General features: G+C 48.6%; 105 protein-coding genes and 1 tRNA gene (2 of these 106 cut by a window edge). 18 read left to right on the top strand and 88 right to left on the bottom strand.

What is annotated here, in order from left to right; translation table 11 throughout:
• A protein-coding gene (locus BUB37_RS03870; protein WP_072988751.1) for a M20/M25/M40 family metallo-hydrolase crosses the window boundary here: on the bottom strand, window positions 1-1,499 show its 5' portion. Its footprint begins 784 nt before the window's first position; 1,499 of the gene's 2,283 nt are visible here — the first part of the coding sequence; its start codon is at window positions 1,497-1,499; its stop codon lies off the left edge, out of view.
• A 210-nt stretch (window positions 1,500-1,709) separates the two neighbouring features.
• Between BUB37_RS03870 and BUB37_RS03875 the strand changes: the two genes are divergently transcribed.
• A complete protein-coding gene (locus BUB37_RS03875; protein ID WP_072988753.1) occupies window positions 1,710-2,180 on the top strand; it encodes a CBS domain-containing protein in 471 nt (156 codons plus the stop codon).
• 65 nt (window positions 2,181-2,245) lie between these two features.
• Here BUB37_RS03875 and BUB37_RS03880 read toward each other — a convergent pair whose 3' ends face one another.
• From BUB37_RS03880 to BUB37_RS03895, 4 genes are all read right to left on the bottom strand, one after another.
• Window positions 2,246-2,593: a hypothetical protein gene (locus BUB37_RS03880; RefSeq protein WP_072988756.1), complete on the bottom strand. Its 348-nt coding sequence runs from the start codon at window positions 2,591-2,593 to the stop codon at window positions 2,246-2,248.
• A gap of 4 nt (window positions 2,594-2,597) precedes the next feature.
• Window positions 2,598-3,089, bottom strand: coding sequence for a DUF6265 family protein (locus BUB37_RS03885; protein WP_072988759.1), 492 nt, complete (start codon window positions 3,087-3,089; stop codon window positions 2,598-2,600).
• A 74-nt stretch (window positions 3,090-3,163) separates the two neighbouring features.
• Window positions 3,164-3,736 carry a pentapeptide repeat-containing protein gene (locus tag BUB37_RS03890; RefSeq protein WP_072988763.1) on the bottom strand — a complete coding sequence of 191 codons (573 nt, stop codon included), beginning with the start codon at window positions 3,734-3,736 and terminating at the stop codon, window positions 3,164-3,166.
• Window positions 3,737-3,853: 117 nt separating this feature from the next.
• Window positions 3,854-4,081: a Txe/YoeB family addiction module toxin gene (locus BUB37_RS03895; protein ID WP_317616542.1), complete on the bottom strand. Its 228-nt coding sequence runs from the start codon at window positions 4,079-4,081 to the stop codon at window positions 3,854-3,856.
• Window positions 4,082-4,519: 438 nt separating this feature from the next.
• Here BUB37_RS03895 and BUB37_RS03900 point away from each other — a divergent pair, with 438 nt between their 5' ends.
• Entirely contained in the window at window positions 4,520-4,852 is a 333-nt protein-coding gene (locus BUB37_RS03900) for a single-stranded DNA-binding protein (RefSeq protein ID WP_072988767.1), read from the top strand.
• A gap of 76 nt (window positions 4,853-4,928) precedes the next feature.
• On the opposite strand, the gene BUB37_RS03905 is transcribed toward BUB37_RS03900, so the two are convergent.
• From BUB37_RS03905 to BUB37_RS04060, 32 genes are all read right to left on the bottom strand, one after another.
• Window positions 4,929-6,677 carry a C45 family autoproteolytic acyltransferase/hydrolase gene (locus tag BUB37_RS03905; protein ID WP_094766518.1) on the bottom strand — a complete coding sequence of 583 codons (1,749 nt, stop codon included), beginning with the start codon at window positions 6,675-6,677 and terminating at the stop codon, window positions 4,929-4,931.
• 29 nt (window positions 6,678-6,706) lie between these two features.
• The gene (locus tag BUB37_RS03910; RefSeq protein WP_072988770.1) at window positions 6,707-7,588 is read right to left on the bottom strand and encodes a cupin-like domain-containing protein; all 882 of its coding nucleotides are present in this window, start codon (window positions 7,586-7,588) and stop codon (window positions 6,707-6,709) included.
• Window positions 7,588-9,135: a phytoene desaturase family protein gene (locus BUB37_RS03915; RefSeq protein WP_072988773.1), complete on the bottom strand. Its 1,548-nt coding sequence runs from the start codon at window positions 9,133-9,135 to the stop codon at window positions 7,588-7,590. The genes BUB37_RS03910 and BUB37_RS03915 overlap by 1 nt, the downstream gene beginning before the upstream one ends.
• On the bottom strand, window positions 9,136-12,810 hold the full coding sequence (locus BUB37_RS03920; RefSeq protein WP_072988777.1) for a 1-acyl-sn-glycerol-3-phosphate acyltransferase: 3,675 nt from the start codon (window positions 12,808-12,810) through the stop codon (window positions 9,136-9,138).
• A complete protein-coding gene (locus BUB37_RS03925; protein WP_072989791.1) occupies window positions 12,803-13,975 on the bottom strand; it encodes a DUF2062 domain-containing protein in 1,173 nt (390 codons plus the stop codon). The genes BUB37_RS03920 and BUB37_RS03925 overlap by 8 nt, the downstream gene beginning before the upstream one ends.
• 185 nt (window positions 13,976-14,160) lie before the next feature.
• Window positions 14,161-14,655, bottom strand: a complete 495-nt coding sequence (locus tag BUB37_RS03930) for a hypothetical protein (RefSeq protein ID WP_072988779.1) — start codon at window positions 14,653-14,655, stop codon at window positions 14,161-14,163.
• A gap of 2 nt (window positions 14,656-14,657) precedes the next feature.
• Entirely contained in the window at window positions 14,658-15,038 is a 381-nt protein-coding gene (locus BUB37_RS03935) for an ApeI family dehydratase (RefSeq protein WP_094766519.1), read from the bottom strand.
• Window positions 15,039-15,107: 69 nt separating this feature from the next.
• Window positions 15,108-15,701, bottom strand: coding sequence for a porin family protein (locus BUB37_RS03940; RefSeq protein WP_072988781.1), 594 nt, complete (start codon window positions 15,699-15,701; stop codon window positions 15,108-15,110).
• A gap of 1 nt (window position 15,702) precedes the next feature.
• The gene (locus BUB37_RS03945) at window positions 15,703-16,317 is read right to left on the bottom strand and encodes a flexirubin biosynthesis protein LolB2 (RefSeq protein ID WP_072988784.1); all 615 of its coding nucleotides are present in this window, start codon (window positions 16,315-16,317) and stop codon (window positions 15,703-15,705) included.
• Window positions 16,298-16,990 (bottom strand): flexirubin biosynthesis/transport protein LolA2, encoded by a 693-nt coding sequence (locus BUB37_RS03950; RefSeq protein ID WP_244526722.1) that lies wholly within the window; start codon window positions 16,988-16,990, stop codon window positions 16,298-16,300. The genes BUB37_RS03945 and BUB37_RS03950 overlap by 20 nt, the downstream gene beginning before the upstream one ends.
• Window positions 16,983-17,771: a polysaccharide deacetylase family protein gene (locus tag BUB37_RS03955; protein ID WP_094766520.1), complete on the bottom strand. Its 789-nt coding sequence runs from the start codon at window positions 17,769-17,771 to the stop codon at window positions 16,983-16,985. The genes BUB37_RS03950 and BUB37_RS03955 overlap by 8 nt, the downstream gene beginning before the upstream one ends.
• Window positions 17,765-18,835 carry a beta-ketoacyl synthase N-terminal-like domain-containing protein gene (locus BUB37_RS03960; protein ID WP_072988787.1) on the bottom strand — a complete coding sequence of 357 codons (1,071 nt, stop codon included), beginning with the start codon at window positions 18,833-18,835 and terminating at the stop codon, window positions 17,765-17,767. Before BUB37_RS03960 ends, BUB37_RS03955 begins: the two co-directional genes overlap by 7 nt.
• The gene (locus tag BUB37_RS03965; RefSeq protein ID WP_072988790.1) at window positions 18,832-20,031 is read right to left on the bottom strand and encodes a beta-ketoacyl-[acyl-carrier-protein] synthase family protein; all 1,200 of its coding nucleotides are present in this window, start codon (window positions 20,029-20,031) and stop codon (window positions 18,832-18,834) included. The genes BUB37_RS03960 and BUB37_RS03965 overlap by 4 nt, the downstream gene beginning before the upstream one ends.
• 36 nt (window positions 20,032-20,067) lie before the next feature.
• Window positions 20,068-20,325: a phosphopantetheine-binding protein gene (locus tag BUB37_RS03970; RefSeq protein ID WP_072988793.1), complete on the bottom strand. Its 258-nt coding sequence runs from the start codon at window positions 20,323-20,325 to the stop codon at window positions 20,068-20,070.
• The gene (locus BUB37_RS03975; protein WP_072989804.1) at window positions 20,322-20,942 is read right to left on the bottom strand and encodes a 3-oxoacyl-ACP synthase; all 621 of its coding nucleotides are present in this window, start codon (window positions 20,940-20,942) and stop codon (window positions 20,322-20,324) included. The genes BUB37_RS03970 and BUB37_RS03975 overlap by 4 nt, the downstream gene beginning before the upstream one ends.
• Before the next feature lie 7 nt (window positions 20,943-20,949).
• The gene (locus tag BUB37_RS03980; RefSeq protein WP_072988796.1) at window positions 20,950-22,014 is read right to left on the bottom strand and encodes a methyltransferase; all 1,065 of its coding nucleotides are present in this window, start codon (window positions 22,012-22,014) and stop codon (window positions 20,950-20,952) included.
• A gap of 84 nt (window positions 22,015-22,098) precedes the next feature.
• Window positions 22,099-23,247: a beta-ketoacyl synthase N-terminal-like domain-containing protein gene (locus BUB37_RS03985; protein ID WP_072988800.1), complete on the bottom strand. Its 1,149-nt coding sequence runs from the start codon at window positions 23,245-23,247 to the stop codon at window positions 22,099-22,101.
• Window positions 23,240-23,677: an acyl-CoA thioesterase gene (locus BUB37_RS03990; protein WP_072988803.1), complete on the bottom strand. Its 438-nt coding sequence runs from the start codon at window positions 23,675-23,677 to the stop codon at window positions 23,240-23,242. The genes BUB37_RS03985 and BUB37_RS03990 overlap by 8 nt, the downstream gene beginning before the upstream one ends.
• Window positions 23,667-24,938 (bottom strand): ABC transporter permease, encoded by a 1,272-nt coding sequence (locus BUB37_RS03995; RefSeq protein ID WP_072988806.1) that lies wholly within the window; start codon window positions 24,936-24,938, stop codon window positions 23,667-23,669. Before BUB37_RS03995 ends, BUB37_RS03990 begins: the two co-directional genes overlap by 11 nt.
• Complete coding sequence (locus BUB37_RS04000; protein ID WP_072988809.1) at window positions 24,931-25,674, bottom strand: ABC transporter ATP-binding protein; 744 nt, start codon at window positions 25,672-25,674, stop codon at window positions 24,931-24,933. The genes BUB37_RS03995 and BUB37_RS04000 overlap by 8 nt, the downstream gene beginning before the upstream one ends.
• Complete coding sequence (locus BUB37_RS04005) at window positions 25,671-26,666, bottom strand: BtrH-related acyltransferase DarH (RefSeq protein ID WP_072988812.1); 996 nt, start codon at window positions 26,664-26,666, stop codon at window positions 25,671-25,673. The genes BUB37_RS04000 and BUB37_RS04005 overlap by 4 nt, the downstream gene beginning before the upstream one ends.
• On the bottom strand, window positions 26,666-27,070 hold the full coding sequence (locus BUB37_RS04010) for a flexirubin biosynthesis protein DarG (RefSeq protein WP_072988815.1): 405 nt from the start codon (window positions 27,068-27,070) through the stop codon (window positions 26,666-26,668). The genes BUB37_RS04005 and BUB37_RS04010 overlap by 1 nt, the downstream gene beginning before the upstream one ends.
• Window positions 27,071-27,159: 89 nt before the next feature.
• Complete coding sequence (locus tag BUB37_RS04015; RefSeq protein WP_072988818.1) at window positions 27,160-27,618, bottom strand: hotdog family protein; 459 nt, start codon at window positions 27,616-27,618, stop codon at window positions 27,160-27,162.
• Window positions 27,615-28,058 carry a hotdog family protein gene (locus tag BUB37_RS04020; RefSeq protein ID WP_072988821.1) on the bottom strand — a complete coding sequence of 148 codons (444 nt, stop codon included), beginning with the start codon at window positions 28,056-28,058 and terminating at the stop codon, window positions 27,615-27,617. The genes BUB37_RS04015 and BUB37_RS04020 overlap by 4 nt, the downstream gene beginning before the upstream one ends.
• Window positions 28,058-29,191 carry a dialkylresorcinol biosynthesis protein DarB gene (locus tag BUB37_RS04025; RefSeq protein ID WP_072988824.1) on the bottom strand — a complete coding sequence of 378 codons (1,134 nt, stop codon included), beginning with the start codon at window positions 29,189-29,191 and terminating at the stop codon, window positions 28,058-28,060. Before BUB37_RS04025 ends, BUB37_RS04020 begins: the two co-directional genes overlap by 1 nt.
• On the bottom strand, window positions 29,191-30,117 hold the full coding sequence (locus tag BUB37_RS04030) for an NADPH-dependent FMN reductase family protein (RefSeq protein ID WP_072988827.1): 927 nt from the start codon (window positions 30,115-30,117) through the stop codon (window positions 29,191-29,193). Before BUB37_RS04030 ends, BUB37_RS04025 begins: the two co-directional genes overlap by 1 nt.
• The gene (locus tag BUB37_RS04035; protein WP_072988832.1) at window positions 30,114-30,995 is read right to left on the bottom strand and encodes an LpxL/LpxP family acyltransferase; all 882 of its coding nucleotides are present in this window, start codon (window positions 30,993-30,995) and stop codon (window positions 30,114-30,116) included. The genes BUB37_RS04030 and BUB37_RS04035 overlap by 4 nt, the downstream gene beginning before the upstream one ends.
• A 151-nt stretch (window positions 30,996-31,146) precedes the next feature.
• Complete coding sequence (locus tag BUB37_RS04040; RefSeq protein ID WP_072989806.1) at window positions 31,147-31,389, bottom strand: acyl carrier protein; 243 nt, start codon at window positions 31,387-31,389, stop codon at window positions 31,147-31,149.
• A gap of 2 nt (window positions 31,390-31,391) precedes the next feature.
• Window positions 31,392-32,618: a beta-ketoacyl-[acyl-carrier-protein] synthase family protein gene (locus BUB37_RS04045; protein WP_072988835.1), complete on the bottom strand. Its 1,227-nt coding sequence runs from the start codon at window positions 32,616-32,618 to the stop codon at window positions 31,392-31,394.
• 153 nt (window positions 32,619-32,771) lie between these two features.
• Complete coding sequence (fabG, locus tag BUB37_RS04050) at window positions 32,772-33,518, bottom strand: flexirubin biosynthesis SDR family reductase FlxB (RefSeq protein WP_072988839.1); 747 nt, start codon at window positions 33,516-33,518, stop codon at window positions 32,772-32,774.
• 37 nt (window positions 33,519-33,555) lie between these two features.
• Complete coding sequence (locus tag BUB37_RS04055) at window positions 33,556-34,686, bottom strand: WG repeat-containing protein (protein ID WP_072989809.1); 1,131 nt, start codon at window positions 34,684-34,686, stop codon at window positions 33,556-33,558.
• 103 nt (window positions 34,687-34,789) lie between these two features.
• On the bottom strand, window positions 34,790-36,322 hold the full coding sequence (locus BUB37_RS04060; protein ID WP_072988844.1) for a flexirubin biosynthesis tyrosine ammonia-lyase FlxA: 1,533 nt from the start codon (window positions 36,320-36,322) through the stop codon (window positions 34,790-34,792).
• A 183-nt stretch (window positions 36,323-36,505) separates the two neighbouring features.
• Here BUB37_RS04060 and BUB37_RS04065 point away from each other — a divergent pair, with 183 nt between their 5' ends.
• The gene (locus BUB37_RS04065) at window positions 36,506-37,756 is read left to right on the top strand and encodes an NAD(P)/FAD-dependent oxidoreductase (RefSeq protein WP_072988846.1); all 1,251 of its coding nucleotides are present in this window, start codon (window positions 36,506-36,508) and stop codon (window positions 37,754-37,756) included.
• A gap of 28 nt (window positions 37,757-37,784) precedes the next feature.
• Here the strand turns inward: BUB37_RS04065 and BUB37_RS04070 are convergent, their stop codons facing one another.
• The 8 genes from BUB37_RS04070 to BUB37_RS04105 all read right to left on the bottom strand — a co-directional run bounded on the left by BUB37_RS04070 (window position 37,785) and on the right by BUB37_RS04105 (window position 49,398).
• Entirely contained in the window at window positions 37,785-38,390 is a 606-nt protein-coding gene (locus BUB37_RS04070; RefSeq protein ID WP_072988849.1) for a hypothetical protein, read from the bottom strand.
• An 82-nt stretch (window positions 38,391-38,472) separates the two neighbouring features.
• Complete coding sequence (locus BUB37_RS04075) at window positions 38,473-39,762, bottom strand: serine hydrolase domain-containing protein (protein WP_072988853.1); 1,290 nt, start codon at window positions 39,760-39,762, stop codon at window positions 38,473-38,475.
• Between the two features lie 81 nt (window positions 39,763-39,843).
• The gene (locus tag BUB37_RS04080; protein WP_244526724.1) at window positions 39,844-40,677 is read right to left on the bottom strand and encodes a phosphatase PAP2 family protein; all 834 of its coding nucleotides are present in this window, start codon (window positions 40,675-40,677) and stop codon (window positions 39,844-39,846) included.
• Between the two features lie 145 nt (window positions 40,678-40,822).
• Complete coding sequence (locus tag BUB37_RS04085) at window positions 40,823-41,725, bottom strand: histone deacetylase family protein (RefSeq protein WP_072988860.1); 903 nt, start codon at window positions 41,723-41,725, stop codon at window positions 40,823-40,825.
• Between the two features lie 58 nt (window positions 41,726-41,783).
• Complete coding sequence (locus tag BUB37_RS04090; RefSeq protein WP_072988862.1) at window positions 41,784-43,907, bottom strand: Tex family protein; 2,124 nt, start codon at window positions 43,905-43,907, stop codon at window positions 41,784-41,786.
• A 72-nt stretch (window positions 43,908-43,979) separates the two neighbouring features.
• The gene (metG, locus tag BUB37_RS04095; RefSeq protein WP_072988865.1) at window positions 43,980-46,061 is read right to left on the bottom strand and encodes a methionine--tRNA ligase; all 2,082 of its coding nucleotides are present in this window, start codon (window positions 46,059-46,061) and stop codon (window positions 43,980-43,982) included.
• A 124-nt stretch (window positions 46,062-46,185) separates the two neighbouring features.
• Window positions 46,186-47,895, bottom strand: a complete 1,710-nt coding sequence (locus BUB37_RS04100) for a DUF1501 domain-containing protein (protein WP_072988869.1) — start codon at window positions 47,893-47,895, stop codon at window positions 46,186-46,188.
• Between the two features lie 9 nt (window positions 47,896-47,904).
• Complete coding sequence (locus BUB37_RS04105) at window positions 47,905-49,398, bottom strand: DUF1800 domain-containing protein (RefSeq protein WP_072988872.1); 1,494 nt, start codon at window positions 49,396-49,398, stop codon at window positions 47,905-47,907.
• Window positions 49,399-49,595: 197 nt separating this feature from the next.
• On the opposite strand from BUB37_RS04105, the gene BUB37_RS04110 reads away from it, so the two are divergent.
• Together BUB37_RS04110 and BUB37_RS04115 are read left to right on the top strand one after the other, a co-directional pair.
• A complete protein-coding gene (locus BUB37_RS04110) occupies window positions 49,596-49,955 on the top strand; it encodes a YraN family protein (RefSeq protein WP_072988876.1) in 360 nt (119 codons plus the stop codon).
• Window positions 49,956-50,060: 105 nt separating this feature from the next.
• Complete coding sequence (locus BUB37_RS04115) at window positions 50,061-50,720, top strand: aspartate kinase (RefSeq protein ID WP_072988879.1); 660 nt, start codon at window positions 50,061-50,063, stop codon at window positions 50,718-50,720.
• A 4-nt stretch (window positions 50,721-50,724) separates the two neighbouring features.
• Here BUB37_RS04115 and BUB37_RS04120 read toward each other — a convergent pair whose 3' ends face one another.
• The 16 genes from BUB37_RS04120 to BUB37_RS04195 form a co-directional block, all read right to left on the bottom strand.
• Window positions 50,725-52,050 (bottom strand): TlpA family protein disulfide reductase, encoded by a 1,326-nt coding sequence (locus BUB37_RS04120; protein WP_072988883.1) that lies wholly within the window; start codon window positions 52,048-52,050, stop codon window positions 50,725-50,727.
• Between the two features lie 54 nt (window positions 52,051-52,104).
• Window positions 52,105-54,030 (bottom strand): CocE/NonD family hydrolase, encoded by a 1,926-nt coding sequence (locus BUB37_RS04125; protein ID WP_072988887.1) that lies wholly within the window; start codon window positions 54,028-54,030, stop codon window positions 52,105-52,107.
• A gap of 34 nt (window positions 54,031-54,064) precedes the next feature.
• Window positions 54,065-55,345, bottom strand: coding sequence for a serine hydrolase domain-containing protein (locus tag BUB37_RS04130; RefSeq protein ID WP_072988891.1), 1,281 nt, complete (start codon window positions 55,343-55,345; stop codon window positions 54,065-54,067).
• A 45-nt stretch (window positions 55,346-55,390) separates the two neighbouring features.
• Window positions 55,391-56,410 carry a 3-dehydro-L-gulonate 2-dehydrogenase gene (yiaK, locus tag BUB37_RS04135; RefSeq protein WP_072988894.1) on the bottom strand — a complete coding sequence of 340 codons (1,020 nt, stop codon included), beginning with the start codon at window positions 56,408-56,410 and terminating at the stop codon, window positions 55,391-55,393.
• A 105-nt stretch (window positions 56,411-56,515) separates the two neighbouring features.
• Entirely contained in the window at window positions 56,516-57,364 is an 849-nt protein-coding gene (locus BUB37_RS04140) for a DMT family transporter (RefSeq protein WP_072988897.1), read from the bottom strand.
• A gap of 104 nt (window positions 57,365-57,468) precedes the next feature.
• Window positions 57,469-58,758 (bottom strand): acetylxylan esterase, encoded by a 1,290-nt coding sequence (locus BUB37_RS04145; protein WP_072989812.1) that lies wholly within the window; start codon window positions 58,756-58,758, stop codon window positions 57,469-57,471.
• Window positions 58,759-58,823: 65 nt separating this feature from the next.
• Complete coding sequence (locus tag BUB37_RS04150) at window positions 58,824-59,276, bottom strand: SgcJ/EcaC family oxidoreductase (protein ID WP_212635252.1); 453 nt, start codon at window positions 59,274-59,276, stop codon at window positions 58,824-58,826.
• A 31-nt stretch (window positions 59,277-59,307) separates the two neighbouring features.
• Window positions 59,308-59,637 carry a tellurite resistance TerB family protein gene (locus tag BUB37_RS04155; RefSeq protein ID WP_072988901.1) on the bottom strand — a complete coding sequence of 110 codons (330 nt, stop codon included), beginning with the start codon at window positions 59,635-59,637 and terminating at the stop codon, window positions 59,308-59,310.
• A gap of 24 nt (window positions 59,638-59,661) precedes the next feature.
• Window positions 59,662-59,994, bottom strand: a complete 333-nt coding sequence (locus BUB37_RS04160) for a hypothetical protein (RefSeq protein ID WP_072988905.1) — start codon at window positions 59,992-59,994, stop codon at window positions 59,662-59,664.
• 118 nt (window positions 59,995-60,112) lie between these two features.
• Complete coding sequence (mfd, locus tag BUB37_RS04165; RefSeq protein WP_072988908.1) at window positions 60,113-63,520, bottom strand: transcription-repair coupling factor; 3,408 nt, start codon at window positions 63,518-63,520, stop codon at window positions 60,113-60,115.
• Window positions 63,521-63,817: 297 nt separating this feature from the next.
• Window positions 63,818-64,615: a hypothetical protein gene (locus BUB37_RS04170; protein ID WP_072988910.1), complete on the bottom strand. Its 798-nt coding sequence runs from the start codon at window positions 64,613-64,615 to the stop codon at window positions 63,818-63,820.
• Window positions 64,616-64,714: 99 nt separating this feature from the next.
• Window positions 64,715-65,347: a ligase-associated DNA damage response endonuclease PdeM gene (gene pdeM / locus BUB37_RS04175; RefSeq protein ID WP_072988913.1), complete on the bottom strand. Its 633-nt coding sequence runs from the start codon at window positions 65,345-65,347 to the stop codon at window positions 64,715-64,717.
• 97 nt (window positions 65,348-65,444) lie between these two features.
• Complete coding sequence (locus BUB37_RS21295) at window positions 65,445-69,785, bottom strand: endonuclease/exonuclease/phosphatase family protein (RefSeq protein ID WP_072988916.1); 4,341 nt, start codon at window positions 69,783-69,785, stop codon at window positions 65,445-65,447.
• Window positions 69,786-69,894: 109 nt separating this feature from the next.
• The gene (locus tag BUB37_RS04185) at window positions 69,895-72,354 is read right to left on the bottom strand and encodes a ligase-associated DNA damage response DEXH box helicase (RefSeq protein ID WP_072988919.1); all 2,460 of its coding nucleotides are present in this window, start codon (window positions 72,352-72,354) and stop codon (window positions 69,895-69,897) included.
• A 7-nt stretch (window positions 72,355-72,361) separates the two neighbouring features.
• Entirely contained in the window at window positions 72,362-73,963 is a 1,602-nt protein-coding gene (locus BUB37_RS04190; protein ID WP_072989817.1) for an ATP-dependent DNA ligase, read from the bottom strand.
• Window positions 73,964-74,025: 62 nt separating this feature from the next.
• On the bottom strand, window positions 74,026-75,060 hold the full coding sequence (locus BUB37_RS04195) for a ligase-associated DNA damage response exonuclease (RefSeq protein ID WP_072988922.1): 1,035 nt from the start codon (window positions 75,058-75,060) through the stop codon (window positions 74,026-74,028).
• Window positions 75,061-75,203: 143 nt separating this feature from the next.
• Between BUB37_RS04195 and BUB37_RS04200 the strand changes: the two genes are divergently transcribed.
• Window positions 75,204-75,626, top strand: a complete 423-nt coding sequence (locus tag BUB37_RS04200; protein WP_072988925.1) for a tellurite resistance TerB family protein — start codon at window positions 75,204-75,206, stop codon at window positions 75,624-75,626.
• A gap of 28 nt (window positions 75,627-75,654) precedes the next feature.
• Here BUB37_RS04200 and fbp read toward each other — a convergent pair whose 3' ends face one another.
• A complete protein-coding gene (gene fbp, locus BUB37_RS04205; RefSeq protein WP_072988928.1) occupies window positions 75,655-76,662 on the bottom strand; it encodes a class 1 fructose-bisphosphatase in 1,008 nt (335 codons plus the stop codon).
• 113 nt (window positions 76,663-76,775) lie between these two features.
• On the opposite strand from fbp, the gene BUB37_RS04210 reads away from it, so the two are divergent.
• The 3 genes from BUB37_RS04210 (at window position 76,776) to BUB37_RS04220 (ending at window position 80,461) form a co-directional block, all read left to right on the top strand.
• Complete coding sequence (locus BUB37_RS04210) at window positions 76,776-77,261, top strand: GNAT family N-acetyltransferase (RefSeq protein ID WP_072988930.1); 486 nt, start codon at window positions 76,776-76,778, stop codon at window positions 77,259-77,261.
• A gap of 48 nt (window positions 77,262-77,309) precedes the next feature.
• The gene (locus BUB37_RS04215) at window positions 77,310-78,557 is read left to right on the top strand and encodes an aspartate kinase (protein WP_072988933.1); all 1,248 of its coding nucleotides are present in this window, start codon (window positions 77,310-77,312) and stop codon (window positions 78,555-78,557) included.
• Between the two features lie 86 nt (window positions 78,558-78,643).
• Window positions 78,644-80,461 (top strand): GNAT family N-acyltransferase, encoded by a 1,818-nt coding sequence (locus BUB37_RS04220; RefSeq protein WP_072988937.1) that lies wholly within the window; start codon window positions 78,644-78,646, stop codon window positions 80,459-80,461.
• 6 nt (window positions 80,462-80,467) lie between these two features.
• On the opposite strand, the gene BUB37_RS04225 is transcribed toward BUB37_RS04220, so the two are convergent.
• The 12 genes from BUB37_RS04225 to serS form a co-directional block, all read right to left on the bottom strand.
• A complete protein-coding gene (locus BUB37_RS04225) occupies window positions 80,468-80,959 on the bottom strand; it encodes a GNAT family N-acetyltransferase (protein ID WP_072988941.1) in 492 nt (163 codons plus the stop codon).
• Between the two features lie 102 nt (window positions 80,960-81,061).
• On the bottom strand, window positions 81,062-81,562 hold the full coding sequence (locus BUB37_RS04230; RefSeq protein ID WP_072989820.1) for an NINE protein: 501 nt from the start codon (window positions 81,560-81,562) through the stop codon (window positions 81,062-81,064).
• 107 nt (window positions 81,563-81,669) lie between these two features.
• Window positions 81,670-82,044: a VOC family protein gene (locus BUB37_RS04235; RefSeq protein ID WP_072988944.1), complete on the bottom strand. Its 375-nt coding sequence runs from the start codon at window positions 82,042-82,044 to the stop codon at window positions 81,670-81,672.
• 33 nt (window positions 82,045-82,077) lie between these two features.
• On the bottom strand, window positions 82,078-82,542 hold the full coding sequence (locus tag BUB37_RS04240) for a DUF1801 domain-containing protein (RefSeq protein WP_072988948.1): 465 nt from the start codon (window positions 82,540-82,542) through the stop codon (window positions 82,078-82,080).
• A gap of 2 nt (window positions 82,543-82,544) precedes the next feature.
• Window positions 82,545-82,916, bottom strand: coding sequence for a VOC family protein (locus BUB37_RS04245; protein ID WP_072988951.1), 372 nt, complete (start codon window positions 82,914-82,916; stop codon window positions 82,545-82,547).
• 81 nt (window positions 82,917-82,997) lie between these two features.
• Window positions 82,998-83,963, bottom strand: a complete 966-nt coding sequence (locus tag BUB37_RS04250; RefSeq protein WP_072988955.1) for a 2-hydroxyacid dehydrogenase — start codon at window positions 83,961-83,963, stop codon at window positions 82,998-83,000.
• 87 nt (window positions 83,964-84,050) lie between these two features.
• A complete protein-coding gene (mgtE, locus tag BUB37_RS04255) occupies window positions 84,051-85,403 on the bottom strand; it encodes a magnesium transporter (RefSeq protein ID WP_072988956.1) in 1,353 nt (450 codons plus the stop codon).
• Window positions 85,404-85,513: 110 nt separating this feature from the next.
• Window positions 85,514-86,377: a 16S rRNA (adenine(1518)-N(6)/adenine(1519)-N(6))-dimethyltransferase RsmA gene (gene rsmA, locus BUB37_RS04260; RefSeq protein WP_072988957.1), complete on the bottom strand. Its 864-nt coding sequence runs from the start codon at window positions 86,375-86,377 to the stop codon at window positions 85,514-85,516.
• 15 nt (window positions 86,378-86,392) lie between these two features.
• A complete protein-coding gene (locus BUB37_RS04265; protein WP_072988958.1) occupies window positions 86,393-86,695 on the bottom strand; it encodes a gamma-glutamylcyclotransferase family protein in 303 nt (100 codons plus the stop codon).
• The gene (locus BUB37_RS04270; protein WP_072988959.1) at window positions 86,695-87,006 is read right to left on the bottom strand and encodes a DUF4286 family protein; all 312 of its coding nucleotides are present in this window, start codon (window positions 87,004-87,006) and stop codon (window positions 86,695-86,697) included. Before BUB37_RS04270 ends, BUB37_RS04265 begins: the two co-directional genes overlap by 1 nt.
• A gap of 43 nt (window positions 87,007-87,049) precedes the next feature.
• Window positions 87,050-88,831 (bottom strand): tetratricopeptide repeat protein, encoded by a 1,782-nt coding sequence (locus BUB37_RS04275; RefSeq protein WP_072989823.1) that lies wholly within the window; start codon window positions 88,829-88,831, stop codon window positions 87,050-87,052.
• A gap of 61 nt (window positions 88,832-88,892) precedes the next feature.
• Entirely contained in the window at window positions 88,893-90,164 is a 1,272-nt protein-coding gene (gene serS, locus BUB37_RS04280) for a serine--tRNA ligase (RefSeq protein WP_072988960.1), read from the bottom strand.
• Between the two features lie 84 nt (window positions 90,165-90,248).
• Between serS and BUB37_RS04285 the strand changes: the two genes are divergently transcribed.
• On the top strand, window positions 90,249-90,629 hold the full coding sequence (locus BUB37_RS04285; RefSeq protein ID WP_072988961.1) for a VOC family protein: 381 nt from the start codon (window positions 90,249-90,251) through the stop codon (window positions 90,627-90,629).
• On the opposite strand, the gene BUB37_RS04290 is transcribed toward BUB37_RS04285, so the two are convergent.
• A complete protein-coding gene (locus BUB37_RS04290; protein WP_072988962.1) occupies window positions 90,630-91,973 on the bottom strand; it encodes an HTTM domain-containing protein in 1,344 nt (447 codons plus the stop codon). It lies immediately after the preceding gene.
• 89 nt (window positions 91,974-92,062) lie between these two features.
• Entirely contained in the window at window positions 92,063-92,998 is a 936-nt protein-coding gene (locus BUB37_RS04295; RefSeq protein WP_072988964.1) for a bifunctional riboflavin kinase/FAD synthetase, read from the bottom strand.
• A gap of 51 nt (window positions 92,999-93,049) precedes the next feature.
• On the opposite strand from BUB37_RS04295, the gene BUB37_RS04300 reads away from it, so the two are divergent.
• Complete coding sequence (locus BUB37_RS04300) at window positions 93,050-96,829, top strand: reprolysin-like metallopeptidase (protein WP_072988967.1); 3,780 nt, start codon at window positions 93,050-93,052, stop codon at window positions 96,827-96,829.
• On the top strand, window positions 96,826-97,506 hold the full coding sequence (locus BUB37_RS04305) for a hypothetical protein (protein WP_072988970.1): 681 nt from the start codon (window positions 96,826-96,828) through the stop codon (window positions 97,504-97,506). The genes BUB37_RS04300 and BUB37_RS04305 overlap by 4 nt, the downstream gene beginning before the upstream one ends.
• Here the strand turns inward: BUB37_RS04305 and pth are convergent.
• The 3 genes from pth to BUB37_RS04320 form a co-directional block, all read right to left on the bottom strand.
• A complete protein-coding gene (pth, locus tag BUB37_RS04310; RefSeq protein ID WP_072988973.1) occupies window positions 97,493-98,122 on the bottom strand; it encodes an aminoacyl-tRNA hydrolase in 630 nt (209 codons plus the stop codon). The genes BUB37_RS04305 and pth overlap by 14 nt on opposite strands.
• 77 nt (window positions 98,123-98,199) lie before the next feature.
• Window positions 98,200-98,838, bottom strand: coding sequence for a 50S ribosomal protein L25/general stress protein Ctc (locus BUB37_RS04315; RefSeq protein ID WP_072988977.1), 639 nt, complete (start codon window positions 98,836-98,838; stop codon window positions 98,200-98,202).
• 55 nt (window positions 98,839-98,893) lie between these two features.
• Window positions 98,894-99,835 (bottom strand): ribose-phosphate pyrophosphokinase, encoded by a 942-nt coding sequence (locus BUB37_RS04320; protein WP_072988980.1) that lies wholly within the window; start codon window positions 99,833-99,835, stop codon window positions 98,894-98,896.
• A 151-nt stretch (window positions 99,836-99,986) separates the two neighbouring features.
• Between BUB37_RS04320 and BUB37_RS04325 the strand changes: the two genes are divergently transcribed.
• Window positions 99,987-100,067 (top strand) — tRNA-Leu (locus BUB37_RS04325).
• A gap of 146 nt (window positions 100,068-100,213) precedes the next feature.
• Here the strand turns inward: BUB37_RS04325 and BUB37_RS04330 are convergent.
• From BUB37_RS04330 to BUB37_RS04370, 8 genes are all read right to left on the bottom strand, one after another.
• Window positions 100,214-101,290 carry an ABC transporter permease gene (locus tag BUB37_RS04330; RefSeq protein WP_094766522.1) on the bottom strand — a complete coding sequence of 359 codons (1,077 nt, stop codon included), beginning with the start codon at window positions 101,288-101,290 and terminating at the stop codon, window positions 100,214-100,216.
• The gene (locus BUB37_RS04335) at window positions 101,287-102,249 is read right to left on the bottom strand and encodes an ABC transporter ATP-binding protein (protein ID WP_072988983.1); all 963 of its coding nucleotides are present in this window, start codon (window positions 102,247-102,249) and stop codon (window positions 101,287-101,289) included. The genes BUB37_RS04330 and BUB37_RS04335 overlap by 4 nt, the downstream gene beginning before the upstream one ends.
• The gene (locus BUB37_RS04340) at window positions 102,249-103,397 is read right to left on the bottom strand and encodes a COG1470 family protein (RefSeq protein WP_072989829.1); all 1,149 of its coding nucleotides are present in this window, start codon (window positions 103,395-103,397) and stop codon (window positions 102,249-102,251) included. The genes BUB37_RS04335 and BUB37_RS04340 overlap by 1 nt, the downstream gene beginning before the upstream one ends.
• A gap of 79 nt (window positions 103,398-103,476) precedes the next feature.
• Window positions 103,477-104,436: a DUF4340 domain-containing protein gene (locus BUB37_RS04345; protein ID WP_072988986.1), complete on the bottom strand. Its 960-nt coding sequence runs from the start codon at window positions 104,434-104,436 to the stop codon at window positions 103,477-103,479.
• Between the two features lie 23 nt (window positions 104,437-104,459).
• The gene (locus BUB37_RS04350) at window positions 104,460-105,962 is read right to left on the bottom strand and encodes a GldG family protein (RefSeq protein ID WP_072988990.1); all 1,503 of its coding nucleotides are present in this window, start codon (window positions 105,960-105,962) and stop codon (window positions 104,460-104,462) included.
• 15 nt (window positions 105,963-105,977) lie between these two features.
• Complete coding sequence (locus BUB37_RS04355) at window positions 105,978-106,700, bottom strand: ABC transporter permease subunit (protein WP_072988993.1); 723 nt, start codon at window positions 106,698-106,700, stop codon at window positions 105,978-105,980.
• 2 nt (window positions 106,701-106,702) lie between these two features.
• Window positions 106,703-107,632: an ATP-binding cassette domain-containing protein gene (locus BUB37_RS04360; RefSeq protein ID WP_072988996.1), complete on the bottom strand. Its 930-nt coding sequence runs from the start codon at window positions 107,630-107,632 to the stop codon at window positions 106,703-106,705.
• 617 nt (window positions 107,633-108,249) lie between these two features.
• Entirely contained in the window at window positions 108,250-108,768 is a 519-nt protein-coding gene (locus tag BUB37_RS04370) for a hypothetical protein (RefSeq protein WP_139278066.1), read from the bottom strand.
• Here BUB37_RS04370 and BUB37_RS04375 point away from each other — a divergent pair.
• From BUB37_RS04375 to araA, 5 genes are all read left to right on the top strand, one after another.
• A complete protein-coding gene (locus tag BUB37_RS04375; RefSeq protein WP_244526727.1) occupies window positions 108,756-109,451 on the top strand; it encodes an NUDIX hydrolase in 696 nt (231 codons plus the stop codon). The genes BUB37_RS04370 and BUB37_RS04375 overlap by 13 nt on opposite strands.
• 87 nt (window positions 109,452-109,538) lie before the next feature.
• The gene (locus BUB37_RS04380) at window positions 109,539-111,224 is read left to right on the top strand and encodes a ribulokinase (RefSeq protein WP_072989007.1); all 1,686 of its coding nucleotides are present in this window, start codon (window positions 109,539-109,541) and stop codon (window positions 111,222-111,224) included.
• Entirely contained in the window at window positions 111,217-111,921 is a 705-nt protein-coding gene (gene araD, locus BUB37_RS04385) for an L-ribulose-5-phosphate 4-epimerase AraD (protein WP_072989012.1), read from the top strand. Before BUB37_RS04380 ends, araD begins: the two co-directional genes overlap by 8 nt.
• Window positions 111,922-111,950: 29 nt before the next feature.
• The gene (locus tag BUB37_RS04390) at window positions 111,951-113,576 is read left to right on the top strand and encodes a sodium:solute symporter (protein ID WP_072989015.1); all 1,626 of its coding nucleotides are present in this window, start codon (window positions 111,951-111,953) and stop codon (window positions 113,574-113,576) included.
• 21 nt (window positions 113,577-113,597) lie between these two features.
• Window positions 113,598-115,106, top strand: a complete 1,509-nt coding sequence (gene araA, locus BUB37_RS04395) for an L-arabinose isomerase (protein ID WP_072989018.1) — start codon at window positions 113,598-113,600, stop codon at window positions 115,104-115,106.
• 10 nt (window positions 115,107-115,116) lie between these two features.
• Here araA and BUB37_RS04400 read toward each other — a convergent pair whose 3' ends face one another.
• Window positions 115,117-115,343, bottom strand: partial view of a hypothetical protein gene (locus BUB37_RS04400; protein WP_072989021.1) — the end only. The gene runs 631 nt beyond the window's last position; the window shows 227 of its 858 coding nt (coding positions 632-858); the start codon falls outside the window, past its right edge; it ends in the stop codon at window positions 115,117-115,119.

Genomic DNA, 115,343 nt, shown 5'->3' on the forward strand with positions numbered 1-115,343 from the left:
GCGAAACCTTTTATAAAAGGAGCGAAGAGCCATAGGGCGGGAAGCGAAAAAAGTACCAATAGCAAGGGGTCGGGCCGTTTTTGGTTGATGCTTACGAACCACATGGCAAGCAGGGCGAAGACTGGTACGATAAAAAAACTTGCCCCGGGCAGGTAGGCGGCCACCGCCCCACAGATGGCCAGCCATAAAAGTAGGGGGGCGAACAGCAGGTTGGCGGTACCGCGACTTTTGAATCTACGGTAGATGTAAAAGCAGACGGCCAGCGAAAACAGGACCATGGCGGCGATATAAGTGTGGCCGTTGTAGGTAAAGCCGTGGAGGATGTCGTTATATGCGGGGTACAGCCACTTTAGAAGGGGCCAGGTAAAGTAGCCCGCAAGGCCGTTTGCCACAAGGGCCAAAAGCATGGGCACAAACCCCGCCAGCATATCCCTAAAGACCAGCGATCGGGTTCGGAGACCACGTACCAAGAGCACAAAGAACACGAGAACGGCCAAGGCGAACATGGGCCAAATCCAATCAAAGGGGTAGGCGACCATGCCGAAAAAGGGAATATTGAAGTAGACGTAATCGTTCAGGCTTTTGAGCTGGCCCAGGTCGGCGGTGCTAAAATGCCTGAGCAAGGGCATTAGGTAGCTGCCTTGATGGGCCAAGGAGTTCCGGTCGAGCCTTTCGAACGAATCTTGGGCGGTGTGGTAATCGAAATGGTCGTCGATAAAGGCAAAGTTAAAGCCCTCTACATCCAACCCCTGCTTAAAGACGGTGAGGTCGGTATCGTTGGGCAATAGTTTGTAAATGCTATAATAAAGCGAATTCGCCATGGGATATTCGGGGTGGGCCTCGATGAACTCGCGGACGAGGTTTTGGTTGCCCCTGTTGGTTTCGATAAAGGTATAGCTGGGGCCACCGCTTCCCCGGGCCTCAAAGTTGAGCACCAGACCGACGTCCTTGGCCCATGGATGTTGGTCTACAAAAAGTTCGGCCCCGTTGAGGCCCAGTTCCTCGGCATCGGAAATCAAGACGATAATATCGTTTTTCGGTTTTTTTCCTTCGGATAGAAAGGCTCTGACGCCCTCCAAAATAGTGGCAACCCCGCTTGCGGCATCGCTGGCGCCCAATGATGAGTGTGGATTGCTGTCGTAGTGCGATAATAGCAAGAGGGCCTTTCCGTCATGGGTGCCATCGATCCTGGCCAGAATGTTGCTGGCTTTGCTCATATTGCCCTTGTCACCCATGGTATGGCCTTCCTGCACTTGTACCTTGAGTCCCATCTTTTCAAGTTCGGAAACAATATACGCCCTTACCGAGTCGTGGGCGGGAAAACCCAAGGCATGGGGTTCGATCGACATTTCCTTTACATGTTTGAGGGCCCTATCGACGGAAAATCGGTCGGCGGACAGATCGAGATCCTTGGTGTAGGGGGGCATTGAGTTGTAAAAAACCCAATAGACGGCTGCCGCCATTACACAGAATACAAGTACTGAGGGAAATTTTTTCATTGGCCGTGGTCTTGTACTAAAAGTATAAAATTACAATCGATATATAAATGGATAGAACATTTTAGAACCTAAAATTTTGCGAAAATCTTGGCTTATGTTTGCGAAATTGTCATTTAAAGTATTGAATAATAGAAAAATATGTTATTTTTTTACTATCTTTAGTAATTAACCTTCTGTATGTTGTTTCGACAGATTTAAAACCAAATCGTTATGGGAATAAAGAGTTTTATGGGGCCTAGGGCCAAAACAGTTTCGAAAAAGGAGTACGATGCTCCCATATTGGTGTCCGATTATATGACCCGAAACCTGATTACCTTTACTACCGATCAGTCCATCTTGGAGGTCATGGAGCAGTTTACCAAGCACAATATATCCGGTGGCCCGGTATTGGACGACAATGGGTTTTTGGTAGGTATTATCTCGGAGGCCGATTGTATGAAGCAAATTTCGGAAAGTAGGTATTTCAATCAACCTATCTTGGACAAAAGCGTCGAAAAGTTTATGACCAAAGAGGTCGAGACCATCCCCCACGATATTTCCATTTTCGATGCCGCCTCTATCTTTGACAAGCACAATAGACGTAGGTTGCCGGTAATGCGCGACGGATTGTTGGTCGGCCAAATCAGTAGAAAGGATATCGTAATTGCAGCGTTGAAACTTAGTGGCCATAACTGGAAGTGATACCCACACCATGGCCCAAACCGTTAAATACACCCCTTTGAGGGTGTTTTTTTTGCGGTACGGGGTTATTCCCGTTTGACGATCATGTAATAATCGTTGTCGAGGGGCAGATAGCCCAGGTCGTAGACAAAGTAATATACCGTCCCTTTTTTGGTGGTATAGATGCTTGTTATTTGGTCGAAATCAAAGCCCTTGTCGAGCAGGCGTGTGCGGGTAGTTCGGGTCTTACCTTCCTTTAAGGGAAAGCTTTCGAGTATCCTGTAGTTCTTTCTCAATCGGTTGTTGACGTTGCGAATCAGGTTGTTCCGGTCTTTGTTGAGCCGATTGTGATAGGCATTGCGGCAGTAGTCGGAGCAGAATTTTTTGTCTACCCGGCCCATGATCACATTACCGCATTCCAGGCACTTTTTCATTAGGCTAAAAACGTTTGAAATTAAATGCCACTTCTTGTTCCTTGCCGTCTTCCCCACCGATAAGGGCATAGATGACGACCTGGTCGTCGCTGACCTTTTCAAAGGTAAACCCTTCAAAGTATACGCGGTTGCCCTCTACTTTTACCAGTTGAAAGCGCCGTACCTCGTCCTTTTCTTCCCAACCCTTAAGATCGGCGTTAAAGTGTTTTAGTTCGTAGACCAGGGTATCGTCCAACTCGCGAATATGGCCCAGTTCGTAAAAACCCACCCCGCCATCGGCGACCAGTTTGAAGGAGAACATCATGGATTTTCCCAGGGGCGGACTCCATATCTCTTCGGTAATGCCGCCAAAGGCCTCTCCGCGCCAATGGCCCTGCATCCAGGAAATGGTCTCGAGGCCAGCCTTGGGCGGACTGTAATCTTTAGGAAGCTGTAAGGTATTTTGAGAATGGCCTGCCCATGAGCAGAGCAAAAAAAACAAATAAAAGTGGCGCATAGATCGATGTTTAGACAATTACAAGATACAAATTATCCGTTTGTAAACAGCTTTGGTTCAATGGGTTTGTGCCCTTATTCTATGATGATGTCGTATTTTTTCAACAAGCCTTCAATGCCCTCTTTTGCGAACTTGGCCTTTTTTATGCGGTTGTTGCCGGGATCTATCGTGTAGTTGACGGCCGTGGTGAAATCGGCCTTTTCCAATTGGGTGCCTTCAAAAATGGCCCTTTGTAGGTCGCAATTTTTAAATGAACAACCGTTGAGTTCGGCTTGGGAAAAGTCAACGTCTATTAGCTTGCAGTCTTCAAAAACCTGTTGGTTCAGTTTTAGGCCGTAGAATGAGGACAGATTAAGGCTGCAATCTGAAAAAGTAAAACGCATTAAAAACTCGTTACAGGTCTCGAATTTTAGTCCCATCATCTTACAACGTGAGAAAGCCACGTCGTTTAAGGTCGTGTTCATTAAGTTCGCATTGCTGAGGTTGCAGTCGATAAACGTGCACTCCATAAAATTTTGGTTGTCCAAGAAGCCCTCAAAAAAATTGCAGTTCTCAAACACGCAATTTTCATAATCGGCGCGGGGCAAACGGTTCTGGCCGTAGTCTTGGCCTCTGTAGACCTGGTCGATGATAAAGGGCTTGGACATGGGGACATGCTTTTTACCCGTACAATGTAACAATGTTCTGGGGGATAGAAAATTTTATGTGGAGAGACTTCGTATAAAAGGAAAAAAATTGATGAAGGAATGGGGGCGGGGCTATCCTTAAAAAGGTGTGTAGATAGAGAGATGAATTATTGTTAAAACCTGATTCCCGCCTGATCCTTCGACCTTATACACTGTCCGATGCTCATGGGTTATCCTTCTAGACCAATAACCGCTTAGGTTGTGCTTTAAGGGTTCTGGGTTTCCTATTCCCTTAAAGGAATTTCTTTTGATTTCCTTTATTAGCCTAATTGCTTTTCTAAAACTTTGGAATCGTTTGCCTGCCAATACAGGAGGTCTTCAAATCCGTTTTTCGTGAATAGCACATTCATTAAATCCCTTCAAGTGTAACAACATCTCCTTTTACTAATTGCCCTTAAGATTCTTCAATTCTTTTTCCATTGGCTTCGGTCGCTTGTAGGTAATTTGTTTCTACCTGTGAATTATATTCGCTTTGGGGCATTATCACAACGGCTTCCCCATCATTGTCTCTCGGTACGAGAAGGGTTGGATATGACTCTGAAACCATATCCAAAATATTATTGGTGTTCTCTGGAAACTTAAAATATTAAATTATTGAAAATTAATTATATATCCATTTTCAAACGTTTGCAAACGAAAGTAATTGTTTGGTTACCGACTAAAGCCTAGAGAGCGTTCTATGTTTGCAGTGTCGGGTCGATGAGGGCTCGATAGTATTAACTGTTTAACGTAAAAATTACAATTATGAACGCCTTAAAAAACAAAGTACAGTTGATTGGTAACCTGGGGCAAGACCCCGAAATCGTAACCTTGGAGAATGGCAACAAGCTGGCCAAATTTTCGATCGCGACCAGTGAAACCTATAAGAATGCCCAAGGGGAAAAAGTAGAGGATACCCAATGGCACAATGTTGTGGCCTGGGGCAAAACCGCCGAAATCGTCGAAAACTACCTGACCAAGGGCAAGCAAGTGGCCGTTGAGGGCAAGTTGACCCACCGGTCGTACGAAACCAAGGAAGGGGAAAGGAGGTACATCACCGAAGTGCGCTGCAACGAACTCCTGATGTTGGGAAAATAACGTTCAGGAGTATGTTTATAATGGATCTGCCCGGTTTAACGGGCAGATTTTTTTGTTGGGAATTCGGCCGCCGCATTTAATTGAGCCGCCTTTCGAGCTTTTTGATATATTTTTCCAGCATTTCCTTATCAGGAACCGTGGTGATTTCCCTTTTTGCGGCTTCTTGAAAGGCCTTGAGGGCCAAGCGGTCGTAGCCCTGCTCGTAATTGTACTTGCCCACCAAGTAATGGGCTTCCCAAAAATCGGGGTTCAAGGCCGTAAATTCCGAGAGTTTGTTCTGTCCTATTTTTTCCTTTGCCGCAATGGCATGGGTAATTTTATTTCGTAAGCTGCGGTAGCGATTGTAGTGCCGAAAGGCCAAGGTACGTATAAAAGGATCTTTTTCGATGTTCTCCCTTTCATTTGAAACGGGGACCGCCGATGTGTTGCTATCGGCCTTATAAAACACCTCATTGAGGTCGTAGGCCACGAACTCGCCCATTTGAAAGGGATTGCTCGAAACCCATACTTTTAGGTCTTCCGGCTGAAAGACGATACCGTGGTGGGCCAGCAACTGGTTCAGGGCCTTTTCGTTGCCGTAGCCGATGCGCTTATCGTCGAGGCCCCGCTTGTCGCGAAGGATCTCTACCGCCGATTTGGGGGTCACCTTGGGGCCTTCTCCCAAAAGCTCTTGCATGCGCTCGTATCGGTACTGTGAATGGCTCTCGAGTATATGCCTTTGGTTCTTTTTGTCTTGGGCATAGGCCGCCGATTGAAAATGGTTCGAACAGATCAACTGGTTGGTGTTCGGTACGTCGTAGACCCCGAAATTATGGGGAGACACTTCAATGATGGCGGCTTTTTTGTCTTTTGCACTGCCAACAAAAATCGATTCCGAAACGAAAACCTCCCTTTTTTTGGCAATGGCGATGGCCTCCTCTATGGTGGAGGCGTATTGAAGGATTTCCCTAGTTACCAATGAAATCGGCGTTTTGGCAACGAGGGGGAACTGCGATTTTCCGGCATTGATGGTTACGGTCAATCCTTGGTCGTTCATACCCGAGACCACGCCGATCATACCGCCCCAGGTTACCGACATAAACTTGTGCCCTTGGTCGGGGTTTACAAAGGCGATGATCTTGTTCTTGGCGAAATCGTCTCCGGCGTAAAAATCAAAGTTACGACCGATTATGAGCTTGCCATCGGCGGTTTGGTCGCCCCAGGCGGCAAAGGAGGAACAGCCGACCAAGGCCAGGTCTTGTAGGGCGTGCCCGATATCGTGGGCCCCGTGAAAGTACATGACCCTTGGGTAGGCCTCGGCAATATGGTCGAAGTCGGGCGATGCGAATTTCGACATGCCGTAGAGCTCGGCCTTGTATTGCTCGTCGATATTCAAGTACATCTTGCGGTTGAACCAGGCCAGAAACTTGCGCAGCAAGTTCTGCTTGCTTTTCGAGGGCACCAGCTCATCGATTTTTTTGACGAAAATATGCTCTTGTTCGTTAAAGAGTTCCTGGGTCAGTTTTCCGGTTTTAAGTCCCAGTTCGTACGGATTTCCGTCAACGTAGAGTTCCCACAAGCCCTGTGGGTTTTTGGTAAGAAAGTTGTCTCCCAGCGTATAGGTCGAATCGGTCAATTTGATTCTTTCGGGGATGTCGGTTTCATATTGGGCCAGGTCGGGCATATCTTTCAACGACTTGGCTACCCCGCAGGAAGCCAATTGCAAGGCCAGGGCCGTGTAACACAAGTATCTGCCCAAACCGGAACGAAACCTTGAATTTTGGGCGGCCTGCCCGGTGGTTGCCGATGGTGTTTTCTCTTTTGACCTGTGTTCGGGTATCGTCATAAATCCAGGGGGCGGTTAATTTGTTCTTTTTAGATAAGGTTTTTGGCCTGTAGGTTGCGCTCGGTACGCCTAATCGCCCACCTGTCTTTGTAATCCAACCACTTTTGTCCGACATATTTTCGGGTAATGTTGTCGATATGCCTCATGACCATTACGTTATAGAGCATGTTGGCGAATCGTGCGGGCTTGCGGGGCAGGGCGCGCAGCGTCATTGAAAAGCCGCCGTTGAGGTATCGAATGGAATGCCAGTAACCACTCGGCATGTACAGGGCATCGCCGTGCTTCATTTCGGCCTTTATGCCCTCGGCGTATTTTAGGGCCGGGTATTTTTCAAAGTCGGGCCGGTCCATATCGATGTCCTCGATGTTATGTATGGAAAAAGGCACCTTGTACAAGTAGGGCGTTTGTTCGGGCGAGAACAGGGTGACGTCCTTATCGCCGTCAAAATGAATGTGTAGGCTGTCGGGCAGGTCGATATCGTAATGCATAAAGACCTTCGATTTGCCACCTCCGAAAAAGAGTGCGGGCAGTTTTTTAAAGAATTTTAAACCAATATCGGGATACTCGAAGTCTTTCAGCAGTTCGGGCATTTCCTTAAGGATGTTGTAAAAGAAGATCCGCAGGTCGGTGGGTTCGGTTTTAAGGAGCTCGATATAGTCGAACAACCTCATTTCCTTGACCGGTGCATACACGCTCTGTTTGTCCTTGGCCGGTTCGTTGTTGTAGAGGGGTACGATTTGGTCACCTGCCCGTTCTTGGATGTAGCCCAGCTTCCATTTTTCGTAGGCGGGCCAGTTTTTGGTAAGGCCCGTGATCAATACCGGTTTTTGGGGCTTGTAAAAATTTTCAATGAACTCTTTTTTCGAGATGTTCTCGACACGTGTAATGGGGCTTACCTTGAACGTTTGCATTATACACCAATTTTTGAATCGACTTCGCTACTTGAACCTATAATTTTCTTGAGAAGATATTCACCCCCCAGAATTTCGGAGCAGGTGACCACGCCGCTGATGGTTACCCCGAGAATACCGTGCATATTAAGGCTTTGACCTGTCAAAAACAGGTTTTCGACCTTGGTTCGGGGCGATATGAAGGAGCGTAGTGGACTTCCAACGTCTTTTACATAACCGTACATCGAACCTCTGTTGCACCCGATATAGTCCCGGTACGACAAGGGGGTAGAGGTGTGTATCGATTGAATGCATTCGCGTATGTTGGGGAATTTCTTTTCCAGTTCTTTGATAAAAACCTCAGCCTTGGCCTTTTTGAATTCCTCGTAGGTCTGCCCACGGCTGTTTTTATTGGTGACCGTGTTAAAGGTCTGTGCCCAAGGCTCGACTTCGTCGAAGCGCATGTAGGTAATGGCCGTCAGTTGATCGCCCCATTCGTCTTGGTTCTTGCGGGCCCCCATCGATACCATATAGGTCTCGGGCCAACTCTCTTGGGTGTATTCGTGTCCCTTCCATACTTTTGAGGGAGCCTTAAAGTGATAATAGTTGTGGTTGAGGTATTTAAATGATTTGGGCTTTAGAACGATATGGAGGCTAAAGGCCGAAATGGTGCTTTCGATACTTTGGATGCGCTTGTTGTACGATTTTCTGAAATTGTATTCGCCTGCCATCTTCAAGGTCGTCTTGGGTTCGATGTTCGAAATGAAAAGGCCTCCCCTGATTTCCAAACCTTGTTTGGTATGGACGGAAATAATTTTTTGGTCCTTTGTCTCAAAGCGCTCTACCTCTTGGCGTTTGTGGGCCTCGCCCCCGTTTTCCTTCAATTTCCGGATCAAAATCTTGGTAATTTGGCTACCCCCGTCAGCACAGCGGTACGCACTTTGTATGAAGGAATTGACCGAGAGGGCGTGCACGTAAAAAGGGGTCTTTTCGGGGTCGCCGGCATAAAGCAGGTTGGATCCGGCAAGCACTGCCCGTAACTTTTCGTTTTCGGTAAGGCTGTCTATAAAGCCCTTGGCAGGAAGTTTAAAAAGGTCCGAATCTTTGTGGTAGGGCTTGCCCAGTTCGAGCTTGTAGAGCGGAAACCGATCGCAAACCTCCCTAATTTTGTCGCAATAGTTATGTATGGCCTTCTCTTCCTTAGGAAATTTTTCGGACAGCCGTTTTACGAAATTGGCATAGCCTTGCGAATGCGGATACTCTTCTTCATCGTTGTCGAAGGTAATCAGGTCGAAGCCGTCCTCGTTCAGTTTCTGTAACTCCAGACCGTCCAAGATACCCAAATATTCAAAGTACCGATAGAGGTTCTGACCTTTGTCCAGTCCGCCGATATAATGTACCCCGGTATCGAAAATCGTACGTTCGCGGACAAAGGTCTGAAGGTTGCCCCCGAATTGGTTGTTTTTCTCCAGCACACAGACCGATTTGCCCTCGCGCGCCATAATATTGGCCGACACAAGACCTCCCATTCCACTGCCGATAACCACTACATCGTAGTATTCCTTCATTTAGGTGTTTCTTTTGAACATTATAAAGGTATCATTTTGAAGCAAAACGGTGAAACCTGGTAAATTCGATGGCCGCTTACCTTCGTTAATGACTATCAAGATAGCAATTTCGGCCAATTTTTTATCGGTAACGGCTTTATGTTCAATATGTTTTGATTCGACAAGGAGTACTTCGACCGTTTCCGTCAGGGCCTTTTCATCGGTATCAAGGACGGTAATTTTACTGTAGCGATGGGTCAGGTAATGGTTCGATAAAATGGCCCTTGCTTCGGGGTCTTCGACATAGGCGAAAATTTTTCGGTCTATGGAGTCAAGCGCGAGCAAGAGGGGCAAATGCACATTGTTTTCTGAAATATAGGCGATGCGGTCTTTTTCACCCAAGGTATGGGCGAGTTGATGGTAGTCGCTACCGCGTCGTCCCAGGTCATCGCGTACCCTTTTGTATATGTGGGGGCCTTTATACCTAAAGTTTTCCAACAAGGTTTTGTGCCAGTAGGAGGCGGGCTCCATTTCTTTGCGGAATTTTCTGAATTCCGCCCTAAAATAGGTGCCGAACTGTTTGGCCCGTTGGGAGTAGGTTGCGCCAAAGCGCTTGTCGCCCGGAGGGACCCTGTGCAGGATCTTTGCGCTAAGGCTCCCATCGCGGATTATAAAACTGCCCTTTGGCGAAACCTCCGACCCCCCGTGTATCATCACCGGCAAAATATCGAGGTCGAACTGCTGTGCGAGGTAAAAGGCGCCCTTGTGGAAACGACCGACCTTGTTGCTGGTCGAGCGCGAACCTTCGGGAAAGGCGATGATCGAAAAGCCCTGTTCGAGTTTCTGCCTCAAGTAGGCCTCGCTGTTCTCGATGCCCCCCGAAACGGGATAGGCTCCCGACAAGCGGGCCGCACTGCCTATGGTCTTTGAGTTGTAGACGTGGTCTTTTACCAAGTAGATCAACTTCGGATGCAGCATGCCCATGACCAATATGTCCAAAAAGGAGCTGTGATTGGCGATCAGCAGCGCCGGTTTTTCAAAGGTTTCGCGGTCGGGGTTGATGATTTTCTTGGCAGTAAAGGGGTTGGTGTACAGCACCGATTTCATAAACAGCGAGGTAACCTTGTGCAGACGGTAGTGCGGTTTGAGGTAGGCCTTGGGGTCCAATTTTAAATAAATCCAGGCGTATACGCTTAAGAGGAGACCCCCCAGGTCAAAATAGGCAAAGGAAAAGAGGGAGTGCAAGAGTATTCTGGGCTGGATAGGGCGTTTGGTCCTGTCGCCAATGAACAACCTAAAGAGTAGGGGTTGAACAATAAATGCCGTTAAGGCGGCACAGAGAATACCGATCAGCGACACCGATGAAATGGTGTACAGTACCGGATGTTTGGCAAAGATCAATACCCCGACACCGGCTATCGTGGTAATTACGGATAAGATGATCGATGTCTTGTGCGTGGCCAGGGCCTTTTCGCCCAGGCGGTATTCGGTAAGCAGGCCATTGGTGATGAATATGCTGTAATCGACCCCCAATCCGAAAATAAAACTGCAAATGATAATGTTGAAAATATTGAACTCTAGATGGAGCAGGCCCATAATGCCTACGGTAAAAAACCAGGTAAGGAATATGGGCACGGCCGTGATCAGGGTCAGTACAAAACTCCGGTAAAACAGGTAGAGGATAAGCAATACGGCGATCAAGGAGTAACCGAGGAGTTCGTTAAAATCGTTCTTCAAATTGCCCAAGAACGTTTCGTTTACCTGCTGGCGGTCGATCAAGAGGGTGTTGGGCATTTGTTCGAACTGTGCCCGTACCCTGCCCATGGCGCTATCCCTTACCTTGACCAACGAAGTTATGGTCGTGCCGTTGCCATCGCTTACGACATAGTCGTCTATAGACAGGGCCCTTACGTTTGTTAGGTCGTCCAGCCCCAATGGGGAAAACTCTTTCTCCAAAAGCGCATAGAACTGTCGAAAGGTATTTTCCTTGAAGCCCAATTCCTTCCCGCTTTCGATCAGGTTCTTTTTTAGGGCAGCTACCTTTTGGGCGGACCAGAACGTTTTCCAGGCCTCTATTTCCTTTTCCTGCGACCGATCCGACTTTGCCAAGGTTCCGATAGATCCAAAACTTACGACCTGCCCGTTTTCTTTGAGTCGTTCCAGTTTTCTGTAGATGCTGTCGTTTTGGAGCAATACCTCTTGCAGCTTGTTTCCGAAGGTGGCCAGGTAAATCGATTTCGACCCCATATCGGTCAATTTTTCAAGGCGTTGCCGGGCGTCGATCAACGCTTGGGTCTCGTAGTTGAGTTTGGCGATATCCTTGTTGAAGAGAACCTTTTTATAGGTAAAGATGCTGATGATGAAAATTGCCGCTAGCCCTGAAATCGCCCATTTGCTGCGGTGAAATTCGTAGGCGGCCAGGCGGTCGAGAAGGGTAGGCTTGGCCAATATGGCTTTTTTGGGCCTGTATACCAAGGGAATAAAGAGCAAGGCGAAGCACGAGGCCCCCGAAACGCTTACGGCGGCGAAAATTCCCAGATCCTGTAAGGCCTGGGAGTCGAGAAAGAGGAGGCAAAGAAAGGCCGATGCCGTGGTGAGGCTACTCATCAAGACGGCCGGTGCCACTTCGCGATAAACGCTTTTGATCGAGTTGCCCTCGCGCAAATGTGTAAGGATGTGCAACCCGTAGTCCAAGGTCACCCCGATCAATACGGATCCTATACCCAGGGATATGGCCGATATTTTGGCGCGAACCAAGCATAGAACCGCCAAGGCCAACAAGCCACCAAAAAAGGCAGGGGCAAAGAGGATAAGGGGCAGGGCCACCTTGCGATAGAAGACCATGAGCAATATGATCAACAGCGTCATGGCGATGCTTACCGTAAATTGAATATCCCTTTTTATCTGTGTGGCGTTCGAAACGGCACTGAGGGCGGCACCAAAGTACTCGCTTTCGACGGCATTGGCGTACTTTTGGTTCAAATGTGCCTGAATGTCGTAAAGGGCCTCTGAAAACGGAAGGTTTTTATTGGTCTCGTTCGAGCCGAATTTCGGGGTGATAAAGAGCAGAATGTTGTGTTCGTCCTTGTCGAGCAAAAAGCCGTCCTTGATCTTAAAACCGTCCCCAAAGCCCAGTTTTTGAAGTTTTTTGAGGCCCATGAACGAGATACCCAAGGGGTCTTTGACGATGGTCTTCTTGGCCACGATACCCGTTGGCGAGATCAGGGTTCGGTAATTCGATTTTGTGATGGCCGCAATGCTGTCCTTGGTCAGTTTGCGTTGAATGGTTTCGTAGTCTTCCGCTTCGAGAAACAAGGGCAGGTGGTCGTAGACGAGGTCAAGGGTGTTCTGAAGGACGTCGTCCCCGATTTTGCCTTGAATGTCTTTGATATACGTTCCTTGGCGGCTTTGGATACTGTCCAAAAATGCAGTAGCGTACTGGATCAGCCCTTCGGTGGTGCCATTTTCCCTTTTTCTTATGTTGACGACTATCTTGTCGGTAAAGGTGATGGATTTAAGAAGCTCTTGAACGCGTTTGGTCTCCTCGGTGACGGGAATCAAGGAACTGATGTCGTCGTCGAATTCAATACGGCCAACGGTCGTCGCGAGCCCCAAAAGCAGGACGAGAAAACCTGCCAGGGCGAGCCACCTTCTTTTGGCTATCCAACTGTATGTGCTAAAAAAAAAGTCACCCATTGTCAAGGCTCATTTTTTTGCGTTTGGCCATTTGCGTCAAGGCAAAATAACCGATCAGCCCCCCTACCACCGCCAGGGCGGCGGCCAAGACCAGGCTGCCGATGACATAGGCCTTCAGGCCCGAGAGCGCCAAAATATTGTCGGCAATGTTCTCGAAGGCCAGAAAATGCGCTTCGCCCAAGATCCAACCACCGACTTGAAGCCCCCCGTACACAATAAAGGGGATAAAGGGCGGGAGGCTTACGTTCGAAAAGGCGAATGCTATGGGCTTGTTCAACTTTAAAAGAAAGGCCCCTCCCAGAACCAGCAGGGTTTGAAAACCCCAAAAGGGACTCAGCCCGACGAACAGGCCCAAGGCTATCGAGGCGGCTTTCTTTTTGGGCGGATCCTGACTGCTCAGGATGTCCTCGGTCAAAAATTTTTTAACCCCTTTTTTTTTAACCCGCCTGAAAAAATCCCTGGGCTTGATGTAGAACAAGGCAATCAAGACCAAAAAGGTGTTTAAAATGCTGATCCGCGTAAAGTCGGGTACGGTTCTGAAATGGCTCACCCTTTCCTTTTCATCGTATGAGATTTTGACGGGCAGGTTCTTGACCAAGGTGCCGTGCCATGAGGCCCTAACGATCACCTCTATTTCAAATTCGAATTTTGGCGTTATAAAAGTAAGCGATTTCAGGGTATGCACGGGATATAGTCGAAAGCCGCATTGGGTGTCGGTCAGCCATATACCCGTTTCGAACCAGAACCAAAAATTGGAAAATTTGTTGCCGAAACTGCTTTTTCCGGGCACGTCGGCCTGCTGCATGTTGCGAGAGCCTATGTACAGTACGTTTTGGGTTTCTTCGGCCTCCAAGGCCTCAAGAAATACAGGAATGTCGTCGGGGAAATGTTGGCCGTCGGAATCGATGGTAATGACAAAATCGTATCCTTGTGCGACCGCTTCCCCGAAACCTATTTTTAATGCGTTGCCCTTGCCCCTGTTCTCTTTTAGGTGTACCTGGCGTATATCGGGAAACCCCTTAAGGATTTCGGCCGTGTTGTCGGTGGCACCGTCGTTGACCACGATGATGTTTTTTGTGTATGCCAAGACCCCATCGAGCACCCGCTTCAACGTCCCTGCATTGTTGTAGGTGGGCACCAGCACACAACATTTGAGTCGGTCCATGGTATCTTGCTGGTATGGTATGGGATTGGGCAACTTGGTAACGGTTTAACGAATTGCCGATAAGAATTTGATTATTGCCAAGTGGAAAAGGGATACGTCTAAATAAGCATTCCGTTTTTGGCCCGGGCAGATAACAAACATCGACAGCTACGTATATTCAAGCTCAAAGATAAGGATTCCAAACCCTAAAACAACTGCTTTTGTGCATCGGTAAAACTTTGCGATCGGCTGACAAATCCCTTGACAAAAGCTTTTGCGCCCCTATCTTCCATGGCGTTGTAGTTTTTGATGATATACGTTCTATCCTCATCAATGTTTTTAGTATAGCCCAAGATTTTTGGGGCGTTCTCTTGTACACTCAGCCTGATACAGCGAATCTCAACATTCGAGGGTTCTGCATTAACGGAAAACTCCAATAGTTCCTTCCCTTCGTTAAAGAATGTCCTTTTGTCCTTAATACCTTTGGCAAATTTGGCCATCATGGTCGTGGCGGCCCCTTTGTAGGCCACCAAGAGGGCCCGATCTTGCTTTTTTACCGGCTCCAGTGTTTCGTAAAGGTCTTTTATGGAGGTTTCGTTGCCTTCCACCCTTTGGTATGCCTTTCTTATTTTTTCGAGGTCTACGCTCGAGTAGGTGCCGATAAGACAGACCGAAAGAAAAAATAGTGCCGCTAATTTCATGGTTATGCCGAGATTTTAAAAGTAGCGTTCAATTTTAGTGCCAAGGTCTCCTCAAAGCTCACCGTCGTTTTCACTTTTACTTGGTCGTCAACTTGGTTGATGTTGAGTATCAGGTGGATCGTGTCGTTCTTTTCTGGATTGATGATCGCCATGAACTTAACATTAGAGGCTACCGAAAGAAACAGCTCTCGGTCGATGGCCTTTTCGGTAAGCTCCTTGATCATTTGCATCATGCACACCCCCGGCATAATCGGGTTGCCAGGAAAGTGCCCTTCGAAGACTTCATGGTCTTTGTTCAGCCAAACGGAGGCGGTGATGATGTCTTCATTGATATCAAAGGCCTTTATGTCGTAAAGCCCTTTGATTAAAATTTCTTTGTCCATACGACAAATATAGGGCTTTCGAAAATTCTATTGCTCAAGGCTTTTATGGGCAGGGCAATAGGTACAAGGTTAGAACTTATAAGCCAGGCCGAACTGAAAAAGGGCATTTAACGTGGCCCCCTTGTTATCGTAGAATTCCGAATTAAAGTCTTCGTTGAACAAATCAACATTGATAAGGCCTTGTTTGAAACGCCCCTCTATGATCAAACCGGAATCGAATTCGTAGCCAAGGCCTCCAAAAAGGGCCAGATCAAAAAAAGTGGCTTTTGATGTGCCGGTATCATTGACCAGATTTACAAAGTTATCGTCAAAATTGAAGTCCAGGCTGGGACCGAATATCAAATGGAACCTGTGGTGGTCATCAACAAATACCTTGTTGGCCACTCCTACCGTTATGTAGTTTATTCTGAGGTCGTTATCGGAGTTTCCCTTGGAACGTCCCCCTTGGTTGGAGTAAACCAGTTCGGGTTGGAGGGCATATCGCTCGGTAAACCGCACGTCGATCAAGGCACCTGCATAAATACCCTGTTTGGAATGAAGGGAGGTATTCGTGATCTTTGAGCTGTTGAGTCCTGCCCTGAACCCAAAACTGGCTTTGTTTTGGGAAAAGCTTGATGTGGAACACAAAAGGGTCAGAAACAACAAAATTGTAAACTTATACATGTTAGATGGCTTTTAAAGAGATGGTGAGGTCGATATCTTGGTGTATAACTTCTATGCGATCGGCTTGCTCCCCGTTTACCTTTGGAAACAAGATTGTTAGTTGTGCCTTGGTCCGATTCGATTGGACTATTTTTTTTAGTTTGCCTTTCTCCGAAAGGTAGTAGTAAAATTTTTTCTTTTGGCTTTCCGTTTCGTAAACGGTGTCGTTATTAAGGCCGTAGGTGTTCCTTATTTGGCATCTTTCCTTCATCAGTAGGCCAAAATCGTTTTTTAATAGGTTGATTATTGGTTTTCTATCCATTTTGTTCAGGATATAATTGACCTTAAAATCCTCATCAATGAACGTGAGGTCAAAAATTTTATTGCCTATTTCAGTAGTAAATGCCACGCGATGGTGGGCCGCCCCCAACTTTTTGACAATAAGAAGGCCGCTGAACTCCTTTTTGTACAGCGATAGGTTGGCCTTGTATAAATAGTCTTTTGAAGTGTCCGAAAAATAAGGGTTTAGGGTGGCGTATTCGGATTTGGTGGGCCTTGCCTCAAGGTTGTTCTTTTTAGGGTAGGATGCACATCCCCATACCAAAAAGAGACAAATGCTACTGAGCAAAATGCGCATCGGAAAGGGGTTGATTGGTTTTTCTATTGCTGAATACAATCAGTGTAAAATCACCGGAAGGCTCTATCATTTTAACCCTTTCAACCTCCCCAAGTTCGTTGAAGGTAATGTGAAAGGCGCTGATAAATTCCGAGAATTGGGGGTCTTTGGGCATGAAGTGCACCAGGCTTTTGCCGCTGTCATTGAAAAAGGACATGTCGAATTGTTCGGCATCGAACATATCGCCGCTGATACTGGCGGCTATCAAATGGTTGAGCCGTTCAAACAGCTTATTTCCACTTACATCGATATTGCTCTTGTTGCCTTCATCGTCGATGTAAAGGGTTTGGTTCTTGAATACAATGGAATAGGCGTAGGGTTTTACATATTGCCATTTTACCTGGTCGGGAGCCCTAAAAGCGAGCTTTCCGCTAGATTCGATGTCGTTGGATAGAAAGTCCAAATGCTTGTACTGGGTAAAGTCGCTGGTAATCGTTCGGGTGTTGTTCGCGAGCGACTTCACTTTTGCCTTCAAAGCCTCGGATTCGGTGGCCGACATTTTCGTTTGGCCTAGGGCCAAGGTTGCAAAGAGCACGAAAAATACCAAAATGGCGGGGCTTCCGTATTTCTTGTTTAAAGGGAAGGAAAGGCGTGGAGCCGGCCGTCCTTCAAGATAAAAGCTAAATCTATGCATAGGCGTTGATTCCCAACAATTGGTCGGCAGTGACCGATTGAAGATTTTTCTCTTGCAAAAATACCAATAACCGTTCCAAAACGGCTACCGATTTTGCACTGGTGTCGTGTAAAAGGATAATGTCTCCTTTGGAGACCTTCGACGTAATACGCTTTAGCACCATGTTTTCGGTACGCGCCGTGGTATCCAAGGAACGTACGTTCCATCCTATGGATTGTAGGTCGAGGTCTTTTACCGCTTTTTCAATGGAGGGGTTGGTAACCCCGAAGGTGGGGCGGTACATATCCATGGTCAATCCTGTAAGGTCTTTTACGATGGCCTTGGCGCGCTCCAGTTCCGATTTGACCTCCTCGGTATTATAAAATCCGAACGCCCTCGAATGGCTATAGGTGTGGTTGCCTACGGTATGCCCTTCGGCGATGGTCCTTTTCAACAGTTCGGGGTGCCTTTCCATTTTATGGCCCACACAAAAAAAAGTGGCCTTGGCCCCATACTTTTTCAAGAGGTCGAGTACTTGTGGGGTGAATTCGGGGTCGGGTCCGTCATCAAAGGTGATCGCCACCCAATTGTCGGCCACTTGTTTGTTGCAATGCAGTGATTTGAGGTGAAAATCCCACCGTATAAAAAAAGAGCCGCACAAGGTAATTAAAAACCAAGCCAAGATGACAAGGGCATATACGTACCAAGGTACAACGATAAAGGTATTAAGGACCACCAAGACAATAAGCAAGATTACCGTCGTGGGATAAACGACTCTCCGTGTAACAATGTGGCCTAGCATTTTTTGAGAAGCATGAGGCTATGGTTCTCCCCCCTGTATTGGTTATAGATCAGAACGGTTTCGAAGGTAACGCGGTGTAGGTCGTTCAGTTTTACCGGATCGGGAATCCTTTGGTGTTTCAATATTTTGTTGGCCACCCAAAACCCAAAGCCCGAGGCGGTATCGAATTCGCCCGATAGGTGTTTGAAATAGGCTTGTGGGGTTTCGCTGAAGGGGCCTTTGGCCAAAATGTCGTAATACCCGTCAAATTCTACGTCGCCGTTGTAGCCCAGTACAATCAGGTCGATAGCCTTCTCCGTTAAACCCTGTTCTTTCAAGAAATTGCCCACATTGTCGCCCAATTGCCCCGGCGATAGCGTATTAAAGGTTTTTAGTGCCATTAATTCGGCGTAGCACGAGGTTCTCTTTTGGTTGGAAAGCACAAAAAAATGGGCCCCTTCCGAAAAAACGGCCCCCGAGGTGCCCGATTTTAAGACCGACATGGTATCGACGGGCTCTTCCTTAATATGTCCGATAAGGCGATGCGTACTTACGTGGTGGTCTACCAGTTCATCTACGCCGCCTACTAGAATTGTCCGGGCTTCGTTTTGTTCCAATTGCATTTTGGCGTCAAGTACGGCCGATTCGAAGGAAACGGCCGAATGTACATAGGTAAAATTGTACCCCTTGCAACCGATGCCCAGGGCAATTTGGCCGGCGACCGTATTGTGCGATGACTGGATGAACCGTGTTGGGGTCAAAAATTGTTCGTTATTGTCGATAATATCGCTGACGAACTTTTCCGAATCGCCAATGCAGCCCAGTCCGGTCCCAACAATAATGGCATCGATTTCATTTTCATCTACTCCGGCTCCTTGCATGGCGTTTTTGGCACTTACCGTACTCATTTTAATGCCCTTGGCCATCCTCCGTGCCGCTGCCGGTGGTATATAGTCTTTGTAGTTGGGGGCCACTACGGCCAGCACGGTGTCGGAGCGCTGCTCAATGTTTTCCAAAAAACCATCGTCAAAGGTTTTCTGGGCAGAGACCGAACCGACGCTATTGATGTAGACGGATTTTTTCATGCCTCTTTTGAAAATATTAATGTTGAGCAATTGCCGCCGAAACCAAAGGAGTTGGAAAGTACGGTGCCCAGTTTTTTCTTTTTGAGTTCCGTAACCGGGCAAATGCCGAACTCTTGCATGGGCGTTTTAAAATTCAGGTTGGGGAATATCGTATCGTTTTGCAGTGCCAATACCGAATAAACGGCCTCTACGGCGCCTGCGGCCGCAAGCGTGTGGCCGGTAAAGGCCTTGGTAGAGCTGAAATGGGGCACTTTTTTGTCGAAGACCCTGATCAGGGCCCGCCCTTCCGAAAGGTCGTTGTTCGGGGTGGCCGTACCGTGGGCATTTATGTAGTCGATGTCCTCGGGCTTCATTCCGGCAACCTGCAGGGCCTTTTCCATGGCCAAGACGGCACCATCGCCGTTTTCTGAGGATGCGGTTTGGTGAAAGGCATCGTTGGCATTGCCATAGCCCTTAACATAGCCCAGTACATTTTTCTTGTTTTTTTCGACCATCGCATCCGACTCCAGAACCAGATAGGCTGCCGCCTCCCCTAAATTTAGCCCTTTTCGGTCGTTGTCGAATGGCGTGTTGTAGGTATCCGACAATATCATTAGGGTTTTGAAGCCGTTGATGGTAAATTTTGAAAGGCTGTCGGTTCCGCCGACGATGACCCGGTCGAGTTGCCCCGATTGGATCATACGCGCCCCCAACATAATGGTGTTTGCCGATGAGGAACAAGCCGTGCTGATCGTGGTAACGAAGCTTTCCTTCAGCCCTAGGTGCTTGGCGATTTTGTTGGTAGAATCACCGGCATGAAGACCGGTAATGTGCTGGCGTACGCTCGGGTTTTCGGGGTAGTCGTAAAAATATTGCTCCGACTTGTCCATGCCGCCGACGGTCGTGCCCGATATAAAACCGGTCCTGACCTCGTTAATGTCGGAAATACCTGCTTCGGCCAAGGCTTCCTGGGCGGCGACCGTACCGATCAAAACGGTGCGCGACCATTGGTTTTCGGCAATGTCCAACCTTTGCTCCAATTGGGTATTGGTCTCCCCGATTTCGCCGACCATGATATCGTCTTTATGGATGGTGTCGATTTGCGAGATCTTTGAGATACCGATTTTGTTAGAGGTAAGCGACGTAAAATTTTCCGCAACATTGTTTCCAATGGCGGAAATGATACCCATACCGGTTATTGCTACCCCTTTGCCCATTGTTGTTTTTTACGGAACTGGAACCCTGAAAGAACCTTATCGGCTTCTATTTTCTTCGATATAGGCCGCCATGGTCTGAACCGATTCGAAAATCTTACGGCCTTCCTTGGGGTCGGCAAGCTTAATGCCGTAATCCTTATCAAGCATTACGATCAGTTCAAGGGCATCGATGGAATCGAGTCCCAAGCCTTCGCCAAAGAGCGGGTCATTGTCCTGAATCTCATCTACGGCAACATCCTCTAGGTTCAGTTGCTCTATGATTTTCTCCTTCAATTCTTGTTTTAACTCACTCATTGGGTAAAATATAATCTGGTTATTTCTTCTATTTTGTGCTTATCGTCACCTTTGGGGGAAACTATATATAAAAAAGCGTCGTAATCGTCGCCTTCAACATCGACCCATCCACAGAGTACGGCATCGGCCTTTTTATGGTTTATGAGGCTCTTGCTGTAATGCCATAAATGATCAGCATTGAATTTGTCAAAGATAAAAAAACTATTTTCAGAATAGAGTTTATGTCTTATGCTAATTTCACCGATACAAATATTGGGCAAGGTGTATACGAAAACGGCCGGACTCGGATAAAAATTGTCCGGGTCGTCGATCGACTCTTGGTACCTTCGGTCGGTGTCGAGGCTCGAGGCTCTATTTGACAATACCACGGCCATGTTTTCTTCTTCGTTTACAGGGCGTCCGCTGTTTTTTAAAAGGACATCTGCGGCCATAAAGGCCAATTTGCTCAGTTTGTCCATCTTAAAAAACTTCGGGTAATCGGTCTCGAAATGCTGATATACCGATTTTATAAAACTGGCAAAGTCCGGTTTTTTTTCAGTAAAAAGGGGTTCGCCGTTCAGTAGAACGCGGTTGTTTTTTATATGGCAGTAGCCTTCGATAAAGTAATCGGTATTCAAAACGTCGTTATCTTTTTTTACACACGAGCATCGTATGAAATTCGCCAATGGGCAAGTCCTCTTTGACGGTAAGTCCAGCTTTTGTCGCCAAATCTATAAATTCCGTGGCCTTGTACATTTTACTATTGCCATTGGCCATGGCGGTAAAGTATAGCGAGGTCGCTTCGAGGGTAAATCGGGCATTATCGAACTTTTGGCGATCGGTATAGGTTTCTATAATGATCAATTCCGTGTTTTCGTTCATGGCGGCCACACAGGTTTTCAATATGTGGAGTATCTCTTCCTTTGAAAAACAATCCAGGAACTGGCTCATCCATAGGGTGTCGGCACCGGTGGGAATCTCGTTTTTACCCGATAGCCAATCGATCTGTTCCCCGGTGATACGGCCTTCGAATCCGTTGTTCTTGGCGTTTTCCAGCGCTTTGGCCAATTGCCCGGGCAAGTCGAATATTTTGACTGCCACCTCAGGGTCGTATTGGGCGCAGAGAACGGCAAACTTGCCCGTGTTCCCGCCAATATCGAAAAGGGTTTTGGGCCGATGGCGAAAAACGATGGGCAGGGCCTCTTCAAAAATCTCGTCCGAATAAAAATGGTCGAAGGCGAACCACGAGTCCTGTACCCTGTCGGGCAGCTGCGATAGGCCTTCGTATACCGTTGTCCACGGGCCAAGCTCTTTTAAACCTGCGGGTTTGCCGGTGGTAATGGCCTCGTTCAGGTGGTAGAGGCCTTGGTAGCACACGTCTTGGGTGAAATTGAGGTTGGCCTCGGTCATTTTGTTATAGTTCAAAAAGTAGCCGATCTTGGTCAGGTCGTAGTTGCCTTCCCCGTCTTTGCTTACGATATCCGAGCTTTCCGCAATCTCCAGTAAAACGCTCAATCCGTATTCGGTTAGACCGAGGGCTTCTGCCATGGCTTTTTGGGTGGTCGCCCCTTCCTCCCGGCTATGTTCAAAGATATAGTCCAAAATACCAAGCTTCCGTAAAGAGACCGTCGTTTGAAACACAAAGGGGGCAAAAGCAATCTTTTGGGCTTCTTCGAGCGCTTGGATAGCCTTGATAGGTTTTTTGGCCATTTTGATCTTTAAATATATTGGAGGGCAAATTTAGGGATATGAACCCAATTAGAAAACCCTGATTAAATTATTCGCTTTAAGGCGCTAACCCTTCATTTTTTTGAAAATGGCCGCCGTATTTGAACCACCGAAGCCCGAAGCGGTTTTCAGGAAGGTATCGATGGGTTTTGCCGTTGTTTTTTTTATGATGTTCAGTGGGAGGGAAACACCGAGTTCGCGAAACCCTAGGGAGGCGAACAGTGTGTTTTGGCGCAGTGAGTGCATGCCGATTATGGTTTCCAAAAGGCCGGAAGCCCCCAAGGTATGCCCAAAATAGCCCTTTAGGCTGTTGAGGGGCGCCTTGGCCAATCCGGCCCGGTCAAAGGCGATGGATTCCATTTCATCGTTGTACTGGGTGGCCGTGCCATGTGCCGAGATGTAGTCGATGTCATCGGCCGAAAGGCGGGCTTCCCTTAGGGCCGATCGAATGCTCCGGTAAAGTCCCTCACCGGTTCGCGAAGGCCCTGAAATATGGTTGGCGTCGTTGCACGAGCCGTCCCCCAGAATTTCTACCGACCCGTCGATCTCGAATTTCGGGTTTTTGGTGATCAGTACGCTGGCGGCCACCTCGCCGATATTGATGCCGGAACGTGTCTTGCAATAGGGGCGGCACTGTTCGGTGCTCAGGGCCTGAAAGGCGTTGAACCCCGAAATTATGAACGGGGTTACCAAGTCGCCCGCGACCACAAAGACATGGTCGAATTTTTTCTCGTTGATCAGGCGCTTGGCCACCGATATGGCCATGATTCCCGAAACGCAGGCATTCGATAGTACTATGGGTTCTGTTTTAAACCCGAAGAAATCCTTGATTTCCTGGGCGAGGGCGGCCAAATAGGCCCTTTCCCTTGGAAAGGCATCCTGGTCGGACAATAGGTCAATGTTGCCCTTCGTCGTCGAGACGATCAACCCGACCCGCTCGGTCAACCCGAGTTGCGCAGGGGCGACCGTTCCGTTTAGGGCAAGCAACATCATTTTCTCCAAGCGCGTATATTCCTTTTGTGGGCCAAGCGCTTCGAATCGCTCTTGCAGCAGGGTTGGGTCTATGAGCGAAGTGTAGAGGGGATGTGGCGCTATTTCGGGATTGTCCACCAATTTGAGTCCGCTCACTTCTTGGGAAACACCTTCCACTACGCTGGCACTGTCAAAGCCCAACGACGATATAATGCTGTTATGGGATAGAAATGGATTATTCATCTAGCAGGCCGACTTTTATTTTCCACTTTCTGAAGAAATCGGGCAAGGTCAATGAGAGTTCGCCCCCCAGTTCTACAAAGACCTGAACGGTTTCCCCTGTACAGACGATTTCCCCTTGCGGGTTCATGATCTCGTATTTAAAGATCATCTTCGCCGCCGCCGAATCGATATAGGTGGCCTTTACCCTTGCAATATCGCCATAGGCGAGGGGCAGTTTATGTTCGCATTTGGACGATACGATGGGGGTGGAGTAGTTGTTGGCCTTCTGGTCGAGGTACGAAATGCCGTGGTGCCTGCCAAAGGCTTCACGGGCATCCTCGAAAAATTGAATATAGTTGCCGTGCCACACAATGCCCAGGGGGTCGCATTCGGAGAAGCGCACCCGTACCTCACTGGTAAAACTTAGTTCCTCTTTGTGCTTAGACGGCATTTTTTCTTTGGTTATAAATAATGGAAATCGCTGTGGTTATCAAAAAGAACAAAAATAGTAAAGCCAAATCGGGAAACAGTTCTGTAATGCCCACATTTCTTAAAAATACGTTGTAAAATGCGTTTAGGCCCCAATTCATGGGCGATAGGTTAGATAGGGCCTGCATAAATGCGGGCATGGCAAAAACGGGCACCCACACCCCGCCCAAGGCGGCCAAAATTACGACAAATGTAGCCCCGAAGGGGGCCGATTGCTCCTGCGATTTGGCTATGGTTCCCAATAGCAGGCCGAGCCCTACGGCGGCCAGTCCCGCAAAAAATGCCACTAAAAACAAGAGGGGCAATCGGCCCTCGACCTCCAATCTCGGGAGGCCTATTAGCGGAAACAGAAAAACGCCGACCAGAAGCATAAGGGCGAATTGGATCAGGGCAACGCTGAGAAAGATCACGGTTTTACCACCAAGAACGGTGACATAGGACACGGGATTGGTACGAAGGCGAACGAAGGTGCCCAAGTTCTTTTCCTTTACCATGTTGATCGATAGGGGCAGGATAATAAAGAAAATGGCAAAAAGTGTCCAGGCCGGTATATTGTGTTGGGTAGCGTTGGGAATGCTGTTTTTTTCCAAGGTGTCGCCCGGGATGATTTCGGTAAATTTAATAAAGGGCGCGGTATCGAAAATTTCTTCCGAGGGGTCGTCGGTCAGTTCTTTTTGAAAGGCCCGATAGATCGTTTGGGTCTCGATCTTTGAGACCATTTGGTCGATTCCGCTTTTGATCGAATTGCGAAAGGAAAACTGGGTCGCGGGGTCGAAGTAAAGTTTAACCTCCTTGGTTTCGGGCGTTGATTTCGACAGTGGGCCGTTTTCCCCTTCGATGCCGAACTTTTGCAGTAGCCCCTCGACATTTCTGTTTACCTTAAGGTCGAGGTTGCGGGAAAGGTTTTCGGGAATGACCAGGGCCAGCTGGTACGTTCCGTTCCCGACCAGTTCCTGTGCCTTGGTCTCGTCAGCTTCTTCGACCACTTCGAATTGATCGGAGCCTGCCAAGTTTTGCCGTATGCTTGCCGATACGTTTCCTTGGTCATAATCAACCAGGAGAATAGGTATTTTTGACTGTTTTAAGGTCTTAAAGGTGGCGTTTTGGATGACCGTTATGGTAATGACCAAGAGCAAGGGCATTATAAAGAGGATGGCCAGTCCGCCCGGGTCGCGGGTGAGCAGTAAAAATTCCTTGTATGCCGAGGCCCGAAGTTTATGCATAATCGCGAAGGGCTTTACCGGTTTTGGCCAAAAAGACATCTTCGAGGTTTCTGGCATCAACGTGTTCGTCGATCAGGGCGCTAGGTTTGCCCTTGCAGATAATACTTCCCAAATCGATAATGGCGATACGTGTACAGAAATGTTCGGCCTCGTTCAAATGGTGCGAGGTGTAAAGAATGGTCGTGCCCTTTTTGTTGAGCTCCTTTAAATAATCGATGATGGCGTTTTTCGATTGGACATCGACCCCAACGGTGGGCTCGTCGAGAAAAAGCACTTTGGGGGCATGCAGTATGCCCGCGATAAGGTTGATGCGTCTTTTCATGCCCCCCGAAAAGGTCTTGATCTTTTTGTCGGCAAATGGGCCCAGGCCCAACACTTCGAGATGGTCGTGTATCTTCGATTTAAGGTGCGCGCCCTTTAGGCCGTACATGCTGCCGAAGTACCTGAGGTTTTCGTAGGCCGTCAGGGTTGGGTAGAGCGCATATTCCTGGGGTACGATCCCGATAATTTGTTTGAGCTGTTGGGTATGTTCCCGATAGTTGAGGCCATTGATCGAAAAAGAACCTTTGGTGGGTTTTAGCAGGGAACTCAACATCGAGATTAATGTGGTTTTTCCCGCGCCGTTGGGTCCTAATATCCCAAACACCTCCTTTTCCCGGATCCTGAGGTCGAGGTTGTGCACTGAAAAGCTTTCAGCCCCCTTGTATTTTTTTGAAAGTTGATTTATTTCGATCATATTGCCTTTCGTAAAGCCTTGAAAAAAGACGCTTCCCGCTTAGCGATAGCAAGCAATTGGTCGGAAATCGAATCGTATCCTTCGGCCTGGCCACTTCTGTTTTTGTAGATTCTCGAGGCCTCGAGGGCAAAATCCCTCCACGCATCGCCGATTTCGGTCATTTCCCTTGAGAAGTCCTTTAGGTCTTGCTTGTCCAGTACTTCCCCGGCCTCTTGAAGGAAGGCCGCGTATATGTACCTGAAGCCGCCTCCACCGGTGCCTATTTCCTCTTGCATTCTGACAATCTGGCCCAAGTAATGGTTCGCTTTTTTCGGGCCGTGCTTAACGGGCCATTTTTTAATGCTCTTGGCCACCCACCTCATGGCCCTTACGCCTACTATGGGGGCCGGTGCCAACATGTCTCGGCAAGTATGCTTGATGCCCTTTACGATGGCTTCCTCGAGGCGAAGTTCTTCGGGAAAGGCAATCGGGTAGTACATGTGTCCCTTGGGGGCAAAGGCCCCTTTGGCAAAACGGACTTTCTCGAGCTGTTTCGACGTTAGGGTGGTAACCCCTTCCATTACGGGGTCGCTTATCAGGTAATTGTCTTCTTGCTTCCCATATACCACCATGTTGTGGGCATTGAAATGGAAGCGGTATTCATCGGGAAAATAAATGAGGTTGTAAACCCCTACCTGTAGCCCGACGGGGTTGTTGTTGGCCAGGTTTTCGTCGAGTCGCGCCCTGGCCTTCCTGGGGTCGGTGAATTTTTCGCGCTTGACCTTTACCCCGACCCGTTTGGCAAACCGGTTGAATATCAAACCGGGCATGGCCCTGTAGGTAAAGACCGGGGCGTAGTTAACTTTTAGAAAGGGGAGGTAACTGAAAAGTAGTCCCGACCCTATACCGAAAACCATGGGTTCGCTAACCTCAAAGCCGTTGTGCCGCATCAGGTTCGATACCACACCATTTTCGCAGTGTGCGGATTGTTTATGGGTAAAGTCGATTTGCATTATTGGTTTTTTAGCTGCCTTAGTTCGTCAATGCTTATTTCGAACACATCGGCATATTTTTGTAGGGTTTTCGGGGAAAGTTTTTTGAAAACCGCGGGCTTAAAATGTCTTTTTACCCTCCATTTCCAGAAGCCGACGTAACTGGCCAGGATAGGGAGGTCCATCTTGTGCAATTCCATATAGTATTCGATGGGGCTGCTTTCGTTGTTAAGTACACGTTGTCGGGCTTCTTCCACACGCTCTTCGATTACCTTGATCGCATTGTCCAAGGCAATGGTCTTGGGCTCCCAACCGGTGCTTAGTTCGGTCACATATTCCCCGTTTTCATCTACCGCGTAGACCATATCCTTGATATTGGCCTTTTCCAGCGTGCTTTTGTCCTGTGGTACCTCTTTCTTTTTCATTGACGAACGTGATTTTCCCGTGGCCGTATTTCGTACTGTAGGCGGTTTGAACGGCCCGGTAGAAAAAATACCTTTCTTAGCCTATTGGGCTATACTTCATGGATTAAAAAATTAAAGGTACAATCTACGATTAAATCATCATTTCTAAAAGTGGCCGATTTTATGGTACAGACGCTCATGGTGCCAGTGTCGTATCGCGATACCAGCTTGGCCTTGGTGACCAATAGCTCGTTGACCCTGGGCAAGGTTTTGATCTCTACCTTTTTAATGGCGCTGATATAGCCCACGAGCTTGTTGCCCGAACCTTCGAGGTCTTCGTCGTCAAAATAGCTTTGCCCCACAATGGCGGTACTTGCCTGGGCGGCGTTCTCTATAAGTCCCGCTTCGGCCAAACGGCCCTTTGAATCCAAAAAAATACAATTTTCGCTAATTTCGAAATGGGTGACCACGGAGTCTTGGTCGAGGTAGGGGGTAACGGTGGCCATCAGCATGGGCGGCCGGTGGGGGAGAAAGTTTTTGATATTGATGTCGTAGCGAGCCTTTTTCATACTTGTTGGGCCAGGGCGGTTTTCATTTCACTTGTGGCGATCAAGACTCCTTCGCATACTACTTCGGCCCTGACCAAGGTTACGTCCATTATATCGTGGAGGATATATACAGTGGTGGTCAATCTTTCGGATACTTGGGGCAGCCGTAGTATTTCGGCTTTTTTTATGGCCCCGATGTAACCGGTGGGTGCCGGTCGGTCTAACAAGTAGTATTTATAGCCCGTATGAAGCGCAACGGTCTGTGCCATGTTCTCTATCAGTCCCGCGGCCATAAATAGGTTTTGGGCGGCCAGGATATTGTCTTCGCGTACCGTATACGACGAAACGACATGCTGCTCGGAATATTCGATTAGGCTATCGACCATCACAAAAGGATGCTTTTGCGGAATTAGCGATAGAAGAAAATCTCCTTGGGCGATATGCTTGGCCGGTTCGGTCATCAGCAAACGGTCAGATAGGCGTACATATATGAAAATCGGGCGCTCTCAGGAACGTGAAACAGTATTTTGTCGCCTTTCTTGAGTTTTCCGGATGCCACGAGGTCGTCTAGCATGACGTAGATGGATGCCGCCCCGATGTTGCCCACCTTTTCGAGGTTGAGAAACCATTTTTCCCAAGGCATTTCGACGCCTTGTTTCTTCATTTCGTCGTAGAGTCCCTGTTTGAAATAATACGATGAAATATGGGGTAGGTAGTAATCGATGTCGTCCGGGCCGATATGGTGTTTTTCGTATGTCAACCTTAAACTGTCCACACCTTTCTTGAGTATGTTCTCGCCCAGCAGTTTGGTGTCTTGTTTCATGGCGAACAGGGATCTTTTTCCCCATTCCTCGGCGGGGAATTCGCTCCATGGGGTCAGGTGGCCATCCTCTTCCTTTTCGGCCCCCGCATACATGCAGGTTTCCATTTCATGGGCGTAAGAATAGCCATCGATCCATTCGATCTTCAGCGGGGTTTCTCCCTTGGGTTCGCTTTCCAACAACACGGCCCCCGAACCGTCGGAAAGCATCCAGCGCAAAAACTCTTTGTTAAAGGCAAGGATGGGGTTTTCCTGCAACTCCTTTAAATGGTCGACCTCGTTTTGAAAGACCCTTTCCTTCATCCATGACGAGGTGCGTTCCGAACCGGCGCATGCCGCATTTTTGGTTTCACCGGCCTTTACCGAGAGGTACCCGTATTTTAAGGCGTTCATTCCCGAACAACAGGCTCCCGAGGCCGAGTTGATTTCCATGTTCCGGTTCTTCAAAAAGCCGTGCACCATACTGGTGTGCGAGGGCAGTACTTGGTCGGGACTCGAAGTGCCGCACGATAAAAGTTCGATGTCTTGCGTAGTAAATTCGTCGTCACAAAGGGCTTCTATGGCCGCGGCGGCCAATTGGGCGTTGTTGTGGGTGGTTTTGCCGTTTTCATCTATGGCATAGTACCTCGTTTTGATTTTGTTGTTGCGCAAAACGATACGACGTGCCTTTGATGTTTTCCCGTCGATAACGCCCAGTTTCTTTTCCATCTGGTCATTGTCTACGGGGTCATTGGGTAAAAATTTAGAAATTCTGGTAATGTAAACGTCCTTCATTAACTTTCATTTAATGCAACCGAGGAATAGTAGTTTCGGTCCCTTTTCCTTTTTCGGCTCATGGGCAAATAAGTCAGCAAAAATACGATAAAAACTATTGGTGCTATGACCCATATAGCAAATAACAAATAATATTTGAACAAACCAATCCATTTTAATCGTTTGGGGTCCCCGGGGCCTCCTTTTTTGATGATCAGATTGGCCCATTTGGAAAACAGTACGTTGCCGCGTTCGTCGGCCTGGACCAAATAGGGGTTGACCCGAACGGCGTCGAGTTGAAGCAAGGCCTCCTGAAGACGGGCATAATCGTTCGACAAGAGGGCCTTGCGTATCGGCGCCCCGAATTTTGAAGCTTGGGCGATATCGGTGTCGGAAACCCCGGGTTTTGGGAAAATGCCCAAAAATCGGTCTTTTTTCCCGCTCATCATCCAGTGTTGGATGGTGATGACGCTGATGTTGTTGCCGTGGCGGTCGACCATGGCGATATGGCCCTTGAGTTCGGCCTTTGCGGCCAGAAGAAGCCTTTTCATCTTTTCCTGGGCTTGGATCCACATATTGCGGCAGGCGACGAGGGTCACGACAGGGGTGTTCGCCAAAAGCTTTTTTCCCTCTTCCGATTTTAGGAAGGAAACTATGGGCCTTGAGGGGGTCAGGTACCATACTTGGTAGCCTAAAATGACCAAGTCGTACTTTTTGCCCAATACATCGGCCGTAGGTGGGTGCAGCTCTTGGGTAATCTGCAAGAACGACTCTGGAAACACGTCGTAGAATTTCTCTGCCTGCCACGGAAAGTCGTACCCTTGTTTTGGCTCGATTTTGTGATAGGTGATGTTTACCTGGTCTCCTTTGAGGGTCGATGCGACATTGCTTAAAATATCGAACAACTGCCCCGTTTGCGAGTAATAGACGATCAGTACTTCTTTCATTGTTTAAGGTCTTTCCAGAAATCAAAAAAGTTGAACCACTGCAGGGGGTATTTGGTAATGATCCACTCCATGCTTTGGGTATATTCGTTAAGCAGCCCTTGGGCGTCGCGAGCCTTGAACTCGGCTTTTCGGGCGTATAGGCTATAGTGTTTTCGCGTTTCTTTCATTACGTACACAAATAGCACGGGCATGTTCAGGCGCGAGGCCAATTGGTAGGGGCCCAGGGGAAAATCGGCTTCCTTGCCCAAGAGTTTTCCCGTAATTGTCTTGGTGCCGGGCAGGTACCTGTCTCCGGTAAAAACTACAAGTCCGCCCCGGTCAAGGGCGGAGTGTATTTCAAAAATATGCGACATATCGTCTTTTACCAAAATAAATTCCAGTTGCGACTTGATCACAATGCTGTCCATATAATCGAGTATGCTCTGCTGCTCGTCGCGGGTGGTGACCATGCTGATCTTGTTGATGCTGTACCGGTTTTCCAAAAAGTAGTGGGCTATTTCGAAATTTCCGACATGGCCGCTGATGAGTATCCCGCCTTGGTTCTTTTTCAGGAGTTCGTCTATATGCTCGATACCGTCGTGGGTATAGGTGAATTTATGGCGTAGGCCGGTAGAAATGGCAACGCGGTCGATCAAGATGCGCCCTAGGGTCAAATAGCTCTTATAGATGCTTATGATGCTTTTGGCCTTGGAGTAGGAAAGCCTTTTTCTAAAATATTGGTATATGCTTTTGGAACTTTTGGTCGAGAAGAGAAAATAGTAAAAGGAAACAAAGCGAAGTACAAAATAGGCCACGCCTATGCCAAGATTTTTGAGTAAAAAAATGAAAATCTTATAGCCTAAGAGGTTGCCTTTTGATTGTCCTTCCCATTCTGCCATCTATAGGGTATTGGATTTGTTTTGCACCTTTTTTTCTTGTTTGAACAGGACGAATTTAATAATTGTGCGGTGTGTTATGGCTTACGTGTTTTCAAAGGCCCTCGACGGTGTCGGGATAGGACGTATAATTGAACTTGTAGGGAGATTGCAATTAACCCAGCTTTCGCTCGATAAGGTCGTAAAAATTCTGCAAGGTATTAACGTTTACAAAGTCTTCGCCCACCAATTTTACACCGAAATTACTTTCTACCGCGACCACTAGGTCAACGAAGTCCAAACTATCCAAATCCAAGGTTTCCTTTAAATGGGCCTCAGGTTGGATCTCATCTTCGTCTACTTCAAATTCATCTATGAGAAAGAGGTTTATCTTCTCAACAATTTCTTCTTTGGTCAATGTCATTGGTAATTAGCTTTTTTAAGAATCAAAGCGGAATTGGTTCCACCAAACCCGAATGAATTGGACAAAAATACGTCAATTTTTTTGTTTAAGGTTTTCTTAACAATATTTAATTTTTCAGCATCCTCGTCCGGGTTTTCAAGATTGATATTCGGGGCGATGAACGAATTTTGCATCATGATCAACGAGTAGACGATTTCACTGGCCCCGGCCATCCAACATTCGTGGCCGGTCATCGATTTGGTCGAGCTGACATAGGGGCCGCTGTTTCCGAAAACCTTAAAAATGGCCTTGGCCTCGTTGGCATCGCCGACAGGGGTAGAGGTGGCGTGGGCATTTACGTAATCGACCTCTTCGGGTTTCATGTGGGCGTCGTCCAAGGCCCTTTGCATGGCCCTCGATGGCCCGTCTACGTTGGGCGTCGAAATATGGTCGCCGTTCGAAGAGAAGCCGTAGCCCTTTATTTCCGCAAGTATGGGGGCACCGCGTTTTAGGGCCGACTCGTAGCTCTCTACGATCAAGGTGGCCCCTCCTCCACTGGGAACCAGTCCGTTACGGTCCCTATCAAAGGGTTTTGAGGCTTTCTCGGGGTTGTCGGTGTTGGTTGCGAAAACGCCCAGACCGTCAAAACTGCCCATGGCCTCAGGGTTTATCTCCTGTGCCCCTCCGGCAATGATGCAATCTTGCAAGCCACTTTTAATAAGGTGGTAGGCGAGGCCTATGGAATGCGACCCGCTGGCACAGGCGGCACTGATGGTCAGGTTGATGCCCCTAAGCTTGAAAATAGTGGAGAGGTTCATGGTTACCGTAGAGTTCATGGCCTTGAATATGGCACCGGAACCCACCAAGGTGGTATCGCCTTTTTCCCGCATGATATCAACGGAGTCTACGGTCGATTTTGCCGTACTGTCGTTGCCGTATAGAATACCTATTTCGTTGGCCTCCATAAAGGCCTGGTCGATTTTGGCGTAGTTCAGGGCCTCGATGGTGGCCATATAGGCAAATTGGGCTTCTTGCCCCATGCTTATGCGCTGTCTTCTCGATAACATGCCCTTTAGGTCGGGGTCTTCTACATGGCCCGTAATGGGTGATCGATAACCGAATGAAGCCCGCTGCGGGTCGTAAATGATACCCGATTTCCCTTCGTAGAGCGAATTCTTGACCTCCTCCAGACTTTTGCCGATGCATGAGTATATGCCCATGCCCGTTATGACTACTCTCCTCATTCTGTCACTGTAGATGTTTGGTATGCCTACCTAATATAATAAAGTTCTTGGTTCTAACGGATTTTTAAGTTGAAAATTGCCGATTTTACAAAGGAAAAGGCATAGGTCTACCCATTGGGTAAAAGCTAGGCCTATGCCGCCGTTCATACCGTTTTAAGAGTAAATGCCGCCGTTTATGTTGATTACCTCGCCGGTAATATAGCCCGATTTGTCGGAGGCCAGAAAGGAAACGACATGGGCCACTTCCTGTGCCGTTCCGAAGCGATTGGCCGGAATCATTTTTTTCAGCTCCTGTTCGTTGAGGTCTTCGGTCATTTCGGTTTTAATAAATCCGGGGGCCACCGCGTTTACGGTTACCTTTCGTTTGGCCACTTCCTGGGCCAGGGCCTTGGTGGCACCGATAAGGGCTCCCTTGGCAGCCGAATAGTTGGTTTGCCCTGGTGTGCCCTTTAGGCCCGAAACGGAAACCATGTTAATGATCCTGCCGTATTTGTTGACCAATAGGTTCTGGATCAAGGTGTTGGTTACGTTGTAAAAACCGTTTAGGCTGGTGTCGATTACAGAAGACCAATCTTTTTTGGTCATCCACATAAACAGTCCGTCTTTGGTAATACCGGCATTGTTGACCAGTACTTCAATGACCGCGTTTTTGTTTTTTTCGTGCCAGGCCCCTAGAACGCTTTTAACTTGTTCTTCGTCAACTACATTAAATTGAATAAGCTCTCCCGTGCCTCCAGCGGCCTCGACCATCTTCAGCGTTTCTTGGGCGGCTTCGGAATTGCTGTTGTAATTTATGAGGATCGGATAGTCTAGATCTTTGGCCAGCTGTACGCAAATGGCCCGGCCGATACCTCGGGAGCCCCCTGTTACCAGGGCATATTTTTTCTTTTCCTCTTTCATTGGGTAGTTTTCCGTTTGCTTTTCCGGGAGCGGGCCTTTATTCTACCGAAGTAAAGGGTTCGGCATTTTGAAACCACTTGTCTCCCAGAAGTTTTCCGTTTTTGTCCAAAAAGCCCCAGCCCTTTTTCGTCTTTACCCGGGCCAGGCCATTGATAAAACCTTTTGAGTCGTTTCCTGCCAGAAAGGCCAAGCCGGCCGTAATGTCATATTCCAATGGAATGACCACCTTGCCCGTAGTGTCGATAAAGCCCCATTGCTTTTGCTTGACGGGTGCAAGGCCGTTATCGGCAAAAACCTCGGCATCGCGGTATTCGGCCTTGATGACCATTTTTCCTTTTGGGTCGATATAGCCCCAACTTTTACCTTGGGCCACAGGGGCCAAGCCGTTGACAAAGGCCCTGGCCTTGTCGAATTGGGGTTCTATGACCCATTCGCCCTTGCTGTTTACAAAACCGATTTTCTTGTTCTTTCGGGCATAGGTCAGGCCAGAGTTGCCATAAAAGCCCCACACTTTGTCGGCTCCCTCAATAGGGTTGAAAGTGCCATTGTGCACTATGCCAAAGGCACCGTCTTTTTTGGCCTCGACCCCATAAGGAGTGTACTCGTTGCCGATCTCTTCGTATTCAACGGGGATCACTACCTTTCCCTTGGTGTCGATCATTCCCCATTTTTCACCTTTCTGAACCTTGGCATTCCCGTTTCTGAATTTTTTTATTGCATCGTAGGTGGGTTCGAGTACCAATTTGCCGCTGGTGCCCAGAAGCCCGATTTTGTCCCCTTCGCGAAATAAGGCCACGCCTTCCTCAAAATCGTAATATTTTTCTGCGGGAGGTACCTGCAATTCCTCGCCCGAGGTGTCGATGTACTTCCATTCATCGTTTTCAAGAACAAGGGCATAGCCCGAATCAAAGTACTTGACCTTGTCGAATTTGGGTTCTATGGCCCATTCGCCCTTGGTGTTGATGTACCCCCATTTTTTGTCTTTTTCGGCCGCGGCCAAACCGTTTGAAAAGGTCTTGGCGCGATCAAATTTTGGTTCGATTACATAGGTGCCCGATCTGTCGATATAACCGAACTTGCCGTCTTCCCTCACTAGCGACAATTCCTGTGCGTAAAAGGTCGCCGCGTTCAATGCTAGAATTAAAACTAAAAGGACTTTTGTTTTCATTGTGATAGAATTTAGAATAACTATTTGTTTTTTTCTTACGGAACCCATAGAAAGTAAAAAACCAATAGCATTATTCTATAAACCCCTGCCTTGGTACCCCTCTCTATTTGTTCTTATGGTTAGTGATAAAATCTTTCACTTGGTTAACATACGGATACATAATTGTATCCTCTTTGAACGGGGGGACTATTTTTCTTACGGCATCGTACATGTTTTTGGTCTTGCTCGAAACCTTTTCCTGGGCATTAAGGTATTCGATGGCCTGAACAATGGTAATCATTTCTATGGCCATGACCTCAAAAGCGTTCTCGATGACTTTTTTGGTGATCAGGGCGGCATTGGTGCCCATGCTCACGATGTCTTGGTTGTCGTTGTTGTTGGGTATGCTATGAACGTACATCGGGTTCGACAGCATTTGGTTTTCGGCCGTTGTGGAGGTCGCCGTAAACTGGACGCCCTGCATACCGAAATTAAGGCCCAAGGTACCCAAGTTGACGAAGGGGGGGAGTACGTCGTTGAGTTTTGAGTTCATAAGGTAGTTCAACTGTCGCTCCGCCAACATGCTCATTTTGGCAACTACGATCTTGAGTTTGTCCATTTCCAGGGAAACGTAATCGCCATGAAAATTTCCGCCGTGGTATACGTTTTGTTTTTCCACGTCGACAATCGGGTTGTCGTTGGCCGAATTTACTTCCTCTATCAAGACCCGTTGCACCTCGTCCAGGGTGTCAAGTACGGGGCCCAATATTTGCGGCACACAGCGGATCGAGTAATATTCCTGTACCTTTTCCTCGAATACCGATACGTCGCCATTGGTGTCGGTATAGAGGTGGTGTTCGCGTTTTCGGGTAAGGGAACTGTCTTTTAGGTGGCTGCGCATCGACCGTGCGATCTCGCGCTGCCCTTTGTGCCTCTTTGTAGAGTTCAAGGCCTCCGATAGGTGGTCGTCGTAGGCCTGCATGATCTCGTTGATGGCCGAAGAGCAGGCAATCATCCACTCCAACAACCTTCGCGTATAGATGGTATTGATTATGCCAATGCCCGTCATTACCGAAGTACCGTTGATAAGGCCAAGGCCCTCGCGCAACCGCACCTTGATCGGTTGGATGTTTTCTTGCTCGAATACTTCTGCGGTCGGTCTCCTTTGCCCTTTGTAGAACACTTCGCCCTCACCGATCAAGACAAGGGCCAAATGGGCCAGTTGCACCAAATCGCCACTTGCGCCGACACCTCCGTGTTCGTATATCAAGGGAGTGATGTTTTTGTTGATGAGTTCGGCCATGGTCTCGATCACCGAGACGTGGACTCCCGAGTTGCCCAGGCTCAAGGTGTTCAACCGGGCCAACATGGCCGCCCTAACGTACTTTTCGGGTATGGGGCTGCCTGTGCCCGAGGCATGGCTACGGATAAGGTTGTACTGTAGTTGAAGGGTCTCGGAGTCTTTGATCTTATATTGCGCCATGGGGCCAAAACCCGTGTTGACGCCATAAATGACCTTGTTTTTTGAGAATTCCCTTAAGAAATCGTGGCTGTCTTCAACGGTTTTGATAACTTCTTGGTCGATTGAAAGAAGTTCGTTGTCAAAAATAACGCTGTAAAACTCCTCAATTCCTAACTTTCCTTTTATTTCTGGCATTTTTCGGCTGGTCTTCGCTGTGTTCTAATTATTCAAGGGGGCTAAAATAACCAATTCGGGATGTAAATTAGTAATAATTGGGCAAGGAATATCGTATTTTTACTTCGGATTTAGGGCGAATATGCCTCCCTGCATTACGTGAACCGCTTTTGGAGGGGCCTGTGTCAGCTTAAAAAAGACTCCATGCAAAAAGAAACTGTAGATGTTCTTATTATTGGCGCCGGACCATCGGGTGCGGTATCGGCTGCCTATCTTCACAAGCAAGGCCTAAAAATAAAGGTCGTCGAAAAGAGTCGGTTTCCCCGGTTTGTGATCGGCGAAAGCCTATTGCCGCGTTGTATGGACCATTTTGAGGAGGTAGGTTTGCTCGATGCTTTGAAGGCGCGTAACTATGAAGTGAAGGCAGGGGCCCGCTTTATGAGGGGCGACAAGGTCTGTAATTTTGATTTCAGCAAAAAATATACCGAGGGATGGGACTGGACATGGCAGGTGCCCCGAGCCGATTTTGACAAAACCTTGACCGATACTCTGGAGGCATGGGGCGTAGATATCGCCTTCGGGCAAGAGGTGGTAGACGTAAAGTTCAAGGGGAGCGATTCGGTAACCACCGTTAAGGGGGAAGACGGCAAGCTATCTTCAATATCGGCAAAATTTATAATCGATTCGAGTGGACACGGTAGGGTTTTGCCCCGGTTGCTCGATTTGGACAAACCCTCGGAAATTGGAAGGCACTCATCGATCTTTACCCATGTTAAGGATGTAAAAAGACCCGAGGGCAGGGAAGGGACCATCATTACCTTCGATATCGTCAGTCTCGATACCTGGTTGTGGGTAATCCCTTTTTCCAACGGCTATACGAGTATCGGCTATGTGGGCCCGACGGAATATCTCGAGTCATTTGCAGGGAACACGACCGAAAAATTACGGGAAATGATGAAACTGTCCGACTATTATTACGACCGCTTCGAGGGCTTGGATTACGAATTTGAGCCGCGAATGATCAAGAATATAGCCAAGTCGGTCAAGCAATTGTACGGGGAGGGCTATGCCCTTACGGGCAATAGTGCCGAGTTTTTGGATCCCGTTTTCTCATCCGGGGTGACCTTTGCCACCGAGTCGTCGCTTCAGGCGGCAAAACTTGTTACGCGACAGTTGAAAGGGGAAGCCGTAGATTGGGAAAGGGAATATTCGGACCATATGAAGGAAGGGGTAGCCGTTTTTGCCACCTACGTTAAGGAATGGTATACCGGTAACCTGCAGACCATATTTTTTGACAGTAACGACAACCCCGTGATCAAGGCCCAGATATGTGCCGTACTGGCCGGTTATGTATGGGACCGTACGAATCCTTTCGTCAAGAACCACCATCGCTTGGTGAAGACCGTCGCCCGTATCGCCGAAATGGAAAAGGAGGCCGGCGGTCCGGCGAGTTGATTCCTCGTCCGGACCTTGAATACCTCGGTTAAAAAGCCTTTTTCAAGATAAGCCTGGCAAAGGATTTTCCTGTTTTGGCATAGCCTTCGCCCAAACGGTCCTCGTTGCTAAAGCTGCTTCCCCACTGGTCTCCGGGGGCGTTTTCACTGCTGACCTCTACCAGTACATTGTCCCTATTGGCCGTTTCGACAAACTTTAGGTTGGTACTGACCTTCGCGGGTTGTTTCATTACCCCGGCATCCCAACCCGGATATACCCATACGGTCTCTACGATCAGGGTGTATTTGGCTTCCGGAAGGTTTTCCTTAAAGGCAATGCCGTGGTCGTCGTAGAAATACCTGTTCATCAGCTCCAAGAACTTGGGCTGCCAGATAAGTTCGGGAGCCGCGGCCCATTTTTTCTCCCAGGCCTCGCCCTTGCCCGGCGACTTTTCTTCGAGCTCGGCCGAATGCTCCCTGATGTACTGCTCTTGGGGCAGGTTCTTTTTAAGCAGTTTCATGTTGTCGTAGACAAACTCGACATTGACCTCGCTTTGGCCCGGTAGAAAATCGAAATTCCCTTCCCTGATCTTCATTTTTTGGGCGAATACCGTGCTTGAAATACAGAGGGCGATGAGTAAAATGTAACTTTTCATTGTTTAATGGATTTACAGTGTTTATAGTTATATGTTTCGGGGTGTCGATAGGTTAACATATTCCCCATTTAAATAGTCATGATCAATCGTCGATTGCGGCAAAGACCATTTGCCTAAACTTCCATCGGGTTTGATCGGTAGTCTCGCCCTGGGTTTGCTTCATCAAGATTCCGATTACCTTTTCTTCGGGGTCGGCGAAATATTGGGTGTTGAAATAGCCGCCCCAATCGAAGGTGCCGATACTTCCCCAACCCCCGGTGGCCAGACCTTCCTGATTCACCAAGCCGAAAGCCAGCCCGTAGTCCCTGTTCTTGTCTCCGAAAAGGTCCCCTATTTGGCTGGTCATCATGGTCTTGATTGTCGTTCTGCTCAAAATTCGGGTTCCGTTAAGTTCCCCCATGTTGAGGTACATCTGTAAAAAGGTTGCGTAGTCTTTGGCCGTGCTCGAAAGGCCGGCTCCGCCCGAAAAGAAGGTCTTGGCCCCTTTTTTGGGGTAGTCGGGGTCGTAGAAGGTAACGGGGTACTTTTTCCATTTCCCGTTTTTGATGTGCTGAACACTCACCAACCTATCGTGTTTTTCCTCAGGAAGGTAAAACCAGGTATCGTCCATGCCCAAGGGGTCGAAGATACGGGTACGCAGAAACTGGTCGAAAGGCATGCCCGAAACCACTTCGATAAAATACCCGAGAACATCCAGTCCTTCGCTATAGCGATAGGCATCGCCGGGGTTATGGTGCAAGGGCAGTTGGGCCAATTTTTTTACACTGCTTTCGATCGTGATCTTTTCGGTGGTAAAGAGGTCGGTAATACCTGCGTTTTTATATATTTTTTTAAATCGCTCATCACCGTCGATTACCCCGTATCCGAGTCCGGAGGTATGGGTCAGTAGATGTCGAATGGTAATCTCGTTCTTGGCGGGCAGGGTCGTATAGGTGCCGTCTTCCTCATTATAGGTGTCGAGGATCTGGGGGTTCTTGAATTCGGGAATATAATCCGATATCGGATCGTCGAGTTTGAACCTTCCTTCCTCCCACAGCATCATAACGGCCGTGGAGGTTATGGCCTTGGTCTGCGAGGCAATCCTGAAAATCGCATCTTTTTCCATGGGCTTTTTCGACGGGTTGTCGGCCATGCCATAGGCCTTGTGAAACACTATTTTTCCGTCTTTGGCAATAAGGGCCACGATACCCGGAACCTGTTTTTCTTCTATGGCCTTGGCAAGCATTTTGTCTATTTTGGCCAACCGGGCCTGCGACATGCCCACTGATGCGGGGTCGCCTTGGGTCAGTGCCGGCGATTTTTTAAGGGATGGGGTTTGGGCCAGTGTTAAAAAGGTAGTGAGTACAAACAGAAGGGCAAAGGGTTTCTTCATATCGCAAAAAAATCAGACCCAAAAGGTATTGAATTTTAAACAACTACAACGCAAATGGAGCCGGGTAATTCTCGAATTTGCTCAAAATTGTACCGTTACGCCCAAAGTGCCGGGGCCAAAGTTCAGGTTCCAGCTGGTTCGCTTATCCTGATGGTTGTACTTTTCATTGTATTTTCGGTCGAGGTATCGGTCGATCGATTCGACCGTGGCCACACTGATGGCCATGGCAAAAACAAAATCACTGACCCAATGCTGGCCGTCCCAAATGCGCGAAATGCCCGGAATGGCGCCAATGGTGTATATGCCGGCCTTGACCCACGGACTTTTGAACTGCTTGCCTATGGCGTAGGCGTTCGTAAAGGCCAAAAGGGCATGCCCCGAGGGAAAGGAATGGAAATTTCTACTCGAATTAAAGGGGTCGAATGTATCTTTGCCCAATTCGGCGATCGGCCTTGCCCGGCCTACCGCCGATTTAAGGACTTGTTGAAGGAAACCGGCGGAGGTAGCGGAAGAAATCAGCAATACCCCGGTACGCCTTAATTTTTCGTTTTTGGTGATGAGTCCGGTCAGGTAAACCCCCGATGTGACGATGTAATTGTTTTGGGGACTGCCGTATATTGTACCGTAGGAGCGAATGAATTTCGGAATGCTTTCTTTCTGGTTTCTAATAAACCTCGAGGTTTCCTCGTCGACCAGGTATGCGGCTCCCGTACCTGCCACTACGCCGCCAAACTGCGCCCATTGTTTGCCCTGCCAGTGAAAAGGTTGGGCATAGGAGAAGCCCACTCCCTTGAACATATTGACAAAATCGTATTTGAACATGGCCCATCGTTTATCACTTGGTACCGTAATCGTATCTTGGGCAAGACCGGTGTTAAAGACCGCACAGCTGAGAAGAACAAATATTTTTTTCATTAGGGCCATTTATGGGCGTTGGCAAAAGGAAGGGTTCGGGTTAAGCACCCCAGTCCGTTTTGACAACTGGGGCAAAGATAGGTCGATATAACTATTTGACTAGGCTTCTGGGGGTAAAATTCAGGGGCCTTAGGTGTGTCGGTGTTCAGAAAAAGAGGTCTTGGGCCAGGCGATAGGTGTTGGCATGGGCATTTACAATGGTTCGTAGGTCGGGAGAATACCCACCGCCCATACTGCATTGAACGGGGATCTGATGTCTTTGGCAGGTTTGAAGTACCAACTCATCCCTCTGTTTGCACCCGTTCACGGTTAAGCCCAGGGTTCCCAATTTATCGGTTTCGAGCACATCGACGCCGGCCAGGTAGAAAATAAAGTCGGGGCGTACCTGATCGATAAGTTGGGGCAATGTCTTTTTTAGGATGTCCAGGTATTCCTGGTCCCCGGTTCCTTTTTTTAGGGGGATGTCGAGGTCCGATTTCTCCTTTTTAAAAGGGTAGTTGCTTTCGCCGTGCATCGAAAATGTAAAGACGGACGCATCGCCTTGAAAAATTTGGGCCGTGCCGTTGCCTTGGTGCACATCGAGGTCGATTATCAATATTTTTTTGGCCAAGCCCTTTGATTGAAGGTACCGTGCCCCGATGGCCTGGTCGTTCAACATGCAAAAGGCCTCACCGTGGCCGGTATAGGCGTGGTGGGTGCCGCCCGCGATATTGAAGGCAATGCCTTGGTCGATGGCCAATACACAGCTTTTTATGGTGCCGTCGGCGATAATACGCTCGCGTTCGACAAGGTCTTCGCTTAGGGGAAAACCTATTTTTCGGGCTTCGCGCGGGCTCAGTTTAATGTTCATGAGGTCGTAGAAATATTCCGGATCGTGTACGGCAACGATATATTTATCATTGGGAAGGGCGGGTTCGAAGAAATTATCGGGTTCGCAGGTGCCCTCGTGCAACAGTTGTTTGGGCAAGAGCTCGTACTTTACCATGGGAAAACGATGTCCCTCGGGTAGGGGATGGTTGTAAATAGGATGATAGGCTATTTTAAGCATACGGCAAATATAGGGGGCGATAGGTACGCCCAGAAGGGGTTGATCCCATTTTTCCGGCCTATTTGTGCAGCTTTAATTGAATCCGCTTTCGCGGAACGTCTACCTGCAATACCTTTACCATGATCTGTTGGTGAAGGTGTACGTGCTCGTTGACATCCTTTACAAAGGTATCGGCAAGGTTGGAGACGTGTATCAATCCGCTTTCCTTGATGCCAATGTCCACGAAGCAGCCGAAATTGGTAATGTTGTTCACTATGCCGGGCAGCAATTGGCCTTCCCTTACATCTTCAATGGTTTTAATGTTCTGGTCAAAAGTGAAGACCTTGGCCTTTTCCCTTCGGTCGAGGCCCGGTTTTTCGAGCTCTTGAACAATATCCTTTAAGGTGGGAATCCCAATGCTTTCAGAACAGTATTTATTTAAATCGATGCCCTGCAATACCTCTTTGTTTCCGATCAGTTCCGATACATGTAATTTTTGGTCTTTGGCAATTTGCCTTACGATCGAATAGCTCTCAGGGTGTACGGCCGAATCGTCGAGCGGATTGTCGGCCTCCTTGATCCTCAAGAAGGCTGCGCCTTGCTCAAAGGCCTTATCGCCCAAGCGGGGCACTTTTTTGATGTCGGCCCTGCTCTTGAACGGACCGTTTTCGTTTCTGTAGGCCACGATATTTTCCGCCAGTTTGGGGCCGATTCCCGAAACGTAGCTTAACAGGGGCACACTGGCCGTATTGATATTGACCCCAACCGAATTTACGCAGCTTTCCACCACGCGATCTAACGAGCTTTGCAGTTTGGTTTGGTCTACATCGTGTTGGTATTGGCCTACCCCAATGGATTTGGCGTCGATTTTGACCAGTTCGGCCAAAGGGTCGGCCAGGCGCCTGCCGATGGAAACGGCGCCCCGTACCGTTACGTCGTAGTTCGGAAACTCTTCCCTGGCAATTTTCGATGCCGAATATATCGATGCCCCGGCCTCGCTTACCACAAAAACCTCTATAGGGTTTTTAAAGTGGATGCGTTTGACCAATTGCTCGGTTTCGCGCGATGCCGTACCGTTGCCTATGGCGATGGCCTCTATTTTGTACGCATCGGCCAAGGAACTCAATTTTTTGATGGCCTCTTTGGCCTTGTTCTGGGGAGGATGCGGGTATATGGTTTCATTGTGTTCCAGTTCGCCTTGGGCGCTTAGGCATACCACTTTGCAGCCCGTCCTGAAACCCGGGTCAATGGCCAGGATCCTTTTTTCTCCCAAGGGAGCCCCGAGCAATAGTTGTTGCAGGTTTTTTGAGAAGACCTTAATGGCCTCGTCGTCGGCCTTTTCCTTGGCTTTTTTTAACAGCTCGTTCGACAATGACGGAAACAACAGTCGCTTGTAGGCATCTTCTATCGCTAACCGAATATGGTCTGCACATGAATTTTCCGATTTGATTACCCGTTGTTCTATTTTCGAGAGCAGGTAGTCGGAGTCGATATCGAGCCTTACCCTGATAAAACCCTCGTTTTCTGCCCTTAGAATGGCCAGTAGCCGGTGCGAGGGACACCTTTTCAGGGCTTCGCTCCAATCGAAGTAATCGCGAAACTTCTGTGCGTTTTCATCGTCCTTTTTCGAACTGGCCACTTTTGTGGTTATCATGGCCGACCTTTCGAGTTGGGCCCGAACCAGGTTACGGATAGATACCCGTTCGTTGATCCATTCCGAAATAATATGGCGGGCCCCTTCAAGGGCCGCCTCTTCATCGGGAACGTCGTTGCCAAGGTATTTCGACGCTACGGATCCGATATCCCTATGGTTTTGGGCCATGATCATTTTGGCCAAGGGCTCGAGTCCGTTCTTTCTTGCGGTCTCCGCCTTTGTCTTTCTTTTTTTCTTGTAGGGCAGGTAAAGGTCTTCCAGGCTTACCAGGTCTTCCGTTTGGTCGATCTTGTTCCGTAGCTCGGCCGTCAGCTGACCTTGCTCTTCAATGGCCTTGAGAATGGTCGCTTTTCGTTTTTCCAGGTTTTCGAACTGGGCCTTTTGCTCTACGATGGCGCCTATTTGTACCTCGTCGAGGTTACCCGTCTTTTCCTTTCGATAACGGGAAATGAAGGGAATGGTACAGTCTTCGTTCAGCAGTTCTACCGTGTTGCGAATATTCTTTTCAGGTAGCTGGGTGTGTTTTACGAGGTAGGGGATAAGTTGCATGAACAGGGTGGTTTAAGCGAAATACATGGTTTGTGCCGCTGTTGGTTATATACCGGGACGAAGGGAGGAAAGCTAGCTTATTCCCTCCCCGTTGCCGACACCGTCTTCATCGGGGTTGACAAAGACCAGTTTGCCATCGCTGTTCTCCGTCATTAGGATCATTCCCTCACTCTCAACGCCGCGTAGGGCACGAGGGGCCAGGTTGACCAAAACGGTCACTTTTTTGCCCACTACCTCTTCGGGGGAAAAACTTTCGGCTATGCCCGAGACAATAGTGCGCGTATCGAGGCCCGTATCGACCTTCAATACCAGTAATTTTTTGGTCTTGGGCATTTTTTCGGCCGCTACGATGGTGCCTACCCGCATATCGAGTTTGGTAAAATCGTCAAAGGTAATGGTCTCCTTTTGGGGCATGGGCGTTTTGTTTTCGTTTTCGTTCAATTTTTTAGTGGCCTGTAACTTATCGAGTTGTTTTTGAATTTCGGAATCTTCGATTTTTCTAAAAAGAAGTACCGATTTGTTGATTTGATGCCCAGGTGCCAGTACGATATCCTGTTCCGCGATATCCTTCCATTTTATGTGGTTGTCCGTTGCGGTGCCCAGGTTGACTATTTTTTTGAGCTTGGCCGAAGTAAAGGGCAAAAACGGCTCGCTGAGTACGGCAAGGCCCGTAGCGATCTGAAGCGCGACGAACATAATGGTTTTTACGCGCTCTTCGTCTTGCTTGATTACCTTCCAGGGTTCTTCGTCGGCCAAATATTTATTGCCCAGGCGGGCCAGGTTCATCAATTCCTGACCGGCTTCCCTGAAGCGGTAGCGCTCGATGGAATTTGAAATGGTCTGCGGAAAACCGTGCAATGCCTGCAGGGTTTCCTTGTCTACCTCGGAATAATCGCCGGGAGCAGGTACTTCGCCACCGTAGTATTTGTTGGTGAGCACCACGACGCGATTGATGAAATTGCCCAATATGGCAACAAGTTCGTTGTTGTTTCTCGCCTGAAAATCCTTCCAGGTAAAGTCGTTGTCCTTGGTTTCGGGCGCATTGGCCGTGAGGGTATAGCGCAGAACATCCTGCATGTCGGGAAACTCCTCTAAATACTCGTGCAGCCAAACCGCCCAGTTCTTGGAGGTGGAAAGCTTGTTGCCTTCGAGGTTCAGGAATTCATTGGCCGGTACGTTGTCCGGAAGTATGTAACCGCCGTGGGCCTTGAGGATGGACGGAAAGATGATACAATGGAAAACGATATTGTCCTTGCCTATAAAATGCACCAGTTTGGTATTCTCGTCCTTCCAGTAGGGTTCCCAGTCCTTTCCTTCCCTTTCGGCCCATTCCTTGGTCGACGAAATATAGCCGATCGGGGCATCGAACCAAACGTAGAGCACTTTGCCCTCGCCGCCTTCGACGGGCACGGGAATGCCCCAGTCGAGGTCGCGGGTTACGGCACGGGGTTCGAGCCCCCCGTCGATCCAACTTTTGCATTGGCCGTAGACGTTGGGCTTCCAGTCGCCCTTATGTCCTTCCAATATCCACTCCCTTAAAAAGCCCTCGTACCGGTCGAGCGGTAAAAACCAATGTTTGGTCTCTTTGGTGGTAGGGGTGCTTCCGGTTATCGTCGATTTGGGGTTGATCAGGTCCGTGGCGTTCAATGACGAACCACAGTTTTCGCACTGGTCGCCATAGGCCTCTTCGTGTCCGCATTTGGGGCAGGTGCCTATGACAAAACGATCCGCAAGAAACTGCTTGGCCTCTTCGTCGTACAGTTGGGCCGTGGTTTCTTCGATAAAATCGCCTTGTTCGTACAGTTTTGTAAAAAACTCCGATGCCGTTTTGTGGTGCACCGCCGCCGAGGTTCGGGAATAGTTGTCGAAAGTGATGCCGAAGTCTTTAAACGACTTTTTGATGATGGCGTGGTACTTGTCGATTATTTCGGTCGGGGAAACCCCTTCTTTCTTGGCTTTCATCGAAATGGCCACCCCGTGCTCATCGCTGCCACAGACAAAGGCAACGTCTTTGCCGGTCAATCTCAAGTATCTTGCATAAATGTCCGCCGGTACGTACACGCCTGCCAAGTGCCCGATATGGATGGGGCCATTGGTATAGGGCAGTGCCGCGGTAATCGTATAACGGGAAGGATTCTTCTTTGTTTCGGCCATCGAATTTGAATTTGGCCACAAAAATAGTGTTTTTAGGGGCAGTGCGCCAAGGAAAGTTAAAAAAGCAAAAACCCTTGAAAGCTATTTGCCGACAAGGGTTCTGTCATAGAATTGAAGGTTAAGTTCAGGCAACCATTACCGATTTGCTCATCTTACGGTCCTGTACCTGAATTCGGTATATGTATTTCCCTGCGGCGAGATAGCCGGGCATACTCTCCTTTATGTTGATTTCATTGGGTCCTTCGCTCATTATGGCATTGCGTATGGTACCTACGTTTTGCCCTACGATATTGAACAGCTGGATATCTACGTGGGCCGTTACCGGCATTTCCAGATAAATATGCGGACTGTCCTCGGTGGGGTAGTAGGGTTTATGGACGATGGCGTTCAATTGCTCGTTATTGGGTACCACGGGCTCTTCTGCCTGTCCGTCGGGAGTTGTCGGAATAGTGGGTTCCCCGTCGCTGTAGACGATATCCGGAAAATCGGTTCCGCTACAGTTAAAGCCCAGGTTTACAGGTGCGTACGGATGGTTCAACAGATGTTGCTCTACCAAGGGAATGGGCACGCAGAGCCACTCGGCCAAAACCGTGGCGTAGAGGTCCCTAAAATCCATGGTGTATTCGAGGTTGCCACGCCCATCTGGGTTGTCCAAGGTCGGGTGTTCGCCCACGAAGGCACTTCCGTTAAGGCCTTTCCCGAAGAAAAGGGTCGGTGCGGCCTTACCGTGATCGGTGCCGTTCGATCCGTTTTCGAAAATACGCCTTCCAAATTCGGAGAAGGTCATGCTCAGTACTTTATCATCTTGTTCGGTAAAGGCCAGGTCTTCGTAAAAGTGGTTTACCGCAATGGATAGGTTGCTCATCAGCCTTTCGTGTACCAAGGGTTGGTTGCCATGGGTATCGAAGCCCGATAGCGAGATCATATAGACCTTGGTTCCCAGGTTGCCTTTGATCAATCGGGCCAAGAGGGCCAATTGCCGCGCAAAGCTATTGTCTTGGTATTCGACCTGGTTTTGGCCGCGCGCCCAGGCTTCGTGTATTATGCCCGAATATTCGTAGGTGGTATTGGCCACCCCGCGGAGAAACCTCAATTGGTCGCCGTACATACAGTCGTTGAACAGCGTTTCGTCGAGGCCGTAGCGTACGCCCGTTTCGGCAATTTCCTCGAGCTGGTCGACATTTGAGGTCACGAAGGCGTAATTGGTCTCTTCCCCTTGAAATACCAGGCTTCCGAACTGTCCGATTTGAATGGCGGCGGGGGCCGGGGGCGGCGATATCAGGTAATCGGGGTATTCTTCCTCGAAGTACCTTCCCATCCACCCTGTATTCAATCCCTTAAAACCGGTGGTGGTCAGGTCGGTATTGGCGAAAATGTCGGAACCCGTAAAATGCGACAGGCTCTGGTTCTCGTAGCCAACGCCGTGAACGGCCTTGAACTGCCCCTCGTCCCAAAGGGCCTCCAAAGATTTCATGTACGAGGGTACACCGTATTCGTCGGTCAGCTTCAATACCTTGCTTTCGGGAATATAGATATTGGGCCGGGCATTCGCATACGCATCGAATTGTTCTATGGGGATGACGGTGCTGAGTCCGTCATTGCCTCCGGCCAGCCGAATAAGGATAAGGATGTGGTCGGTTTCGGAACCGGCGATGGCAGCGGTCAATGGCGATGGTGCCGATGCAGTAAGAAAGTTACTGCCGAGCATCATCGAACCGGAGCCCGCAATGCCCAAGGCCTGTAAAAAGGAGCGACGGCTCCATGTCTTATGTTCCAGGTCGTGGCCGTCGTGTTCGAGGCCTTTATAGGGTGATGTATTGTGGGTATCGCACATAGCTGTAGGTTATTTAAGTTGAAACTCGGGTTGTCTGGCCAAATATTGCAATAAGAGGTATACCTGCGACGGACCTTCCATTGAGGTCATCAAGGTCCATGAGGGGTTTGTTCCTCCCTCGTAGTACTGTTCCTGAACGTCGCTTCTGAACACGGTATAGGCTTTGTCGTATTCCGCATCGTTCAGCAAGCCCTTGGGTAGGATAAAGTCGATGATCGCCCGGGCGATGATATCGGGGTTGTTGCTGTTCATACCGTCGTCACCGGTAAGCGAAAGCCCGAAATCCCTGAACTGTTCCTCGTCTTCCTCAAAAAGTTGTTGGAGGATGCTTTCTATCGACAACCACCTTCCGATCATAAAGTTGGTGTTGATCCATGTGCGGTCGCGCTGCCAGCCGTTCACATCAAAGGGATTGAACAGCTCTTGGCTGAGCATACTGCAATAGTTGATCATACTGGCCACCATGGTGTCGTCGTATGAAAAACTGGTTTCCTTTAAAAAATTGAAGTAAAAGTCGAAGGGACTCTTAATGATGACGCCGATGGCCTCATCGTCAAAAAAATGTTGACTTTTGAAAAGCTCGGACAGTACGGGTACGATTTCAAAATCATTGGCAATGAAGGTTGCCGACATTCCTGAAATAATCGCCTGTGCATTTCCGGCTGCGTCATTGGAATCGGGATGTACAAAAAATTCATAAAGCTTGGTGCAGATGAACCGGGCGATTTCGTTGGGGCGCTGTTCGAAAAGGATGTCGATGACATCGTCGTAGCCCCAGTTTCCGGTCTGGCCGAAAATCGTTTTGCTTCCCGCATCGAAACGGTCTTCCCTGAAGGTTACCTGTTCACAGCCCAGTTCGCCTCGTTCCACGTAGCCCGATAGCGCCCTTGCCGTTTCGATAATGTCCTGTTCCGTATAACCGTTGCCCTCGCCCAAGGTAAATAGTTCGTAGAGCTCGCGGGCGTAGTTTTCATTGGGGTTGTTTCCGTTGTTATAGGCGCCATCCAAATAATACAGCATGGCACTGGTAAGGCCGACCTCGCTCACAAAGGTTTTAAAATTGCCCAGGGAATTGCGCTGTAGGCAGTCTATATAATGATAAAGAAAGGAGTTGCAATCGTAGACCTCGAGTTCGGTAACAAAATGGTTGCTCCAAAAGAAGCTGAGGCGCTCCCTTAGGTTGTTGTTCAACATTTGGTTGGCATAGCCCACGCTGAATTCCTGGCGTTGGGTCCTGATCAACGAATTGCGCTGATCGTCGTCATCGGGGTAGTCGCTTCGGTTCCAATCGGCCCAGACGGGAGCTGGTATCGGGGGGGCGGCCAGGGCTTGGGCAATCAGGGTATCAACCAAGGTTCCGGCAGTTTGGCCTTCGGCCTGGTCAATGGTCTGTACCGAGGCACTAAACCCCAATCTTCTGTATAGATGTGCAGCCTTTGACCTGTCTAGAGGTGCAGTATACGGCGCCAGAGAGGCCGTATTACAGTTGATAAAGTATTCCATAATTTTTAGTAGGCTTTAAGAACCGTTTATGTGTTTGGGGTCAATTCTTAACGTATTCCTATATGGTATAGTATGATTTGTGGTCAATTTTCGATGTATGGCATAGTAAACTACGGGGGCGTATTCAATTTTAGGCGTTAAAAGGAGCTACTTTTCGACGAATTGCTTATTTTTTTAAGAGTTTAGACGCTTTTTCTATGGGAAAACATAACGAATTCGGAAAGGAAGGGGAGCAGATCGCCATAGATTTCTTGGTGGGCAAGGGCTATGAAATTGTTGAAAAAAACTACCGTTTCCTTAAGGCCGAGGTCGACATCATCGCCAAGAAAGAGGACGTTTTGGCCATTGTTGAGGTGCGCGCCCGAAGCAACGACCAAATTATACCCATTGCCGAAACCATTACTCCCAAAAAAATCAAGCTTTTGGTGGCCGCTGCCGACCACTACGTCAATGAGAACCATTTAGAGGTAGAGGTGCGCTTTGATGTAATTACCATCTTAAAGAACAAGAAAATCTTTAAAATAGAGCATCTTGAAAGCGCTTTCTACCACTTTTGAACCTCCTTCGGCGGAAGGGAAGGGGAGTCGACATTTTTGTTTTACAAACAATTTGTTTTATTTGTAACAATATGTTATTTTTGCCTCAAACCAATCATAGAACAAATGAAAACGATTTCATCCGTCGTAGAACAGTACATCAAAAAAAAACCGTTTTTACAAAGTGCTTTGGCACAAGGTATTATTAACCTGACCTCTTTGTCGCGTATCGTCAAGCCTGAAATTGAGGATGAGTTGGGCAAGGATATTCGAAATGGGGCTATTGTCATGGCGCTGAAACGATTGTCCGATGATTTGGAGTTCCGTGCTACGCATAAGATCATCAAGGTCTTGAAGAATATCGGCGAGATTACGGTACGTTCTTCATTGACCGATTTTACCTTTTTTGTATCCGAATCCATTCTGGAGGTCCAGGCCCAGCTTCTTGAAGAGGTCAACAAGAACAAGGATGTATTCTACACGTCCTCCAGGGGGGTGAACGAGTTGAACATCGTGGTCAGTAATAGCCTTGACCAAACGGTTGAAACCTTGTTTCATGAGGAAAAATGTACCCAAAAGGCAGAAAATCTTTCCTCGATTACGGTAAAACTGCCTGCAGAGAACGTTTCGGTTCCCGGGATCTACTATTTTATCTTTCAACGCTTGGCCTGGGAGGGCATCGTTCTTTACGAGGTAATCTCTACGACCAACGAGTTTACCATTCTGGTCGACGACGATCAGGTCGATGTGGCCTTTAAGACGATAAAGGACCTAAAGACGCTGTAAGTTGTTACCTTCTTAAAAGTTCCACCACTTCCTTATCGCTCTTGGGCTTGGCTATGATATGTTTTTTAGAGTCGAGCAAATAATAGGTAGGAGTCTGGTGAATGTCATATAGGGTAGCGTAGTCGCTTTCCCATTTGCCCAATGCTATGGCATGCTCGAAACGCGGTAGTTTCGCCGATTCGGGGGTCCACGTGGTTTTATCGTCCTCGAGGCCTATCGCAACGACCCTGATTTTTGACTCGGGGTAGTCTTTTAATTCCTTGTGCAATAGGGGAAGCTCCTTAAGGCAATGCGAACAGGTGCTGCTCCAAAAGACGAGAAGGTAGTTGTCCGCTTTTTCGAGTGTACTCAATTTTCTTGTCGCACTGCCCTCTTTCCATTCCATGTCGGGCGCCAAGGCCCCTATGCGCAGGCGATGTTCGATGGCGACTTCCCTTGCCTTGTTGGGGTCTTTCGATGCCGCGGCCAGCGATTTCAAATAGGTGTCGTAGATGAAATCGGTGGTTTCGTTAAAGCCACTCTGCGAACTCATTTTCCACAGGTTGTGAAAAACATCGAATTTATAGGCGTCGGCTACGGGGGCCAGTTGCTTAGCGACCGTCCTTATGTTATCTTGAACGGCCTTTTCGGTCTCGTTAGAAGACCTGGGCGCTGCCGGCAAGGCCGTAAAAACATAGTTTCTCAACTTGTCGGACAAGAAGTCGGAGGCCTGCAACACTTCGTTGTCTACCTTTAAATGGTCGAAATAATGTTCCTTTTTATGGGCGACATAGTCTTGGGCCGATTCATATTTCGCGGGGATGTAGGGCCTGTTCGCCCTTATGAAGTTTTGCACCATCAGGTTTTCCGACCGTTTTTCATAGGCCTCCTGGGTCGCCCTTAGTTGCGCCGTACATTTCTCGAATTCTTTTTTGTCCGATTTCCCTTCTATATAAAAATCGATCAATTGTCCGATCAGTTTACCTATATCGTGAAAATAGGACGTCATTACCATGTTTTCCTCCGAAGCGGTAAAATGCACGCCGTTTTTGGCGTCAAATGACAGTTCGATGTCTTCCTTGCCGTTGTAAATGACATCAAAATAGAACTCGTCTTGAGGAACGGCATATACCAAACGATACATTCCCTTTTCGGCGTTGGCAGGTATTTGCAGTGAAAATTTTCCATCCTTGATCTTGGTGCCGGCAATGAAGGATTTTGAGCCTGCCTTTAGCCGATAGGCCAATAAATAGTTGTAGGTATCAGCCGGGGAAAAGCTTCCAGAGATACGATGTTGGGCCCGTCCGAAGAGGGCCAAAAGCAGTGCGGATGCCAGCAGGATTTTTTTCATGTTCTAATTGCTCATGGAATGACACTGCAAAAGTATCGGTTTTGGGGCGAAACCCTAATCTTTTATCGCGTTTTCATTTGCCGAACGAAAGGGTTCGGGCGCACAGCAATCTTGTGTGCCGCCTACCTCCACCGAAGATGAACCAAATACCTTTATGGTAGATTTGATAAAATCTTCTTCGTTGGCCTTGTAGATGTTCTCTACGTATTTCTGCGGATTTCTGTCGATATACGGAAACCAGGTGCTGTGGATCTGTATCATAATGCGATGGCCCTTTTTAAAGGTGTGCAGCACATCCTGTAACCTAAAGTTGATTTCGCTTACTTCGCCCGGTACAAAGGGCTCGGGCTTTTCGAAACTGTTTCTGAACCTTCCCCTGAAGACTTCGGCGCGAACCAATTGTTGGTAGCCGCCCATGACTATATTGTCAGGATTGTGGTCGTAGTTTTCATGGTCGTAGGGGTATACATCGATGAGTTTAACGACAAAATCGGCATCGGTCCCCGTCATGGCCACTTTGAGCTTGGCCATGATCTCGCCGGCCACCACACGGGGTTCCTGTAAGGGCTGGGTTTCAAAAGTCAGCACATCGGGCCTGCGCGAGGCGTGCCGTTGGTCGTCTGACATGTATTTTCGGGGCGTAAAGGTAAGCCCTTCGGTCTGTGAGGTGTAAGGTACCGGTTTGTTGGGGTCGCTGGTATACTCGAAAAAAGTATTTTCGTCAACGGCTTCGTTGATTTTCAACGTTCCGTTCTTGCCGAAACGCAAGCTTAGGGGCTCGATGTGCTTAGGAGGCCATTCGTCAAAGGTTTTCCACTCCTTCGATCCGGTATCGAACATGTAGGCTTCCGGAAGGGGTTCGACCTCCTTGCCCTTTAGGTGGTGGGCAAAAAAATTACGTTCAATTTCCCTAAGAAAGAACGTCGAGATACTATCGCCAAAATAGATGTGGTTGTGAACGGTCTTTCCTTTTTCACGTGCCCATCCGCCGTGGTCCCACGGGCCCATAACAATGGTGTTGTTGGCCTTGGGGCTGGTTGCTTCCACCGTTTTGTAAATATTCAATGGTCCGTAAAGGTCTTCGGCATCGAACCATCCGCCTACGGTCATAACGGCATGGTCGATATCCGTGAGATGGGGAAGGATGTTCCGCTTCTGCCAGAACTCGTCGTAGTTGGGGTGTTCGACCACCTGGTTCCAAAAAAAGTTGTCGTGATGGTATTTTTTGGTGATGTTCTTTAAGGGCCCCATTCGAAGAAAGAAGTCGTAGGCATCGGGCGCGGGGTCGGCATAGAGGCGCATCAGCTCATCGCGGTACCAAGGATCTCGGGTAAGGCCGTCCTTTTGGTAGCCGAAAACGGCAAATGCGGCCGTATAGCTTTGTAGAAAGGCGCCTTGGTGGTGAAAGTCGTCAAAAAAGAAATCGGCAATGGGGGCCTGGGGCGAAGAGGCTTTTAAGGCCGGGTGGGCGTCGATCATACCTGCGGCGGTATAGTGACCGGGGTAGGATATGCCGTACATACCTACCTTGCCGTTGTTGCCCTTGATGTTCTTGACCAACCAATCTATGGTGTCATAGGTATCCGAACTTTCGTCGATATCCTTCTTGTTCCTTCGGTTGTTTCCGGGGATGTTGGGCCGCATATTGTCAAAGGTGCCGCCCGACATGTATCGGCCCCGAACGTCTTGGAAAACCAATATGTATCCGTCTTCCACCAAGTATTTTGAGGGATAGCCCTTGTATTCGTAGTTCGTGTATTTGGAAGCGTTATAACAGGTGCGGTTCAAAAGTATCGGATACTTTTTGGAGGTGTCCTTTGGGGTATAGACGACCGTAAAGAGCTCAACGCCATCACGCATGGGAATGCGATACTCTTTGAGGTCGTAATTTTTTTTGAGGTAAAGGGTGTCTATTTCCTGCCCACAGGAAACGGAAACGATAAACAAGAACAACAAAAAGGTGATTCTACGAATGCGCATGGGTCAATAGTTTGAGTTAGTAGGTCAAAGATAATCAATTACCGCTTTTGACCGGACCGTAGATCGCTTCCCTAAAACCCCTGTGCAGGCCTATGGGGTCGTAGGGGAACAATTGGACAAAAAGTACGGCGGTCAGCTCGTTGACCGGGTCTACCCAAAAAAGGGTACTGGCGGCCCCGTCCCAAAAGAACTCGCCCACCACACCATTGTTTTCATCGGTTGTTGCCGGAGGGGCGATGCGAACCGCAAAATCGATCCCGAAACCGACCTGGCCCTTACTGGGCAGAAAATGGCGTTCGGTGACGCTGTCGGGCAGGTGGTTGGTGGCCATTAATCCAACGGTCTCGGGTTGTAAGACGGTAGCGGAATCGAGGTGGCCCCCGTTGACCAACATCCGGGCAAAACGCATATAGTCGTCAAGGGTAGAGGTGAGTCCCGACCCGCCACGGGTCAGGGGCCATTTTTTCAGGTAATTGTCATAGGTAAGGGTATCGCGTTCAAGTACCCCCTCACCTTGTCGGCGGTAGAGGGCGGCAAAGCGACCCCGGTCTTCTTCGGGTATAAAATACCGGGTATCCCCCATGTCCAATTTGTCTAGAACGTGTTCGCGCACGTACGCTTGGTAGGGCACCCCCGAAATGCGTTCGACCAAAAAGGCCTGTACATCGACACAGGGGCCGTATAGCCATTGGGTTCCGGGCTGGAACTGTAAGGGTAGTTTCCCCATTTTTTCGGCCATTTGCGCCAGGGTATTGTTTCGGTTCAGGGCATCGGCCTCCCTGACCATGCGGCCCAAGGGACCGTCGCCCGGCACGGCAAAACCGGCGGTATGTCGGGTGATGTCCCTAATACTGATGGGGCGGTGCGGTTCGCTCAAGATGGGATTTCCGGAGGCATCCTCGCCTTCATATACCATCATGTCGGCAAACTCAGGGGCAAATTTCGACAAGGGGTCGTCCAGTTCAAACTTACCCTGCTCATAAAGCGTCATCAGGGCCGTGCCGGTCACCGGTTTCGTCATGCTGTAAATTTGCACGATCGTGTTTCGGGCCATCGGTTTTCGGGCCTCGCGGTCGGCATAGCCAAAGGCGTTGAAATACACCTCCTTGTCTTTTTCAAAGATCAAGGCCGAAACGCCGGCAATGTTTCCGGTATCTACAAATTTTTTTAAGGTAGAATCTATTCGTTGGGCCACGGCCTCGGTAACTACCGAGGGAGGATCGGAGCTAACTTTGGCGGTTGGCGTTTTGTTCTCCTTGCAGGCCTGTACGAACAGTACGCCGGTCAAGGCCAAGGTGATAAGTTTTGTTTTCATGGCTCGTTGTTTTATGGTCGATCAAAGTTTGGCCAAGATCCCGTTTTACGAGGCCAGTTCAATGACCTTGGTCCAGACCTCATGGCTTACGGGCATGCCCTCCTTCTTGTTTTTGGTACGGGTCTGCAAGGTTCGCTCGCCCGGATAGTAGACTTTGTCCCCTTCGTTAATGGGCTCCACATCGTGGGTATAATCGATGATTTCCTGCAAAAGCCTTTCTTGTAGCCCCTTATCGTGAAACAGTTCCTGCGAGATGCAGAGGTAGACTTGCGAAATGCCCACCTCGCGGTCCTTGCCCGAAATCTTGGAAGTGGAGTTCCCGGCGGATAACAAGGTGGCCAACATATCGAGTATCATCGAAAGGGCCGATCCCTTCCAATAACCAATGGGCAGCCCCCTTTCTTTGAGCAGGATTTTTTCGGGGTCGGTAGAGAGTTGGTCCTTATCGTCGTATCCTCCCGGAAAAGGCAGTTTTTTCCCTTTAAGGCGATAGTCGTTTATTTTTCCGAAGGCGAACTGCGAAATGGCCATGTCCAAGACCACATGGCCTTCTTCGCGGGGAATGGAAACAATGAAGGGGTTGTTGCCCAACCGGCTTTCCTTGCCTCCCCATGGCGGCATGTTGGGCTGGGTGTTGGTGAACATAATGGAAATGCAGCCTTGGTCGGCGGCATGCCATCCGTAGGTGCCGCCCCGCATCCAGTGGTTGGTGTTTCTCAGCGCTACCAGTCCCATGCCATGGGTCTTGGCCAGTTCAACGGCCCGGTCGGTGCATTTGATGGCATTTATTATGCCGGGACCCAATTGGCCGTCCCAGCGTTCGATACTTCCGAAGCTTTCTACTTTTTCCGCTTCGGCGTTGATATCGATATAACCTTTTTCGACATAGGTGATAAAAAGGGGAACGCGGTTGATGCCGTGTGAGTTGACCCCGTCCAAGGTGCTTTCGGAATGTATTTTGGCCAATAGGTCCGCTTTGCCAGGGGCAAAACCGTATTTGAGAAATAACTTGCGCAGCACTTCCTGCATGTGGTCAAAGGTAATCTGGGTTAGGTCTGAAGCCATCTTGTAGTGTTAATTTTGTTTTGTCGCATTTCGGTCGATGGTGCCAAATGTATCCGAAGACCTGTCAACGGAAGGAAAAACACGACCGACGAAATATGAGGTAAGTTACTCTTTTTTTGTATTTGTCCGGGTGATGAGATAACTACTTGTCAAGATCAACAAGCCACCGATGGCTGTATTTACGCCCAAGTTTTCGTCCAGTACGAAATAGCCCAGGGCAATGGCACTGATGATTTCGAGGTACATAAGACCCGAAGCCGTGGCCGCCGATAAGTATTTGAGTCCGTAAAAAAAGAGTTTGAAAACGACGAGACCGATTAAAAGGCCATAGAAGATACCGATCCCGACTTGGCTCCATTGCAGCTCGGGAAGAAAGAAAATAAAGGGCAAAAAGAAAACCGAGCTCACCAAATTTTGGAAGATAATGATCTGTTCCTGCGAGTAGTTGTCCGATTCCGATTTGAACATAACCACGGTTATGGCATATCCCAAGGCACTTAAGACGGCGGCGATCATACCGACCATGTCGTCGTTTTCAAAACTGAACGATTTGTTGGCATAGGTGATAACCATACCCAAAAAGGCCAAGAGCAAGAGCAATACCTGTTGTCTTTTTAAAGGGCGTTTGTAATAGTTCGACTCGATCAAAAACACGAAAATAGGCCACGAATAGATCAAGACTACGGCGTTGCCTATCGAGGTGTAGATAAAGGCCATAAGGTATAGATAGAGCCGCCCTACATTAATGGCCGAGGCCCATAACATCCTTTTGTAGTTGCCGGTAAAAATGGGTTTTGATTTGCTGAAGAGCACGGGAGAAAGTACCAAGACGGGCACCATGGTTCTAAAAAAAGCTATGCTGCCCGTGGAAAAGGTGTCCATGAGCTTGATGAGAACGCCATTGTTGCCTGCGATCAAGGCGCAAAGTATAATGGCGTAAAGGGCTTTGTTCATTGGTTTATTTTGGCATGAAAGCACCTCGGTGCACAATTGCATGCATTAAAAAGGCCTAAGAGGTTGTTTGTATACCTGACTTCTTTATGGAAAACCGACTTCGGTCAATGGCCCAATTTAGCATATAACCATTGGTTCCTTAGTTCCCGTTGTTCGGGAAAGGTCCAATGTTGGGTTTCTTGAAAAAGATGAAGTTCTTTTTTTCCGGGTATTACATTATAGGCCGAATAGGTAGAGGCGGGCGGGCATACATTGTCGTTATAGCCCCAGCTGTACCAGCCCTCGGCCTTGACGAAACGGGCAAAGTTGACGACATCGTAGTATTTTGAAACCTCTATTTTTTCGGGTTTGTCGGTAAATTCGTCCACAAAAATTTGGGGCCAGCCACCGGCACGCCCGTGAAGAAAGCCCGTCATGTCGGAAAGGGCAGGGTAAAAGGCCGCCAGATAATCGATCCGGTCGTCGAGGCCTGCCGTTACAATGGACAGGGCCCCACCCTGGCTGCCCCCGGTCACCCCGATATCCTCGCCGTTAAACTTGTCGAGGCTTTCCAAAAAATCGACCGAGCGCACACATCCTAAATAGACCCGACGGTAATACATGTTGTCCTTGTCGTCCAAATTGGAGATTTGGTAGTTGCCCAGGGCACCGGCCCTAAGGTCGTCATAGACATTTTTGTCGAGGTTGACGGGAATGCCATGGATACCGATGGTGAACGAAACAAAGCCTTGGGCGGCCTCATCCACTTCACCGTAATAGGGTCGGATTCCCGCACCAGGCACATGAAGGATGGCGGGGTACTTGCCTTCTTTTTTGGGCATGGCAAGAATTCCGTAGATCTTGCCTTTAATGTTGTTGATGCTCACATGGTATACGTCTACCTTGTCGGTACAACGCTCGGGCATGAGGGTCAGTACCGGTTGCATGGGTATTTGCGCCAGTTCTTCCTTTCCTTTCTCCCAAAACTCCTCGAAATCCCTTGGCAAGGTGGTGGTGGGCCTGATGCGTTCGGGGGCAAAACCTACCGTAGTATAGGAGGAATACTCCCTGCCCTCGACGGTAACCTTTGCGGTGCACCTTAAAAAACCGGGCTTATTGAATTTTTTGGACTTTATCGACGTGTTTTTCTTCAGGGTAAGGGATCCCTCGTCCCATAGGGGCAGTTCGCGATAGCCCGCATCGGGACCGATGGTATAATCGACCTCGATACCGGTCAAGGGAACCTTGTTTTTCAGCACTTGTATGGTGAACTCGGCCTGTTCACCCACATTGTAGGTCCAATCCGATTCATCGGGACTGATAATTACCTCTACTAATTTTTTACTGGGCTGGGCACTGAGGTAGAGGCAGAACAAAAGGGCCGGTACAAGAACGGTGTATACTTTGTTTTTCATGGTTTGGATCGGTTGGTTGAAAAAATCGTTACCGCTAAGATACAAATTGATACGAAAGAAAATGCCTAGTCGCTCCCCGTAGGTTTCATGTTTCTGATGGCGCTGATTTTCCAGTTGCCGTTTTCTTTCACGGCGACAAAGGTACTCCACATGTTCCGAAGGCTCCCGTCTCGGTTTTTTATCGTGTAGCGCGCATCGATCAGGGCGGTGGTAGGCCCCAGGAACCGGGTATTCCTTACGGTGAGGGTTCGGTCGCCCGGGTTGGTGGTAGAGCTGCGCATCATGCCCTGTTTGGCGGTCTTAAGGCCGCGTCGCCACTCGCCGGTCGATACAAGTTGGTCGATGTCTTTCGTAAGGATCCGATCGAGAAGCGCCGTATCCTTGGTGTCGCGGGCCTCGGCGTATTGTTCGATGAGGTGGTATAGGGGCTTTTCCTCTTCCGATACCGGTTGTTGCCCGCCGACACGGGCGGTAAGAAATAACAATAGGAGTATGGGATGGAAAAAATTCAAGGTCACGTTCAATTTCTTAAATGAATGGAAGGGCTCCTTACTCCGATTCGCTTCCAATACCGATATTCTTGAAGGTCTGGATGATGAGGTCCATTTCCTTTTCGTGTAAATGCTTGTCCGACTGTGCAATGGTGTCTAGAATTTGGCCCAGTTTCTTTTTCTTTTCGAACGACATATTGTGAAGCGGTATCAAGGCTTCGTCGGCACTTATCGTTTGTGCCTCCTTGACAATATGGTCGTCGATGCACAGCTCCTCCCTAAGACGGTGTAAGGCCTTTACCTCGTCGGGATGCACGGTGCCGTCTGCCAAGATAACTTCGTACGACATGGTAACAATGGCCCTTTTTTCTACTTCTTCAAATTCCATTTTCTTAACGGTAACTGTAAAAAACTATATTTCCATCGCCTTGTAAATATAGGTCATGAGCGAGGTCTCCTTCAAGTGTTTGAACCCGTCGGAAATAGCTGTCATTTCCAATATCGATTGTAGGTTTTTCTTTTTTTCGGGAGGCATTTTCCTCAAAATGGCCATGGCCTGCTCGCTTTCGATGTTTCTGGCCTGTAAGATAAAGTTGCTGTCGAAATCGATGTGCTTCATCAATTGGGTGAGGGCGTTTATTTCTCCGTTATGGACTTTCCCGTCAGCAAGGATTACCGCATTGATGGCGTGTACTATGGCCAGTTTTTCGGCCAAGTTGAAGTTCTCGGTCTCAGTCAATGTCATACGTCAATGGTTTGTGTTAGTGGGGCGGAAGATAATAAAAAATGACTTAGGGGCTATTAATTTGTGGTCACAAATAACCTGTTGTTAACACCGGAAGCCTAAAAATTCGGGTTAAATATTAATGCGTGATGGTTTTGGGCCGGATCAAATGGCTTAAGGGGGATAAGGCCGAGAGGGCCTTGTCTATCGAGGTGATTTTTTCGAAGACCAATAACAGACGCAGTCCGTTTCGGGTCTGTTTTTCCTTCAATTTACAATGTTGGGGGTGACTTTGTACAAATTGCAATACTCTGGCGAATGCCGCGCTTTGGTAGAACGGTGATTGTTGGTCGGCGATAAAGTAGCCGATCAACTTTCCTTTCTTCATAACGATGCGTTCGATGCCTATTTCGGTGGCGATCCATTTGATCCGTACCGAATTCAATAGGTCTTCGGCCTCGGCCGGGAGTTCGCCAAAGCGGTCGATCAGTTCCTTGGCGTATTTTTGTAGGCCCTCTTCGTCCTTTACCTGATTGAGCTCGGTGTATAGGTTGAGTCGCTCGGTTACGTTGTTGATGTAATCGTCGGGGAAGAGCAGTTCGAAATCGGTGTCGATCTGGGTTTCTTTTACAAAGACCATTTCTTGGTGGCCCTCGACCTCTTCGTAAAGGTCTTTGAACTCGTTTTCCTTGAGCTCGTCAATGGCCTCGGCCAATATTTTCTGGTAGGTTTCGAAACCGATCTCATTGATAAAGCCGCTCTGTTCCCCTCCGAGGAGGTCGCCGGCCCCCCTGATCTCGAGGTCTTTCATGGCGATGTTAAAACCACTGCCCAATTCGGTAAACTGCTCCAAGGCCTCGATGCGCTTGCGGGCATCGGGGGTCATTGCTTCGTATGGGGGGGTTATAAAAAAGCAGAAGGCCTTTTTGTTGCTACGGCCTACCCGACCGCGCATCTGGTGCAGGTCGCTCAACCCGAAGTTATTGGCGTTGTTGATGAAAATGGTATTCGCATTGGTTACATCGAGCCCGCTTTCGATAATGGTGGTGGAAACCAGTACGTCAAATTCGCCGTTCATGAAGGAGAGCATAAGGGTTTCAAGTTTCTTGCCGTCCATTTGGCCATGGCCGATGCCTACCTTCGCATCGGGCACCAAGCGCTGGATCAAGCCTGCCACTTCCTTGATGTTTTCGATACGGTTGTGAATAAAAAAGACTTGTCCGCCCCGTTGGATCTCATAACTGATGGCATCCCGGATCGTTTCTTCGGTAAAACGGATGACGCGGCTTTCGATGGGGTAGCGGTTGGGCGGGGGCGTACTGATCACCGAAAGGTCCCTGGCAGCCATTAGGCTGAACTGGAGCGTACGCGGTATGGGTGTGGCCGTAAGGGTCAGCACGTCTACATTCTCCTTGATGGATTTCAGTTTGTCCTTAACCGAAACCCCGAACTTTTGTTCCTCATCGACGATGAGGAGTCCCAGATCCTTGAACTTTACGTTTTTGTTGACCAGCTGGTGGGTGCCGATGATGATGTCCACTTTGCCCGAGGCAAGGTTCTCCAAGGTTTCCCTGCGTTCTTTGGCGGTTCTAAAACGGTTCAGGTAGTCCACGCTTACGGGCATGTCCTTTAAGCGCTCCGTAAAGGTGCGGTGGTGCTGAAAGGCCAGGATGGTGGTAGGCACCAGTACGGCCACTTGTTTTCCGTTGTCGACGGCCTTGAAGGCGGCCCGTATGGCCACTTCGGTCTTTCCGAAGCCTACATCGCCGCAAATAAGGCGGTCCATCGGGCGTTCGCTTTCCATGTCGCGCTTTACGTCTTCGGTGGCCTTGCCCTGGTCGGGTGTGTCCTCGTAGATAAAAGAGGCTTCGAGCTCGTTTTGCAGATAGCTGTCGGGACTGTATTGAAAACCTTTTTGCAGTCTTCGCTTCGCATACACCTCAATGAGGTCGAAAGCAATCTTTTTGACGCGTGACTTCGTTTTTTGCTTCAGTTTTTTCCATGCGGCGGAGCCCAACTTATAGACCTTGGGCACCGTGCCGTCCTTACCGTTGAACTTTGATATTTTGTGCAGGGAATGGATGCTGACGTAGAGGATGTCGCGTTCGCCGTACATGAGTTTGATGGCTTCCTGCTTCTTGCCCTCCACATCTATTTTTTGAAGTCCGCCGAACTTTCCGATACCGTGGTCGATGTGTGTGACGTAGTCGCCGATTTCGAGCTTGTTCAGCTCCTTTAGGGTAATGGCCTGTTTTTTGGCGTAGCCGTTTTTGAGATGGAACCTGTGGTAGCGTTCAAAAATCTGATGGTCGGTATAACAGACCACCTTTAGTTCGTCGTCTATAAAACCTTGAAAAATAGGGAATACGATGGTCTCGTAATGTACCTTTTGGTTGATGTCCTCAAAAATGGCCTGAAACCGTTTGGCCTGCTGTTCGCTGGCGCAAAAGATATAATTGGTATACCCCAGTTTTTTATGGCCGTTGAGGTTTTCGATAAGGAGGTCGAATTTTTTATTGAACGATGGCTGTGGCTTGGTGGCGAAGGAAATGGTGTCTCCGGCTTCGCCGAGGGTCGCCCCTCCCTCCATGGTGATCAGCCCGAAATTTTTCAATTGCTCCCTAAAACTGTCGGCGTTCATAAAGAGCTCTTGGGGTTCGGCGTGTTGAATGTCTTTCGACAGTTTGTCAAAGGCTTCCCCGGCCTTCAGAAAGAAGTCGTCCAGCCGGTCAAAGAGAAAATCGGGGTTTTTTATAAAAACCGAGGTTTCAGGGGAGATATAGTTGAGAAAGCCTTCCCGCTTTTCCTCCAAAAACTTATTGGCCACATTGGGGATAATGCTGATTTTGTTCACTTTTTCCGTAGAAAGTTGCGACTCAACATCAAAGGTCCGGATGCTGTCTACCTCGTCCCCGAAAAATTCGATACGGTAGGGCTCGTCGTGCGAAAACGAAAAGACGTCCACGATGCCGCCGCGCACCGAAAATTCACCGGGCTCGGTAACAAAATCGACCCGTTTGAACTTGTACTCGAACAGCACCTCGTTGAGAAAATCCAAGGAGAGGGTGTCGTCGAGCTTTATCTTAAGGGTGTTTTTCTGTAGCTCTTTACGCGTAACCACTTTTTCGAAAAGTGCATCGGGGTAGGTGACGATCAGTGCCGGCTTTTTTCGCGAGTTGATCCGGTTGAGCACTTCGGCCCTCAAGAGTACGTTGGCATTATCGGTCTCTTCGATCTGGTAGGGCCTGCGGTAACTTCCCGGGTAGAACAGTACGTCCTTTTCACCGATCAGTTGCTCCAGGTCGTTGAGGTAGTAGGCGGCTTCCTCCTTATCGTTGAAAACTAAGAGAAAAGGCCTGTCCGATTTTCGAAAAACCTCTGAAAACACGAACGACAAGGAAGACCCCGTGAGCCCCTTTAAGACAAGGGTCTCTTGCGAATTCTGTTTTTTTTCTGTCTTTTGGGAGAATTTTTGGGCAATGGCGTCCTGCAGTTTTCGCGTTTGCGAAGACCGGGAAAACAGTTGTTGAATGGAAGATTGCGTCAACCGTTATATTTTTAATAACCCATATAAAATGCTAAAGCATATTTACACGGGATGATATTTTCCTTGCCCAATTTCAAATTGGGTTTTCACTTTTAAGAGTGCAAAGGTAAGGAACTCATTTTATGTAATTGCGCTCTTTTGTGCCCTATCGATCAATTAATCGACTACATTAAGGGCAAAAGTCGCCCCGCTTTGCCGATTGATTGGGCCACGCCCGCACCGTACCCCCAAAACATGCCGTATTTCCCCTGTTCCCACTTTGTCTAGGCGCCTCAGGTCGGGAGCATAAAATCGGTTTCAGTCTTTTTGCAGTCTTTGCCTAAGTTTTTTGCCGGGACCTGCCTTCCGGTTGCGAAAGCCATGTGCCATTGAGGAGATGAAAAGAACGATTGCTGCGGCCAATGCCGAATAGGCAACACTTTCCATTGCATCTTTGTGGCGGACAAATATGGCTACAAAGGCCCACACGGCCACCAGTGCGAATTCGCGCATATTACGTGTCCAGGTGATGATAAGATTGATAAGGGTGGCAATCATTATCACAATGATGGTCCAGGTCACTTCTGACAACGGGCCGCCTTCCCAGCCCAATTTTGCAAGGTATGCCGAAATATTGGCGATGGTTGCCACGGTTATCCATCCCCCATACAAACTTATGGGCCACCACACGAGGGCGATGACCTCGATGGGCGCATCCCATCGTTCCATATTGGTATTTAAGATGATTTTTATCAATGAAACGAGGATACCCAGCATTATCAAAACCGATAAACCCGTATGATCATATACGAAGGCCAATACCCATGCGCAATTGAGAAGGTTCGCAAGAAGGAACCAATAACCGGTTTGGGCAATGAATTCCTTTGGTTGGGAAGAATAGGCCCTTTTTACTTGAAAAATGGAAAAGGCCAATAGGCCTAAAAAGATCAGGCCCCAAATGGAAAATGCATATCCTGAGGGGGTGAATAGATTGTCGTATTTGGAACTGATTTCCCCTATAGTGGTGCCGTTTAGGCGAAAGGCCTGTGAGAGGTAATTGATGAGAATGACGATAAGTACCGAAGCTAAATTGAGGATGGAGCGTGTTTTGGCCATGTTCTTCTGCTTTGGACAAAAGTAATTTGGCCTGCTGTTTTTTGTTGATGGCATCCCTTTTAAAAAGGACTTGTTTGAAATGGGAAATGGATGCCAAGGTCACACTTTTATAACCTCATCATCGGCGATTACGAACACTTGGTCATCCTCCTGGGGTTGTAACACGTAGGTGCCGGTGAACGCACCAAAGGCGGGTAAGATCAATTGCCCATTTGTTTTGAAAAAGCAGGCCAGCCTTAGGTGTTGCCTCCCAAGGCCCTTCATTTTTATGGCAGGATGTAGGTGTCCGCAAAAATTGAAAAGTCCTTCTCTTTCTTCGGGATGATGCGTCAGTAAAAAACCGTCTACGATCAATTCGTCAAACTGGTCGATTTCCAAGGCTTCAAATCTTTCAGGGGCAATGATATCGTGATTTCCGGTAATCAAGGTGACCTTTGATGGTGTTTTTGCGATCCAGTTCTCGAACAGTACCCATTCCTTGTTGATGGACGAATGGAAGAGATCGCCCAAAAAGCAAATGTTAAATGGTTGGTATTTTTCGATGAGCCCATCCATCAAGACATAGTTCTTATGAACCGCGTGCTTGGGTACGGCCGCCCCGAACTTTCTAAAGTGGGAGACCTTGCCCAGGTGTACGTCGCTGATCAGAAGGGTCGACTTTTCCACCCAAAAAAGGGCGCCCGATGGGTGCATTTCGAAATGTTGGTCTTGTATGATGAGGGAATGGGCCATTGGGACAAAAGTACAAAATCGGGAAACGGGTCCTAAGAAGACCGGGAAAACAAAAAGGCCGGCAATCGCCGGCCTTTCTTATTTGGGGTCGAAACGATCATTCCTTGATCAATTTAACGCTTTCGACAAGGTCCTTGCCGTTGTAAATGCCCAAGACATAGACCCCTTTTCTCAGGTAAAAGGGATATAGTTTCTTACTGGTGGTGTTCTTGGGGATCCAGGTGCTATAGACCCATCTTCCGTAGGTATTGTATAGTACGGCCAGGTAGTGATCCGGCGTCGGTTCGGAAAAGGCGATGGTGGTACTGTACGTGAACGGGTTGGGACTTACCTTTATTTCCAGGTCTACCGGGGGCAGGTCTTCACAGCTGCCCAAGCTGGCCCCTCTTTTTAAAAAGGATGAAACGGCATATTGGGAGACGCATAAGGTCCGCCCTTTGTAACAGATCTGAACCTTGGGGTTTCTTGGGTTGTTGCCACAACTTACGTCGTTGACGGCCACCTCGATGGTCTTGCTTGCCGAACAGCCATTTTCGTCGGTTACCGTGACCGTATACCCGGTGGTTTCCCCGGGGCAGACCGAGATGCTTTCCGTGGTTTCGCCGGTACTCCATTCGTAGGTGAAGTTCCCTGCCCCGCCCATAACTTCCCATACGCTTAGGGTAGCGCAATTGTCGGTACCGTAGCCTATGGTAATCGTGGTATCCTCGGAAGTGACCAATTCCAAGGCGCTTGGTTCGTATATGGCAATAGTGGCCTCAAGGCTGTTTTGCAGGGCGTCGGTAACCGTAACCGAATATTCGCCAGGTTCCAGTCCTTCGATGGTCGGGGTGCTTGCCCCGTTGCTCCATACATAGGTGTAGGGGCCTACGCCTCCCGATACGGCCACCGTCGCGCTTCCATCGCCTTCCCCGTAACAACTTACATCGGTTTTGGCAATACTGTCCAAAACGAAGGGTTTTACCAGCATTCTTACCGATACCGGAAAATGGTCGGAAGCGGTCTGGGTGTAATCGCTGTCGTAGAACTCGTAATGCACCTGGGCCGATTGCGCGATATAGTTTTCGGCCAGTTCGTTGCTTACCAAAATATGGTCGATTACGTTTTCCCGAAATGCATAAGACCGTAATCCTTGCTCGCTAAGCACGTCGGTGAGGATGTCGAAATTCGTCGTATCGGCAACGAAGGCCTGATAGGTAGAAAGGGTAGTGGACACATCGTCGGCTACCGTTTCGTCCACATCATCGTTGTAATCGCCCAACACGACCAGGTTGTTGTCGGCGTAGTATTGGTTAAGACTGTCCCTTAGGACCTCAACATCGTACTTGCGCATGTCGTAACGTTCTTGCGCACCACTGCTACTGTTCGCCCGGGCATGAAGGGCCACAAAGTCGTAGGCCGTTTCGGCGCCGTCGATGGTGACCGTGGTCGATATTAAAAAGGGCAGCCTTCCGCTGGCGTAGAAACGATCGGCATCGCTGGGGTAATCCGTTAAGAATGAGGTATCGCCGCCGTTGTAATAGGGGTGGATGCTTTCTAAAAGGACCTTGGTGCCGGTAACGGTCACCACATCGGTTTTATAGATAAAACCTACTTTTTGGCTCACGCCCGGGTCGTTGGGATAGGAGGTCGCCGGCGACAGGATGTAGTCGTAGCCCTCCAATTCGCCTACCATAGTGGCAAACAGGGCATCGTCCGATATTTCCTGAACGGCCATTATATCGGGATCGATACTTTGGATGACCGCCTTTACACTGTCTTTTTGTATGGCGTCCGAGTTCGGGTTGCCCGCTGCGGGCGAGTTGCCCTCGTCGCCGAACCATTCGATGTTCCAAGTAGCGATTTCCAAGGTCTTGTCGGCATCGACCTCGATGGGTAGGGTAGGGGCCTCATAGGCTTGGGCACAGGCAAGGTCGGTCCGGTTTCTCGGTAGCAATTGGTAGGTTTCGTAAAACCTTCCGACTACCCCGATTACTTGGTCGCAGGTTTCGGGTTGTGCCAATCCGACCAGGGCCTCGACATCATTGTCTATGCGCAGTTCCCCCGAACCGCTGCCATCGGAAACGAGGTAGTTCGAATTTCCGAAGAGCAAGTCGTTGGGCCGGGGAAAGGCTACGTTCGCTATGCTTACCAACTCACCGGGATGTTGCGAAAGCTGGTCCAAGCTAATTTCCAAGGGCAGGATCGGGTGGTCGGGCCTTCCGTTGTGGACGACTTCGGTAACGGGACTGATCTGGAGCTGCTCGTTAAAGGAGCTTCTCACGCCTACTACGGTAATGGAATCGCCTACTTGAAAGGCGCCCGCGCCATGTACCTTTTCATCAAAAACGGCTATGGCACCGGTTGCATCCTGGAGGTAGGCCGAACCTGCAAACTCGTCCGCTACGGTCAAGACCCCCGAAACGGAGACCAAGGTGCCGTCGGCCGCGGCTCGCGCATCGCTTATGGAAATAACATCCGGGTTTTCAGTGCTTCCGTCCCCACCGCCAAAAGTACCGATAGGAAAGGGCAGGGAGGCCGTAGCGTTGGTCGTGCTTCCGTCCAAAACATCGATGCCGCTGTAGGTCCAATCGTCCAAAATGAAAGAACCGCTGTTCAATGTACCTTCTTTTCTATAGGCCCATCCGTCGAGGTAGTCCCATGCCTGTCCGGAGCCATCCATATTGATATCGCCGAAGGTATCGATCACCTCGCCCTTGTAAAAAAGCTCTATGGCGTCGTCGCCGTTAACGGAAACGGAATCGGAGGTGTAGTCGGGGGCGAACCCGAAATACGCGGTAAAACCGTCAATGTCGGTCGCTAGATACACGTAGGTATTCGCAGGAACGCCAACCGCGGGAAAGGTAAATTCTTCCCCGTCGGTGCCCCCGCCATTGTTGGCCGAGCCAAAGCCGTAGAGGCTAAGGTCGGCAATGGCATTTCGGGCATAGAGTTCGACCGCCTTGGGTAAGCCTCCGGGTAAGGGGCCATCGACGATACCGGTAATCATTAGGTCGGGACCGTAGGATTGTAAGGGGAAAGGGGTGGTCGCCGTGGCATTGCTCAGTTCGCCGTCCAAGGCGTTGATGCCGCTGAAGATCCAGTTCGCACTATCGAAGCTGCCGTTGTTGGCGGGAACTTCGTCCTTTCTATAGGCCCATCCGTCGAGATGGTCCCAAGCTTCGCCCGAACCATCGGTGTTGATATCGCCAAACACATCGATGACCGACCCGTTCAGGAACAACTCTACGGCATCGTCGCCGTTTATGGCCATGGCACCGGAGGTGTAATCGGGGGCAAAGCCGAAAAAATCGGTAAAGCCTTCCGTTTCGGAGGCCAGGTAAATAAACTGACCGGCCTGTATGGCATCGGCGGGAAAGGTAAACTCCTGTCCGTCGCTACCCCCTCCGTTATTGGCCGAACCTATTCCGTACACACTCAAATCGGGAATGTCGGTGGTGGCATAGAGCTCGATGGCCTTTGGGGTGCCCCCAGAAAGCGGCCCGTCCAGGGCGCCGGTGATTATCAAGCCCGATTCGATCGGGGTGTCCGATTCGGTGCGGGCACTTGTCGCCACTCCCGTTGAATATTCGATAGCCGGTGTCACCGACCAGATCTTATAAAAATATTCGGTGTTGGGGCTTAGACCGCCGTGTTGAAAGAGGGTCGTGTTTCCCGTGGCCAATACCGTACTGCCGTCGGATAGGGTTTCACCTGTAACGTACGTTTGCCCGTCTACCAAGGAAGCCGTGATGGCCTGTGTTGAAACGGCCAAGACAATGGCATCGTTATCGGCGTTCAAGGACCAGGACAAATCGATGGAGGTCGTGCCCTGTACCGTTGTTGTAAAGCCGGAAGGGTTGGCGATGACCGTTGTCCCACCGCCCCCAAAGGAAGCAAGGGGGAAGGGCGAGGCCGCCGATGCGTTCGACATGGCGTTGTCGAGGGCATCCGGGCCGCTAAATGTCCAGTTGTCCAAAACGAAGGCGGTGCCATCGGGTCCGGTGCCGTTCTTTCTATAGGCCCACCCATCGAGGTATTCCCACGGTTGGCCGTTTCCATCGACATTGATGTCTCCGAAGGTGTCGATTACGGCGCCTTGGTAAAAGAGTTCAATGGCATCGTCACCGTTCACATTGGCCGCTGAATCTTCGTAGTCGGGCGCAAATCCAAAGAAATTGTTGAATTCTACCGCTTCGGAGGCAAGATAGATGTACGAGCCCGAAGTGGCCGTGGTGGCAGGGAAGGTAAATTCTTCACCATCGCTGCCCCCGCCGTTGTTGGCAGAGCCAATGCCATAGGCGCTTAAATCGGGAATATCGTTGGCCACGTAAAGTTCGATGGCCTTGGGGAGGCCACCGGGCAAGGGACCGTCTATGACCCCTGTAATCTTTAAGTCCTGGGCAAAGGCACCCAGGGCCAAGGTCAAAAAGAACAATAGCAAGTAATTTTTCTTCATAGCGTTGTTTTTTAGAATCGGTTCAACCTTACAAAGGTTTTAAAATACTGTGGATTAAGGGTGTGCTTAAATTTAAGGTTAGGTTAACAATTCAAAAATATATAATCCATCATTTGGTCAACATTCGGGTCATCCGCTTTATTCGGTCGGCCAATTTTTCCGAACTCAATTTTTCGCGCAGTCTGTCCGTTATAATCGGGAACGAAAAGGGAGTGGCTTTCGAACATTCCTTCCAGACAATAGTTTGACGTTCAATTCGCGTAAGGGCCATTCGTAGGCGTCCTTCTTCCAATTGATGCTCAAAGGTTTCGGTGAAAGCCTGTTGAAAGAGTAGGTTGTCGGCCTCATAATCCTTAAAAACATCAAATAATAACTGGGAATTGCTTTGCAGGTGCTTCATTTTAATACCCTTATTCGGATAACCGGTAAAGACCATACCGCTAATCACGGCGATATCGCGAAATTTGCGGCGCGCCATTTCGTTGGAGTTGAGGCTCTTCTGCAAATCGGACAACATATAATCCGTAGTAAACAAATCATTGTCCAAAACCGCTTGAATGTCTATGGGCTTATCGCTCAACATTTCAAAACCGTAATCATTAAATGCCAGGGAGACCGTTATAGGTTGCAACAGGCTTATTCGGTAAGACAGCAAACTACTCATAGCCTCATGAACGGCCCTGCCTTCAAAAGGGTAGAATATGTGGTGGTACCCGTCTCGGGTCTTAAAGGTTTCTATTAAAAATTCCGCAGGTGTGGGAACGATACTTTCTTCCCGCTGCTTGTCAAAAATAGGTTTGAGCGATTTTAATTCCGGACCTTGCAAGTCATTGGCAGCAGCTTTGTATAATTCTTGACGAAGCAATTCTGACATCTGTGCCGAAAAACTAAGTCGGCCTCCCATCCAGCTAGGAACCTTATTCGTCTTTTTAGTGGAGTTTCGTACATGGGCCTGCATGCCTTTAATGCGGATAAATTCCAAATTTCTTCCTGCAAATGTAAAGACATCCCCTCGTGTCAATTTAGAAATAAAATACTCTTCAATGGAGCCGATGTAGCCTCCGGTTTGGTACTTGACGGTAATGGTGGCATCACCAACAATTGTTCCGATTTGAAAACGATGGCGCATGGCAATACCACGGTTGTTCACCTTAAACTTGCCATCCGCTTCAACCTCCACTTTTTTGTATTCGTCATAACTGCTTAGGCTCTGGCTGCCCATCACCAAAAAGTTCAGCAGCCATTGCCATTGGTCTTCGGTAATACCTTGGTAACAAAAAGTACGTTTTATTTCAGGAAAAATAGCATTGGGGTAAAACCCGTCCGAGATGGCCAAAGTGGTCAAATACTGAAGGAGAACATCAAAACTGTTGAGGTAGGGCAGACGGTCTTCCACGGCATTATCCTTGACGGCCACTTGCAATGCGGATGCTTCAATGAGCTCCATGGCGTGGGTAGGTAAAAAATGAATAACACTTTCTTTTCCGGGGCGGTGGCCACTACGGCCCGCACGTTGTAAAAAACGGGCTACGCCTTTTGGTCCGCCAATTTGTATGACCGTTTCCACGGGAGCGAAATCCACACCTAGGTCCAAACTAGAGGTACAGACCACGGCTTTAAGACTCTCGTTTCGGATGGCCTGTTCTACCCAAAGCCTCGTTTCTTTGTTGATGCTTCCGTGGTGCATGGCTATCTCCCCCGCATATTCAGGGTGTTTTTCCAAGATTTTCTGGAACCATATTTCACACTGGCTACGGGTATTGGTAAATAACAGGGTGGTTTTACTATTGTTGATGATAGGTACAACATCTTCCAATAAGTGTAACCCTAGGTGCCCGCGCCAAGGGAAGGTTTCCATCTTCTTGGGAATGATGCTCTTTACCTTGATTTTCTTTTTGATATTCGCCCTTATCATGACGGAATTTTCCAAGGCTTCGGTCTGTGGGCCTAACAATACTTCCCGAGCTTGGTCGAGGTTGCCAATTGTTGCTGAAATTCCCCAAATACGCAGGTCTTTGGATATGGTCTTTAAACGGGATAGGGCCAGTTCCATTTGAACACCCCGCTTGGTGCCCAACAGTTCATGCCATTCATCAACCACGATTGCAGAACAGTCTTTAAAAATCTTATCGTAGCCTTTTGTAGCCAATAAAAGCTGAAGACTCTCAGGCGTTGTAATCAATAGATCGGGCATCTGTTTTTTCTGTCCTGCCCGTTCTTTGGCGGTAGTATCTCCGGTTCTTATGCCTACGGTCATCTGGGTTTCCAAATCTGCGGTGACCCGCTCTGCCGATTGCCTAATTTCTTGGGAAAGTGCCCGTAACGGGGTAATCCAAATGGCTTTTAAGCCTTTTTTGTGTTTGGTCTTGTACTGCGGATTTTTCTTGATGTAGTTTAAGACAATAGGAAACCAAAGTGCATAAGTCTTACCACTGCCCGTAGGGGCGTTTAACAGTCCGTTTTTACCTTGCAGGAAGGCTTTCCAAGTATCTTTTTGAAACTTGAAAGGCTTCCAGTTTTGTTGGTCGAACCAATTTTGTGCGACTTGATAAAGTTCTTCTCTGTTCATCGTTGAATTAAGGAATCATCGACTTTAAATCGTCCAAGGAATTGGCTTCGTGAATGCTTTTGTCTTTGCGCCATCTCAAAATCCTTGGAAACCGAGTAGCCACACCGCTTTTGTGCCGTTTGGATAAGGCTATGCCCTCAAACGCAATTTCAAACACGTGATGAGGAGTAACCGAGCGAACGGGTCCAAACCGTTCCAAGGTGTTTCTTTTGATCCAGGCATCCACTTTTCTAAACTCGGCATCGGTCAATCCTGAATAGGCTTTGGCAAAAGTTACCAGTTCCTTTTCACCTTCGTCATTTTCGTTCCATAGGGCAAAAGTATAATCCGTAAACAGATTACTGCGTCTCCCGTGTCCTCGCATGGCATAGGTAAGGACGGCATCAATGGTCAACGGGTCTACTTTCCATTTCCACCAATCCCCTTTTTTTCTTCCCACTAAATAAGGGGAGTCCTTACGTTTAAGCATGAGCCCTTCGCTGAACATTTCCCGGGAACGTTCCCTCTCCTTGGCGACTTCTTCCCACGAGCTAAAATGCATCGTTTCGGAAAGGTGAAATGGTATGTTTAAATTGTCGGTCTTTTGGTATAATTTTTCTAAAATGGCCCTACGCTCAGTAAATGGTTTGTTTCTGATATCATTTCCCTCCCATTCCAAAATATCGTAGGCCTTTAGAACAACAGGTACCTTTTTAAGTAAGGCCTTTGAAACGGTCTTGCGTCCAATGCGTGTCTGTAAATCGTTGAAGGTGCCTATTTGTCCATCAATATAGGGGAGAATTTCCCCGTCTATCACCGTGCCATTGGGAATGGTTGTTTTAAATTGGTTGAACTCAGGATATTTATCGGTCACCAATTCTTCACCACGGCTCCAGACAAACAGCTCGTCATTTCTAAGGATTACCTGCGAGCGTATGCCATCCCATTTATGTTCTGCGGACCAAAGGCTAACATCACCCAAATCTTCCGGCTCACCCTCAATAGCGTACGCGAGATAAAACGGGTAGGGTTTGGACAGATAATCGCTTTCGTTTTCTTCTATGATAAGTTCTTGAAAGGTAATTGTGTTCGGGTCCCAGTTCCCCATAAGTTTATAGGCCAAAATATCTTCATCTATTTCAGTGGCCTTTGCCAATGCCCTGGTCATTAATTTCTGGCTTACACCAATACGGAACCCTCCGGTAATCAATTTGGTAAAAACAAAACGTTCATAATAGTCGAGCACTTTCCAGTTTTCAAAGAGGTAGGTTTTTTTGTCATCATCCGATTTCTTCTTTAATGCAATCATCTCCTCCAAAAATTGGGTCAATGTTTTTTCTGTGGATGTTTTGCTCGATGGAACTATGAGAGCAATGGTTTCGGCCAAATCGCCCACAATGTGATAGCTTTCCTCAAACAACCAAAGTGGAATGTTGGCCAGTTCGGAAGCCCATTCCCGTAATAGGGTGGTGTTTACGGGACGAGGTGGGCGACGATGCGATAAAATGGCAATCGTCCATACTTTGTCCTTGTTGCTCGCTGCCAAAAAATAATCCGTCAAGGCTTGGACCTTAACATTGGTCTTATTGGTGCTATCCAAGGTTTTTATCAGTGCGGCAAACCCACGCATGCCAAGTTCCTTCGATCCGAAAACCGTAGTAGTGTCAATTTCCGATGTAGTCTGTTCTTGCTTCATGGGGTCTGGGTTTCAAGGGGTGCGGTCTCTTCTGGGGTAGTGCTGTCTTCCTCGTCACCGTATTGGGTTTCTTCCGTACGGGCGTCATAACCCTGTTCGCGCAGGTATCGTGAAAAGATTTCGGTATACCCGTGGGTGCAAATGATTTTTTCCGCGCCCGTTGCCTCAATGCTGGATAAGAGTCCCTGCCAGTCGCAGTGGTCGCTCAGAACAAAACCTTTGTCAATGGCCCTTCTGCGGCGGGCTCCCCTAAAAGTCATCCAACCGCTTGCGGAAGCCGTTACGTAGGGAACCATTTTACGGATCCAAGTACTGCCGTGTGCACTGGGCGGGGCCAGAACAATATTTCCAAGAAGCTCCTCTTTTTTGGTTTCCTTGGTAATTAGGGTCGTTTCGGGAAAATCGACCAATGGGCGAAGCACTTGGGTCATGTTCTCAATGGCTCCATGGGTGTATATCTTGCCTATATCCGTGTCCAGATATTTGAGTAGCCTTTGTGCCTTTCCCAAGCTATAGCCAAAAAGGATTGAGGTTTTTCCCTCTGCCTGGTTATCCGTCCACCACTGGTTGATATTTTCAAAAACCTCTTGCTGGGGAGTCCATTTAAAAGCGGGTAGTCCAAAGGTGCATTCCGTAATGAAGGTGTCGCATTTTATGGGTTCGTAGGGGGTGGAGATGCCGTCGTTCTCGGTTTTGTAATCTCCCGTAAACACCCAAACTTCGCCCTTATGTTCTACTCGAATTTGTGATGAGCCAATGATATGGCCGGCAGGATGAAGGCTGAATTTTACATTGTTGACCGTAAAGGATTCTCCCCATTCCCTTCCGGAGACATTGATTTCCCCTAGACGATGGCTGATAATAGGTACGTTTCTATGGTGTGTGATATATTGCTCGTGTCCCCATCGACTATGATCGGCATGCCCATGGGAAATAATTGCCTTGTCAACAGGTTTCCACGGGTCTAGATACACCTTGGCGGCACCGCAATAAATGCCCTTATCGGTAAATTCAAGAAGTGGTTTTTTCATGTTTGTAGAAAGTTACGTAATATTTCAAAATGGCATTCCGTCGCGATGGGGGCCTTATGGCGGGATGGGGGTAAAATAATCATATACTTAGAGGCGAATGACCTCTAAAAAAATTATATTTGCTGCCAATAAAATTGAAATATATGGCTATTGCAGATTTATATTCTAGCGGGGAACACAGACGAAACCTGGCACATTTTGCGGCACTTGCCACTTTGGCATCGGTCGATGGCGAAATAAGTCCGGAAGAGAAAAGCCTGTTAGATCGTTTTGCGACCAAGTTGGATATAACCGAATCGGAGTACAAGGAGGTGATGAAAAAGGAGAACAAGTATCCTATAGTGCCCCCTCATGATTCGGAGAAGCGATTGGAAAGGTTATACGACCTTTTCCGTATTATTTTTTCAGACCATTTGATCGATGACGAAGAGATGGTTTTCTTGAAAAAGTACGCCATAGGCCTGGGCTACTCTGACGAACAAGCCGATGCCATCATCAATAAGTCGGTGGCCATTTTTAGCGGGCAGATCGATTTTGATGATTACGTCTACTTGGTGAAGCGTTAAGTCGTTCCGATCGGGGGGGGGTGGCCGGTTAGTGGTATTTCTCCAAAAATTCCTGAAGTTTTAGTACCATATTTTTGCTTCCGCAAAAGAAGGGTACCCGTTGGTGCAGTTCCTTGGGCTGGATGTCCAAGATCCTGTTCTTGCCACCGATGGCCAGTCCGTTGGCCTGTTCGGCCAAAAAGGCCATGGGGTTGCATTCGTATAGCAATCGCAGTTTTCCCTCTTCGGTCACGCTGCTTTTCGGATACATGTAAATCCCTCCTTTGATCATATTCCGGTGGAAGTCCGATACCAAAGACCCGATATACCTAGAGGTGTAGGGGCGGTCGCCCTCTTCTTCCTGGCAGTATTTGATGTAATCTTTTACGCCTTGGTGAAAATGAACGTAGTTGCCCTCGTTTACCGAGTAGATACGGCCGTCTTCAGGAAATCGCATATTGGGGTGCGATAGGTAAAAGGTGCCTATAGCGGGATTGAGGGTAAAGCCGTTGACCCCGTCTCCCGTGGTATAGACCAACATGGTAGATGTGCCATATACCACATAGCCCGCGGCGACCTGGTTTTTGCCGGGCTGTAGAAAATCTTCAAGGGTTACCGGGGTGCCTACGGGGGTGATCCGCCGGTATATCGAAAAAATTGTACCTACCGATACGTTTACATCGATGTTCGATGAGCCGTCCAAGGGGTCGATCAGAACGATATATTTGTTTTGGTGCTGCTGGTCGTTGCTGTTGATCGAAATAAAGTCGTCTTCCTCTTCCGACGCAATGCCGCAGACAATTTCGCGGTTGGTCAGGGTCTGGATAAATTTTTCGTTGGCGAGCACGTCGAGCTTCTGCTGGTCTTCCCCCTGAATGTTGGTTTCGCCGGCCGCACCTAAAATATCGACCAGTCCGGCCTTGTTTACCTCGTGGTTTACTACTTTTGCCGCCAATCTGATGGCATTGATCAGTTTGGACAGCTCCCCGGAGGAATATTGAAAGGAATCTTGGTTTTCTATTATAAACTCTCCTAAGGTGCAATTTTTACGGGTCATGAAAAGCGGACTGTTGGTTCAACCACAAATATCGGGTATTTTGTGAAAGAACGCTATTTTCATTTTACTTTACTTTTTTAAATTTATAACTTTGTGTTTTATTTATAACAATTATGGATTTTATCATTCGAGAGGCCCGGCAAAGTGATATGCCTGCCGTTCATAGGTTGATCAAAGAACTTGCCGTCTTCGAAAAGGAGGCCAACGCCGTAGATGTTACCGTTGACGATTTAGTGGCCCACGGATATGGGCCCAACCCACTTTTCCACTGTTTTGTCGGCGAAAGCGACGATGAGGTGGTCGGTATGGCCTTGGTCTATAATCGCTATTCTACCTGGAAGGGTCCCGTTGTGCACCTCGAAGACCTGATCGTTACCGAGCGTATGCGGGGCAGCGGCCTGGGCAGCGCCTTGTTGTCGGAAGTGGTCCGCTATGCCCACGACCTTGGGGTAAAGCGTATTTGTTGGGAGGTTTTGGACTGGAACGAACCCGCCATAAAATTTTACGAAAGCAAGGGTGCCAAGGTGATGCGCGACTGGGATGTGGTGCAATTGGACGAAGCGGGTATACAGGCCTTTTTGAACCAAGTTGAATGTTAAAAGACCATCCTTGGTCAAGCAAGGATAGCAAATAAATCAATACTGTTTATGCGAGTATTTAAATTCGGTGGAGCATCGGTGAAAGATGCGGCAGGAGTAAGGAATGTGGTGAAGGTGCTACAGGAAACGGGGCATGAAAATACCTTGTTGGTCGTGTCGGCCATGGGCAAGACCACCAATGCCATGGAAGAAATTGTCAATGCCTATTTTAATCAAAAGGACCATTTGACCGGGACTATTCAAGAGAGTATAGATTATCACGAAGCCATTTTAAGGGACCTGTTCAAAAACCCGGAACACCCGGCATTTACAAGGGTAAGGCAACTTTTTGACGAAGTGAAGGGCTTTTTGGTATGGAACAAATCGCCCAAATACAACTTTGTCTACGATCAGATCGTCGGTTATGGCGAATTGATATCGACGAGTATCATAAGCCATTACTTTAACGAAATTGGCATTAAATGCAATTGGCTCGACGTGCGCGATTACATCAAGACCGACGATAGCTACCGCGATGTTTCCGTCAATTGGGAAAAGACCCAAGAACGGGTAAAGGCCATCGATACCTCGCAATTGAACATTACCCAGGGCTTTCTGGGAAGTGATGACAATAATTTTACCACCACCTTGGGTAGGGAGGGGTCCGATTACACGGCGGCCATATTGGCCTATTGCCTCAATGCGGAGTCGGTAACCATTTGGAAAGATGTGCCCGGGGTTCTGAATGCCGATCCCCGATATTTTCAAGAAACCCGGCTACTGAACAAGATTTCGTACCGGGAAGCCATCGAGCTTGCTTTTTATGGGGCATCGGTAATACACCCAAAGACCTTGCAGCCCCTTCAGCAAAAGGAAATCTCCTTGCATGTAAAATCGTTTTTGAATCCTAAAGACCCCGGAACTACCGTGGGCAAGGGCGTGGGTATCGAACCTAAGGTGCCCTGCTTCATCGTTAAGAAGAACCAGGTGTTGATGAAGCTGTCCTCGCTCGATTTTTCCTTTATCGTCGAAGACAGTATTAGCGAGTTGTTCAAGTTGTTCCACGACCATAAAATGAAGGTCGACCTCATTCAGAATTCGGCCATTAGTTTTTCGGTCTGTGTCGATAATCGCTTTGGGCGGTTGCAAGAATTGCTCGACCTTTTAAAAAGTCGTTTTAAGGTCGTCCATCACGAAGGCGTGTCGCTTTACACGATTCGGCATTTTGACGAAAAGGCGATCGAATCGCTCCAAAACGGTCATGAGATCTTGCTCGAGCAGCGGGGTAAAGAGACCGTACAGCTTGTGGTCAAGTAACTTTGAAAGGGTTCTCCCATTTTTGTTAAAATAGAAGGCACCTCTACCGTTTTTCCTATATTAGGGGGCTACAAACTAATGAATATATGGGATTAGTGACCGCAAAAGAGGTGGCGACCGCCATCAATCTTGATAGGTTCGGTTTTTTGGGAACATTCATGGGCTGGATCCTTCTAAAGGTCACCAAGATTTCGACGATGAACCGGCAGTACGATAAGATGAGCCATCTCGATGGCGAGCGCTTTCTCGATGCTGTTTTGGAGCAATACCAGATCGATTATGAAATTCCCGCCGAAGACTTGAAGCGCATTCCCAAGACGGGTCCTTTTATAACGGTCAGCAACCATCCCTTGGGTGGAATGGACGGAATCGTCCTATTGAAGATCATGCTCGCCCATCGGCCCGACTACAAGGTGATGGCCAATTTTCTGTTGCAGAGGTTTAAGCCTTTGGCCCAATATATATTTCCGGTCAACCCGTTTGAAAACCACAAGGATGCCAAGAGCAGTATAGCGGGTTTCAAAAGGGCCATGACGCACATAAGATCGGGCTATCCCATGGGGATTTTTCCCGCGGGCGAGGTTTCTACCCGAAAGGAGGGAAAGCTCGTGGTCGACAAGCCTTGGGAAGAAACGGCCATTAAATTGATCCGTAAGGCCGAGGTACCCGTGGTACCCATATACTTCCACGCCAAAAACAGTCCCCTCTTCTACCGCTTGGCCAAAATAAGCGACCTGTTCCGTACGGCAAAACTGCCTTCGGAGGTCTATTCGCAATATAAAAGGCCGATCAAGGTCAGGATCGGACAGCCCATTTCCGTATCGACCCAAAAGGAACAGCCCTCGATGGAGGAGTATACCGAACTGCTTCGCAGAAAGACCTATATACTGGCCAATGCCTATGAAAAGGAACGCTTGATCGATCAGATACCGACAAGCCTGAAACTGCCCAAACAACCTAGAAAAATCGCCCAGCCCGTGCGGTCTGAGCTCATTCAGGCCGAGATCGAAAAATTGGTCGAAAAGGATAGGCGTATGGTACAGAGCAAAAATTACGAGGTGTTTCTTGCACCTGCGGCGGAAATGCCCTTTACCCTGCAAGAAATCGGCCGCCAGCGCGAGATTACCTTTAGGGAGATCGGGGAGGGAACCAACAATTCGATCGATATCGATAAGTTCGATGCCTACTACCATCACATGTTCCTATGGGATAGCGAGGCCAAGGTGATCGCCGGGGCCTACCGCATGGGTCTGGGATCAGAGATCTTTTCAAAATACGGGATAGACGGTTTTTACCTTCAAGACCTATTTCGTTTCGAACCCGAACTGTTCGGTATGATGAGCCAATCGATTGAAATGGGAAGGGCCTATATCATGAAGGAATACCAGCAAAAACCCATGCCCTTGTTCTTGCTTTGGAAGGGAATCGTGCATACCACCTTGAGGTATCCCGAACACAAATACTTGATAGGCGGGGTAAGTATCAGCAACCAATTTTCGAACTTTTCAAAGTCCCTGATGATCGAATTTATGAAAAGTAACTATTGGGACCCCTATGTGGCACAGTATGTTAGGCCTAAGAAGGAATTCAAGGTAAAGTTAAAGGATGCCGACAAGGAGTTTGTTTTTGATGAAACCCAGGCCGATCTCAACAAATTCGATCGCCTGATCGATGAGGTCGAACCCGGAAGCCTGCGTTTACCGGTGCTCATTAAAAAATACATCAAACAGAACGCCAAGGTGGTGGCCTTTAACGTCGATCCCCTCTTCAACAATGCCGTAGACGGGCTCATGTACATCAAGATTTCAGATTTGCCCGAAAGTACGGTAAAACCGGTCATGGAAGAGTTTCAGGCCGAACTCGAACGCAAGTTTGTCGAAACGCAACAGAACGGCGAAGGGTAAAACCCTCTATTCGTTGCCCACGACCGTACTCCGGCGTTCGAATAGCAGGTTGTCCTTCCAAACACCGTGTAAGCGGCCTATTCGTTCGCGTTTTCCTATAAACCGAAAACCCATCTTTTTGTGGAGTTCGATGCTTCCGCGATTTTCGGGAAAAATACCTGATTGTAGCGACCAAATACCCTCTTTTTCACTGGCCTCGATGAGGGCGTGCATCAAGGCTTTGCCCACGCCGCGGTTTCGGGCCGCCGAGGCTACATAGACGCTCACTTCGGCCACACCGCCGTAGACGCATCTTCCGGAGACGGGCGAAAGGGCCGTCCATCCCAAAAGAACACCATTGTCTTCGGCGACCAGCCTGCACGAAGGCAAGTGGGCCGCACTCCAACTTTCATAGCCCGGTATTTCGGTCTCGAAAGTGGCGAAGCCGGTTCGGATGCCCTCTTCATAAATTTTGGCGACACCTGGCCAATCTTTTTCCGTCATCTCCCTAATTTGCATAAACCGTATTTTAGGATTTTATCGAAACGCCCGATATATCGCAATATTACAATTAATTAGGTTGTGATAAAAGCCTCAAGGCAAACGGGCTTTCCGATTTTGTCAGAACCAAGGCTTGCGACCTACCTGATAGGTGTTGTAAAAGTCCTCATCGGATTTGGTCAAGTAAATGATTCCTTCGACGATACCGACGATCCAGGCGGCCATCGCAACGAAGTAGCCGATGATGAAACAGGCCGTGGCCCAGCCCAGGATACTGGCCAACAAGAGTATGATGCCCTCTTTTTGATAGCCGAGAATAAACTTGTGTACGCCCGCCCATCCCAGAAACAGGGCCAGAAGTCCTGCCAGCAGCTTTTTGTTTTCGCCTTCGGAGCCGGAAAAGGCTTCCTTGGCTCCTTCGGTAAACTCGTTGGCGGTTTTTTTGGCGCTATCGGCAAAGTCGTTGGCCGCTTTTTTGGCATCATCGGCAAACTCCTTGCCCTTCTCCTTGGCCCCCTCGAATTTTTCATGGGCCTTATCGGCGGTGTCCTTTGCCTTTTCCCCGGCATCTTCGGAAGCTTTTGACGCCTCGCTTTTTAGGTCGCCCTTGCCCGGGTTAATTGGGTTGATGGCATCTTCGCCTTCACCTTTTCCAAAATTTTTATCGTTTGACATGGTGTGGTTTTTTTTTGGTTTTTCGTTTTCCTAAAGGTACCAATAATCTGGCATTATTTAAAGGCCTTGTCCACTGGTTCCCACAGCTCAACCTTGTTGCCGTCGGGGTCGAGTATCCAGCCGAACTTGCCGTACTCGTATTCTTCCATTTTACCGACAATGGTAACACCTTCTTCCTTTAGGGCTTGCAGGAGTTCCTCTAGGTTTTCTACCCTAAAGTTCATCATAAACGACGATTGGCTTGGCTCGTAATAGTCGGTTTTCTCGTCCATGGGGCTCCATTGGGTGCCCTCTTGGTCCTTCCACCAAAACGTACATCCGTAGGTGTCGGTGTTCAGCCCTAGATGACGTTTGTACCAATTCTTTATTTTGTCGGGGTCCTTGGTCTTAAAAAAGAATCCCCCTAGGCCGGTAACTCTGTTTTTCATAGGTTGGGAATTTGAATAGTTGGTGTACGGTATTTACTTGTTTTTGGGCTTTGTAGTGTTCTCGTAACGTTGAATCCAATCGGTTACGGTCATTTTTCGACACAGTTCGGCAATGAGTGCATAGGGTATGTCCGTCATTGATCTCAATCGGATGCAACTTTTTCCCATGTCCAATTTTCGTTTGCAATGCTTGGGATATTCGTTTACAAACCAATCGTAAAGGTCTGGGTCGGCATAAATACCGGAATGGTAGAGGGCTACAAAATTCTTTTGGGAAGCCAAATTCATAAAGGGCAGCGGAAGTTTTGGGTCGCAATGATATCCATTGGGATAGATGGAATGGGGTACCACATAGCCCAACATTCCATAGTTTATTTGCTCATGAAAGCCCTCTGGTAAATTGTCAAGTATCGTTTTCCTTATTTTGGAAACAACTTCTTGCCGCCCGGGTGGAAGCTGTTCGATATACGCTTCGGGCGAATCGGCTTTGTAATCCATGTTCAAACGTGTTGGTCGATTAGGATAGGATTGCCGTCGGGGTCCCTGAGCATACAGCTTCCGGGCCCTGTTGTATTTTCGTCTGCTTCGGTATCCAATGTGATGCCTTGGGCCCTAAAACGTTTTTGAAGCTCCCTGACATCGGTAAAGGCATCTAGCGCTTTGGCATTTGAGTCCCACCCGGGATTAAAGGTCAGGATGTTCTTGTCGAACATGCCCTGAAACAGTCCTATGGTGGCATTTCCGTTTTTTAGGATGAGCCAGTTTTGTTCCAAGTCGCCGGCAAAAACCGAAAAGCCCAAGGCTTCGTAAAATACCTTTGAAGCCTTGATGTCCTTGACATTTAAGCTTACCGAAAAATTTCCTAATTGCATAGGCCTGGGTGTTTAAGGTGAATATTGGGTATCACTCATAATCCCACATGCTTTGCAATTCGGATTACGGTTCCCCTAAAGTTAACAAAATTTGGCTTTAACCTTGTCAACAATGGTTTGGGCAAGCTTTTCGAGGCTTTCGAACGTCCATCCCGCTACATGGGGCGATAGGATTACATTTTCGGCCTGTACCAAATATTGGAAGGCCTCGGGAAGGTTGCTTAAGGCAGCCCCGTCCGAATTATCGCCTTTGAACATGTTCTCAAACGACGCCTTTTCGTATTCGAGCACATCGAGTCCCGCTCCCCGTATCTTGCCCGATTTCAGGGCCTTGACCAAATCCTCGGTAATAACGCATTTGCCGCGGGCCGCATTGAGCAACCAAAACGGATTGTGGAACTTTTCGATAAACTCGGTGTTGATCATTCCGATGGTGTCTTCGGTCTGTGGAACATGCAAACTTAATATCTCGGTACGCTGGTGCAGTTCGAGAATACCGACCTGTCTTGCATTCCCATCGCCAACACCACCTACGATGTCGTAGCAAATCACTTCTTCGACATCGAAGCCCTTCAGCTTTTTTGCAAAGGCCTTGCCCATGTTTCCGTAACCGATTATGCCCACGGTCTTGCCTTCGAGTTCAACGCCCCGATTGCCCTCGCGGTCCCAAATACCGGACCTGACTTCACGATCGGCCTTGTTCAGGTTGTTGAACAGGGAAAGAAGCATGCCCAGGGTGTGCTCGCCTACGGCATTTCTATTGCCTTCGGGCGCGGCCGCAAGAAAAATACCGTTGGCCTCGGCATGCCTAACATCGATATTTTCCAGGCCGGCTCCCAGCCTTCCGATAAATTTCAGGTTTTTGGCCTTGTCCAAGAACGGTGCGTCTATGGTAAACCGACTGCGAATGATGAGTCCGTCATAGGCCTCGATTTTGTTTTCTATTTCTTCTTTGGATGATGTGTAGTCTTCATCGTTCTGAAAGCCGAGTTCGGCAAATTGCTCGATGAGCAGGGGATGGTTTTTGTCTACATGTAATATTTTCATCAATTTGGTTTTAGTATAATGGTCTGCCCGGGGCTCTACTTGGAGGAAGCCTGGGGCGACCTGAAAATTATTGAACTATCGGGTACTTCAGATACCCAAAACTATCTTGGCTATCCAAAAATAAATCAGGATGCCGAAAATATCGTTGCTTGTAGTGATAAACGGCCCCGTGGCAATGGCGGGATCGATTCCCCGCTTGTGCAGGAAGAGGGGTGTGAACGTGCCGATAAAGCCGGCGACGAGAATAACGGTGACCAACGATATCGAAATGGCCAGGGAGGTAAGAAAATCACCTTTCCAAAACCATGTGAACAGTAAAAGTATGGTAGCCAGTATAAGTCCGTTGAGCAGGGCCAACATCATTTCCTTGATCAGCCGACTGCCAACGCTGCCCTTCAGGTCGTCGTTCGCCAGTCCCTGAACGATGATGGCGCTCGATTGGACACCTACATTACCGGCCATGGCGGCAATAAGGGGCGTAAAGAAGAAAAGAATGGCATGTTTGCTGATCATTTCCTCAAAGCCTCCCATAATGGCGGCTGCGCCCACACCACCGATAAGCCCTAAAAAGAGCCAGGGCAGCCTTGCCCGTGTGAGCACCCAGATCGTGTCGTCGGCCTCGACGTCTTGCGAAATACCGGCGGCCATTTGATAGTCCTTGTCGGCCTCTTCCCGTATTACATCGACGATATCGTCAATGGTGATCCGGCCGACCAAACGCCCGATTTCATCTACCACGGGTATGGCCTCCAAATCGTATTTGCTCATGATCTTGGCAACTTCCTCGGGTTTTTCGTTGACGTTGACCGAATCGACCTTGGGGATGTACACATCGCTGATATGGGTTCGGGTCGATGTGGTCAACAGGTCTTTTAAAGAGAGCCGGCCCTTTAGCTTGTCGTCATCGTCCACTACGTAGATCGAGTGTACCCTGGTGACATTTTCGGCTTGGGCGCGCATCTCCTTGACACATTTGAGAACGTCCCAGTTTTCCCTGACCTTCACCAATTCCTTGGCCATGAGTCCACCGGCCGAGTTTTCGTCGTAGCGCAAAAGGTCTACAATGTCTTTGGCGTGCTCACGGTCCTCGATTTCGGAAATGACCTGTTGAACGATTTCATTGGGCAGTTCGCCCACAATATCGGCGGCATCATCGGTATCGAGTTCCTCAAGTTCTTCGGCAATTTCCTTGGCCGAAAGGTTGTTGAGTATAGATTCCCGCACGTCTTCGTCAAGCTCGGTAAGTACGTCGGAGGTTTTGTCGCTCTCCAAGAGCTTGATGAGGTAGGTGGCCTCGTCTTCGTTAAGCTCATTGATTATTTCGGCCACATCGGCATAGTGCAGGTCTTCCATCAGGGCAACCAGTTCGGTATTCCTTCGGTTTTCGATGAGCTGCTCTATCTGCGCAAGCAATTCGTCTGTTAGCTTGAATGGCGTCATGGTTCCCGCTGCATTTAAAGATGACCGCGGCAAATCTAAAGAAAAAGCGTTAAAGGGGCGTGGTCTTTACGATTTCTTAGTGTTCCAAATGGTGTTCAAGGGGCTATTTTTCAATCTTTCCCGATTCTTTTCGTTAAATCGATAAAGTTTGAGACCCCCAGTTGTTCGGGCCGTTTGTCAAAAATTTCATCACTTCTTAGCGCATCGGAAAGAGCAAAGGCCTTTAAGCTGTTCCTAATGGTCTTACGCCGTTGGTTAAAGGCCGATTTTACTACTTTGAAGAAAAGGTTTTCGTCGCAATCAAGTCCGAAGTTTTCCTTTCTGACCAGGCGAAGTACGCCCGACTGCACCTTTGGGGGAGGGTCGAAGACATTCGGCTGTACGGTAAAGAGGTATTCGGCCTCGTAAAAGGCCTGGACAAGAACCGATAGTATGCCGTAGGTCTTATTGCCCTCCCTTGCGCAAATACGTTGTGCCACTTCTTTTTGGAACATACCGGTAAATTCGGGAATTTGTTCCTTTATTTCGAGCATTTTAAAGACGATCTGCGACGAGATGTTGTAAGGGAAGTTGCCCGTGATGGCGAACTGTTCCTTTCCAAATAGGGTGCCGAGGTCGTAATTTAAAAAATCGGCCTCGACTACCTCGAACGATTTTTGGTCCTTGAAGATCTCGGGGTGTTCCAGGGGAAAGCTGTGGTTGAGGTAAACAATGGAATCGGCATCGAGGTCCATGGCGACCAGCCTGATGTCGTTTAAAAGAAGGTATTTGGTAAGAACCCCGGTGCCCGGACCGATTTCCAGCACGTTCGAATACCCCTTCAGCGACAAGGTTTCGGCAATTTGGCGCGCTATCGATTCGTCCTTTAGAAAGTGTTGGCCCAAATGCTTCTTTGCCTTTACCGGACTTTTATCGTGCCCTGGGCGGTCGTTTCGGCCGTGTTTTGTTTTTCCTCGCTTTTTCTTTTTCGACATAGGGGAAATTTAAGGCTATTTGGCCACATAGGCCCAAGCTGGTTTGCCCGATTTTAGCCGTACGGAAATACGGGTGTATTCGGGGCCTTCATAATTGTCTGCGCGCTCCAGTTCCTCTTCTGACAGTTCGAGTGCCACACCCTCGATCTTGGCATCGGCATTTTGGCTCTTGGTTATTTGGGGGTACTGGCCATAGGCTTTTTGGGAGGATAGTTCGTAGCCCAAAAGCACATCCGGTTCCGCCTTCATCTTTCGGCCGAACAGTTGTTCCTGTATCTCGGGGTCTTGAAGTGTTCCGTAACTGAATAGATAATGCATCAATGTTCGCTAACGATTTTAAGTTCCGTACTGAACGATACAAATTTGTTGGGGAAGCGTTTCTGTGCATCGTCCTGCAATCTTTGGGCGTCTTCGTTATAGTATCGTTCAAGTGTTTTCCTGTCTATCGTGGTATACTGTACCGAGTAGGTTACCCCGCCCATTTCCTCTTCGACCATTACCTGGGAGAGCTTGGCGTTCAAAAATTTGCCGGTGGCCAATACCTCTGGTATGTGTTCTTCGCGCATCCATTTTAGCCACTCGTCGTGCGCCGATTCTTCGATATTGGTGGTAACGTTGTATATGTACATGTTTTGTGTTCCGGTTTTGGTCAAAGGGGGTCGCCCCCGGTCCTTAATTTATCGCATCGCCCCGTAGCCGTCTAAAATTCTTACGGGCCAGGGGGAAATAATAACTGTCTTGATAGTTGTAGATGATCTTCTCGTAGTGGGCCTTGGCCTTCTCGGGTTGGTCGAGTTTGTTTCTATAAAGTTCGGCCAGGGCAAAATGGGCATCGTCGGCCAAAATACCGTCGGCGTAGAACTCCGTAATTTTTAGATAGTTGAACTCTGCCGCCGAATAATCGTTCTGGCCTTCGAGAAGTTCGCCCTGCTTTAAGAGGGCCTCGTCCTCGATTTTTTCCCCCTTGTGGTTTTGAAGAATGTCGTCGAGTTCGGCAATGGCCTCCTTTGTCTTGTTCTGGTAGGCCAAAAGGTCGGCCCGGGCATATTTTCTCAGGGCCGTTTGGGTGGAGTCTTCCAAGGAGTTGTCCGAAATCAAAAGGCTCAGCTGCATGGCGTCGTTGGCTATAAGCTGCGAGGTCGAGCTCCGAAGCACCTTTAGCTGTGTCAGCGCCCAATCGAAATCGCCCTTATAAAAACTGGTCTGTGCTACTTTAAAACGGGCATTTTGGCCCAAAACGTCGTTTTTCAGTTCTTTTTGTATTTGCGAAAAGTAGATCAGGGCCTCGTTGAATCTTTTGTCGAAGACCAGAATGTCGCCTAAGGCCAGTTTTACAAAGGCCTTTCCACGGGAATTTAGGGGAAGGTCGAGACAGTTTTTGAGAATAGTTATGGCCGGTTCGGGACGGTCTCTTTTAAACGTTAGAAAATTTGCATAGGCCACTTGCAATTGCAAGGTTTGGGTCTTGTAGCCGTGTACGCCCATCAGCTCTTCAAATTCCCTTTCGATGGCATCGAGGCTTTTGGTATCGGCATTCAAGAGCTTAATGTCGATAAGGTTCAACCGGGCGTTCAGTTCGGTACCTTCATCATTGGCGTTTTCCGAAATATAGCTGAATATTTCCTCGGCCGTCTCGATGTCCTCTTCCTCCAGTGCCAAATTCCCCAGTCCTTCCAAGCGCTGCATCGAACTGCCGTTCATGCGCTTGTAAATGGCCTTTTCCTGCCTGAAGGCACTGCTGTATTGCTTTTGTTGCACAAAGAGCCAACTCAGCAGTTCGTTCCAAAGAATACTCGGGTTTTTCTGGGCATTTTGGAGCAATGTCTTTTTTAGGAGGATGTTGTTCGGGCTTTCGGGATCGGAAGAAATAAAATCGTCGATATTGCGAAGAATGCTCGCTTTTGAGGTTTTTCCCTCGCTGAGCAGCTTGAGGTAGGATACGTACATTTTTTCAATATTGCCCTGCTCACCGTAAATGCGGGCCATTTGGTAATTGTAGTCCAACCTTGGGTTGAGCTCCATGGCCATGGAGTAGGCGCGTAGGGCCCAGTCCAATAAGGTGTACTCGTGAAAACGATAGCCGATGCCGTAGCCGAAATTGGGGTTCTCCCCTATTTTTGCAAGGGCGGCCTCGTAGTATTCCTCCGCCTTTTTAGGCTCACCCTTGAGGGTGTGGTTATGGCCGAGGTCGATCAACAAGGTCGGGTACGCATGCAGTTCTTCTACCTTGTTTAACAGAAATTTTTCGGCGTCGTCGTAGCGTTTTAACTGCTGGTAGGAGGCCACAAGACCTTCCGAATAATCGGTTCGGCGCGGGTTTTTTGCGGCCAGTTTTTCGTAGTAGAACACGGCCTTTTCAAAATCACCATCGTTAAAATACTGCTTGGCCAAGAAGTCTTCTTGGGCCCCAGCGGTAAAAAAAACCAGAAAAATAAAAAGTAGGCTTAAACGCATCATATCCAAATATAACGGAGAAAAAGGGATAAATATGTTAAGCCAATACCAAAAACGGCAATTAATCGATGATGTCGAAACCACAATAGGGGACCAAGACTTCGGGAATTTTGATTCCCTCGGCGGTTTGGTAATTTTCCAAGATACCGGCAAGTACCCTGGGCAGGGCCAATGAACTTCCGTTCAAGGTATGTGCCAGCTGGCTTTTTCCGTTTTCGTCCTTGTACCTAAGTTTTAGCCGGTTGGCCTGGTAGGTTTCGAAATTTGAGACCGAACTTATTTCCAACCAGCGGTCTTGGGCCGTTGAAAACACCTCGAAGTCGTAGGTAAGGGCCGAAGTGAACCCTAAATCCCCGCCACATAGCCTAAGAATGCGGTAGGGTAGTTTCAAGTCCCTTAAAATACCTTTTACATGTTCTACCATGGCGTCCAAGGCCTCGTACGATTTGTCGGGGTGCTCTACCCGTACGATTTCCACCTTGTCGAATTGGTGCAACCTGTTCAGCCCCCTGACATGGGCCCCATAACTACCGGCCTCCCTTCTAAAACAGGGAGTGTAGGCGGTGTATTGGATAGGAAAATCGCTCTCGGCCAAGATTTCGTCGCGCAATAGGTTGGTTACGGGTACTTCGGCCGTTGGTATGAGGTATAGGTCGTCGGCCGTAACGTGGTACATTTGCCCTTCTTTATCGGGCAGTTGCCCCGTGCCGTAACCACTTGCTTCGTTTACCAAATGCGGTACCTGCATTTCGGTATAACCGGCTTCGGCATTTTTATCCAAAAAATAAGAGATAAGGGCGCGTTGCAGGCGGGCTCCCTTTCCCTTGTAGACCGGAAATCCGGCCCCCGTGATTTTTACCCCGAGCTCAAAATCGATAATGTCGTACTTTTTGGCCAGCTCCCAGTGGGGCAAGGCATCGGTGGCCAATTCGGGAACATCCCCTTCTTTGAAGATCTCTTCGTTGTCTTCTTCCGTATTGCCCGCTGGTACCGATTCGTGGGGGGCATTCGGTATTTGGTAGAGAAGCGATTGGAGCGCTTCGGAAATGGAGCCCAGCTCTTCGCCCAAGGTCTTTGACGTTTCCTTCAATGTACCCGTCTTTTCCTTCAATTGGTTGGCTTCTTGGGCTTTGCCGCTTTTGAACAGCATTCCTATTTCCTTTGAGAGCTTGTTGCTTTCGGCCAAGGTGTTGTCGAGCCGAGTTTGCGTAGCCCGCCTCTTTTCGTCCAATTCCAAAACACCATTCACCAAAGAGGACGCATCAATGTTGCGCTTTTTTAAGGCGGTTATGATTTCGTCCTTTTTTTCTCGAATAGTCTGTAATTGTAGCATCTCCGTTTTATTTAGGCTGCAAAAATAAGTTTTCTTAAGATTAAATGGGATACTTTTAGGGTCTATATTAAAAACCGATTTAGAATGATTTTCGAACATTTTGCCATCAATGTGGTCGATGTAGCGGCCATTGTGTCTTGGTATACCGCCAATTTAAATGTAAAGGTGGCCAGTGCCCAGAAAGAACCGCCGTATATGACTTTTTTGGCCGATTCGGGTGGCCGTGTCTTCATTGAGCTTTACCACAGGCCGGATGAGGCTATTACCGATTTTCAAAAACAGCATTTCCTGACCTTTCACTTGGCCATGGTCTCCGATGACGCCGAGAGCGATAAAAACCGATTACTGGCTGAGGGAGCTTCCTTTGTGGAGGAGGTGTTTAAGGACGATGGCAGCCATTTGGTAATGTTGCGCGACCCGTGGGGCATACCCTTACAGCTATGCGAAAGAAGCACAAAGTTTTGATCAGAATTTAGGCTTGCCTTGTTTCGTCTTGTCCTTTGCACTTGGCAGGATCCATTCGTTGTGCCAAAAATAGTCCCATTCGGCACGGGCCAGGTCTACGGAGGGGTCGATAAATGCCCGGTAGGGCTTTCCGTTGATGCTGACTTTCGAGTTAACGGCATAGACGGCTACGTTCTCTCCTTTTTCGGCGTATTCCTTCTTTAGCCGCTGGGCGAACTGCCAGATGAAATCGGGGTAGGTAGAAATTCGCCGTTTCTGTTTTTTGGTCAGGTAACGGTCGAGATCAACCATCTCGGATTTCCCGGTTTCTTGGTTGACCACCTTAAAACCGATAGTGCCGTTGCGGCTTCTGAGCATCATACGCCAGCTCAGGCGATGGCCTTCCTCGGTCCAGAGTACGTCGTCTTCGATAAAATGATGTCGTATGGGCAGGGCCAGTTGTACAAGAAAATAGATGCCCGCCAAGGTGTAGACCAAGGTTTGGTTTTGGGGGACTTCCACTTTTTTGGTCAAATAGGGCGGTTTCTTCTTAAAAAACAGGCTTCGTATGGTTTCCGGTTCGAAAAAGAATACGGTAAAGGCCAAGGACAAATAGGGAAAAATGCCTATCTGAAAGACGATCGAATTGAATAGGTGGAAGAACACCGAGGCAACAAAGGCGATTTTCCGGGTCGGTTTGAACAGAAGGGCCGGAACGATCAACAAATCGAAGAGGATGCCAAAGACCCCCATTGTGGCATGTACCCAGGGTTCTTGTAAAAGCGGACCGATTACGGGGTAGTCGGCTTTGCCGCGCATCAGGATTTTAAGAATGCCGAAATCGAGCCAATCGGCATACAATTTGGCCACTGAGGCAAATACGTAAACGATGAGCAGTTGAAAGACGATCACCCATTTGACATAGGCGTACATCGAATCGGTCTTGAGCGAGGGTTCGTGCACGACGTCCAAGGAATGGCTTCGGTTGGCCGGAAAAAAACACATTAGGCCCGAAATCAAGACCAACAAATAATAATGGTTGTTGTACGAAGCTTTTTGCATCAGGTACACGCCCGCCCACATAAGGGTGAAGGATATGATGCTGAACCGGTATCGATAGCCCAGGGCGATCATGGTTCCCAGGGTACCCATGACGAAAAAGTAAAGGTACATGCCTTGGCCGGGCAAGGGCTGTAGCCAGTCGAAACCTATAAAATTGAACGTAAAGTGCGGCTCGACAAGCGTACGCCGTACCCACCCCGTGAGAATGGCGCCATAGCATTCCAAGGCCACCAATATGCCAAAAAAGATGCGAAAGATAATTAATGGCGAATTGTCGATTTTCGTAAAAAGAAATCGCTTCATACTTGCTTGAATGGTGTTTGCCAAAGGTATTAAGAAAGGGCGAACCTTACATCGGCCTTGTAGGTGGCCGCTATTTTTTTGTTTGCTCCCTATTCGGGTTGTTTCGACAAAAGGGCAAGGGACGTTTGCTTGTCTTTCTGTAACTGGCGCCGTAAATCCTCGACCGAATCGAACTTGTGTTCGTCGCGGATTCGATGGAGTATTTCGACCTGGATCTTTTGTCCGTACAGGTCTTGGGAGAAATCGAAAAAGTTGATTTCAATGCTCTTGTCCTTTCCCGACACCGTTGGGTTGTAACCGATGTTCATCATTCCGTAAACGGTATGTCCCTTCAGTTCGGCCTGAACTACATAAACCCCGTTTTTGGGTATGAGCTTATAGTTTTCGCCGATGTGCAGGTTGGCTGTTGGAAAATTGAGCTGTCGGCCCAGGCCCTTCCCTTTGACAATCGTTCCGGTCAGCATGTAATGGTACCCCAAATAGGTGTTGGCCGTGGCGATGTTGCCCTCTTCCAGCGCCTTGCGTATTTTGGTCGAGCTTACCGATACCTCCTCGACCTCCTGGGCGGGTATTTCCTCCACCTCAAAGTCCAAAGTGCTGCCAAAGGCCCTAAGGTCGGTTATGTTGGCATTTCGGTTTCGCCCGAAGCGATGGTCGTAACCAATGATGATTTTTTTTGTCTTTAATTGGTTCACCAAGATGTCGCGAACGAATTCCGTCGCCGTCAGCCGGGAAAACTCCTTGGTGAAGGGGTGGATGATTAGCTGGTCAAGCCCCAAGTCCTTTAGGATTTGTGTTTTTTCGTCGATGGTGTTCAAGAGTTTGATGTCGGTATCTTTTTGCAGTACCATCCTCGGGTGTGGAAAAAATGTAAGGACCGTTGATTTTAGGCCGAGTGTGGCAGCATTTTTGATAAGACGTTCGAGAATCTGACGATGCCCGATATGTACCCCGTCAAAGGTGCCTATCGTTATTGCCGTGGGATGCGGTTCATCGTATTTGGAAAGGCTTTGGACTGTTACCACGTGCTAAAAGTAATAAAAAGCTTATATTTGAGATTGCGCTAAAACCCCTGAATGGTTACAAAATTACGTCTTGTTTTTTCAATTACAATAGTATTTTTCTCCTTTTACGCTTCAGGGCAAGGTAAGTATTGGGAAAAGTTATCGGTGAACAGCAGTTTGCGAAGGGCTGCCCTAAAGGAAGTCAGGGTAGAAACGGGACAGGTTTTTTCCTTTCAGGAAAAATTGTTCAAGCAAGACCTTAAGTCGGCTTCGACCTTAAAAGCGGCTTCAAAGACCATCTATTTCCCCGACGAAAACGGCGGCCCGGTGGCCTATAGGGTACGTGAATCGTCCGTTTTGGCCCCGGAACTCTCCAAAAAATATCCCGAAATAAAATCGTATTCGGGTTATGCGGTCGACAACCCCACTGAAAAAATCAGGTTGAGCATATCGCACAAAGACCTGCAGGCCATGATCGTACATGCCGACGGGAGGCCCAACAGCTATGTACAAAAAGTGGGCGATGATCGCTATGTGCTCTACTCGCGAACGTCGAAGGACGATGATATGGACTTTGTTTGTCGGACGGAACAACAGGTATTGTCCGGTTCGGAACATATTTCGGCCAAACCGGTAGACGACCAAGTGCTTAGAAAGTATCGGGTAGCCATTTCCGCTACGGCCGAATACACCCAGTTCCACGGGGGTACGGTTGCAGATGCCCTAGCTGCGATCAACGCTACCCTGACCCGGGTGAACGAGGTGTTCGAAACCGATTTGGCCGTTACGTTGGAACTGGTGTCCGATAACGACAAGGTAATCTATACCAATGCATCCACCGACCCGTACACCGGAAGTTTGGGGGCCTTGGGAAGCCAGGCGCAAAAAGCCTTGGATGAGGAAATCGGGGTTTTGAACTACGATTTCGGCCATGTGCTGCACCAAGGGGAAAACGGGGGCAACGCCGGTTTTATAGGGGGCATATGTACAAACGGGCAAAAAGGGAGTGCCTACTCTTCTGGGCAAGTGCCGCAAGGCGATGTTTTCGATCTCGATTTTGTAGCCCACGAGATGGGGCACCAATTGGGGGCGAACCATACCTGGTCTTACGAACTCGAGGGCACATTGGTACAGGTAGAACCGGGCAGCGGTACAACGATTATGGGCTATGCGGGAATCACCGAAAACGACAATGTGGCCTCGCACGGCGACGATTACTTTCACTATGTAAGCATCGATCAGATCATGACCACCCTAAAGGCAAAGGGATGTGGCGAGGAGTTCTCTTTGGCGAACCACCCTCCCATAGTGCAATCCGTCGAAGATTACGTCATACCCAAGTCTACGGCCTTTGTACTGACCGGAAATGCCACCGATATAGATGAGGACGATGTGCTGACCTATACGTGGGAACAAATAGACAACGGGGTGGTTACCAGTGCCACCTTTGGCCCTACCAACCCGAGCGGGGCCAATTTTAGGTCCAGGCCGCCCAGTTTGGAGCCGACCCGATATTTTCCACAACTATCGCGGGTACTCGATGGCAATTTGACCCAAGTGCGTCCGACCGAAGGATCGGCATGGGAGACCGTGTCCGATGTCGAGCGTGAAATGAATTTTGCCCTAACCGTTCGCGATAATGCGGAAGGCGGCGGACAGGTAGTGTCGGAATTGGTCAATGTTTTGGTGACGAACGATGGAGGTCCCTTTGCGGTAACGTCACAGGCCTCTCCCGTTACTTGGAGGGCGGGCGACATGGCAACGATAGCGTGGGAGGTGGCGGGTACCGATGTGGCCCCTATAAATACCGGGTTTGTCGATATACTGCTTTCCACCGATGGGGGAGGGACATTTGATACCGTTTTGGCCTCGGGGGTAGAAAATGACGGGTCGCACGATATAATAGTGCCCGGTCTGTCCACGACGGAAGCCCGAATTATGGTGAGGCCGGTAGATAATATCTATTATGCGGTCAATGCCTCCGATTTTAGTATAGAGGTTTCGGAGGTCGTCCTGAATTTTTCAGACCTTGAGTTTGATGTTTGTCATTTTTCAGACCTGACCGTTCCCTTTGTCTATGAGACCTATTTGGGGTTCGACGACGAGGTGGTTATAAGTGTGGAGGACGCGCCGGAGAACTTGTCGGTAACGGTGGCGCCGGATACGGTACAGGTAGACGGCACCAGTGTGGATATCCTTTTCGAAGCTACCGAGAACGTGGCCGAAGGCACCTATCCCATACGGGTGGTGGCTACCTCGGCCGGCATGACGAGGGAGGTGGTCTTGACACTTAACGTATTTGACGGCGATTTTCCAACGGTGGTTCTGACGGCCCCCGAAAACGGGCTTACCGATACCTCGGTGAAGACCGTCCTGCAATGGGAAGACGATCCGGCCCATACTTCGTACGAGGTGCAGATAGCCACTGATGCCGGTTTTGCGAATATCGTTGAGGTGGCTACGGTAAAGGGCAATACCTTTACGCCCACCGACCTCCAGAACCAGACTACTTACTTTTGGAGGGTAAAACCGCAGAATATCTGTGGGGAAGGAGCTTTCGGTTCGGTTTTTAGTTTTACCACGGTTCAGGTGAGCTGTGCGTCCAAAGGCGGAGGGGCGTTGCCATCCACTATTTCGGCCTTGGGCACCCCTAAGGTCGTTTCAAAGATTTCCTTCTTCGAAGACCTTCCGGTTTCCGATGTCAATGTCAACCTCAATATCGAGCACAGCTTTTTGGCCGACCTCGTAGTGAGCCTTACCTCTCCACAAGGTACTACGGTTACCCTTATTTCCAATTCTTGCGGTGATTTACAGAATATTGACGCTACCTTCGACGATGACGGCAATGCCTTTGAATGCGGGGTCGACGGAACAAATGCCATTAGCGGCACGGTCAGGCCCTTGGGAGCTCTTAGTTCGTTCAATGGGGAGTCCGTTTTCGGGGAATGGGTACTTGAAGTGGCCGATAACGCCAATTCGGACGGAGGTGCCTTGGTCGATTTTTCCTTGGATGTTTGTGTAGAGGGCGAGTTTAGGCCCGATGAGGATAACGATGGGGTTTTTGACGATGGCGACGATTTGTGCCTCGACACCCCTGAGGGGGCGGAGGTAAATACCTCCGGTTGTCAGATATTCCGCTTTCCGATTGATAATTTTTCGGTTTCGGTACAAAGCGAATCCTGTCGCAACAACGACGATGGCGCTATCTTTATAGAGCCCCTGCTCAAACTTGATTACAACATTACCATAGTGGGTAATGGACTTGATATCAGCAATACCTTCACCAATACGTATTCAATTGAGGGCCTCGGCTCCGGAACCTATGCGCTGTGTATTACCAGTTTGGGGGATATAGCCTATGAGCCCTATTGTTTTGAGGTGACCGTTAGCCAGCCCGAGGCCCTTGGGGTCAGTTCGACGGTGTTGGACAACGGGGAAAGGCTGTCTTTGGCCTTGAGCGGCTCCGACCTTTATTTTGTTGAGTTTAATGGGCAACGTTTTCAAACCGACCAACCAGGGGTCACCTTGAATTTGGAGGCCGGTAAAAATGTATTGCGCGTGTCGACGGCCAAGTCTTGCCAAGGCGTTTACGAAGATGAGGTTTTTATAAGCCGGTCTCCCGTCGTATTTCCAAATCCTTTTCGAAACCTGACCAAGGTGTTTTTGGCGGAAGACGAGGACCAGGTGGTAGTGGGGATATTTGCCAGTAACGGGCGATTGTTGCAATCCGACACGTATAGGCCCAAGGGCAGGGAAATCGAACTTGACTTTACCGGATTTCCCGAGGGGATCTATATGATAAAGTTGCAGGGCAAAAAGGTGGGTGAAACACTTAAAGTGATAAAGCAATGAGAACAGTCGCATTAGTCGTATTGGGTTTTGTCCTCTTGGTCGGTTGCAAAAAAGATTCTCCCAAGGCACCTGAAGCGGTAACCTTGGTGGCTCCCGAGAAAAATTCGGAATGCACCCCGGTGCAGAGTACCAATGGTACAAGTAGTGTGGTCCGGTTTAGCTGGCTCGGTTCCGACCATACCGAAAGCTATGAATTAAGGGTTACCAACCTTGAAACCGGCACCGTGCAGACCCGGACGACCAGTGCTACGGTAGAGACCCTTTCCTTGGTCAAGGGAGCGCCCTTTTCTTGGCAGGTAATTTCGAGAAATTCGAAATCGGACAAAACCGCGACCAGCCCGTCTTGGTACTTTTACAATCCAGGGGCCCAGACTTCCCATGCGCCCTTTCCGGCCGAAATTATTTCGCCCGAATCGGGGGCTACGGTGTTCCGAAACATCAACAATGAGGTAACCCTAACTTGGTCTGGTGCCGATATCGACGAAGACATCCTTCAGTTCGAGATTTATTTTTCCGAAGAAAACCCACCACAGGAAATCATAGCTACGGTCAACGGGAACATTGGTTCGAGGGACATAAGCGTCGATACCGATACCGTTTATTACTGGAAGGTCGTAACTACCGATTCGGAGGGGAATACCTCCGATTCGGGGGTGATGGACTTTAGGTGCCGTTAAAGGTGTTCATGGTATTTTTTACCCCTGCGAAGACAAAGGATTTGATAAGCTCGGTGGCCCTATCCAGCCGTTCAGGAAGGGCTTTACGCTCTTCTTCGCCCCATTCGCCCAGTACGTATTCCACTTGGCGCCCCTTTCCAAAATTGGCGCCCACCCCAAATCGAAAGCGGTTGTAGGCCGTGGTCTGCAACACATTTTGTATGTCCTTTAAGCCGTTATGGCCCCCGTCGCTTCCTTTGGTCTTTAGGCGGAAGGTGCCAAAGGCCAGGTTGATGTCGTCGGTGATCACCAGAACGTTTTCGAGGGGTATCCTTTCCTTTTCCATCCAATATTTCAAGGCCTTCCCGCTCAGGTTCATATAGGTCGAGGGCTTTAGGCACAGAACGCTCCGCCCTTTGATCTTAAGCGTGCCGACATCGCCCAGTTTTTGGGTTTCAAAGGTAAAGGCCTCTTTTTCGGCCAAGGCGTCCAAGACCTTGAAGCCGATATTATGGCGCGTTTCCTCGTATTTCTCTCCTATGTTTCCGAGTCCTACGATCAAAAATTTCTTCATGGTATCAGTCTCTTCGAGTAATGCTTTGTTGGATGGAAACAACCATTGTAGTAAACTTTTCATCCATTTAAGGTTTGGGCAAAAATACAAAAGCACCCCGATTTGGATCAGGGTGCTTTGCGTCTTGTTCGAAATAAAATCTATTCTTGGCTTTCTCCGCCTTCACTTGCCGCTGCTTCCGGAGCTTCCGCTGCCTCGCCCTCGACCTCTTCCTCATCGTCGTCGGTAACGACCGCTGAACGTTGGGTTTTAACCTGTACCACAACGGTGCTTTCAGGGTGTAGGATGGCAAAATCGTCGTTAAGCAACGATTCTACGGTGATGTTCTGACCAATTTTAAGTTTGGAAATATCAACATCGAAGAAATCGGGCAATTTGTCCGGTAGGGCCTTGATGGCCAACTTTCTTTTTCTGAACAACAAGCGCCCACCGTTTCTGACCCCGGGGGAGTTGCCTTGAAGGCGAACTGGAATGTTCAGTGTAACCTCTTTGTCGTCGAAAAGTTGATAAAAGTCGATATGCAAGATCCGATCGGTCACAGGGTGAAACTGAATATCTTGAATGATCGCCTTGATCGTCGTGTCGCCCAAGTCAATTTGCGCGGTATGCGCGGCAGGGGTGTACACTAAATCTCTGAACGCTAGTTCATCCGCTGAAAAGTGCAATGGCTTTTCCCCTCCGTATACTACGCAAGGAACCTTTCCAGCATTACGTAGGGCCTTCGTTGCCTTCTTGCCCACGCTTTCTCTTTCTGATCCTTTAATTGTAATTGACTTCATTATATAGTTTAAAATTAATATTCTTCCTTTCTTGGGGCAACGGCCCGCTCGACGGCTACATCAAAAACTTTGAGGCGATCGAGGTATTGTGATGCACACGGTGCATGACGTCTGCAAAGAGTTCGGCACAACTTAGCACCCTAACTTTGTCACTTTTTATTTCTATCGGAATGGAATCGGTAATGATCAATTCCGTTAGCTTCGAGTTTTCTATTTTTTCATAGGCATTGCCCGATAAGAGTCCATGGGTGGTAATGGCCCTTACGCTTACCGCGCCCCTTTCCATCATGAGGTCGGCCGCTTTGGTCAGTGTACCGGCGGTGTCGACCATGTCGTCTACCAGTACCACGTTTTTCCCTTTGACGTCGCCGATGAGCTCCATGTGCGAGATAACGTTGGCCTTGGCCCTTTGTTTGTAACATACGACCACATCGCAATCCAAGGCCTTGGAATAGGCGTAGGCCCTTTTCGAGCCGCCCATGTCGGGTGAGGCAATGGTCAGGTTCGGCAAACCGAGACCTTCGAGGTAGGGCAGAAACAAGGTAGAGGCGAACAAATGGTCTACCGGTTTTTCAAAGAAACCCTGAATCTGGTCGGCGTGCAAGTCCATGGTTATGATCCTTGTGGCGCCGGCCGCTTCCAGCATCTTGGCCACCAGCTTTGCGGCAATGGGTACCCTGGGCTTGTCCTTTCTGTCCTGTCTGGCCCATCCAAAATAAGGCATCACGGCGGTAATATGCCTGGCCGACGCCCTTTTGGCAGCATCGATCATCAACAGCATTTCCATTAAATTCTCGGGACCGGGATGGGTAGAGCCTATAATGAATATTCGGGTGCCCCGTATCGATTCTTCGAAAGATGGCTGGAATTCACCGTCGCTATAACGCGAGAAAATTACATTGCCCAGTCCGGTGCCGTAAGATTTAGCTATTCTCTCGGCTAAGGCTGTGCTTTGCGTACAGGCAAAAATCTTGGGTTCGGGAACTTGATAGGGCATTTGTAAGGTATTGTGAGCTAGTTTATTGGCCTTTGTTTTTCCTAGGGAGGTGCAAATTTAGAAATTTATTTGTGTTGCTAAAGTATAATTGTTGTTATTTTTTAGGTTTGGAATAAAAATATTTTATAATTTTGCATTCCAAATTTGAAATGCTCGAGTGGCGGAACTGGTAGACGCGCTGGATTCAAAATCCAGTTCCTTTGGAGTGTGGGTTCGATTCCCACCTCGAGTACAAAAAAAGCCAAGATGAAAATCTTGGCTTTTTTGTTTTTATAAGTATCTCAAATCCTTTGGTTTAGGTTCTTTTTAAATGGGCCTAGAGGGGTGTTGAAGGTCTTGTTCAAGCAAAACCCTTGCCCCAATCCATCCGTACAATCATTACCTCGAACGGATTTCGCGCTTCATAAACAGTACATACGACAGCAGGAAACACAACAAGGTCAGGGCGATGAGTCCCGTAAACTGGGGCCAAACCAACAAGATGCTCTGACCCAAGGGGAGGCTGCTGGGTATGGCCCCTTGCATCTGCTCCATGGTCAAGGGTCCCAAACTGCGCACCGAGGGCACCAAAATGGCCGAGGTAATCTCATCGAACAGCTCGTTGGGCATGATCTGGACCAAATAGAACTTCAATTTCTGGTAAAAATAGATGGCCTTGGGCGAGGCAAATTGCGAGGGTTCGTAGCCCTTGATGATCAGGTTGGCGATCATGGGGTAGAATATGGTAAAGAACAGCCACACCGCTATGCCCGATAGGGCCGAGGTGGCCGGTTGCCTGAACCGTACCGAAAACAAAATGGAAAGGTTCAGCCAAAACGATACGTATACGATGCTCAATATGGTATACACGATGATGCGCATGAATTCTTCCGCCGTAGGGGGGATGCCGATGGCTATTAACCCGGCGCCCATGACCAAGAAACTCAGGGTGAACAACATCAGGCTGATTACGATAATGCCGGCCAAAAATTTGGCGTTAAGGATGCTGTCCCTGGGAACGGGCTGTGCCAGGATACGGCTTAAGGTACCCCTGTTCTGCTCCGAACTGATGGCGTCGAAGCCGAGGCTTATCCCGAACAAGGGGCCGAGGAACCCTACGAAGACAAAATAGGGGGGCAGGGTGCCGTCGGACTTGGTGAACAGGTTCAGGAAAAAGAAATTGTTTTCCGAATTGTCGTTTACCAGAACTTTCATCCCGTCGGACAAGGTAGAAAAGAGGGTCCCCAGGCAGGCCAAGGTTATAATGGCGAACAGGATAATAAAGCGCCAGTTGGTAATATGGTCGGTTATTTCCTTCCGTACCATGGCCTTAAAGGGACTTAAGGCCAATGGGCGGTCGTTTTCCACGGTTCCTTTCCTAAGAAAACGAAAGGGATTCGTTGGAAAATTGAATGACGGAATCTTTATGATAGTGGTGAGCCTATCTATCCCCGATTTTAATAGTGTACTTTTCATATCTGTTTTTCTTCCTGAAAATATTGATGATAAATGTCGTCGAGGCCATATTCCTTTTTACTTAGCGAATGAAGGCCGTAACCGGAATTAACGACTAAACGGGATATGGGTACCGACATGTCCTTTTTCGACGCTATGACAAATCGCTTGTCGCGCATCTCTACTTGGGCGACCCCTTCCATTTGTTCCATTTTCCGTGCCAGTTCCTTCAGTGAAAGGGAAGTTTCTTCCGTTTCGGCGACGGCTCCCTCGAGGGTGTGGGCGTTTTTGGAAAACAACTGCTCGGCCAGGGAACTGATTTTTCCCTCGGCCAACAATTTTCCTTTGACAAAAATTCCGACCCGATCGCAAAGCTGTTGTACCTGGTGCAGGTGGTGCGACGAGAACAGAACGGTAATTCCCTTCTTTCTGCTCAGGTCGACGATCAGTTGCAGAAACTTCTTTACGCCCTCGGGGTCCAATCCCAAAGTGGGTTCGTCGAGTATGATTACTTCCGGCTTTTTTATCAGCACGTCGGCCAGCCCCAAGCGCTGGCGCATTCCACGGGAATAGCCGGCGACTTTTTTGTCCTTTGCCTCTTCAAGGCCCACTTCGGCCAAGGTTTCCAAGGCGGTCTTTTGGGCCTCTTCCATGGGGATATTGTTCAGGCGTGCCACGTACAATAGGTTCTGCATCCCGGTGTAATCGTTGTAAAAGCCGACATCCTCGGGCAGGTAGCCTACCTTTCTTTTGACCTCCAGGGGATACCGGCTGCTGTCTATACCACAGACCTTTACACTGCCCGAGTCTATTTCGGTGAGCCCCAGTAGCATAAGGATGGTGGTCGATTTACCGGCGCCGTTCGGCCCCAATAGGCCAAAAATCTCGCCTTTTTCAACGGAGAGCGTCAAATTGTCCACCGCTACATGCTCCCCGTACCTCTTGGTCAAGCCAATGATTTCTATACTCTTTTCCGCCATTACTTTCTTCCGTATTTTTTAAACAGGTAGTATATGGCCCCCAGGGTTCCCAGTATGATAAGGATGCCCAACCAACCCCAGAGCAAAGGGGTCTTTACCAAGAGTCTGATCGAGGCCGTGGAGGAAACTTCGGGGGTCTTGGCGGTGATCTTTGGCAGGTAGTCTCCCGGAACGGCCTTGTCGGCGGCCTTTATGGTAGCTGTGATTTTGGCGTGACCTCCGGCCTTTATATGGCTTACGGTATCGGGTTCGATGTTAACTTCCCAGTCTTTGGGCTTGGAAGAGCTGAACGTTACGTTTTTCAATTCGCTGGAGCCCGTATTGCGTACCAAGAGTTCCATTTTCTTTTCCCTTCCCGAAGTGATACTCGAACTTAAGAGGCCTGTGGGCGTTGTCAACTCCATATCGTAGGAGCCCTTGATCACCACTTCGAGTTCCAGTTCGGCCGTGGTATACTTGTTACTGGCCTTTATCGGAATTTTATAGGAACCTGCCTTTACCAAGGAAGAAGGGTTGACATCGACGGTAATGTTCGTAGTCTTGCCGGGGGCTATCTCTACGGCCGTCGCCTGTCGGCCATTGGGTTTAAAGGCTACGTTCCAGCCGCGTGGCGGTGCGGCCAACAAGGAATAGACCTGCTTTTCGCCCGTGTGGTTTTTTAGTTTTGTGGAAAAGTTGAAGTTTGACTTGGCATGCCCCTCCATGTTGATCTGGTCGGAAGTAAACTCGGTCTTAAAGGTCCCTTCTTCCGATACGTTGATAGTAATGGGGAGCACGTCGTAATTTTTGCCGATCAGCTTGAAGTTGTACGTGCCTTTTTCGACCTTCAAGGGCACGTTTACCGTTAGGGTAAGGTCTTTTTTTTCACCGGGTAAAACAGCTATTCGCTTAATGGTGTAGCCCCCTGCCTTTAAGGTAGAGCTCCAGTCGTCGGGCAGGCCCGACAGACTGATTTCGACATCCCTCAACTGGCTCCCGTAGTTCTTGACCTGAACGGTGTAATCGATAGATTCTCCCGGAGGTACCGAAATATTCGTGTACGGTGTATATAAGGTGATACCGTTGCCGGCCAGGGCCATTGGACCTGAAAGGGTTAGAAGCGTGAAAAACAACAACAATGTTCTGAAATTTGATTTAGCGGATTTCATAATGTGTAGTTTATAGGTCATAAATAGACTAAAGGGTTTGAGCCGAGGTAACGGCGGATTTCTCATTTATTCTTTGGGTTCAATCGTTTTCTTTTATAAAGTGTTGCTTGTCGACGAACAGTCGTTTGTACAGGCCTGTAGAGTCGCTTTCGATATAAGTTTCGGGGTGTTGTGAGGAGTGAAGGAGGAACTCGTTTTCCGAGTCGCCGGCATAGGCCTTGACGACGAGGTCGTCCATAGATGCTCCACGAACGGTCAGGGTACGCAGGGCTTCTTCCTTGGGTTCGAAATCGTCCGCGAACCGGGAGCTGCTCTGGTTGCGCAGCGTGTTGAGGTAACGGGCCACCTTTGTCGAATCGGCCTGTAGGCCAGAAAGGGTCCACGTCGAATCTTTTTTTAGCAGGGAAAAAGCTTCTTCACCGGCCCGTTCAAATTTTACTTCTTTGATGTCTTCCTCCTTCAATTTTATAAATTCGGAGTTCCTCCACGTGTTAAACGTGCGGTTGAAGGCACTCGCAATTTGGTTCTTTAGGGTGTAGGTCTCGGGCCTGTCGTTTATCCGAAAATAGGTAGACCCGGTCGTGGAGGCCGGACCGTACTGCGGTGTAGCCGGTTGGTCGTACGAGGTTTTGCCGAAGTAGACCGTACTGGTTCCCCCATCTTTATCTTGGATCTCCAGTTTTCTGGCCAAGGAATCGGTGAGTTCGTAGGAGGCCCATTTGTCCTCTGTTTTTGCGACCAGGCGCTGGGCCTTTATATCTTGCAATTGCCCCAGGGCACTTTTGACCAATGTTTGGTTCGCCTTAGATCGGATAGTGCCCCGTGAAACCTCCCATCCGTTTTGCGACCTCGAAATATGAATAGGCTCTTCCGACGTCCTGGCCGGCGGGTATATGCTGAGTTTATCTATTGCGGCGGTGTCCAGTTCTATGATTTCCGGATCAAAGGCCGTGCTGCGGTTCTTTTTGAGATAGTTGGTGGAAACATAGAGCAGTACCAATACCACCAATACCGCGATCAATATGTTGTTTTTCTTCATGGTTTAGGGTTTTGTTGTGGCGATCATTCGTAGTTTTCTTCCAATCGTTTACTGCGTTTGCTGTTGTTCATTTGCATGCGTACGATACCGTAGGCCATGACCAAGACAATGGGCAACAGGAAATTGACATATTTGAGGGTGGTTTTGGTGCCCTCTTCCAATTTGTCCAAGGGCCTGTACTGTATTCCCTTGGTCCTAAGGTCGATCAATCCGGTGTCGTCGCTCAACCAATCGATGGCGTTGACCATTAGGTTGACGTTGTCGGCCTGTAGCGGTTGCTGGCCGTTGCCGACCGGGAAATCGCCATCGGAAACGACAAAGATGCGGGATCGCTTGCCGTTGGGGTGGGTTTGCTCCAAGACGCCTGCGACCACTTGGTTGGGGGCGCTGAAGTCGCTATTCGTCCATTCTTTTTGAAGGTTGAAAAACTGGGGTGCGGCAAGGCTTCCCGAGTTCTCCGATGAAAAGGCGAGCGGGGTAAAGGTGGTCAGCGAATCCTTGGCGGTAAACTTCAACGAACTGGCAAACTGCATTACTACCCCATCCAAGCCCTTGGTGCTCGGATGGTCGGCAAACTTGCTGATGATAGGGGCATAGGGAAAGGCGATGTTCGACGTAAAATTAAAGAAGCCCTGACGCTGTTGTACCGATACGGTAGCGCATTGGGCATCGATAACAAAATCCTCGGCTACTTCCAATCCTTTTTCGTCCAGCCATTTTTCCAGCCCGGTACCGAGGGCGCTCCCGTACGAGCTGTTGAGGTCACCGTTTACCCGGTTGAGGGCGATGAAGAGATTGCCGCCGTTTTCCAAAAATGTATCCAATTGTTTTAAGGTGCCCGCGCTGATGGTGTCCGTGGGGCGTACCAAGGCCAATGTCCTTATATTCTCAGGCGGGGCAACGCTGTCGTTTACGGTGACCGACTTAAAATTGTACAGTACGTCCAAGGCTGTTTTTACCTGTGCAAGTTCGCCAATGGTGGCCTGTCCGTAGCCTTGTAAAAGCCCCACTTCGGGTTTATCGGTAACCGCTATCTTTTTTATGGAAGACGAGAGGAGGTACTCCAAGGGGGCTCCGGGTTGTACAAAGGGAATGACCTCCTTGCGGTCTTCCAGTTGTAAAACGGCGCCCAAAAAGGCCTTTTGTTGTTTCATCTGGTCCTTTTCGCGAACGTTGATCATTACCGGGTTAATGCCCGCTTCCATAGCCTCTCGCTCCAAGGATTCCTTCTCGTTGGGGTTGATAAAGGTGTAGATGAGATTGTCGTCGGAGTGCCGTGCATACTCGATCAAATATTCCTCAAAATCGTTTTTGGTCTTGGCGATATCGGGCGGCAGGTTCTCGGAAAAATAGGCCTTAACGGTAATCGGGTTTTCCAAGGACGCCATAATGTTCTCCGTGGCATCGCTTAAGGTATATTGCTTGTCTTCGGTGAGGTCCAACCTGAAAAAATATTGCTTTGATACCAAATTGGCGAACACCAAGATTGCGATGATCAAGACAAGGGTTATGTTCGTTTTTTTCATTGGATGTACTAGCGTTTAAGAAATATGTCTTTTGGAAAGGGACCATTCCCCGAGGTACAGCCCCAACAGGGTTATAGAAAGAAAATAGACCAGGTCCTTGGAGTCCAAGACCCCTCTTGAAATGGACTCAAAATGCGATTGAAGGTCCAAGGTGTCGAAGAATTGCCCCAGGCTACCGGTAAAGTTGTGGGCCAAAACCCCGAAAATAATATGGAAAAAGAGACCGATGAACAGGGCGGTCATAAAGGCCACAATCTGGTTGGTGGTAATGCTGCTCGCAAAAATACCTATGGCGGTATAGGCGGTACTGAGCAACAGTAGGCCCAGGTAACCGCAGATGGTTCCGCCGTTATCCAGATTGCCGATGTTGGAAACTGTAATCACATAGGGTAGGGTGGCGGCCAGGGCTATACAGACCAATAGTATGGATCCCAGAAACTTGCCAAGGATCACTTGCCTGTCCGATACCGATTTGGTCAAGAGCAGTTCCAAGGTGCCCGTCTTGCGCTCTTCGGCCAACATTTTCATGGTAATGGCGGGAATAAAGAAGAAGAGGCTCCAAGAGGCAATATTGAAAAAGACCCTAAGGTTGGCCTGTCCCACCAAAAAAATATCGTTTCCGTAAAGCCAGGTAAAAAAACCGCTGAAGCCTAAGAAAAGAACCAAAATAATATAGGCGATGAGCGAGTCGAAAAAGGTCGCCAGTTCGCGTTTGGCGATAGTCCATATGGTATGCATGTCTAATTTACCGTTAAGTTTCTAAATATGTCTTCGAGTTTGGTTTCCAAGGGGGTCAGTTCGGTCAGTACCCATTTTTTGTCCACGCACAGTTTAAAGATGTTCCGTTTAGACGATTGCTGGGCGACGCTCTGTACCTCGAACAGGTTTTCTTCCCGTTGAACAAGGTCTACGTCCTTGACCGTATTTAAGGCGTTCAAGGCTTTTGCAATGGTTTCGGCCTCGGCGTCCTCTATACGAACCTTCAATACCTCGTTGCCCTGGGCCTGCTTTCTAAGGGTTTCAGGTGTTCCGTTGGCGACGATGTTGCCCCTGTTGATAATGAGGATGCGGTCGCAGGTGGCTTCCACCTCGGGCAAGATGTGGGTGCTGAGGATAACGGTCTTCTCCTTGCCCAGGTCGCGGATCAGCTTTCGGATCTCGATGATCTGGTTGGGGTCGAGCCCCGTGGTGGGCTCGTCCAGGATCAATATTTCCGGGTCGTGGATCATGGCTTGGGCGAGTCCCACCCGCTGGCGATACCCTTTCGATAGTTCCCCGATCTTTTTGTGTTTCTCGCGGTTGAGTCCGCACAGGCCTATCATCTCCCGGATCCTGCCCTTGATCTTTGCCTTTTCTACCCCTTGCAGGGCGGCGCAGAATTCCAAGTAATCGATGATGGGCATATCTAGGTACAAGGGATTGTTTTCCGGCAGGTACCCAATGTGTCGCTTAAAATTGCTCTCGGGGTCGGTTACGCTTTTGCCACCGATTCGTATATCTCCTTTTTCGATACCGATATAACCGGTGATCATTTTCATGGTGGTGGATTTTCCCGCTCCGTTGGGACCAAGAAATCCGAGGACTTCCCCCGTTTTAACATCAAAGCTGATGTCGTTTACGGCCTTCTGAGGGCCGTAGGTTTTGGTCAGTTTTTCGATTTGTATGTCCATGCTCGGTATGTGAGGTTTAATTTGATTGAATATGGGCTAAACCTTGTCGATGTTTTTTGGGGTTAGTTGACGGTTGACCTATGGGATGAAAAAGACGGTCCTGGCCACCTTGTGAAACCCTTCGTTTTGTTGTGTTCTTTGGATAGGCGGATTTTTATTGCTCCATTGTAAAATCGAACGTTATTGATATGGCGACGCCCTTTGTCGGGAAGCCGGATCTGAAAATCGATGTCTTTTTCACGCCCATTATACAACATGGGCCGGCTGTAATACGCGCAGTTGTTTTTGGGTTTTTTTATTCTTAGGTGGAGTACCCCGTTTTGTACCCTCGCGGAATGGTTGTGCTTAGTAAGGGAATTGGGCGGGATAAGGATATGTACGCCGGTATTCCCCAATTTCATTTGAAATTTTTGAAATCTTGGCGGCGGAAAGGAATGAAGTCTTCGATGGTTTTCTTTCTTGGTGGTGTAAAATGATTCCATAACTATTTTTTAAATTATACTTTGTGCTAAAAAGTATTCGTCTAAAGAAACAGAATGATGAAATGATTTTTATAGGGGTTACGGGAAGGGGCTAAACCCCTCGGCCAAGTATCCCTGCAAAGTACGGAGGTACCTTCATCTGTGAAATTTGAACTCGAAATTGCTGTTTTCCAAAGGGGATGCAACGAGTAAATGATGTATTGGCATCGCTATAAAGGAATTTTGCCCACCTTTTGTGTTATTTGATAATAGATTGCCTAAATTTTCTTGAACAGGCAGAACAGAAAACGCGGGCAAAAAATCGTCTTCATGTCTACTAAATGGCATAGTATCGCTATTACAAATTCTGAATAAAAATAAAAATTCAAAAAAATACCAAAAGTTAAAAAATGTAAAAAAGGTTCCTGGGCGAAACATATGGGGATTGTAGCCTTGCTTTTTGTCTTGGTTTTTAAGGTATTGGGCCAATAGGATCCGGGCAGGCCACCGCCATATTTTGTTTGCTTCTCTGTAAATGTGGGTGTAAATTTGAAATAATTTTGCATTTTTGATATCTAATATCGCCTTGTTTTGTATTTTTATAAGTGTAAATTTCACACTATTATTTATTTCTTCTATTTTAGCAGAAATTTTGAAACGTTTTGCAAAAGCCATTTCAAATTAATAGGGCCTATAAGGAGGTACAGCAGATAACGGTTGCGGTCGACTGCCTCATTTTTGGTTTCAACCAGGGGAACTTGGAGTTGTTGCTCGTGCACCGCGGTTTTGAGCCCGAGCGCGATAAGTGGTCGCTCATAGGTGGGTTTGTGGTCAACGACGAAGATCTTGACGATGCCGCCTATCGGGTCTTAAGGGAGCTTACGGGGCTGGAGGATGTGTATATGGAGCAGGTGCATGCCTTTGGAAAGGCCGATCGCGATCCCTACGAGCGGGTAATTTCCGTTACCTACAGCGCCTTGGTCTTAAAGGAAAACTATGACGACGAGTTGGTCAGGAGTTATAAGGCACAATGGTTTCCCATAGATGCACTTCCGCAGTTGATCTTTGACCACGAAGAGATGGTGGAAGCGGCCATGAGGCGCCTGAGGCGTCGAGTGAAGACCGGTCCCGTTGGGTTTAACCTATTGCCCGAAAAGTTTACCTTGCCGCAACTCCAAAGGCTATATGAGGCCATTTTGGGCGAGAAGATCGACAAGCGCAACTTTAGAAAAAAACTGAGCGCGATGAATTTTCTGATCCGGTTGGATGAAAAGGACAAATCGGAATCGAAGAAAGGGGCCTTTCTCTACCGTTTTGATGAGGAAAAATATAACGATGTAAAGCATTTCAGCATATAAGGACAAAATTTTTTCCCTTGGGGGCTGTCGTAACCATCGAAGTGGTAATGGTTCTCCCCATCTTTTAACTAAATATGGAATTTTCGAATGAACACATATAGCTTAGGCTTGGATTTTGGCTCGGACTCGGTAAGGGCCCTTTTGGTCGATAACGGAACCGGGGAAGAATTGGCAACCGCCGTCCACTATTATACAAGGTGGAAAAAGGGGATGTATTGCGACGCCTCCAAAAACCGCTTTCGACAACATCCCTTGGATTATATAGAAGGAATCGAGGCCACGATTAAAAACTGTATCGATGCCGTTGGACCCGAAATCGCGAAGCGTATAGTTGGCATTGGGGTAGATACTACGGGTTCGACGCCTGTTGCGGTCGATGCGGCCGGTACCCCCTTGGCCCTTTTGGACGAATTCAAGGACAATCCCAATGCCATGTTCGTTCTTTGGAAAGACCATACGGCCATTAAAGAGGCCGCAGAGATCAACGCCCTTTGTAAAAAATGGGAAATCGATTATACCCGATACGAAGGGGGCATTTATTCCTCCGAATGGTTCTGGTCGAAGATTTTGCATATTTCGCGACAAGATGCAGGGGTGCTGAAGGCGGCCCATTCGTGGGTGGAGCATTGCGATTGGGTGCCCTTTTTGCTGACCGGGGGCAACGATGTGTCCCAAATGAAAAGGAGCAGGTGTGCCGCGGGCCACAAGGCCTTGTGGCATAGCGATTTCGGCGGACTCCCTTCCAACGATTTTTTGGTGGCCCTCGACCCTGTTTTAAACGGCTTGCGAGACCGGCTGTACTCAAAAACGTTTACCTCCGATGAGCCGGCCGGTACCTTGAGCAAAGAATGGGCCGATCGATTGGGGCTTTCAAATAACGTGGTTGTGGCCGTGGGCGCCTTTGATGCCCATATGGGGGCCGTGGGCGCCAAGACCGAACCTTTCTTCCTTACTAAGATCATGGGTACCTCTACCTGCGATGTCCTGGTAGCTCCTATGGAAGGAAAGGAAAAGCTGGTAAAAGGTATATGTGGACAAGTAAACGGCTCCGTTATCCCCGATATGCTGGGCTTGGAAGCGGGTCAGTCCGCTTTTGGCGATATCTATGCCTGGTATGAAAGATTACTGGCCTGGCCGGTCAAGGAACTTATCGCAACATCGTCGGTTATCGACGGGCCGACCAAAGACCGACTGATCGAGGAAACCATGGAGCGACTGATCCCAGAGTTGAGCAATGCCGCCGAAAGGGAGCCTATCGGTGCTTCGGGCGAATTGGCCTTGGATTGGATGAACGGTAGGAGAACCCCGGATGCCAACCAAAACCTAAAGGGCGTAATAGCCGGTATAAATTTAGGTAGTGATTCCCCAAAGGTCTTCCGCGCCTTGGTCGAAGCATCCTGCTTTGGGGCGAAAAAGATCGTAGACCGGTTTTTGTCCGAAGGCATTCCCATAAAGGGAGTGATAGCCCTCGGGGGCGTGGCCAAAAAATCGCCGTTTATTATGCAGATGATGGCCGATGTGTTGAATATGCCCATAAAAGTAGTGGCCTCTGAACAGGCGTGCGCCCTTGGGGCGGCCATTTTCGGGGCTGTGGCCGCAAACGCCCACCAAAGCGTACCCAGTGCCATGGAAAAAATGGGAAGCGCATACGCAACGGTATATGAACCGAACGAGGCCAACGTTGTCGCTTACGATAGGGTTTATGACAGCTACAACAAATTGTGCGATACTATGGAAACACATATAATGGATCAAGTAAAAAGCAATGGGTAAATACAAAACTTTAAAGGAAGAGGCCTACGAGGCCAACATGAGGCTACCGGAGCTGGCCCTGGTCCTTTTTACTTTCGGCAATGCCAGTGCGGTAGACCGCAACGAGGCGGTTTTTGCGATAAAACCCAGCGGGGTTCCCTATGCCGACCTCAAGGTCGACGATATGGTTATCTGCGATTATAATGCCCAAGTGGTAGAGGGTAAAATGCGGCCTTCGTCAGATACCAAGACCCATGCCGTACTGTATAAGGAATGGGGCGAAATCGGGGGAGTGGTCCATACCCATTCGACCTATGCCACAGCTTGGGCCCAGGCCATTAAGGATATTCCCGTTTTTGGCACTACCCATGCCGATCACCTAACATCCGATATTCCGTGTGCACCACCGATGAAAGACGAATATATCCAAGGCGATTACGAGCATATGACCGGATACCAGATCATAGATTGTCTAAGGGAAAAGGGACTTGACCATAACGAGGTGGAAATGGTCTTGGTGGGCAACCACGCACCCTTCACCTGGGGGAAAAGTGTCGCAAAAGCGGTGTATAACAGTGCGGTCTGCGAAGAAGTTGCCAAAATGGCCTATTTGACCTTGCAGATCGATCCGATGGCCAATACGCTAAAAGAGGCCTTGAAAAAGAAACACTTTGAACGTAAGCATGGGGGCAACTCCTACTACGGGCAAGAACAATAAGCTTCTGAATAACCAACAAAATAATTAGTATGAAAGGACTGGATACACTCGACTGGGTAGTTATTGCCCTATATTTTTTGGTCTTGCTCGGCGTGGCCTGGTGGGTGATCAAACAAAAGCAAAAGAATACCGAAGATTATTTCCTGGCCGGTAGAAATATCGGTTGGTTTGTGGTCGGGGCCTCGATTTTTGCCTCGAATATCGGGTCGGAGCATGTGGTGGGCCTTGCCGGTAATGGGGCCGGGGACAAAATGCCCCTGCTTATCTATGAGCTCCACGCATGGTTGGTTTTGATGTTGGGTTGGGTGTTCTTGCCCTTCTATGCCCGTAGTGGCGTCTTTACCATGCCCGAGTTTCTCGAAAGGCGCTTCGATGCACGCTCTAGATGGGTGTTGTCCATAGTTTCATTGATCGCATATATACTGACCAAGGTTTCGGTTACGATATATGCCGGAGGGGTAGTGGTATCCGCTTTGTTGGGCATCCCGTTTTGGGTCGGTGCCGTGGCGACGGTCGTGCTTACAGGTGTTTATACGGTCTTGGGCGGTATGCGCGCCGTGGTCTATACCGAGACCATCCAGGCCATCGTATTGGTCCTTGGGGCCGGAATTCTCACATACCTGGGTTTGGATGCCGTTGGCGGATGGGGCGAACTGAAAGCAACCGTGGGGGCCGATTACTTTAATATGTGGCGGCCCAATTCAGACCCCGATTACCCGTGGTTGCCCTTGTTCATTACCAGTACCGTGGTAGGTATCTGGTATTGGTGTACCGACCAGGTAATTGTACAAAGGGTACTGACGGCTAAAAACATAAAGGAGGGACGAAGGGGAAGCATCTTTGGGGCATTGTTGAAATTGATGCCGGTTTTCTTGTTTCTGATTCCGGGGGTCGTGGCCCTAGGGTTGAAAATGCAGGGGAAATTGGATTGGGACAGTCCCGACGAGGCCTTCCCGGTCTTGATGAGCAATTTGATGCCTTCGGGATTGCGCGGCTTGGTGGCCGCCGGCCTATTGGCCGCTTTAATGAGTTCGTTGGCCTCGGTCTTCAACTCTTGTTCTACCCTTTTTACATTGGATATTTACAAAAAAATGAGGCCTGAAAAACCCGAGGAAGAATTGGTCAAAACAGGCCGTATCGCTACCTTTTTTGTGGTGGGGCTCGGTCTTTTGTGGATTCCTATCATAACTACCTTGTCCGACGGACTGTATGAATACCTTCAAAATGTACAGGCCTATATTTCTCCGCCGATAGCCGCCGTTTTCTTGCTAGGTATTTTCTATAAGCGCATCAATGCCAACGGGGCGATCGCCACCTTGGTCGGCGGTTTTGTTATTGGGTTTTCCAAACTCACCCTCGAAATTGTAAAATCGAGCTTTGCGGAAGACAGTTTTATGTTCAGGTTGGCCGATATCAATTGGTTGGTCTTTGGGGCCTACTTTTTTGCCATGTGCATCGCCATTGCGGTCGTGGTAAGCATGTTTTATCCTGCCCCGTCCCAGGCGCAATTGGCAGGTTTGACCTTTGGTAGCGTATCCGCGGAACAGAAGGCCCAAAACAAATCGAGTTATAATATTTGGGATATAGTCACATCGGTCATCGTGCTTCTTATTGTGGTCTATATCATGATTTCCTTTAGTGCCTTAAGTTTATAAATTATTCATACAGAAACTATAATGATCGATATTGCAGATAACGAGGTTTGGTTCGTTACGGGAAGCCAACACCTATATGGTCCTGAAACCTTGGGGCAGGTAGCGAAAGATTCCGATGAGATTGCAAGGTATTACAATGCCGATAAGTCCATCCCCATTAAAATCGTTTGCAAACCAACGGTAAAGACGCCCAACGAGATCCATGCGCTTTGTAAAGAGGCCAATAACAATGATAATTGTGTGGGACTCATTACTTGGATGCATACTTTTTCGCCGGCGAAGATGTGGATTGCCGGACTTAAGGCCTTGCAAAAGCCTTTTTTGCACCTGCATACCCAGTTCAATCGCGATATCCCTTGGGGCGCTATCGATATGGATTTTATGAACCTTAACCAATCGGCCCACGGAGGGCGCGAGTTTGGCTTTTTGGCTTCGCGAATGCGCATGAACAGAAAAGTGGTCGTAGGGCACTGGCAAGACCAAACGGTAATCGAAAAGGTGGCCGCTTGGTGTCGCGTGGCAAGTGCCGTCGCCGATTCCAAAAAAATGAAGGTGGCCCGTTTTGGCGATAATATGAGGCAGGTAGCCGTTACGGACGGGAACAAGGTGTCGGCCCAGATGAAATTCGGTTATGAGGTTAATGGGTATGGGATCGGTGACCTGGTCGAGTATATCGATGCCGTTTCAGAGACCCAAATTAATACCTTGGTCCAGGAATACGAGGAAACCTATACCATGGCCGCCCAATTAAAATCCGATGGAAGTATGCGCTCTTCCCTTAAGGATGCAGCAAGAATAGAATTGGGCATGAGGGCCTTTTTGGAAGAAGGGGGGTATACCGCCTTTACCGATACGTTCGAAGATTTGCACGGTATAAAACAATTGCCCGGTATTGCCACCCAAAGGCTAATGGCCAGTGGATATGGTTTCGGGGGCGAAGGCGATTGGAAAACGGCGGCCCTGGTACGTACCATGAAGGTTATGGGAGCAGGTTTGGAAGGAGGAAACAGTTTTATGGAAGATTATACATATCACTTCAACCCTTCCCGATCGAGTTGCTTGGGCTCGCACATGTTGGAGATTTGTCCGTCGATCGCCAAAGACGAGGTGCGATGCGAAATTCATCCCCTGGGGATAGGAGGAAAGGAAGACCCCGTTCGTTTGGTCTTCAATGCCGGTGCGGGTGCGGCCTTGAACGCATCGATCGTCGATATGGGCAATCGCTTTAGAATGTTGGTGAACAAGGTTGAAGCGGTGGAAATCGAAAACGATATGCCCCGACTCCCCGTGGCCAGGGTCTTGTGGAATCCCAAGCCCGACCTGCAAACGGCCGCTGCCGCTTGGATTTATGGTGGTGGGGCACATCACACCTGTTACAGCCAGAATGTTTCGGCGGAATCTTTGGAAGATTATGCGGAAATGATGGATATCGAATTTCTCTTGATCGACGAAAAAACGGACCTATATCGATTTAAGCAAGAACTGCGTTGGAACGACGCCGCCTATACGATCAATAAGGGGCAGGGCTAGCGCGCGGCAATTAGTTTACGCTGATCTTGACTGCCTCGCAGCGTTTTAAATCGGAATTCAATATGATTTTTTCCGAAGTCTTGCCATCGCTGATTTCTACGGATACCGTATTCGGTGGTGATTTTCCGAGGTTGTGCGCATAGAGGAATAGGTCGTTGGGCCTTCCTTTCTCCAAGGTACAGGTCACCCGTTTTCTATGGTAGGTAAGTAAATGCTTCGATATTAGGGTCTTGCCGT

The organism is Pseudozobellia thermophila (genome assembly GCF_900141855.1).
GTDB lineage: Bacteria > Bacteroidota > Bacteroidia > Flavobacteriales > Flavobacteriaceae > Pseudozobellia > Pseudozobellia thermophila.

Bases quoted from the DNA above. Each gene is read 5' to 3' on its own strand.
- BUB37_RS03875 (WP_072988753.1), top strand. From the start codon at position 1,710: ATGGGAATAAAGAGTTTTATGGGGCCTAGGGCCAAAACAGTTTCGAAA.
- BUB37_RS03880 (WP_072988756.1), bottom strand. From the start codon at position 2,593: ATGAAAAAGTGCCTGGAATGCGGTAATGTGATCATGGGCCGGGTAGAC.
- BUB37_RS03885 (WP_072988759.1), bottom strand. From the start codon at position 3,089: ATGCGCCACTTTTATTTGTTTTTTTTGCTCTGCTCATGGGCAGGCCAT.
- BUB37_RS03890 (WP_072988763.1), bottom strand. From the start codon at position 3,736: ATGTCCAAGCCCTTTATCATCGACCAGGTCTACAGAGGCCAAGACTAC.
- BUB37_RS03900 (WP_072988767.1), top strand. From the start codon at position 4,520: ATGAACGCCTTAAAAAACAAAGTACAGTTGATTGGTAACCTGGGGCAA.
- BUB37_RS03905 (WP_094766518.1), bottom strand. From the start codon at position 6,677: ATGACGATACCCGAACACAGGTCAAAAGAGAAAACACCATCGGCAACC.
- BUB37_RS03910 (WP_072988770.1), bottom strand. From the start codon at position 7,588: ATGCAAACGTTCAAGGTAAGCCCCATTACACGTGTCGAGAACATCTCG.
- BUB37_RS03915 (WP_072988773.1), bottom strand. From the start codon at position 9,135: ATGAAGGAATACTACGATGTAGTGGTTATCGGCAGTGGAATGGGAGGT.
- BUB37_RS03920 (WP_072988777.1), bottom strand. From the start codon at position 12,810: ATGGGTGACTTTTTTTTTAGCACATACAGTTGGATAGCCAAAAGAAGG.
- BUB37_RS03925 (WP_072989791.1), bottom strand. From the start codon at position 13,975: ATGGACCGACTCAAATGTTGTGTGCTGGTGCCCACCTACAACAATGCA.
- BUB37_RS03930 (WP_072988779.1), bottom strand. From the start codon at position 14,655: ATGAAATTAGCGGCACTATTTTTTCTTTCGGTCTGTCTTATCGGCACC.
- BUB37_RS03935 (WP_094766519.1), bottom strand. From the start codon at position 15,038: ATGGACAAAGAAATTTTAATCAAAGGGCTTTACGACATAAAGGCCTTT.
- BUB37_RS03940 (WP_072988781.1), bottom strand. From the start codon at position 15,701: ATGTATAAGTTTACAATTTTGTTGTTTCTGACCCTTTTGTGTTCCACA.
- BUB37_RS03945 (WP_072988784.1), bottom strand. From the start codon at position 16,317: ATGCGCATTTTGCTCAGTAGCATTTGTCTCTTTTTGGTATGGGGATGT.
- BUB37_RS03950 (WP_244526722.1), bottom strand. From the start codon at position 16,990: ATGCATAGATTTAGCTTTTATCTTGAAGGACGGCCGGCTCCACGCCTT.
- BUB37_RS03955 (WP_094766520.1), bottom strand. From the start codon at position 17,771: ATGCTAGGCCACATTGTTACACGGAGAGTCGTTTATCCCACGACGGTA.
- BUB37_RS03960 (WP_072988787.1), bottom strand. From the start codon at position 18,835: ATGAAAAAATCCGTCTACATCAATAGCGTCGGTTCGGTCTCTGCCCAG.
- BUB37_RS03965 (WP_072988790.1), bottom strand. From the start codon at position 20,031: ATGGGCAAAGGGGTAGCAATAACCGGTATGGGTATCATTTCCGCCATT.
- BUB37_RS03970 (WP_072988793.1), bottom strand. From the start codon at position 20,325: ATGAGTGAGTTAAAACAAGAATTGAAGGAGAAAATCATAGAGCAACTG.
- BUB37_RS03980 (WP_072988796.1), bottom strand. From the start codon at position 22,014: ATGGCCAAAAAACCTATCAAGGCTATCCAAGCGCTCGAAGAAGCCCAA.
- BUB37_RS03985 (WP_072988800.1), bottom strand. From the start codon at position 23,247: ATGAATAATCCATTTCTATCCCATAACAGCATTATATCGTCGTTGGGC.
- BUB37_RS03990 (WP_072988803.1), bottom strand. From the start codon at position 23,677: ATGCCGTCTAAGCACAAAGAGGAACTAAGTTTTACCAGTGAGGTACGG.
- BUB37_RS03995 (WP_072988806.1), bottom strand. From the start codon at position 24,938: ATGCATAAACTTCGGGCCTCGGCATACAAGGAATTTTTACTGCTCACC.
- BUB37_RS04000 (WP_072988809.1), bottom strand. From the start codon at position 25,674: ATGATCGAAATAAATCAACTTTCAAAAAAATACAAGGGGGCTGAAAGC.
- BUB37_RS04005 (WP_072988812.1), bottom strand. From the start codon at position 26,666: ATGCAAATCGACTTTACCCATAAACAATCCGCACACTGCGAAAATGGT.
- BUB37_RS04010 (WP_072988815.1), bottom strand. From the start codon at position 27,070: ATGAAAAAGAAAGAGGTACCACAGGACAAAAGCACGCTGGAAAAGGCC.
- BUB37_RS04015 (WP_072988818.1), bottom strand. From the start codon at position 27,618: ATGAAAAAGGCTCGCTACGACATCAATATCAAAAACTTTCTCCCCCAC.
- BUB37_RS04020 (WP_072988821.1), bottom strand. From the start codon at position 28,058: ATGACCGAACCGGCCAAGCATATCGCCCAAGGAGATTTTCTTCTATCG.
- BUB37_RS04025 (WP_072988824.1), bottom strand. From the start codon at position 29,191: ATGAAGGACGTTTACATTACCAGAATTTCTAAATTTTTACCCAATGAC.
- BUB37_RS04030 (WP_072988827.1), bottom strand. From the start codon at position 30,117: ATGAAAGAAGTACTGATCGTCTATTACTCGCAAACGGGGCAGTTGTTC.
- BUB37_RS04035 (WP_072988832.1), bottom strand. From the start codon at position 30,995: ATGGCAGAATGGGAAGGACAATCAAAAGGCAACCTCTTAGGCTATAAG.
- BUB37_RS04045 (WP_072988835.1), bottom strand. From the start codon at position 32,618: ATGAGGAGAGTAGTCATAACGGGCATGGGCATATACTCATGCATCGGC.
- fabG (WP_072988839.1), bottom strand. From the start codon at position 33,518: ATGAAAGAGGAAAAGAAAAAATATGCCCTGGTAACAGGGGGCTCCCGA.
- BUB37_RS04055 (WP_072989809.1), bottom strand. From the start codon at position 34,686: ATGAAAACAAAAGTCCTTTTAGTTTTAATTCTAGCATTGAACGCGGCG.
- BUB37_RS04060 (WP_072988844.1), bottom strand. From the start codon at position 36,322: ATGCCAGAAATAAAAGGAAAGTTAGGAATTGAGGAGTTTTACAGCGTT.
- BUB37_RS04065 (WP_072988846.1), top strand. From the start codon at position 36,506: ATGCAAAAAGAAACTGTAGATGTTCTTATTATTGGCGCCGGACCATCG.
- BUB37_RS04070 (WP_072988849.1), bottom strand. From the start codon at position 38,390: ATGAAAAGTTACATTTTACTCATCGCCCTCTGTATTTCAAGCACGGTA.
- BUB37_RS04075 (WP_072988853.1), bottom strand. From the start codon at position 39,762: ATGAAGAAACCCTTTGCCCTTCTGTTTGTACTCACTACCTTTTTAACA.
- BUB37_RS04080 (WP_244526724.1), bottom strand. From the start codon at position 40,677: ATGAAAAAAATATTTGTTCTTCTCAGCTGTGCGGTCTTTAACACCGGT.
- BUB37_RS04085 (WP_072988860.1), bottom strand. From the start codon at position 41,725: ATGCTTAAAATAGCCTATCATCCTATTTACAACCATCCCCTACCCGAG.
- BUB37_RS04090 (WP_072988862.1), bottom strand. From the start codon at position 43,907: ATGCAACTTATCCCCTACCTCGTAAAACACACCCAGCTACCTGAAAAG.
- metG (WP_072988865.1), bottom strand. From the start codon at position 46,061: ATGGCCGAAACAAAGAAGAATCCTTCCCGTTATACGATTACCGCGGCA.
- BUB37_RS04100 (WP_072988869.1), bottom strand. From the start codon at position 47,895: ATGTGCGATACCCACAATACATCACCCTATAAAGGCCTCGAACACGAC.
- BUB37_RS04105 (WP_072988872.1), bottom strand. From the start codon at position 49,398: ATGGAATACTTTATCAACTGTAATACGGCCTCTCTGGCGCCGTATACT.
- BUB37_RS04110 (WP_072988876.1), top strand. From the start codon at position 49,596: ATGGGAAAACATAACGAATTCGGAAAGGAAGGGGAGCAGATCGCCATA.
- BUB37_RS04115 (WP_072988879.1), top strand. From the start codon at position 50,061: ATGAAAACGATTTCATCCGTCGTAGAACAGTACATCAAAAAAAAACCG.
- BUB37_RS04120 (WP_072988883.1), bottom strand. From the start codon at position 52,050: ATGAAAAAAATCCTGCTGGCATCCGCACTGCTTTTGGCCCTCTTCGGA.
- BUB37_RS04125 (WP_072988887.1), bottom strand. From the start codon at position 54,030: ATGCGCATTCGTAGAATCACCTTTTTGTTGTTCTTGTTTATCGTTTCC.
- BUB37_RS04130 (WP_072988891.1), bottom strand. From the start codon at position 55,345: ATGAAAACAAAACTTATCACCTTGGCCTTGACCGGCGTACTGTTCGTA.
- yiaK (WP_072988894.1), bottom strand. From the start codon at position 56,410: ATGGCTTCAGACCTAACCCAGATTACCTTTGACCACATGCAGGAAGTG.
- BUB37_RS04140 (WP_072988897.1), bottom strand. From the start codon at position 57,364: ATGAACAAAGCCCTTTACGCCATTATACTTTGCGCCTTGATCGCAGGC.
- BUB37_RS04145 (WP_072989812.1), bottom strand. From the start codon at position 58,758: ATGAAAAACAAAGTATACACCGTTCTTGTACCGGCCCTTTTGTTCTGC.
- BUB37_RS04155 (WP_072988901.1), bottom strand. From the start codon at position 59,637: ATGGAATTTGAAGAAGTAGAAAAAAGGGCCATTGTTACCATGTCGTAC.
- BUB37_RS04160 (WP_072988905.1), bottom strand. From the start codon at position 59,994: ATGACATTGACTGAGACCGAGAACTTCAACTTGGCCGAAAAACTGGCC.
- BUB37_RS04170 (WP_072988910.1), bottom strand. From the start codon at position 64,615: ATGGCCAAAACACGCTCCATCCTCAATTTAGCTTCGGTACTTATCGTC.
- pdeM (WP_072988913.1), bottom strand. From the start codon at position 65,347: ATGGCCCATTCCCTCATCATACAAGACCAACATTTCGAAATGCACCCA.
- BUB37_RS21295 (WP_072988916.1), bottom strand. From the start codon at position 69,785: ATGAAGAAAAATTACTTGCTATTGTTCTTTTTGACCTTGGCCCTGGGT.
- BUB37_RS04185 (WP_072988919.1), bottom strand. From the start codon at position 72,354: ATGAACAGAGAAGAACTTTATCAAGTCGCACAAAATTGGTTCGACCAA.
- BUB37_RS04190 (WP_072989817.1), bottom strand. From the start codon at position 73,963: ATGCGTGGGTTTGCCGCACTGATAAAAACCTTGGATAGCACCAATAAG.
- BUB37_RS04195 (WP_072988922.1), bottom strand. From the start codon at position 75,060: ATGAAAAAACCACTTCTTGAATTTACCGATAAGGGCATTTATTGCGGT.
- BUB37_RS04200 (WP_072988925.1), top strand. From the start codon at position 75,204: ATGGCTATTGCAGATTTATATTCTAGCGGGGAACACAGACGAAACCTG.
- fbp (WP_072988928.1), bottom strand. From the start codon at position 76,662: ATGACCCGTAAAAATTGCACCTTAGGAGAGTTTATAATAGAAAACCAA.
- BUB37_RS04210 (WP_072988930.1), top strand. From the start codon at position 76,776: ATGGATTTTATCATTCGAGAGGCCCGGCAAAGTGATATGCCTGCCGTT.
- BUB37_RS04215 (WP_072988933.1), top strand. From the start codon at position 77,310: ATGCGAGTATTTAAATTCGGTGGAGCATCGGTGAAAGATGCGGCAGGA.
- BUB37_RS04220 (WP_072988937.1), top strand. From the start codon at position 78,644: ATGGGATTAGTGACCGCAAAAGAGGTGGCGACCGCCATCAATCTTGAT.
- BUB37_RS04225 (WP_072988941.1), bottom strand. From the start codon at position 80,959: ATGCAAATTAGGGAGATGACGGAAAAAGATTGGCCAGGTGTCGCCAAA.
- BUB37_RS04235 (WP_072988944.1), bottom strand. From the start codon at position 82,044: ATGAAAAACAGAGTTACCGGCCTAGGGGGATTCTTTTTTAAGACCAAG.
- BUB37_RS04240 (WP_072988948.1), bottom strand. From the start codon at position 82,542: ATGGATTACAAAGCCGATTCGCCCGAAGCGTATATCGAACAGCTTCCA.
- BUB37_RS04245 (WP_072988951.1), bottom strand. From the start codon at position 82,916: ATGCAATTAGGAAATTTTTCGGTAAGCTTAAATGTCAAGGACATCAAG.
- BUB37_RS04250 (WP_072988955.1), bottom strand. From the start codon at position 83,963: ATGAAAATATTACATGTAGACAAAAACCATCCCCTGCTCATCGAGCAA.
- mgtE (WP_072988956.1), bottom strand. From the start codon at position 85,403: ATGACGCCATTCAAGCTAACAGACGAATTGCTTGCGCAGATAGAGCAG.
- rsmA (WP_072988957.1), bottom strand. From the start codon at position 86,377: ATGTCGAAAAAGAAAAAGCGAGGAAAAACAAAACACGGCCGAAACGAC.
- BUB37_RS04265 (WP_072988958.1), bottom strand. From the start codon at position 86,695: ATGCATTATCTATTCAGTTACGGAACACTTCAAGACCCCGAGATACAG.
- BUB37_RS04270 (WP_072988959.1), bottom strand. From the start codon at position 87,006: ATGTACATATACAACGTTACCACCAATATCGAAGAATCGGCGCACGAC.
- BUB37_RS04275 (WP_072989823.1), bottom strand. From the start codon at position 88,831: ATGCGTTTAAGCCTACTTTTTATTTTTCTGGTTTTTTTTACCGCTGGG.
- serS (WP_072988960.1), bottom strand. From the start codon at position 90,164: ATGCTACAATTACAGACTATTCGAGAAAAAAAGGACGAAATCATAACC.
- BUB37_RS04285 (WP_072988961.1), top strand. From the start codon at position 90,249: ATGATTTTCGAACATTTTGCCATCAATGTGGTCGATGTAGCGGCCATT.
- BUB37_RS04290 (WP_072988962.1), bottom strand. From the start codon at position 91,973: ATGAAGCGATTTCTTTTTACGAAAATCGACAATTCGCCATTAATTATC.
- BUB37_RS04300 (WP_072988967.1), top strand. From the start codon at position 93,050: ATGGTTACAAAATTACGTCTTGTTTTTTCAATTACAATAGTATTTTTC.
- BUB37_RS04305 (WP_072988970.1), top strand. From the start codon at position 96,826: ATGAGAACAGTCGCATTAGTCGTATTGGGTTTTGTCCTCTTGGTCGGT.
- pth (WP_072988973.1), bottom strand. From the start codon at position 98,122: ATGAAAAGTTTACTACAATGGTTGTTTCCATCCAACAAAGCATTACTC.
- BUB37_RS04315 (WP_072988977.1), bottom strand. From the start codon at position 98,838: ATGAAGTCAATTACAATTAAAGGATCAGAAAGAGAAAGCGTGGGCAAG.
- BUB37_RS04320 (WP_072988980.1), bottom strand. From the start codon at position 99,835: ATGCCCTATCAAGTTCCCGAACCCAAGATTTTTGCCTGTACGCAAAGC.
- BUB37_RS04330 (WP_094766522.1), bottom strand. From the start codon at position 101,290: ATGAAAAGTACACTATTAAAATCGGGGATAGATAGGCTCACCACTATC.
- BUB37_RS04335 (WP_072988983.1), bottom strand. From the start codon at position 102,249: ATGGCGGAAAAGAGTATAGAAATCATTGGCTTGACCAAGAGGTACGGG.
- BUB37_RS04340 (WP_072989829.1), bottom strand. From the start codon at position 103,397: ATGAAATCCGCTAAATCAAATTTCAGAACATTGTTGTTGTTTTTCACG.
- BUB37_RS04345 (WP_072988986.1), bottom strand. From the start codon at position 104,436: ATGAAGAAAAACAACATATTGATCGCGGTATTGGTGGTATTGGTACTG.
- BUB37_RS04350 (WP_072988990.1), bottom strand. From the start codon at position 105,962: ATGAAAAAAACGAACATAACCCTTGTCTTGATCATCGCAATCTTGGTG.
- BUB37_RS04355 (WP_072988993.1), bottom strand. From the start codon at position 106,700: ATGCATACCATATGGACTATCGCCAAACGCGAACTGGCGACCTTTTTC.
- BUB37_RS04360 (WP_072988996.1), bottom strand. From the start codon at position 107,632: ATGGACATACAAATCGAAAAACTGACCAAAACCTACGGCCCTCAGAAG.
- BUB37_RS04370 (WP_139278066.1), bottom strand. From the start codon at position 108,768: ATGGCTTTTGCAAAACGTTTCAAAATTTCTGCTAAAATAGAAGAAATA.
- BUB37_RS04380 (WP_072989007.1), top strand. From the start codon at position 109,539: ATGAACACATATAGCTTAGGCTTGGATTTTGGCTCGGACTCGGTAAGG.
- araD (WP_072989012.1), top strand. From the start codon at position 111,217: ATGGGTAAATACAAAACTTTAAAGGAAGAGGCCTACGAGGCCAACATG.
- BUB37_RS04390 (WP_072989015.1), top strand. From the start codon at position 111,951: ATGAAAGGACTGGATACACTCGACTGGGTAGTTATTGCCCTATATTTT.
- araA (WP_072989018.1), top strand. From the start codon at position 113,598: ATGATCGATATTGCAGATAACGAGGTTTGGTTCGTTACGGGAAGCCAA.